Source organism: Actinospineispora acaciae DSM 45401 (assembly GCF_000620785.1).
In the GTDB taxonomy this organism is placed as follows: Bacteria; Actinomycetota; Actinomycetes; order Mycobacteriales; family Pseudonocardiaceae; genus Pseudonocardia; species Pseudonocardia acaciae.
In genome coordinates this window covers 113,420-214,652 of record NZ_JIAI01000013.1, presented here as the reverse complement: position 1 = coordinate 214,652, position 101,233 = coordinate 113,420, and the positions used below count along the sequence as shown (strand labels likewise).

At 70.9% G+C, this 101,233-nt stretch carries 102 protein-coding genes, 1 tRNA gene and 1 pseudogene (1 of these 104 only partly in view); 69 read left to right on the top strand and 35 right to left on the bottom strand.

Annotated features, from left to right (window positions below; translation table 11 throughout):
* Both N912_RS57410 and N912_RS0139005 read left to right on the top strand, forming a co-directional pair.
* The coding region (locus N912_RS57410) for an MFS transporter (protein ID WP_037068832.1) at positions 1-677 on the top strand (677 nt) is incomplete at its 5' end.
* Complete coding sequence (locus N912_RS0139005) at positions 674-1,303, top strand: LysE family translocator (RefSeq protein WP_028926695.1); 630 nt, start codon at positions 674-676, stop codon at positions 1,301-1,303. The genes N912_RS57410 and N912_RS0139005, both read left to right, overlap by 4 nt.
* A 43-nt stretch (positions 1,304-1,346) precedes the next feature.
* Here the strand turns inward: N912_RS0139005 and N912_RS0139000 are convergent, their stop codons facing one another.
* From N912_RS0139000 to N912_RS57405, 4 genes are read right to left on the bottom strand one after another with little or no spacing between them, the layout of a single operon-like run.
* Entirely contained in the window at positions 1,347-1,622 is a 276-nt protein-coding gene (locus N912_RS0139000; RefSeq protein WP_028926694.1) for a muconolactone Delta-isomerase, read from the bottom strand.
* Entirely contained in the window at positions 1,622-2,329 is a 708-nt protein-coding gene (locus N912_RS0138995) for an alpha/beta fold hydrolase (protein WP_028926693.1), read from the bottom strand. Before N912_RS0138995 ends, N912_RS0139000 begins: the two co-directional genes overlap by 1 nt.
* Positions 2,326-3,462, bottom strand: coding sequence for a cobalamin-independent methionine synthase II family protein (locus tag N912_RS0138990; RefSeq protein WP_028926692.1), 1,137 nt, complete (start codon positions 3,460-3,462; stop codon positions 2,326-2,328). Before N912_RS0138990 ends, N912_RS0138995 begins: the two co-directional genes overlap by 4 nt.
* Positions 3,463-3,490: 28 nt before the next feature.
* Entirely contained in the window at positions 3,491-4,216 is a 726-nt protein-coding gene (locus N912_RS57405; protein WP_051581415.1) for a GntR family transcriptional regulator, read from the bottom strand.
* A gap of 216 nt (positions 4,217-4,432) precedes the next feature.
* Here N912_RS57405 and N912_RS61135 point away from each other — a divergent pair, with 216 nt between their 5' ends.
* The 9 genes from N912_RS61135 to N912_RS57390 are packed head-to-tail and all read left to right on the top strand — an operon-like array spanning position 4,433 to position 14,937.
* Positions 4,433-5,575, top strand: a complete 1,143-nt coding sequence (locus N912_RS61135) for a DODA-type extradiol aromatic ring-opening family dioxygenase (RefSeq protein ID WP_169748038.1) — start codon at positions 4,433-4,435, stop codon at positions 5,573-5,575.
* A gap of 34 nt (positions 5,576-5,609) precedes the next feature.
* Positions 5,610-6,959: a Rieske 2Fe-2S domain-containing protein gene (locus N912_RS57395; protein ID WP_064745514.1), complete on the top strand. Its 1,350-nt coding sequence runs from the start codon at positions 5,610-5,612 to the stop codon at positions 6,957-6,959.
* Positions 6,960-7,006: 47 nt separating this feature from the next.
* Positions 7,007-8,596, top strand: a complete 1,590-nt coding sequence (locus N912_RS0138970) for an ABC transporter substrate-binding protein (RefSeq protein ID WP_028926690.1) — start codon at positions 7,007-7,009, stop codon at positions 8,594-8,596.
* A complete protein-coding gene (locus N912_RS0138965) occupies positions 8,593-9,546 on the top strand; it encodes an ABC transporter permease (RefSeq protein WP_028926689.1) in 954 nt (317 codons plus the stop codon). Before N912_RS0138970 ends, N912_RS0138965 begins: the two co-directional genes overlap by 4 nt.
* Positions 9,539-10,363 carry an ABC transporter permease gene (locus N912_RS0138960; RefSeq protein WP_051581413.1) on the top strand — a complete coding sequence of 275 codons (825 nt, stop codon included), beginning with the start codon at positions 9,539-9,541 and terminating at the stop codon, positions 10,361-10,363. The genes N912_RS0138965 and N912_RS0138960 overlap by 8 nt, the downstream gene beginning before the upstream one ends.
* The gene (locus tag N912_RS0138955) at positions 10,360-11,493 is read left to right on the top strand and encodes an ABC transporter ATP-binding protein (protein WP_028926687.1); all 1,134 of its coding nucleotides are present in this window, start codon (positions 10,360-10,362) and stop codon (positions 11,491-11,493) included. The genes N912_RS0138960 and N912_RS0138955 overlap by 4 nt, the downstream gene beginning before the upstream one ends.
* On the top strand, positions 11,490-12,449 hold the full coding sequence (locus N912_RS0138950; RefSeq protein ID WP_028926686.1) for an ABC transporter ATP-binding protein: 960 nt from the start codon (positions 11,490-11,492) through the stop codon (positions 12,447-12,449). Before N912_RS0138955 ends, N912_RS0138950 begins: the two co-directional genes overlap by 4 nt.
* Complete coding sequence (locus N912_RS0138945) at positions 12,449-13,339, top strand: amidohydrolase family protein (RefSeq protein WP_028926685.1); 891 nt, start codon at positions 12,449-12,451, stop codon at positions 13,337-13,339. Before N912_RS0138950 ends, N912_RS0138945 begins: the two co-directional genes overlap by 1 nt.
* Complete coding sequence (locus N912_RS57390) at positions 13,336-14,937, top strand: AMP-binding protein (RefSeq protein ID WP_037068830.1); 1,602 nt, start codon at positions 13,336-13,338, stop codon at positions 14,935-14,937. Before N912_RS0138945 ends, N912_RS57390 begins: the two co-directional genes overlap by 4 nt.
* Before the next feature lie 19 nt (positions 14,938-14,956).
* On the opposite strand, the gene N912_RS0138935 is transcribed toward N912_RS57390, so the two are convergent.
* From N912_RS0138935 to N912_RS57385, 3 genes are all read right to left on the bottom strand, one after another.
* A complete protein-coding gene (locus N912_RS0138935; RefSeq protein ID WP_028926684.1) occupies positions 14,957-16,231 on the bottom strand; it encodes an MFS transporter in 1,275 nt (424 codons plus the stop codon).
* A gap of 129 nt (positions 16,232-16,360) precedes the next feature.
* Positions 16,361-17,029: a response regulator gene (locus tag N912_RS0138930; protein WP_245645735.1), complete on the bottom strand. Its 669-nt coding sequence runs from the start codon at positions 17,027-17,029 to the stop codon at positions 16,361-16,363.
* 5 nt (positions 17,030-17,034) lie between these two features.
* Positions 17,035-18,135 (bottom strand): GAF domain-containing sensor histidine kinase, encoded by a 1,101-nt coding sequence (locus tag N912_RS57385; RefSeq protein WP_245645733.1) that lies wholly within the window; start codon positions 18,133-18,135, stop codon positions 17,035-17,037.
* 449 nt (positions 18,136-18,584) lie between these two features.
* Between N912_RS57385 and N912_RS0138920 the strand changes: the two genes are divergently transcribed.
* The 5 genes from N912_RS0138920 to N912_RS67215 all read left to right on the top strand — a co-directional run bounded on the left by N912_RS0138920 (position 18,585) and on the right by N912_RS67215 (position 22,768).
* Positions 18,585-19,235 carry a Crp/Fnr family transcriptional regulator gene (locus N912_RS0138920; RefSeq protein ID WP_037068826.1) on the top strand — a complete coding sequence of 217 codons (651 nt, stop codon included), beginning with the start codon at positions 18,585-18,587 and terminating at the stop codon, positions 19,233-19,235.
* A gap of 100 nt (positions 19,236-19,335) precedes the next feature.
* On the top strand, positions 19,336-20,100 hold the full coding sequence (locus N912_RS0138915; protein ID WP_028926681.1) for a nucleotidyl cyclase domain-containing protein: 765 nt from the start codon (positions 19,336-19,338) through the stop codon (positions 20,098-20,100).
* Entirely contained in the window at positions 20,097-22,172 is a 2,076-nt protein-coding gene (locus tag N912_RS0138910) for a hypothetical protein (protein ID WP_028926680.1), read from the top strand. The genes N912_RS0138915 and N912_RS0138910 overlap by 4 nt, the downstream gene beginning before the upstream one ends.
* Before the next feature lie 148 nt (positions 22,173-22,320).
* Positions 22,321-22,593 (top strand): Pycsar system effector family protein, encoded by a 273-nt coding sequence (locus tag N912_RS64100; protein ID WP_156994301.1) that lies wholly within the window; start codon positions 22,321-22,323, stop codon positions 22,591-22,593.
* Complete coding sequence (locus tag N912_RS67215; protein ID WP_483826447.1) at positions 22,517-22,768, top strand: Pycsar system effector family protein; 252 nt, start codon at positions 22,517-22,519, stop codon at positions 22,766-22,768. Before N912_RS64100 ends, N912_RS67215 begins: the two co-directional genes overlap by 77 nt.
* A gap of 268 nt (positions 22,769-23,036) precedes the next feature.
* Here N912_RS67215 and ligM read toward each other — a convergent pair whose 3' ends face one another.
* Entirely contained in the window at positions 23,037-24,428 is a 1,392-nt protein-coding gene (gene ligM / locus N912_RS0138900; protein WP_037068910.1) for a vanillate/3-O-methylgallate O-demethylase, read from the bottom strand.
* 598 nt (positions 24,429-25,026) lie between these two features.
* Between ligM and N912_RS0138890 the strand changes: the two genes are divergently transcribed.
* Genes N912_RS0138890 through N912_RS0138870 form a run of 5 tightly spaced genes read left to right on the top strand, consistent with a single transcriptional unit; the run spans position 25,027 to position 31,153 of the window.
* Positions 25,027-25,866: a phytanoyl-CoA dioxygenase family protein gene (locus N912_RS0138890; RefSeq protein WP_028926678.1), complete on the top strand. Its 840-nt coding sequence runs from the start codon at positions 25,027-25,029 to the stop codon at positions 25,864-25,866.
* Positions 25,867-25,871: 5 nt separating this feature from the next.
* Complete coding sequence (locus N912_RS0138885; protein WP_028926677.1) at positions 25,872-27,359, top strand: NAD-dependent succinate-semialdehyde dehydrogenase; 1,488 nt, start codon at positions 25,872-25,874, stop codon at positions 27,357-27,359.
* 44 nt (positions 27,360-27,403) lie between these two features.
* Positions 27,404-28,675 (top strand): MFS transporter, encoded by a 1,272-nt coding sequence (locus tag N912_RS0138880; RefSeq protein WP_028926676.1) that lies wholly within the window; start codon positions 27,404-27,406, stop codon positions 28,673-28,675.
* A complete protein-coding gene (locus tag N912_RS57380; RefSeq protein ID WP_051581412.1) occupies positions 28,672-30,432 on the top strand; it encodes a thiamine pyrophosphate-binding protein in 1,761 nt (586 codons plus the stop codon). The genes N912_RS0138880 and N912_RS57380 overlap by 4 nt, the downstream gene beginning before the upstream one ends.
* 19 nt (positions 30,433-30,451) lie before the next feature.
* Positions 30,452-31,153, top strand: a complete 702-nt coding sequence (locus tag N912_RS0138870; RefSeq protein ID WP_028926675.1) for a GntR family transcriptional regulator — start codon at positions 30,452-30,454, stop codon at positions 31,151-31,153.
* 175 nt (positions 31,154-31,328) lie between these two features.
* Here the strand turns inward: N912_RS0138870 and N912_RS62780 are convergent, their stop codons facing one another.
* From N912_RS62780 to N912_RS0138835, 5 genes are all read right to left on the bottom strand, one after another.
* Positions 31,329-32,117, bottom strand: coding sequence for an alpha/beta fold hydrolase (locus tag N912_RS62780; RefSeq protein ID WP_084211585.1), 789 nt, complete (start codon positions 32,115-32,117; stop codon positions 31,329-31,331).
* Positions 32,118-32,614: 497 nt separating this feature from the next.
* A complete protein-coding gene (locus N912_RS0138850) occupies positions 32,615-33,043 on the bottom strand; it encodes a VOC family protein (RefSeq protein WP_028926673.1) in 429 nt (142 codons plus the stop codon).
* Between the two features lie 197 nt (positions 33,044-33,240).
* Positions 33,241-34,014 carry a DUF899 domain-containing protein gene (locus N912_RS0138845; protein WP_028926672.1) on the bottom strand — a complete coding sequence of 258 codons (774 nt, stop codon included), beginning with the start codon at positions 34,012-34,014 and terminating at the stop codon, positions 33,241-33,243.
* A gap of 97 nt (positions 34,015-34,111) precedes the next feature.
* Positions 34,112-34,579 carry an SRPBCC domain-containing protein gene (locus tag N912_RS66100; protein ID WP_051581409.1) on the bottom strand — a complete coding sequence of 156 codons (468 nt, stop codon included), beginning with the start codon at positions 34,577-34,579 and terminating at the stop codon, positions 34,112-34,114.
* 75 nt (positions 34,580-34,654) lie between these two features.
* Complete coding sequence (locus tag N912_RS0138835; RefSeq protein WP_028926671.1) at positions 34,655-35,119, bottom strand: SRPBCC domain-containing protein; 465 nt, start codon at positions 35,117-35,119, stop codon at positions 34,655-34,657.
* 746 nt (positions 35,120-35,865) lie between these two features.
* Between N912_RS0138835 and N912_RS65360 the strand changes: the two genes are divergently transcribed.
* Positions 35,866-36,030, top strand: coding sequence for a hypothetical protein (locus tag N912_RS65360; protein ID WP_211261552.1), 165 nt, complete (start codon positions 35,866-35,868; stop codon positions 36,028-36,030).
* Positions 36,031-36,172: 142 nt separating this feature from the next.
* Here N912_RS65360 and N912_RS0138825 read toward each other — a convergent pair.
* The 3 genes from N912_RS0138825 to N912_RS57360 form a co-directional block, all read right to left on the bottom strand.
* Positions 36,173-36,244, bottom strand: a tRNA-Arg gene (locus tag N912_RS0138825).
* 59 nt (positions 36,245-36,303) lie between these two features.
* Positions 36,304-37,008, bottom strand: coding sequence for a DUF305 domain-containing protein (locus tag N912_RS0138820; protein WP_028926669.1), 705 nt, complete (start codon positions 37,006-37,008; stop codon positions 36,304-36,306).
* Entirely contained in the window at positions 37,005-37,802 is a 798-nt protein-coding gene (locus N912_RS57360) for a thioredoxin-like domain-containing protein (protein ID WP_051581407.1), read from the bottom strand. Before N912_RS57360 ends, N912_RS0138820 begins: the two co-directional genes overlap by 4 nt.
* 129 nt (positions 37,803-37,931) lie before the next feature.
* Here N912_RS57360 and N912_RS0138810 point away from each other — a divergent pair, with 129 nt between their 5' ends.
* From N912_RS0138810 to prfA, 8 genes are all read left to right on the top strand, one after another.
* Positions 37,932-38,792: a DALR anticodon-binding domain-containing protein gene (locus tag N912_RS0138810; RefSeq protein ID WP_028926668.1), complete on the top strand. Its 861-nt coding sequence runs from the start codon at positions 37,932-37,934 to the stop codon at positions 38,790-38,792.
* Entirely contained in the window at positions 38,789-40,240 is a 1,452-nt protein-coding gene (gene lysA, locus N912_RS0138805; protein ID WP_028926667.1) for a diaminopimelate decarboxylase, read from the top strand. The genes N912_RS0138810 and lysA overlap by 4 nt, the downstream gene beginning before the upstream one ends.
* Positions 40,241-40,258: 18 nt before the next feature.
* Positions 40,259-41,626 carry a homoserine dehydrogenase gene (locus N912_RS0138800; RefSeq protein ID WP_425415371.1) on the top strand — a complete coding sequence of 456 codons (1,368 nt, stop codon included), beginning with the start codon at positions 40,259-40,261 and terminating at the stop codon, positions 41,624-41,626.
* Positions 41,626-42,732, top strand: coding sequence for a threonine synthase (thrC, locus tag N912_RS0138795; RefSeq protein ID WP_425415370.1), 1,107 nt, complete (start codon positions 41,626-41,628; stop codon positions 42,730-42,732). Before N912_RS0138800 ends, thrC begins: the two co-directional genes overlap by 1 nt.
* A 2-nt stretch (positions 42,733-42,734) precedes the next feature.
* On the top strand, positions 42,735-43,625 hold the full coding sequence (thrB, locus tag N912_RS0138790) for a homoserine kinase (RefSeq protein ID WP_028926664.1): 891 nt from the start codon (positions 42,735-42,737) through the stop codon (positions 43,623-43,625).
* A gap of 333 nt (positions 43,626-43,958) precedes the next feature.
* On the top strand, positions 43,959-46,034 hold the full coding sequence (gene rho, locus N912_RS0138785) for a transcription termination factor Rho (RefSeq protein WP_028926663.1): 2,076 nt from the start codon (positions 43,959-43,961) through the stop codon (positions 46,032-46,034).
* A 133-nt stretch (positions 46,035-46,167) separates the two neighbouring features.
* Entirely contained in the window at positions 46,168-46,389 is a 222-nt protein-coding gene (rpmE, locus tag N912_RS0138780) for a 50S ribosomal protein L31 (protein ID WP_028926662.1), read from the top strand.
* 178 nt (positions 46,390-46,567) lie between these two features.
* Positions 46,568-47,611, top strand: a complete 1,044-nt coding sequence (prfA, locus tag N912_RS0138775; RefSeq protein ID WP_037068885.1) for a peptide chain release factor 1 — start codon at positions 46,568-46,570, stop codon at positions 47,609-47,611.
* Between the two features lie 82 nt (positions 47,612-47,693).
* On the opposite strand, the gene N912_RS0138770 is transcribed toward prfA, so the two are convergent.
* Entirely contained in the window at positions 47,694-48,299 is a 606-nt protein-coding gene (locus N912_RS0138770; RefSeq protein WP_037068825.1) for a DJ-1/PfpI family protein, read from the bottom strand.
* 61 nt (positions 48,300-48,360) lie between these two features.
* Between N912_RS0138770 and prmC the strand changes: the two genes are divergently transcribed.
* From prmC to N912_RS0138685, 17 genes are all read left to right on the top strand, one after another.
* Positions 48,361-49,209: a peptide chain release factor N(5)-glutamine methyltransferase gene (gene prmC, locus N912_RS0138765; protein ID WP_028926659.1), complete on the top strand. Its 849-nt coding sequence runs from the start codon at positions 48,361-48,363 to the stop codon at positions 49,207-49,209.
* On the top strand, positions 49,206-49,856 hold the full coding sequence (locus N912_RS0138760; protein ID WP_028926658.1) for an L-threonylcarbamoyladenylate synthase: 651 nt from the start codon (positions 49,206-49,208) through the stop codon (positions 49,854-49,856). The genes prmC and N912_RS0138760 overlap by 4 nt, the downstream gene beginning before the upstream one ends.
* Positions 49,857-49,882: 26 nt before the next feature.
* Positions 49,883-50,119, top strand: coding sequence for an AbrB/MazE/SpoVT family DNA-binding domain-containing protein (locus N912_RS0138755; protein ID WP_028926657.1), 237 nt, complete (start codon positions 49,883-49,885; stop codon positions 50,117-50,119).
* Positions 50,110-50,502 carry a PIN domain-containing protein gene (locus N912_RS0138750; RefSeq protein WP_028926656.1) on the top strand — a complete coding sequence of 131 codons (393 nt, stop codon included), beginning with the start codon at positions 50,110-50,112 and terminating at the stop codon, positions 50,500-50,502. Before N912_RS0138755 ends, N912_RS0138750 begins: the two co-directional genes overlap by 10 nt.
* Positions 50,503-50,582: 80 nt before the next feature.
* Positions 50,583-51,863: a serine hydroxymethyltransferase gene (locus N912_RS0138745; protein ID WP_028926655.1), complete on the top strand. Its 1,281-nt coding sequence runs from the start codon at positions 50,583-50,585 to the stop codon at positions 51,861-51,863.
* 3 nt (positions 51,864-51,866) lie between these two features.
* Positions 51,867-53,075, top strand: a complete 1,209-nt coding sequence (locus tag N912_RS0138740; protein ID WP_051581404.1) for a glycosyltransferase family 4 protein — start codon at positions 51,867-51,869, stop codon at positions 53,073-53,075.
* 353 nt (positions 53,076-53,428) lie between these two features.
* Positions 53,429-53,632, top strand: a complete 204-nt coding sequence (locus N912_RS0138735; protein ID WP_028926653.1) for an AtpZ/AtpI family protein — start codon at positions 53,429-53,431, stop codon at positions 53,630-53,632.
* An 82-nt stretch (positions 53,633-53,714) separates the two neighbouring features.
* Positions 53,715-54,095, top strand: coding sequence for a hypothetical protein (locus N912_RS57355; protein ID WP_051581403.1), 381 nt, complete (start codon positions 53,715-53,717; stop codon positions 54,093-54,095).
* A complete protein-coding gene (atpB, locus tag N912_RS0138725; protein WP_037068823.1) occupies positions 54,092-54,838 on the top strand; it encodes a F0F1 ATP synthase subunit A in 747 nt (248 codons plus the stop codon). The genes N912_RS57355 and atpB overlap by 4 nt, the downstream gene beginning before the upstream one ends.
* A 63-nt stretch (positions 54,839-54,901) precedes the next feature.
* A complete protein-coding gene (gene atpE, locus N912_RS0138720) occupies positions 54,902-55,186 on the top strand; it encodes an ATP synthase F0 subunit C (protein WP_051581402.1) in 285 nt (94 codons plus the stop codon).
* Between the two features lie 28 nt (positions 55,187-55,214).
* On the top strand, positions 55,215-55,778 hold the full coding sequence (locus N912_RS0138715; RefSeq protein ID WP_028926650.1) for a F0F1 ATP synthase subunit B: 564 nt from the start codon (positions 55,215-55,217) through the stop codon (positions 55,776-55,778).
* The gene (locus N912_RS0138710; RefSeq protein ID WP_028926649.1) at positions 55,778-56,608 is read left to right on the top strand and encodes a F0F1 ATP synthase subunit delta; all 831 of its coding nucleotides are present in this window, start codon (positions 55,778-55,780) and stop codon (positions 56,606-56,608) included. Before N912_RS0138715 ends, N912_RS0138710 begins: the two co-directional genes overlap by 1 nt.
* A gap of 50 nt (positions 56,609-56,658) precedes the next feature.
* Entirely contained in the window at positions 56,659-58,308 is a 1,650-nt protein-coding gene (gene atpA, locus N912_RS0138705) for a F0F1 ATP synthase subunit alpha (RefSeq protein WP_028926648.1), read from the top strand.
* A 14-nt stretch (positions 58,309-58,322) separates the two neighbouring features.
* Entirely contained in the window at positions 58,323-59,276 is a 954-nt protein-coding gene (locus N912_RS0138700) for a F0F1 ATP synthase subunit gamma (protein ID WP_028926647.1), read from the top strand.
* A 2-nt stretch (positions 59,277-59,278) separates the two neighbouring features.
* Positions 59,279-60,727 (top strand): F0F1 ATP synthase subunit beta, encoded by a 1,449-nt coding sequence (atpD, locus tag N912_RS0138695; protein WP_028926646.1) that lies wholly within the window; start codon positions 59,279-59,281, stop codon positions 60,725-60,727.
* On the top strand, positions 60,727-61,110 hold the full coding sequence (locus N912_RS0138690; RefSeq protein ID WP_028926645.1) for a F0F1 ATP synthase subunit epsilon: 384 nt from the start codon (positions 60,727-60,729) through the stop codon (positions 61,108-61,110). The genes atpD and N912_RS0138690 overlap by 1 nt, the downstream gene beginning before the upstream one ends.
* A 36-nt stretch (positions 61,111-61,146) precedes the next feature.
* The gene (locus N912_RS0138685) at positions 61,147-61,593 is read left to right on the top strand and encodes a DUF2550 domain-containing protein (protein ID WP_028926644.1); all 447 of its coding nucleotides are present in this window, start codon (positions 61,147-61,149) and stop codon (positions 61,591-61,593) included.
* Here N912_RS0138685 and N912_RS0138680 read toward each other — a convergent pair.
* The 5 genes from N912_RS0138680 to N912_RS0138660 form a co-directional block, all read right to left on the bottom strand.
* Complete coding sequence (locus N912_RS0138680; protein WP_028926643.1) at positions 61,590-62,165, bottom strand: cob(I)yrinic acid a,c-diamide adenosyltransferase; 576 nt, start codon at positions 62,163-62,165, stop codon at positions 61,590-61,592. The two genes, N912_RS0138685 and N912_RS0138680, sit on opposite strands and share 4 nt — an antisense overlap.
* Positions 62,166-62,178: 13 nt before the next feature.
* Positions 62,179-62,391, bottom strand: coding sequence for a DUF397 domain-containing protein (locus N912_RS0138675; protein ID WP_028926642.1), 213 nt, complete (start codon positions 62,389-62,391; stop codon positions 62,179-62,181).
* A complete protein-coding gene (locus N912_RS0138670; protein ID WP_281176346.1) occupies positions 62,379-62,753 on the bottom strand; it encodes a DUF5753 domain-containing protein in 375 nt (124 codons plus the stop codon). The genes N912_RS0138675 and N912_RS0138670 overlap by 13 nt, the downstream gene beginning before the upstream one ends.
* Before the next feature lie 15 nt (positions 62,754-62,768).
* Complete coding sequence (locus tag N912_RS64740; protein WP_169748037.1) at positions 62,769-62,933, bottom strand: helix-turn-helix domain-containing protein; 165 nt, start codon at positions 62,931-62,933, stop codon at positions 62,769-62,771.
* Between the two features lie 239 nt (positions 62,934-63,172).
* Positions 63,173-63,916: an SDR family NAD(P)-dependent oxidoreductase gene (locus N912_RS0138660; RefSeq protein WP_028926640.1), complete on the bottom strand. Its 744-nt coding sequence runs from the start codon at positions 63,914-63,916 to the stop codon at positions 63,173-63,175.
* Positions 63,917-64,020: 104 nt separating this feature from the next.
* Here N912_RS0138660 and N912_RS0138655 point away from each other — a divergent pair, with 104 nt between their 5' ends.
* The 3 genes from N912_RS0138655 to N912_RS0138645 all read left to right on the top strand — a co-directional run bounded on the left by N912_RS0138655 (position 64,021) and on the right by N912_RS0138645 (position 68,193).
* Positions 64,021-64,641: a TetR/AcrR family transcriptional regulator gene (locus N912_RS0138655; protein WP_028926639.1), complete on the top strand. Its 621-nt coding sequence runs from the start codon at positions 64,021-64,023 to the stop codon at positions 64,639-64,641.
* Positions 64,642-64,691: 50 nt separating this feature from the next.
* Positions 64,692-65,960, top strand: a complete 1,269-nt coding sequence (murA, locus tag N912_RS0138650; RefSeq protein ID WP_028926638.1) for a UDP-N-acetylglucosamine 1-carboxyvinyltransferase — start codon at positions 64,692-64,694, stop codon at positions 65,958-65,960.
* Between the two features lie 235 nt (positions 65,961-66,195).
* A complete protein-coding gene (locus tag N912_RS0138645) occupies positions 66,196-68,193 on the top strand; it encodes a protein meaA (RefSeq protein WP_028926637.1) in 1,998 nt (665 codons plus the stop codon).
* Here N912_RS0138645 and N912_RS0138640 read toward each other — a convergent pair.
* Positions 68,190-68,834 carry a hypothetical protein gene (locus N912_RS0138640; protein WP_028926636.1) on the bottom strand — a complete coding sequence of 215 codons (645 nt, stop codon included), beginning with the start codon at positions 68,832-68,834 and terminating at the stop codon, positions 68,190-68,192. The two genes, N912_RS0138645 and N912_RS0138640, sit on opposite strands and share 4 nt — an antisense overlap.
* A 334-nt stretch (positions 68,835-69,168) precedes the next feature.
* Between N912_RS0138640 and ehuB the strand changes: the two genes are divergently transcribed.
* Genes ehuB through ehuA form a run of 4 tightly spaced genes read left to right on the top strand, consistent with a single transcriptional unit; the run spans position 69,169 to position 72,234 of the window.
* Entirely contained in the window at positions 69,169-70,071 is a 903-nt protein-coding gene (gene ehuB, locus N912_RS0138635; protein ID WP_211261551.1) for an ectoine/hydroxyectoine ABC transporter substrate-binding protein EhuB, read from the top strand.
* Positions 70,072-70,080: 9 nt separating this feature from the next.
* Positions 70,081-70,809, top strand: coding sequence for an ectoine/hydroxyectoine ABC transporter permease subunit EhuC (gene ehuC, locus N912_RS0138630; RefSeq protein WP_028926634.1), 729 nt, complete (start codon positions 70,081-70,083; stop codon positions 70,807-70,809).
* The gene (gene ehuD, locus N912_RS0138625; protein ID WP_028926633.1) at positions 70,809-71,465 is read left to right on the top strand and encodes an ectoine/hydroxyectoine ABC transporter permease subunit EhuD; all 657 of its coding nucleotides are present in this window, start codon (positions 70,809-70,811) and stop codon (positions 71,463-71,465) included. Before ehuC ends, ehuD begins: the two co-directional genes overlap by 1 nt.
* A gap of 4 nt (positions 71,466-71,469) precedes the next feature.
* Entirely contained in the window at positions 71,470-72,234 is a 765-nt protein-coding gene (ehuA, locus tag N912_RS0138620; RefSeq protein WP_028926632.1) for an ectoine/hydroxyectoine ABC transporter ATP-binding protein EhuA, read from the top strand.
* A gap of 5 nt (positions 72,235-72,239) precedes the next feature.
* On the opposite strand, the gene N912_RS0138615 is transcribed toward ehuA, so the two are convergent.
* Together N912_RS0138615 and N912_RS0138610 are read right to left on the bottom strand one after the other, a co-directional pair.
* Positions 72,240-73,085, bottom strand: a complete 846-nt coding sequence (locus N912_RS0138615) for a transporter substrate-binding domain-containing protein (protein ID WP_028926631.1) — start codon at positions 73,083-73,085, stop codon at positions 72,240-72,242.
* Between the two features lie 9 nt (positions 73,086-73,094).
* The gene (locus tag N912_RS0138610; RefSeq protein WP_037068818.1) at positions 73,095-73,697 is read right to left on the bottom strand and encodes a TetR/AcrR family transcriptional regulator; all 603 of its coding nucleotides are present in this window, start codon (positions 73,695-73,697) and stop codon (positions 73,095-73,097) included.
* A gap of 46 nt (positions 73,698-73,743) precedes the next feature.
* Between N912_RS0138610 and N912_RS0138605 the strand changes: the two genes are divergently transcribed.
* Entirely contained in the window at positions 73,744-75,246 is a 1,503-nt protein-coding gene (locus tag N912_RS0138605) for an FAD-dependent monooxygenase (protein ID WP_028926629.1), read from the top strand.
* 1 nt (position 75,247) lies between these two features.
* Here the strand turns inward: N912_RS0138605 and N912_RS0138600 are convergent, their stop codons facing one another.
* Positions 75,248-76,021: an enoyl-CoA hydratase-related protein gene (locus N912_RS0138600; protein WP_028926628.1), complete on the bottom strand. Its 774-nt coding sequence runs from the start codon at positions 76,019-76,021 to the stop codon at positions 75,248-75,250.
* 47 nt (positions 76,022-76,068) lie between these two features.
* Here N912_RS0138600 and N912_RS0138595 point away from each other — a divergent pair, with 47 nt between their 5' ends.
* Positions 76,069-76,803 carry a TetR/AcrR family transcriptional regulator gene (locus N912_RS0138595; protein ID WP_051581401.1) on the top strand — a complete coding sequence of 245 codons (735 nt, stop codon included), beginning with the start codon at positions 76,069-76,071 and terminating at the stop codon, positions 76,801-76,803.
* A 26-nt stretch (positions 76,804-76,829) separates the two neighbouring features.
* A complete protein-coding gene (locus tag N912_RS0138590; protein ID WP_028926626.1) occupies positions 76,830-78,062 on the top strand; it encodes a cytochrome P450 family protein in 1,233 nt (410 codons plus the stop codon).
* Between the two features lie 9 nt (positions 78,063-78,071).
* Here the strand turns inward: N912_RS0138590 and N912_RS0138585 are convergent, their stop codons facing one another.
* The gene (locus N912_RS0138585) at positions 78,072-79,226 is read right to left on the bottom strand and encodes an acyl-CoA dehydrogenase family protein (RefSeq protein WP_028926625.1); all 1,155 of its coding nucleotides are present in this window, start codon (positions 79,224-79,226) and stop codon (positions 78,072-78,074) included.
* 45 nt (positions 79,227-79,271) lie between these two features.
* Complete coding sequence (locus N912_RS0138580) at positions 79,272-79,772, bottom strand: NUDIX domain-containing protein (protein ID WP_051581419.1); 501 nt, start codon at positions 79,770-79,772, stop codon at positions 79,272-79,274.
* Positions 79,773-79,865: 93 nt separating this feature from the next.
* On the opposite strand from N912_RS0138580, the gene nucS reads away from it, so the two are divergent.
* The 4 genes from nucS to N912_RS0138560 all read left to right on the top strand — a co-directional run bounded on the left by nucS (position 79,866) and on the right by N912_RS0138560 (position 84,722).
* Entirely contained in the window at positions 79,866-80,525 is a 660-nt protein-coding gene (gene nucS / locus N912_RS0138575; protein ID WP_028926623.1) for an endonuclease NucS, read from the top strand.
* A gap of 274 nt (positions 80,526-80,799) precedes the next feature.
* Positions 80,800-82,323: an aldehyde dehydrogenase family protein gene (locus N912_RS0138570; protein ID WP_028926622.1), complete on the top strand. Its 1,524-nt coding sequence runs from the start codon at positions 80,800-80,802 to the stop codon at positions 82,321-82,323.
* Positions 82,324-82,598: 275 nt separating this feature from the next.
* Positions 82,599-84,386: a 3-hydroxyacyl-CoA dehydrogenase family protein gene (locus N912_RS0138565; RefSeq protein ID WP_028926621.1), complete on the top strand. Its 1,788-nt coding sequence runs from the start codon at positions 82,599-82,601 to the stop codon at positions 84,384-84,386.
* A 30-nt stretch (positions 84,387-84,416) separates the two neighbouring features.
* Complete coding sequence (locus N912_RS0138560; protein ID WP_028926620.1) at positions 84,417-84,722, top strand: hypothetical protein; 306 nt, start codon at positions 84,417-84,419, stop codon at positions 84,720-84,722.
* 115 nt (positions 84,723-84,837) lie between these two features.
* On the opposite strand, the gene N912_RS0138555 is transcribed toward N912_RS0138560, so the two are convergent.
* The 3 genes from N912_RS0138555 to mce all read right to left on the bottom strand — a co-directional run bounded on the left by N912_RS0138555 (position 84,838) and on the right by mce (position 88,503).
* Entirely contained in the window at positions 84,838-86,517 is a 1,680-nt protein-coding gene (locus N912_RS0138555; RefSeq protein WP_156994298.1) for a hypothetical protein, read from the bottom strand.
* A gap of 70 nt (positions 86,518-86,587) precedes the next feature.
* Positions 86,588-87,919 carry a crotonyl-CoA carboxylase/reductase gene (gene ccrA, locus N912_RS0138550; protein ID WP_028926618.1) on the bottom strand — a complete coding sequence of 444 codons (1,332 nt, stop codon included), beginning with the start codon at positions 87,917-87,919 and terminating at the stop codon, positions 86,588-86,590.
* A gap of 140 nt (positions 87,920-88,059) precedes the next feature.
* Positions 88,060-88,503: a methylmalonyl-CoA epimerase gene (mce, locus tag N912_RS0138545; protein ID WP_051581400.1), complete on the bottom strand. Its 444-nt coding sequence runs from the start codon at positions 88,501-88,503 to the stop codon at positions 88,060-88,062.
* Positions 88,504-88,618: 115 nt separating this feature from the next.
* On the opposite strand from mce, the gene N912_RS0138540 reads away from it, so the two are divergent.
* Positions 88,619-89,809, top strand: a complete 1,191-nt coding sequence (locus N912_RS0138540; protein WP_028926616.1) for an acetyl-CoA C-acetyltransferase — start codon at positions 88,619-88,621, stop codon at positions 89,807-89,809.
* 19 nt (positions 89,810-89,828) lie between these two features.
* Entirely contained in the window at positions 89,829-90,797 is a 969-nt protein-coding gene (meaB, locus tag N912_RS0138535; protein ID WP_028926615.1) for a methylmalonyl Co-A mutase-associated GTPase MeaB, read from the top strand.
* On the opposite strand, the gene N912_RS57350 is transcribed toward meaB, so the two are convergent.
* On the bottom strand, positions 90,794-91,993 hold the full coding sequence (locus N912_RS57350) for an NsdA family TPR-like regulatory protein (RefSeq protein WP_037068813.1): 1,200 nt from the start codon (positions 91,991-91,993) through the stop codon (positions 90,794-90,796). The genes meaB and N912_RS57350 overlap by 4 nt on opposite strands.
* Before the next feature lie 422 nt (positions 91,994-92,415).
* Positions 92,416-92,919 (bottom strand): MarR family winged helix-turn-helix transcriptional regulator, encoded by a 504-nt coding sequence (locus N912_RS0138525; RefSeq protein WP_028926614.1) that lies wholly within the window; start codon positions 92,917-92,919, stop codon positions 92,416-92,418.
* Between the two features lie 115 nt (positions 92,920-93,034).
* On the opposite strand from N912_RS0138525, the gene N912_RS0138520 reads away from it, so the two are divergent.
* The gene (locus N912_RS0138520; RefSeq protein WP_028926613.1) at positions 93,035-93,346 is read left to right on the top strand and encodes an MTH1187 family thiamine-binding protein; all 312 of its coding nucleotides are present in this window, start codon (positions 93,035-93,037) and stop codon (positions 93,344-93,346) included.
* Between the two features lie 269 nt (positions 93,347-93,615).
* Here N912_RS0138520 and N912_RS0138515 read toward each other — a convergent pair whose 3' ends face one another.
* Positions 93,616-93,912, bottom strand: a complete 297-nt coding sequence (locus N912_RS0138515; protein ID WP_028926612.1) for a hypothetical protein — start codon at positions 93,910-93,912, stop codon at positions 93,616-93,618.
* A 247-nt stretch (positions 93,913-94,159) separates the two neighbouring features.
* On the opposite strand from N912_RS0138515, the gene icmA reads away from it, so the two are divergent.
* The 3 genes from icmA (at position 94,160) to N912_RS0138500 (ending at position 97,865) form a co-directional block, all read left to right on the top strand.
* Positions 94,160-95,890, top strand: a complete 1,731-nt coding sequence (icmA, locus tag N912_RS57345) for a coenzyme B12-dependent isobutyryl-CoA mutase large subunit (RefSeq protein WP_037068811.1) — start codon at positions 94,160-94,162, stop codon at positions 95,888-95,890.
* Between the two features lie 43 nt (positions 95,891-95,933).
* A complete protein-coding gene (locus N912_RS0138505) occupies positions 95,934-96,788 on the top strand; it encodes an SCO6745 family protein (protein ID WP_028926611.1) in 855 nt (284 codons plus the stop codon).
* 99 nt (positions 96,789-96,887) lie between these two features.
* Positions 96,888-97,865, top strand: coding sequence for a tetratricopeptide repeat protein (locus N912_RS0138500; protein ID WP_028926610.1), 978 nt, complete (start codon positions 96,888-96,890; stop codon positions 97,863-97,865).
* Between the two features lie 18 nt (positions 97,866-97,883).
* On the opposite strand, the gene N912_RS0138495 is transcribed toward N912_RS0138500, so the two are convergent.
* Positions 97,884-99,320: a neutral zinc metallopeptidase gene (locus N912_RS0138495; protein ID WP_156994297.1), complete on the bottom strand. Its 1,437-nt coding sequence runs from the start codon at positions 99,318-99,320 to the stop codon at positions 97,884-97,886.
* A gap of 70 nt (positions 99,321-99,390) precedes the next feature.
* On the opposite strand from N912_RS0138495, the gene N912_RS0138490 reads away from it, so the two are divergent.
* A complete protein-coding gene (locus tag N912_RS0138490; protein ID WP_156994296.1) occupies positions 99,391-100,599 on the top strand; it encodes a glycosyltransferase family 87 protein in 1,209 nt (402 codons plus the stop codon).
* A pseudogene (locus N912_RS66095) lies at positions 100,536-101,233 on the top strand (glycosyltransferase family 87 protein) (its annotated part continues 181 nt past the right edge of the window); the annotation flags it as partial. The gene N912_RS0138490 and the pseudogene N912_RS66095, both read left to right, overlap by 64 nt.

The window sequence follows — 101,233 nt, the reverse complement described above, 5'->3', positions numbered from 1 at the left end:
TGCTGCTCGCGGCGTTCACGGTGATCGAGCGGCGCAGCCCGGATCCGCTGTTGGCGCTGCGCCTGCTGGCCAACCCCAGCCTCCTGCTGGCCACGGCGGTCGCGTTCATGTTCACCGCCACCTTCGGATCGCTGCTGTACTTCCTGTCCATCTACCTGCACGACGTGCGGGGATACGACGCGCTGGCCACCGGCCTCGGGTTCCTGCTGCCCACCGCGGTGGTAGTCACCGGCTCGGCACTGGCCGGGCGCGTGGTGACCCGCATCGGCGTGCGGCGCACCCTGCTCAGCGCACTCGCCGTCGGCGCCGTCGGCGCGTGCCTGCTCGCGCTTGCGCTCACCCCCGACGGCTCCTACACCTGGCTGGTACCCGGCCTCACCGCCGTCAGCATCGGCGACGGAATGGTGTTCACCACCATCTACATCGCCGCCTCGACCGGGGTACCCGACCGTCAGCAGGGGGTCGCCTCAGGCATCGTCACCACCGGCTCCGGAGTCGGCGCCTCGATCGGCCTCGCCGTGCTCGTCCTGATCGCCAACGCCCACACCCACGGACCCGACGGCGACCCGTCGCGCACCGCCACCAGCGAGGGCATCAAAACGGCGATGTTCGCCACCGCCGCCGGGATCGTGGCCACCTTCCTGATCACACTCACCTCCCGACTCCGCTCGTCATGACCTGGCTCGGTCTCGGCGCGTTCGTGCTCACCGTGCTGGTCGGCGCGATGGTGCCGGGGGTGACCACGGCGTTGGTCGTTCGCTGGAGCGCGGTGTGGGGGGCTCGCGGCGCGCTGCCTGTGATCGCGGGTATCGAGATCGGTCTGTACCTGTGGGCGATCGCCTCGGCGATCGGGGTGGCCGCGCTGGTGGCGTCGAGCGAGCTCGGCCTGACCGTGTTAAGGCTGGTCGGCGCGGTGGTGCTGACCGTGCTCGGGGTGCGGGCCTGGCTGGTGTCCAGGAAGACCACCGTGGATGGGCCTGCTGACGCCGCATCGGTCGGCGGTGGATGGCGGCGGGCGGGGGTGACCGCCCTGCTCACCAGCCTGAGCAACCCCAAGGTCCCGGTCTTCGTGCTCGCCTTCTACCCGCAGTTCGTGCCCGCCGGCGTGGACGCGCTGAAGATCGTGATGCTGCTCGCCGCGCTGCACGTGGTCATCGACGCGGCCTGGTTCGTCGTCCTCGCCGCCTCTGTCGGCCGGGTGCGCCACCTGCTGGCCGGGGCGAAGGTCAGGCGGTGTCTGGAGCGGCTGACCGGCACCGCTCTCATCGGCCTCGGCATCAGGGTCGCCGCCGGCAAAATCTGACTGCGGCTACCTCGACTACAAGCTGACCGGAACGCATCGAGACTCAGCGTTCCTGGGGGTGGGTGGCGAGCGGCTCGACGGTGATGTCCATCCAGGGGAACATCGGCAGCGACTCGAGCGCGTCGTGCAGCTCGGTGGCGTCGGCCGCCTCGTAGAGCCCGACGGTGGCGTTGCGTCCGGGCACCCGCCACAGCCGTTTGAGGACTCCGGCCGCGCGCAGCTCGTCGGCACGTGCCCGTTCGCCCTTCTTCAGCCGGCGGCGTTCCTCTTCCGGTGTGTCCGAGGGCAGCCGGTTCTTCGCGCGTACCAAGAACTCCATCATTGCCTCCCAGCGTCGAGCAGCGCCGTGGCCAGCGCTGACGGCGCGGTCACCATGGCCTCGTGCCCGGTGGGGACGGCGGTGACCGGCCAGCCGGCGGCCCGCGCCCGTTCCGCCTGGCCCCGGAACACCCGCGCCCACTCGGTGCACTCGATGAAGCGCGCCGGTACGTCCCGGTGGTCCCCGCGCAGCGCCAGCGGCTGGGTGTAGCTCAGCCAGGGATGCGGGGTCAGCCGGGGGCCGAGCCAGGCCAGGTCGGCCGCCTCGGTCACACCGAGCGCCGGCAGCTGCCGCACCGGGATCAGCCAGCCGAACCCGGGCCCGGCGACGGCCTCGCGATAGTGGTCGGCGACGGTGGCCGGGAGCAGGTCGATCGCGGCCTCGCCGTCATTGCCGACGAAGGCGTCGAGATAGACCCGGGCTCGCACGCTCCGGGGGCGCTGGTCCGCGACCGCGGTGATCACCTGGCCGGCGTAGCTGTGGCCGACCAGCACGACGTCGGACAGCTCCGCCGCGTCGAGCAGCGCGACCACGTCCCGGACGTGGGTGTCCAGGCCGACCGACGGGTTGATCAGGTGTGCCCGGTCGCTGAGGCCGGTCAGGGTCGGGGCCAGCACCTGGTGACCGGCGGCGCGCAGGTCCGGAACGACGCGGCGCCACACCCAGCCGCCGTGCCAGGCGCCGTGCAGCAGCACGTACGTGATCACGCGCGGGAGGCGATGTCCGCGCCCTCGACCAGGGAACGCAGCTTCTCCCAGCAGATCTCCGGGACGACGCCACCCCAGCCGGCGAAGGTGCCGAAGCCACAGTCGGTGCTGGCGAGCACCCGGTCCCGGCCGACGATGTCGGCGTAGCGCAGGATGCGCTCCGCGACGAGCTCGGGGTGCTCCACGAAGTTCGTCGTGGTGTCGATGACACCGGGCGCGAGGATCTTGTCGTCGGGGATCTTCGCGGCGGCCCAGCCGGCCCAGTCGTGGCCGTGGCGGGGGTTCGCCGCCTCGCAGAGGATGGTGGCCGGCTTGGCGCGCAGCACCAGGCCGGCGATCTTCTCCACGGGGATGTCGAAGGTGTGCGGGCCCTCGTAGTTCCCCCAGCAGAGGTGGATCCTGGCCCGCTCGGCAGGCACGTCCCGCAGCGCGTGGTTGAGGACCTCGACGTGCACCTCGGCGCGCCTGAGGAACTCCTCGTCGGAGACGTCCTTGTACTTGTTGTGCCGCCCCATCCCGAGGTCGGGGGCATCGATCTGCAGCGCGAAGCCCGCCGCGACGATCCGGTCGTACTCGACCTTCATCGCGTCGGCGATCGCCGCCAGGTAGGAGTCCTCGTCCGGGTAGTACTCGTTCGGCTGGAACAGCGCCACGATCCCCGGCGACGGGGCGTTCATGAATGCGCCCAGCACGTCCCGGCCCGCCAGCGCGGCGCGCAGGTTCGCCAGGTCGGTCTCCAGGGGCTCGAAGTTCTGGTACGCGACGGGCCCACGACAGATCGGTCGCAGGTACTGCACGGTCGCTCCGGAGCGAACCAGCCGCTCGCGCGCCTCCGGGAAGGCGTCGAGGTCGGCCGGGGTGGCGCGGGGGGCGTCGCCGACCTCGAAGCCGCTGAGCCGGTGCCGGATGTAGGTGGCATATCCGATCTTGCTCATCTCGCCGTCGCTGACCAGGTCGATGCCGACCTCGGCCTGGTGACGGACCTGCTCGCGGACGGCGGACTCGACGGCCTCGGCCAGCGCCGCGGTGTCTGTCCGTTCGCCCCGGTCGTTCGCGTTCAGCAGGGCGAGCAGGTGCCCCGGGCGGGGCAGGCTGCCGACGTGCGTGGTGCGGATGTGGTCGCGCACGGACATCCGGGCCTCCTGACGTGGTCGGATCGGCTCACCTCTGTGGCGGCGGGGGCGGTGGTGGAGAAAGCGGTGGCGGGGGCGGTGGTGGAGAAAGTGTTGAGAGCCTGGCTTGCAGGGTGGCGTCGAGCTGCCGCAGCGCGTCCACCACGCTGAGCAGGTGGCCTCGCATGGTCTGTTCGGCCAGCTCGGGCGATCCGGAGCACACCGCCTCGATCACATCCAGGTGCTCGCGCAGGCCGACCGCCGGCCGGCCCGGCAGCAGCGCGACGCTGTAGTGGTAGCGCACGCTCTGGGTCCGCAGCCGGTCCAGCATCGCCCCGGCGGTCTGGTGCCCGGACAGGTCGCGCACCGCGCGGTGGATCTGCTGGTTGACCTGTGAGTACGTCAGGACGTCGCCGGCATCGACGGCGTCGCGCAGCGCCCCTCCGAGCTCGCGGAGCCGCCGCCGGTCGGCGTCGGTGGCCAGCCCGGCCGCCTTGGCCGCGCAGAGACCCTCGACCACCGCGCGGGTCTCGGTGATCTCCACGGCCTCCTCCAGCGAGATCGGCCGTACCCGGGCGCCCCGGTTCGGCTCCCGAACCACGATGCCCTCGTTCTCCAGCTGTGCCAGGGCATTGCGGACGGCGCCCCGGGAGGCCCGGCAGGACGACACCAGGTCGGACTCGGGCAGGCGCTGGCCGGGCGCATAGCGGCCCTGCATGATCCCGTCGCGCACGGCGGTCACCACGTCCAGCACCGCCTGGTTGCCAGCGGTCATGCCCGCCTCTCCGCTTCATCCGGACATCGGATCCGGGGCCGATCCGCCCCGACGATGTTGTGAGCATAACTGCGAGCCAGATTGTTCACAATCTAGTTGCCGTTATGGGTGACGAGTGGTTATGGTCCGGGTCACAGCTCGGCGCTCGTGACCCGAGAGGGGCACCGATGAACCGACCCGTCGATGGCGACGGACCGCACCCGGTTGGGGGCGTCCGTGGCTGAGGTGGTCGCCGCGGCGGCGGCCGTGCACGCCCCGCAGCTGCTCAGCCGTCCGCCGCACGAGGACCCGGCGAAGCTGGACGGCAGCACCGACGCGCTGCGCCGGTTCGGCCGGGTGCTGGACGAGACCGCGCCGGACGCGCTGCTGGTGATCGGCATCGACCACCTGGAGACGTTCTGGCTGGAGGCGGTGCCGGCGTTCACCCTGGTGCTCTCGCCGCAGGCCCATGCGCACTACATGCGCAAGCGGCGCCGCGTCCCGGTGCACACCGAGCTGGCCGTCCGGCTGCTGCACGGGGTGGTCGAGCGGGACTTCGACCTGACCTACTCGCAGCAGGCCACGCTGGGGCACGCCTTCCTGACCCCGTTCGAGTTCGTGCTCGGCGACCGGGACATCCCGGTGATCCCGCTGCTGGTCAACGCGTACCTGCCGCCGCTGCCCAGCCCGCGCCGCTGCCACGCCCTGGGCCGGGCGATCGCGGGCGCGCTGGCCGACCGGCCGGAGCGAATCGCGGTGCTGGCCAGCGGCGGGATGTCGCATTTCCCCGGCACCGCGCGCTACACCGACCCGCAGTTCTCCTTCGACGAATGGGTGCTGCAGGAGGTGGCCGCCGGGCGGTACCGGGAGCTGCTGGACCTGACCCCGGTGCAGTTGGACGAGGTGGGCGAGAGCGAGCTGCTGACCTGGTTCGTGATGCTCGGCATGCTGGGCGACACCCCCGGCTCCCTGCTGTCCTACCAGCACCTGTCCCATCACGGGCACGGGGTGGTGCAGTTCCTGCCGCCGGTGTCGCCCGGCTCGAGGCCGGATGTCGACCGGCCGCTGACGGCCGGCCCGGTGCCGCGCTACGGCGGGTACGAGTTCACCTCCTCGGAGTTCATCTACTACCGCTTCCCGGAGCCCAGCAGCTTCGCGCTGAACCGGCTGCTGCACCAGGTGATCACCGACGAGGCGACGCGGCGGGAGTTCGTCCGCGACCCGGCCGCCGTCGTCGGGCGTGCCGCGCTGACCGCCGAGCAGGGCGCCGCGCTGCTGCGTGACGGCTTCGACGGGCTGACCGCCGTGGGCGCCCACCCGCTGCTCGCGCTGTCCGCCCGGCAGGTCAGCGAGCTGGAGCGGAACACCCCGGAGAACTGACGCGACGCACCAGGAACCGACGGAAGAGGACGAGATGCTGTCAGCGCAGGACAACGAACTCCTGACCCGAGTCGGACCGGGAACCCCGATGGGCGAGCTGCTGCGCCGTTACTGGACTCCGGCGCTGCTGTGCGGCGAGCTGCCCGCGCCGGACTGCGATCCGGTTCGGGTCCGGCTGCTGGGGGAGAACCTGGTCGCGTTCCGGGACACCACCGGCAAGGTCGGGCTGGTCGCGGAGAACTGCCCGCACCGGGGGGCCTCGCTGTACTTCGGGCGCAACGAGGAGTGCGGGCTGCGCTGCCCGTACCACGGCTGGAAGTTCGACGCGGACGGCGCCTGTGTCGACATGCCGAGCGAGCCGCCGACCAGCGTGTTCAAGGACAAGGTCAGGCTGCGGTCGTACCCGGTCCACGAGTCCGGCGGGGTGGTGTGGACCTACCTGGGGCCGCCGGAGAAGATGACGCCGTTCCGCGACTTCGGCACCGACACGCTGGCTCCCGAGCACGTGTCGGCGACCAAGCTGCACACAACGTGCAACTGGGTGCAGTCCATGGAAGGCAACCTGGACACCTCGCACATCTCCTGGCTGCACCAGTGGAACGGGGTCGACGACATCCCGGACGATGGCAGCGACAAGCCCGGCTACCCGTCCAACCCGATGTCCTGGAAGTTCTGGCGGTTCGACCGGGCGCCCCGGCTGGAGGTCGAGGACACCTGGTACGGCTACAAGTACGCCGGCATCCGCACCACCCCGAACGGCTTCACCCACGTGCGGATCAGCGCGTTCGTCTACCCGTACATCACGATCATCGCCACCGTGCCGTTCGGCTGCCGGCTGGGCATGTTCGTGCCGATCGACGACCACAACTGCTGGCGGTACCAGGTCACCTCCCGGCACATCGAGAACCCCAGGGGCATCGGGGGTGCGAACCTGTTCTCGGTCAGCCCGTTCGAGTTCGGCCCGGCCGAGGTGCGCGGCAACGGGATCATCCCGCGCCGCTACACCGCCGAGAACGACTACGGCATCGACCGGGATGTGCAACGCAACGAGACCTTCTCCGGGGTCGCCGAGTTCATCAGCCAGGACCTGATGGTCACCGAGTCGATGGGCGCCATCTACGACCGCACCCAGGAGCGGCTGGGCAGTTCGGACAAGGCGGTCACCCGGATGCGCCGGCTGCTGATCGGGGCCGCCAGGAGGCTGGCCGACGGCGGTGACCCGCCGGCGGTGGACGGCGAGCTGGACTACCGGAGCATCCGGTCGGCGGAGAAGATCCTGGAGAACGGCGAGGACTGGCGGGCGCTGGGCACCAACGACGACCCGCTGGTGCGGGAGATGGACGTCAACGGCCTGCCAGCTCGGGCGCCGTCGGCCGGCTCCTGACACCCGGCCGCCCCGCCATGTTGCCGCGTCGTGCTCGGGTCCTCGCCGTGCTGGCCGCCACCCTGGCGGTGATCATGGTGGCGACCGGCTGCGGGGTTGCCGATCCCGGCGGCCGGCAGGCGGTGCGGTCGGTCAACCCGTACGGCGGTGACCCGGCCGCCGAGGGGACGCCGCGCCCGGGCGGGACGATCCGGCTCGGCGAGGACCGGGAGATCGTCAGCTTCGACCCGACCAGGCAGAACAGCAACATGGCCGCCACCGCGGTGTACGACTCGCTGCTCAGGCTGGGGCCCGGCGGCCGGGTGGAGCCGTACCTGGCGGAGTCCATGACCACCGCCGACGGCGGCCGGACCTGGCGGATGACGCTGCGCCCGGGCGTGCGGTTCTCCGACGGCACCCCGTTCGACGCCGCCGCGGTGATCGTCAACACCCAGCGACACGTCGACAAGGCGTCCTCACCGGCGCACCAGCTCACCACCCGGATCGCCGGGATGCGCGCGCCGGACCCGCTCACCGTGGTGTTCGAGCTGACCCGGCCGACCGGCGAGTTCGCCGCCGGGTTCGCCCAGTCGTTCACCAACGGCACCCTCGGGATGATCGTCTCACCGGCCGCGCTGCGCCGGTGGGGCGACCAGATCGGTCAGCACCCGGTGGGCGCCGGGCCGTTCACGCTGGTCAGCTGGGTACGCGACGCCAAGCTGGTGCTCAGGCGCAACCCGGACTACTGGCAGCCCGGCCGACCCTACCTGGACGGCCTGGAGTTCCGGCCGCTGCCGGACACGCTGTCGCGCTACGCCGCGATCCGCAACGGCGACGTGGACCTGATCTTCGGCGGCTACATCGACGAGCTGTCCCGCGCGCTGGGCCGTGACGACCTCGCCGTGTACTACGGCTCGGGCAACGGCGCGGAGTGGCTGTACTACAACTTCACCCGGCCGCCGTTCAACGACCGCCGGATGCGTGAGGCCGTGATCCGCGGCCTGGACCTGCGCGCGCTGAGCGCGAGCCAGTACCGCAACCAGCTCAAGCCGGCGACCAGCCTGTTCGGCGCCGAGATGCCGTACCACAGCGCGGCCGCCTCGGACATCTGGCCGACCTACGACCCGGCCAGGGCGCGCGAGCTGGTCGCGCAGTACCGACGCGACGGCGGTGACCCGAACTTCACGTTCAAGACCACGAACGCGCCCAACCGGATCGCGTTCGGGGAGTTCGTCCAGGCCCAGATGGCGGCCCTCGGGATCGCGGTGCAGGTGCGGTACTACGACCTGGCGCAGTTCTCCTCCTCGGTGGTGCAGAGCAACGACTTCCAGGCGACCGGCTGGGTGGGCGGCCCGTTCGACTCGCCGTACCCCGCGACCGAGCGGCTGTTCCACACCGGCGGCAGCGGCAACTACGGCAGGTACTCCAACCCGAAGATGGACCAACTGCTCGACCAGGCGCTGTCCACCAGCGACCCTGACCAGCGCAACCGGCTCTACCAGCAGGTCGAGCTGCTGGCGAACCAGGACCTGGTGCTCGGCTTCTACAGCGTCGGCTACCTGTCCACGGTGACCAGGCCGGAGCTCAAGGGGGTCCAGCGCTATCTGTCCCGCGACATGTTCTACGCGACCACCTGGCTGGATCGGGGTCGGTCATGACCGCGCGTCGGACCCGCGGCCGGCTGGTGCACCTGCTGGTGGTGCTGCTGGCGGTCACCTTCCTGTCCTTCGTGGTGGTCGACCTGCTGCCCGGGGACGTCGCCGTCGTGGTGGCCGGCGACAACGCCACCCCGGCCCAGGTGCAACAGGTCCGCGAGGAGCTGGGGCTGGCCCGTCCGATGCCGGTGCGCTACCTGGACTGGCTGGGTGGGGTGGTCCACGGCGACCTCGGCCACTCGTTCCGAACCGGGCAGTCGGTGGCGCAGGCGCTCGCCGAGCGCATCCCGGTGTCCTTCGAGATCACCATCGTCGCGCAGCTGCTGGCGCTGCTGGTCGCGGTGCCGCTGGCCATCCACTCGGCGTACCGGCCGGGCCGGCCGGTGGACCGGGCGTCCATGACGCTGGGCTTCGCCGCGGCCGCGACGCCCCAGTTCGTGTCCGGCATGGTGCTGATCGTGCTGTTCGCCGGCGGGCTGTCCAGCCTGCTGCCGGCCACCGGCTACACCGGCCTGTTCGAGGACCCGCTGGACAACCTGCGGTCCATCGTGCTGCCCTGCCTCACCCTGATGATCGCCGAGGCGGCGGTCTACCGGCAGCTGCTGCGCTCGGACATGATCTCGACGCTGCGCGAGGACTTCATCCTGATGGCCCGGTCCAAGGGGTTGCCGCCGCGTGCGATCCTGCTGCGGCACGCGTTGCGGCCCTCGTCGTTCTCGCTGGTCACGTTGTCCGGGCTGAACATCGGCCGGCTGCTCGGCGGCACCGTGATCGTGGAGACCCTGTTCGCCATCCCCGGCCTCGGCCAGCTCATCGTGCAGTCGGTGGTCAACCGCGACTACATGCTGCTGCAGGGGGCGCTGCTGTTCGTGGCGGTGGCCTACGTGGTGATCAACATGCTGATCGACCTGTGCTATCTGGTCCTCGACCCGCGGGTGCGCGGCGATGCCTGACACCCGACGCGCGCCCATCGGCTGGTGGCTGGCGTGGACCTGGCTGGTCGCCATCGTGGTCGCCGCCGTGTTCGCCCCCCTGCTGCCGGTGTGGAACCCGGCGGTACCCGACTACGACGCGGTGTTCAGCGGGATCACGCCGACGCACTGGCTCGGCGGCGACACCCTCGGCCGCGACACCCTGTCCCGGATCATCTACGGGGCCAGGGCCTCGCTGCTGGTCGGGGTGTGCGCGGTCGGCCTCGGGGCGGTGGTCGGCGGCATCCTCGGCATGCTTGCCGGGTACCTGGGCGGCCGTACCGAGCGGGTGCTGGCCTTGATCACCGACATCGTGCTCGCCTTTCCCGGGCTGGTGCTGATCATCGCGATGGTGGCCGTCCTCGGCGCCAGCCTGACCAACCTGATCATCGGCCTCGCGGTGTTGTCGGTGCCCACCTTCGTGCGGTTGGCCAGGGCGAACACCCTGGTGGTGGCGCGGCGGGAGTACGTGAGGGCGGCCAGGGCGTACGGCTGCCGGCCACTGCGGATCATCGCCAGGGAGATCACCCCGAACGTGGTGCTCCCGGTGGCGGCCTACGCGTTCATCATGATCGGCACCTTCATCGTGGTCGAAGGCTCGCTGAGCTTCCTCGGCCTCGGCATCCCGCCGCCCACGCCGAGCTGGGGCGGCATGATCGCCGCCGGGCGCGCCGAGCTGCTGGACTACCCGTACATCTCGCTGTTCCCGGCCGCCGTGCTGGTGCTGACCGTGCTGTCCATCAACTACATCGGCGAGCGCACCCGCAAGCTGCTCGAGGTCAAGGAGAGCCGACTATGAGCGCGCCGGGCGTCCTCCTCGAAGCGCGTGACCTGCGGGTCCGGTTCCACACCGATGGTGGCGGGGTTGTGCATGCGGTGGACGGCGTCTCGTTCACCGTGCGGCCGGGCGAGGTGCTCGCGCTGGTGGGGGAGAGCGGCTGTGGCAAGACGGTGCTCACCCGCCGGGTGATGGGGCTGATCGCCGGTGACCGGGGCACCGAGGTGTCCGGCACGGTGGACTACGACGGCACCCGGCTGACCGAGCTGTCCGGGCGCGAGCTCAGCCGGTTCTGGGGCGCCGAGATCGCCCTGGTGCTGCAGGACCCGATGACCTCGCTGAACCCGGTGAAGCGGATCGGCGCCCAGCTCACCGAGTCGATCCTGCTGCACCAGGAGTCGACCAGGCGGCAGGCCACCGAGCGGGCCGTGGAGCTGTTGCGCTCGGTGGGGCTGTCCGAGCCGGAGCGCCGGCTGCGGCAGTACCCGCACGAGCTGTCCGGCGGGATGCGCCAGCGGGTCACCATTGCCATCGCCCTGTCCGGCAACCCTCGGCTGCTGCTCGCCGACGAGCCGACCACCGCGCTGGACGTGACGGTGCAGGCCCAGATCCTCGACCTGCTGGCCGGCCTGCGCGCCCGGCTCGGGATGGCGATGGTCCTGGTCACCCACGACCTGCGGGTGGTGCGCAGCCGCAGCGACCGGATCGCGGTGATGTACGCCGGAAAGATCGTCGAGCTGGCGCCGACCGCCGCCCTGTTCAGCGCGCCCCGGATGCCGTACACCGAGGCCCTGATGAACGCGGTGCCGCCGCTGGCCGGGCCGAACCATACCCGGCTGCGGGTCATCCCGGGTCGCCCGCCGGACCTGCGTCGCCCGCCGGCCGGATGCGCGTTCAGCCCGCGCTGCCCGTACGCACAGCCGCGCTGCCTGACCGAGACCCCGCCGCTGCGGGCTGTGACTTCCCACCACCTCCCCAGCCACCACGAGTCTCCCCACCACCTCCCCAGCCACCACGGCTCGACCGAGCACCGGTTCCGCTGCTGGTACCCGCTGGGCAGCCCGGGGTGGCGGGAGGCGCGGGAGGCTAACGTCCGGTGCGGGAGGACCGCGGCCGGCACGCCGGTGACCGCCGAGATGGTGCGCGCATGAACCCCGACGTGGTGCTTCGGCTGGCCGACCTGGTGGTCGAGTTCCCCACCCACGGCGGCCGGACGGTGCACGCGGTGTCCGGGGTCAGCCTCGAGGTGCGCCGGGGCGAGACCCTCGGCCTGGTGGGCGAGTCGGGGTGCGGCAAGTCCAGCACCGGCCGGGCCATCATGCAGATGCCCCGGCCGACGTCCGGCTCGGTGTTCTTCGGCGGGCGTGACCTGACCATGCTGTCGGCGGCCGAGCTGCGGGCGGTGCGGCCCAAGCTGCAGATGATCTTCCAGGATCCGATCTCGTCGCTGAACCCCCGGCGGCGGATCCCGGACATCGTCGGCGACCCGCTGCGGGTGTGGGGGCGCGGCGCGGAGCGCGCCAGGGTGGTGCCGGAGGTGCTCGAGGCGGTCGGGCTGGACCCGGCGCAGGTGGCCGACCGCCGGCCGCACGAGTTCTCCGGCGGGCAGTGCCAGCGGGTGTCCATCGCGCGCGCCCTGGTGCTGGAGCCGGAGGCGCTGATCTGCGACGAGCCGGTGTCCGCGCTGGACGTCTCGGTGCAGGCGCAGATCCTCAACCTGCTGGAGGAGATGAAGCGCCGCTACGGGCTCACGCTGGTGTTCATCGCGCACGACCTGGGCGTGGTGCGCAACATCAGTGACCGGGTGGCCGTGATGTACCTGGGCCGGATCTGCGAGATCGGCGACTCGCCGGCGCTGTTCGACCGGCCGGTGCACCCCTACACCCGGCTGCTGGTGTCCTCGATCCCGTCGATCGAGGCCGACGGCGGCCACACCGAGGTCGGCTCGGGTGAGGTGCCGTCCCCGGTGAACCCGCCCAGCGGCTGTCGGTTCCGTACCCGCTGTCCGCTGGCCACCCAACGATGCGCCCAGGAGGTTCCCCAGATGCGTGAGGTCATCCCTGGCCGGTTCGCGGCCTGTCACCACCCGGTCGTGGAGGAGCGGTGATGGCGCCGGATCCCCGGGGGCTGGTGGCCATCGATGTGCACACGCACGTGCACTTCTCCACCCGAGGCAGCCAGACAGAGGCCGGCCGCGCGCGAATGGCGGAGATGAAGGCGCACTTCAAGTCCGACGTGCTCGGCATGGACCTGCCCCGGCTCGCCGCGTTCTACCGGGAGCGGCGGATGGCCGCCGTCGCGTTCGTCATCGACTCCCTGGGCGACCCGGAGGAGCACGCCGCGACGAACGAGGAGATCGGCGAGCTGGCCGCCGAGCACGACGACGTGATCATCCCGTTCGCCAGCGTGCACCCGCTGCGCGGCAGGGCGGGCGCCCGCACGGCGCGCCGGCTGATCGAGCGCTACGGGTTCCGGGGCTTCAAGTTCCACCCCAGCGTCCAGGAGTTCTACCCGAACGACCGGACCGCGTACCCGATCTACGAGGTGCTGGCCGAGCACCGGCTGCCCGCGCTGTTCCACACCGGGCAGAACGGGGTCGGCGCCGGTACCCCCGGGGGCGGCGGGATCAGGCTGAAGTACTCCAACCCGCTGTTCCTGGACGACGTCGCGGCGGACTTCCCGGACATGCCGATCATCATGGCGCACCCCTCGTTCCCCTGGCAGGACGAGGCGCTGGCGATCGCCGTGCACAAGGCGCAGGTGTACCTGGACATGTCCGGCTGGTCCCCGAAGTACTTCCCGCCACAGCTGGTGCACTACGCGAACACGCTGCTGCGCCGCAAGGTGCTGTTCGGCACCGACTTCCCGCTGTTCACCCCGGAGCGGTGGATGGCGGACCTGGAGCGGACCGAGATCCGCGACTCGGTCAAGCCGGACCTGATGCTGCACAACGCGGCCCGGCTGTTCGGCCTCGAGACCGGGCCGGCGGCCGGATGACCGGCGCTCCTCTCGGCAACTTCGCCTCGCACTTCGAGCGGATCGCCGACCTGGCGCCGGACCGGCTCGCGGTGGCGGCCGGTGACCGGGAGCTGACCTGGGCGGCGTTCGACGAGCTGGCCGACCGGCTCGCCGGCCACCTGGCCGGCCTCGGCGCCCGGGCCGGCGACCGGGTGGGCATCGCGGCCTGGAACCGCCCCGAGTACCTGGCCGCCCTGTATGCGCTGCTCAAGCTCGGCGCGACGGCGGTGAACGTGAACTACCGGTACCGCGCGGGGGAGATGCGCCACGTGCTGGCCAGCGCGGGCGCGCGTGGGGTGATCGCGGACGCCGACCTGGTCGACGTGGTGCGGGAGGCCTCGGCCGAGGTGGCGGGCTGCGAGATGGTCGTGCCGATCGGCGCCGGCGGGTTCGGCGCCGAGGTCACCGGCGCCGACCGGTACCCCCGCCGGCCGCGCGGCGACACCGAGTGGGTGCTGTTCACCGGCGGCACCACCGGGCTGCCCAAGGCCGTGCTGGGCAGCCAGGCCGAGCGGCTGCACAGCCTGTACGCGGCCACGCTGGCCACCCTGGGCGTCGAACCCGGCGCCCAGTCGCTGCGCCGTGCGTTGGCCATCGACCCGCACGGCCCCGGCGGGATGGTGGCGCTGCCGGCGTCGCCGCTGATGCACGGCACCGGGCTGTACTCCGCGCTCGGCGCCCTCACCGTCGGCGCCCCGGTGGCGCTGCTGCCGACCCGGCGGGTCACCGGGGACGACCTGTTCGCCGCGATCACCCGGCACCGGGTCACCGACCTGCACATCGTCGGCGACGCGTTCGCGCTGCGGCTGCTGGACGCGCTGGACCGCGCGGCCGCCGCGGGCGAGCCACTCGGCGTGGAGAGCCTGCGGCGGATCCGCGGCATCGGGGCGATCTGGAGCCCGACGGTGAAACGGCGGTTGCTGGCGCACGCCGACCTGGAGCTGGTGGACGCGATCGCGGCCTCCGAGGGCGGCGTGTACGCGATCTCGTCGGTCACCAGGGCCACCGTGGACGACCACGCCGGTACCTTCGCGCTCGCCCCGGGCGCTCGCCTGCTCGACGAGCACGACCGCGACGCGCCCCCGGGCCGGGTCGGCTGGCTGGCCGCCCCGGTGGCACCCGGCGCCGGGTACCAGGACGATCCGGAACGGACCGCCGCCGCGTTCCGCGACCTCGACGGCGTCCGCTACTCGATCCCCGGCGACATGGCGGTGCTGGAACCCGACGGCCGGGTGCGGCTGCTCGGCCGGGGCAGCTCGGTGATCAATACCGGCGGCGAGAAGGTGTACCCGGAGGAGGTCGAGCTGGTGCTGCGCGACCACCCGGCGGTGCGCGACGCGGTGGTGCTCGGCGTGCCCGACCCGGAGTGGGGCAGCGCGGTGGCCGCCGTGGTCTCGCCGGTGGACGGTGCGACGGTCGGCGCGGACGAGCTGCGGGCGTTCGTCGCCGCCCGGCTGGCCGGCTACAAGAAGCCACGCCGGGTGGTCGTCGCGCCGGAGGTGCGGCGGCTGGCCACCGGCAAGGCCGACCTGCGCTGGGCGAGCGACCAGCTCGCCGGCCCGAACGCCTCCCGGTGACCGCGAGCTCGCCGCCGGCTCAGGCGGGCTCGGGGCCGGCCGGCGCCGGCACCCGGATGGCCACGACGGCCACCAGGCTGGCGGCGCACAGCAGGGCCAGGTACAGCGCGATCAAGGTCGACGACCTGGACGCGGCGAAGATGCCGGTGGCCACGATCGGCGTGAGCGCGCCGCCGATCATGCCGCCGAGCTGGTAGGCGATGGACGCCCCGCTGTAGCGGGTGCTCGCCTCGAAGATCTCGGTGAACAGCCCGCCCTGGGCGCCGGCCATGATGGCCTGTACCACGCCGGCGACCAGGAACGCCACCAGCGCGGCCGCCGCGCTGCCCGTGTCGACCAGCAGGAACAGCGGGAACGCCCAGGCGACCGCGCTGGCCGCGCCGATCGTGTAGATGCGTTTGCTGCCCCAGCGGTCGGCCCACCGGGCCGCGACGTAGATCATCGCGATCCACAGCAGCGCGGACAGCAGGATCAGCCCGAGCAGGGTGGCCCTGCCGAACCCCGCCACCCGGGTGCCGTAGTCGAGCATGTACACCATGACCGTGTAGCCGACCGCCGGCGGTGCGATGGCGGCGGCGCTGGCCAGCAGCGACACCCCCGGTTGGTGCCGAAGCAGGGTCGCGACCGGCAGCGTGCGCACTCGCCGTTCGTCCTTCAACCGCTGGAACTCCGGGCTCTCGGCGAGCCTGCGCCGGACCACCAGGCCCACGACGAGCAGCGCGATGCTGAGCAGGAACGGCACCCGCCAACCCCAGGCCTTGAAGTCCTGGTCGGGAAGCCGGGCGACGGCGAGGAAGGCGAGGTTGGAGGTCAGCACCCCGATCGGAACCCCGAACTGCGCGAAGCTGCCGTAGGCCGCGCGCCGGTGCGGCGCGGCGTGCTCGGTCGCCACCAGCACCGCCCCGCCCCATTCGCCGCCGACCCCGAAGCCCTGCACGATCCGCAGCAGGATCAGCAGCAGCGGAGCGGCGACGCCCACCGCGGCGTAGCTGGGCAGCACGCCGATCAGGAACGTGGACAGCCCGGTCAGCATCAGGGTGAGCACGAGCATCGCCTTGCGGCCGATCCGGTCACCGAAGTGACCGATCACGGCCCCGCCGAGCGGCCGGGCCAGGAACCCGACGGCGAACGTGCCGAACGCGGCGAGCGTTCCGGCCAGCGGGGAGAACGAGGGAAAGAACAGCGGCCCGAACACCAGGGCCGAGGCCGTGCCGAAGATGTAGTAGTCGTACCACTCGATCGAGGTGCCGACGCAGCTTGCGAGCAGCAGCGATCTCGCGCTGGGACGGGCCATGCGATCCACCTCCGCCGGTGGTGAGGACGTCGCCCAAGGAGTAAATAGGGCGCGGTCGCGGGCGTCGTCGGACGGACGGCTCCGTTGCGGCGAGACGGATGTCGCGTTGTGCCCGACCGGGCGGAGCCGCTATCGGATGGGCAGCGGGATGAGGCCTTCCCGGATGGCCACCAACGCGGCCTGGGTCCGCGAGGACAGCTGGAGCTTGGTGAGCACGTGGCTCACGTGGGTCCGCGCGGTCCGCTCGCTGATGTACAGTTCGTCGGCGATCCGCCGGTTCGACAGGCCTCGGGCGACCAGGGCGAGGACCGTGCGCTCGCGCGAGGTGAGCGCGTCGAGCCCGGTCGGCGGGCCGACGAGCCGGCGGGTGAGCCGCCCGGCGACGGCCGGGTCCAGGTGCACCTCGCCCCGGGCGGCCACGCGGATGGCGGCGGCCACCTCGTCGGGGTCGGCGTCCTTGAGCAGGTAACCCGCCGCGCCCGCGCGCAGCGCGGCATGCACCCGCTCGATCTCCCCGAAGCTGGTCAGCACCACGACCCGGACGTCCGGGAAGTCCGCGACCACCGCGCCGATCGCGCTGATGCCGTCCATCTCCGGCATGAGCACGTCCATGAGCACGACCTGGGGGAGCCGCCGCTGGACGGCGAGCCGCCGCAACCGCTCCAGCGCCTCCCGGCCGTTCGCCGCCTCCGCGACGACCCGGATGCCGTCGGCGCTCTCCAGGTACACGCTCAGCCCGCGCCGGACCACCGCGTGGTCGTCGACGACGAGCACGTCGATCACGTCCCGGGCGCCCACGGGGGTCACCATCCGCCGTTCGGGATGCTCACCCGGACGCGGCATCCGGGGTGCCCGTCGCCGATCCGCAGCCGGCCTCCCCATCGTTCGGCTCGTTCGCGCATCGAGACCAGCCCGAGCGCCTCCGCCCTCGGCGCCCGGCCGGCCAGCCCCACCCCGTCGTCGCTGATCTCGACGAGCAGCTCCCCGTTCCCGGTTCGCACGCGTACCACAGCCTCCGCCGCCCCGGCGTGTTTGATCACGTTGTGCAGCGCCTCCTGGACGATCCGGTACACGTCCTCCTGCAGGTCCACGGCCAGCCGCGCGAGCCGTTCGTCGGGGTCCAGGTCGAGCGCGACGGCGAGGCGGGACAGCGACCGCACGGACTCGGCGTGGGCGCGGACGGCGGCGGCGAGGCCACGTTCGACCAGCTCGACCGGGCGCAGTTGGTGCACCAGGCCGCGCAGGTCGGCAAGTGCGTCCTGGGCGAGCTGAAGAACCTCGTCCGCCACCGCGTGAACCCGATCCGGGCTGCTCGAGCGCCCGTCGCTGACCTGGGCGCGCAGCGCCTTGGCCTGCATGCGTATGGAGAAGACCTGCTGCACCACCGAGTCGTGCAGCTCCCTGGCCAGCCGGGCGCGCTCGGCGAGCTGGGCGTCGTGCCGGGACCGGGCCAGCAGGTCGGCCGAGTCGACGGCCGTCGCGGCCTGGTCGGCCATGGCGTCGAGGAACTCCAAGGCCGCCGGGTCCAGGATCTCGCCCGGCGCGTAGAAGGCGTTCATCACGCCGACCGGGCGTCCCCGTACCACCAGCGGGACCGCGACGAAGCTGTCCCACGCGGGTGCTCCCATGATCGCATGCAGGGGCGCCCACGCCGGGTCGGCGAGCACCGAGGCCTTGCGGTGCGGCACCACGATGCGGCGTCCGGTCCGGAACGCCTCGACGAACATCATCCGCGCGCCGAGCCGGCGGCACTCCTCGAGCCGGTCGGTGAAGTCCTCGGCGTCGGTGAACCCGGCCTTGCCCAGCACCCGCATGGTGCCGCCCTCGACGCGCAGGATCTGCACCGCCGCGATGTGCTCGGCCTGCACCACCTCGCGCGCCACCACATCGAGCGTGACGCTCAACGAACCCGCATCGGCGACGCTGGACGCGGCCCGGGCAATGGCCGCCAACCGCCGCTGGCCACGGCGGTCCTGGTCAGTCCCGGCGGTCGGCTCGGTCGCGTGGCATGTCGAACAACGTGCCGCTGCGGACGCGTGGCCAACCGTCGAGTGCGTCACGCCGACCCCTTCGTCGAGCGCCTGTCGTCCGTCGAATGCTCAGTCTCACCAGTGACCCGAGGCCACCACAAGCCTCGGCCGCGAGTTTGGCCACCGCAGCAGTGATCCGAGACAAGGACGCGTTCGGTCCGGATACACACAGTGGTCAAGCCAGTACACTGTGATAGATGCGCGCTAGGTAATCGCTACTCGACCAGATCTTCCAAACTTCGCCGCTCCTCGCGTCGGCACCGACTGCAAGCTGACGAAGTGGTGTTGCGCAGCAGAGGTCGTGCACGCTGCAATGCTTCAACGTGGCGATCGGTGGTTGGCGTGGCGGGTGGCAACGTCTGAGGCAGAGTGGACGGGCGGCGAGCTTCACACGCGGCGAGCGGCTCCTCATCGCCGGCACTCCGAGCGACGAGGTGCTGTTGCTTGAAGCCGGCGTAGCGAAAGTCGTCCTCCCGGCCCGAGACGGCTCGGATTCGGTGCTCGGCTTTCTCGGCGCGCCCGACTTGATCGGCGAACGAGGGGTAATGAGCCGCCAGCCGAGAAGCTCCCATGTCGTTGCTCTGACGGCGGGCTACACAGTGCACGTCGCCGCCCGAACTTTTCTCCGGTTGCGCGCCGAGCACACCGACGTGCAAGATCTAGTGGATCGAACGCTGCTACACAGTCAGGAGCGTGCCGACGCGCGGCAGCTCGCAGCGGCACGCAATCTGACGGCTCGGGTTGCGGTGTCGCTCCTCCAATGGGCAGCTGACTTCGGACAACAGACCGAAGCCGGGTTGTTGATGCGTGGGATCAGCCAGCGGGACATCGCGCAAGCACTCACCGCTTCGGAGAAGAGCGTGGAGGTGGCGCTGCGAGCCCTGCGCAACGCCGCGCTGCTCGAGACGGGCCGGCTGAGTTACCTGATCACCAATCCGGACGAGCTGCAGCAGCGGTTCAACCGGTGCGACTGACGCTGACTCGCTAGTCCCCCGGATTTCCGGGAGTACGAGATGTCCCACGACCACACACTTGTCCGTACAACACTTCGGACGTGGTTGAGGGAGGCACAGGATGGAGCTTGTTCCAGACCACCGGGCGCTGCTCAGGATGGACGTCGTCAGGTCGGCCAGCAACCGGGGGTACCACCTGACGGCGGTGTCTGATGCGGTGACAACGATGACGGACGATGCATTGCGTTCAATGGGAGCTGAGTCGGACGTTTTGAAACGGGACTTCATCGGCGATGGTGAGCTGCTGACATTTCCCGGACGCAGGCTCGGCTCGCTGTTCGATATGGCCGACCGTCTTAATCAGCTCGTCGAAGGTTACAACCGTTGGCGCAAGCCAGAGATCAAGCTCCGAGTAGCTGTCGAGATCGGCCCGATTGGCGGCGGCCGGCAGCTCACAACACCGATGATCTCGCTCGCCAGGATGATAGATGCGGAGGCATTCAAGAAACTTTTCCAGCAATGCTTGAACAGAGGGCGCAGCCTCACACATGCGGGATTGATCTGCTCCGATCATGCCTACCGCGTCGCGTTCGGTGGCGAGCGTACTCGCTACGTCCGACAAGACGAATTCACCTCGATCCTGCTCAAGAACAAAGAGTACCAGGCGACCGCGTGGGTCCGGATCCCTGGCTTCGACGCTGAAAGTCTGAGTCGATTGCTGTGCAATCCGGAGTCATCAAGCTCCGCGAAGCGGTCTGACCCGGTGAACCCGATCGCGTCACCGACGCGCTCGGCGCCTGTCGTTTATGTAGAAGGTGACTCCAAAGGGAATGTTGTGGCCGAGCGGGTGGACGCCCCGTTCACGATCGACAACCGACAACGGTGAAAGAGAGCACGGCCGACGAAAAGTCGACCAGCACGGAGAAGCAAGAGAGCTTGGAGTCGGCTCCGAAGAAAGAGCCCCAGACGTCCGACCAGGAGTTGGACAAGCTGCTGGCTGACGGAACGACCGCCACTATCGCGGGCAATGCCGAGGGCAGCTTCTTCGCTCGTTACAACGCCGGCTCTGTGACGATGTACAACGGCGTCCAGCCGCCCACCCATCTGGTGGCTCGCTGGGCAACCGACGATGAACGGCTCGACGCCCGATGTGCCTTCGTCGAGCCGCCCGGCTATCTGAAGGCCATGGACACCCTTCGGGAACACCGCGTCGTGGTGATCTTTAAGCGGGGTAGTGGGCGTTCCTTTGCGGCTCGGCGGCTGCTCATGGACTGCGGGGCGAATGCGGTTGCCGAGATCAACCCGGACCGCGCTCCACACACCATCAACGAAAACGAGCTCGAGGAGCGTACCGGCTATATCTGGGACGGTAGCCAGGAGGGAGACCAGCCGCTGCGAGACCGGGATCTCGACCACAGCAGCGGGCTGTTGCGCCAGGCCGGGTGCTGGTTGGTGATCGTGCTCGACCGTCAGGAGCAGGTGCCGGACACGGCGGCTGGTCGTGCCGTCGCGCTCACCGCGCCACCACCAGTCGACGTGGCGGAGGCGATCATCCGTCGGCGTCGGCCGGCGGATGCGGGTGAGGCGGTCGACCTCGTGAGGAACAGGCTGGCGGTGGCTTTGTCCGATGGTGACCCGCCGAGGAAGGCCGAGCGCGCGGCGGGCCTGGCGATTCGGGTGGTGTCGAACGGATACTCGCCCGAGGAGGCGCTGAACGAGCTGCGGGAGGACGTCAGAACGGCCGTCGCGAGGTGGTTCGCGGACCGGACGGTGATCGAGTACCCCGTGTCGCTGGCACTGGCAATCGCCTTGCTGGAGGACCAGCCGTACGACGAAGTGGTGGAGAGCACCATGGCACTCGACCTGGCCCTGCGCACCGCTGAGATGCCGCAGGACCGCCAGCCCCGGCCGAGGCGGCTGTTCGCCATGTCGAAGGCGCAGGCACTGGACGCCATCAACGCCTGTGTTGTCGTCCGTGACCACCCCGAACATCGGGGTCTACGCGAGGAGACGGTGCGGTTCGAACGTCAGGACTGGGCGGCGGCCGTCGTCCACCACGTCTGGAAGGCCTATCCGGCCGCCCAGGTGGTCCTACGCGACTGGATGTGTGGGTCGGTCACGCTCAAGCGGTTCTTCGACAAGACGCGGCAAGCGTTATGCATCATCATCGCGGAGGTCCCCGCCCACCGGCCGCTGCGGCTGGTGGACGACCTGGCAAAGCATCTGACGTGGCAAAAGACGAACCTCGCGGCCGCCGTACTGCGGCACCTGGCCGACGATCACAACCTCGGGGACCTGGTGACCGACACCCTGGAGCGCTGGGTCAAAGAGGGTCCCGCCTATGGCCAGTGTGTCGCGGCGATCGTGTATACGTCGCCGTTCGGCCTGCGTGACCCGGAGCACGCCCTCAGGCAGCTGCGCACGATCGCCCGCTCAAAGTGGACGTCACCGAACACGCCAGTTGCGATTGGGCTCTTGGACATGCTCTCCGATGCTGACTGGCAGCAGACGGTTTTGGACAGAGTGGTCAAATGGTCGCAATCCAGCGGTGCGTATCACGGGGTGCGGTTGCTGGCGACGTGGGTCGGGCTGGGCGCTGCCGGAGTCTACCGTTGGCCGGGCGTCGACGCGGATGAGTTGGTGCACTCGTTCCCGAACCAGGTGCGCACGCTCCTCGAGCACGCGCTCGCCGACCCTGACGAGGGTAGGGATGCGTTGGAGCGGATGTACGTCCTCGCCACCAAGGCTGAGTTCGACCGCTCGGCGGCCGACGACCTGTACCGCATCACCACCTTGCTTGCTCCGAACCTGCGTTGGCTGATTAGGCTGCGCGCGGTGCGGAAGCTATGCGCTGCCCAGCATGGCATGAGGTTAAAGATTCGGTGGACATTCCGGGTCGCACGGAAGGTCCAGCGCGCGAGGTCACGCGGAACGGTCGCGGATACTCCAAATCCTTAGCGTGCAGGAGGGCGATTTCTGTGGGAGGTGATAGGTCTTGTTCAACCGACGACGGGCACAGGTATTCGTTAGCCACCAGCCGCACACGAGCGATCGTAGCAGTCCTACGAAGTTCGCCTGAAAACTCTACGTTGCGCAAGAGAGATGGATGAACAAAGTCGACACCAAAGGATCGATCCTGTTGGCGTTGGAGGGCGGTGCTCTGTTCACGATCGTCGCGGCGAGCGGAAAGATTGGAACACTTGCTAAGGGCGACGGGTGGCGCCATCTGTTGGTGCTCGGCGCGATCGTGGAAATATTGTTGGCGATGGTGTCGGCGGGGTTGGCGGTGTTTCCTCGTCTGGGTGCGACTAGAGAGCATCGGCGATCAGTATTGGAGTCAATTGCTCGTCTTTGGTCACCTTCGACATTGGGCGCCTGATGAGCTGGAGGAGTGCGTGCCGCAAATTCGCCCAGACGAAGAGCTGGAAACGCTCGTCGGTCAAGTGGTTAGGATGAGCAGGTCGAACTGGGTTGAGTACCGGCTCGTTCAGTTCTCTCTCACGTTGGCATTGAGTGGAATTGTTGCAGTCGGTATTGCGACCCTACCTTTCTAGGTGTCGAATTCGTTTCCTAGGGTGGATCCACTCATAGACGTCGACCGGCCGATGATGGCGCTGACGAGGAAGGGAACGCGTCAGCTCCACATGATCAGCGAACCGTTGGTCGCAAGCTGTATAAGGTGCTCGCCGATACGATGCCGCGAGCTTGATCGGACTTTACCGGCGCGGGAGATGCCGACTTTGAGATCGGCCACCTTCCGCAGTGTGCACGGGTCGCCGATGATCGCGGTCCTCGTCCTCGTCCTCGTCCTCGTCCTCGTCCTCATCCGTGCCGTCGGGGCCGGTAGCTCTCGCGGACCACGGCGGAGTAGGGCGCCGGGCTGACGACGGCCCGCACCGCGAGCTGCTCGTGGGGCTGGACGGTCGTCTTGCGGGTGCCACCGTCCGGCTCGCCCCAGATCACCCGTACCTCGGTGCCGAGCGGGAGGTCGGGGTTGACCGTGGCCAGCGAGAGGGCGGCACGTTCGTTGGCGCTGTAGCCGGTGAACAGCGACAGGCCGACCAGGTTGCCGTCCGCGTCGAGCACCGAGTCGAAGTTGGATGAGCCGTAGTTGGCGTTGGGCAGGTCGAAGAACTGGTAGCCGGGGCCGGTCGGGTCGGCGGGGGAGGCGAGGAGCCGCGCGAGGTCGTCGGCGTTCCAGGCGAGCGTGACCTTGCGTCGCTGGGCGTGCGGGTCGATCGCCGCCACCGCGTCCCGTCCCACGAAGTCGTGGTCGAGCTTGACGAACGAGCCGTACCCGAGCTCCCACGGGTTGAGGTAGTAGTCCTCGATCTTGTCGGACACGAAGCTGCCGGCCAGCGCGTTCGTGGCCTCGTAGCCGTCCGCGCCGAGCCATTCCCGATAGGGGCGGAGCGCCTCGCCCGAGTAGACGGCCGGCAGCGGTGACGGTATCCAGCCCGACTCCAGGGTGTTGCACGAGTACGCCCGTGCGCCCACCGGTTCGAGACCGAACTCGCGCCCCGCCTCGAGGAGGGCATCGCGCACCTTGTCGTAGGTCCGGTAGGGGCCCCAGATCTCCAGGCCGGGCGCGCCGGCCATGCCGTGGCGCAGGGTTCGGACCCGCTCACCGGCGACGCTCAGGTAGCCCATGCGGAAGAAGCCCACTGGCTCGACCGGGCCGCCGTTGACCTTCTCGATGATCGCCCAGGCGTTCGGGCCCTGGATCTGGAAGCGCCACACCTCGCGGGTGACCGGCTTGCCGTACGGTCGTGACGGAGACCGTTCGTCCCGGCGAATGTCGACGTTGTACGTGTCGGAGCCGCGGAATGTCAGCCAGTTGGCGGCGGGGGCTCGCCCGACGAACACGAACTCCTCCTCCGCGAGCCGGAAGAGAATCCCGTCACCGATCACGCCGCCTTCTGGCGAGACCGGGACGAACTGCTTGGCCGAGTTCACCGGGAACCTCGCCATGCTGTTGACCCCGGTCTCGGACAGCAGCCGAAGCGCGTCCGGGCCCGAGACGAACAGGTTCACCATGTGGTGCGTCTGGTCGAACAACACCGCCGCCTCACGCCAGGCGATCACCTCGCGTCGCCAGTTCGTGAACTCGGCCGGCACGACGGGGTAGATATACGCCCCGAGCTGGGAGTTCCGGAGCAGGTCTACGGGGTTCCCGGCGTCATCGAGCACGTCCTGCAGGTTCTTCACGCCCAGCGACACTAGGTGCGTCTCGCCCGGTCCATCAGGGCTTGCGGGCCGATTCGTCGTAGGTCATTCGACCTATCCGCCGGTCAGCGCGGCCACCTGCTCGACGGTGGCGGCGAGGGCGGGCTGATAGCCGAGCAGCCGCTCGCGGGGCGTGGCGTAGGTCAGGGTGGAGATGGACACCCCGCCGCTGGGCAGCCCGTCGCGCCGACCTTCTCCGCGAGCTGGCGCAGCGCATCGGCGACGCCGGACGGCTCGGCGCGGCCCAACGCGGCGGCCAGCCGTGACTCAGGTGACGGCGCTTGCCGCGTCGAGCCGGTCGACGTCCCGGATCGGCCCGCCGCGACGACGCGGTCGGTGATCCACAGACACCGCCGGATGCCCCCGTACGCCGGCCGGGCGGGTCCGTGCCGCGAGCGCGCCCACTGGCATCGGCGGTGGTATCCGCGCGCCGCGCGGACCGCTCCAACCAAGATCGTCCTGACGATTTCGGACCTCTTGCATGCAAAGAGTCTTGCGATATTCGCCGATGACTGCTTCTATAGATGGCATCTGAGCTGCAAGTCTACTTGCTCAGCATACATTCTGCATACAAAGGTAGATCGACATGGAGGCGATGGTGCGACTCTCGGACGATCAGTTGCGGCAGTACGACGAGCGCGGCTACGTGGTGCTCACGGGCCTGTTCAGCGACGAGGAGGTCACGTTGTTGCGTGAGGAGGCCGACCTGCTCCAGACCGAGCAGCGGGGGCACCCCGAGGCCAACACCTACGAGAAGAACGGGCGCATCCGGGCGGCCTGGGCGATGGAGATCGACTCGCCGGCCTATGCGGCGGCGTGCCGGGATCCGAGGGTGCTGGAGCCGGTCGGCCAGTTGCTCGGCGGGCCGGAGATCTACCTGCTGCAGTCCCGGCTGAACTACAAGGTCGCCTTCGAAGGTGACGTGTTCCAGTGGCACCAGGACTACGCCAGCTGGGAGCAGGACGGGGTCCCGGACGGCGACGACCACAAGGTGCTGACCGTCCTGATCATGCTCGACGACACCGACGAGGCGAACGGGCCGCTGCGGTTCGTCCCGGGTTCGCACAAGGAGGGGCTGATCCGCCCCGAGTACGACGAGGCCACCACCAGCTACGCCTTGCATGTGGTGCCCGACCCGGCGGTGAGCCGGTTGGCCCTGGCCAACGGCGTGTTCGCCAATGTCGGCCCCGCCGGCACGGTGGCGATCTTCTCCGGCAACCTGGTGCACGGCTCCACCGCGAACCGGTCGGCGCATGGTCGGCGCAACGCCTACTTCGCGTTCAACCGGCTGGACAACGCCCCCACTATCACCCAGAGCCGGCGCAAGACGGCGAACGCGTACATCGCCAACTACGACCCGAAGCCGCTGGCCGTCCTGGACGAGCCGGTGCTCCCCGGCCTGGCGGCCGCCGGGCGGTCGCGGTGAACACGATGACCACAGTGGCCGTCGCGCGCCCGTCCGCCGACCTGCTGCGGACCGAGGCATTCCTCGCCGGCCGGTGGCAGCCGGGTGAGACCGGGCGGACGTTCCCGGTAACCAACCCGGACAACGGCGAGGTCATCGCCCATGTCGCCGATCTGGGCGCCGCCGAGACCCGACGGGCCATCGAGTCCGCCGAGGCGTCACGGGAGAACTGGGCCAGGGGGCACACCGCCAAGCAGCGGGCGGCGATCCTGCGCCGCTGGTTCGACCTGGTCGTCGCCCGCCGCGAGGAGCTCGCCACGATCCTGACCCTGGAGCAGGGCAAGCCGTACGCCGAGGCGTGTGGCGAGGTCACCTTCGGGGCGTCCTACATCGACTTCTACGCCCAGGAAGCCACCCGGCTCTACGGCGAGGTGGTGCCGTCCGACCGGCCGGACCGGCGGATCGTGGTGCTCACCGAGCCGGTCGGCGTGGTGGCCGCGATCACGCCGTGGAACTTCCCGCTGGCGATGGTGACCCGCAAGATCGCGCCGGCCCTGGCGGCGGGCTGCCCGGTGGTGCTCAAGCCGGCCGAACAGACCCCGTTGACTGCGCTGGCCCTGGCCGTGCTCGCCGAGCGGGCCGGGTTTCCCCCCGGTGTGGTCAACGTGGTGACCGGCCAGGATCCGGAGCCGATCGGGCGGGAGCTGGCCGGGCACCGGCTGACCCGTGCGGTCACCTTCACCGGGTCGACCGAGGTCGGCAAGCTGCTCATGGCGCAGGCCGCCGCGACGGTGAGCAGGGTCAGCCTGGAGCTGGGCGGCAACGCGCCGTTCGTGGTGTTCGAGGACGCCGACCTGGACGCCGCCGTGCACGGGCTGATCGGCTCGAAGTTCCGCGCCAGCGGCCAGACCTGTGTATGCGCGAACCGCGTCTTCGTGCACGAGGCGATCTACGACGCGTTCGCCGAGCGCCTGGTCGCCGCCGTCGCGGAGCTGCCGGTGGGCGGCGGGTTCGAGCCGGGCGTGCAGATCGGCCCGCTGATCGACGACCGCGCCGTGACCAAGGTTCTCGCGCACGTGGAGCAGGCGCGCGCGGCCGGTGCCCGGGTGCTCACCGGCGGCAGCAAGCACCGGCGAGGCGGCGGCTACGTCGACCCGACGGTGCTCGCCGACGTCGACCCGGCGATGACCGTCGCGCGGGAGGAGACATTCGGGCCGGTCGCGCCGCTGCTGCGGTTCGCCGGCGAGGACGAGGTGGTGGCGCTGGCCAACGACAGCGAGTACGGGCTGGCGGCCAACGTGTTCACCCGCGACCTGGGGCGGGCCTGGCGGATGGGTGAGCGGCTCGAGTACGGCACCGTCGGCATCAACACCGGCGTGATGTCCAGCGAGCTCGCGCCGGCCGGCGGGATGAAGCAGTCGGGCGTCGGGCGCGAGGGCTCCCGGCATGGCATCGGCGAGTTCGTGGAGACGAAGTACCTCTGCATCGAAGGGATCGCCAGCGCCAACCCATAGGCCCAGAAGGCAGGACGACAGTGACTCACCCACGACAACCTCTTGTGCACAGCAACCGTATTCAGAAGTCAGCGCGCAACGCCGCGATCGCCGCCTTCATCGGGTGGGTGTTCGACTACTACGAAGTGTTCCTGCTGACCTTCCTCCTGATCCCGATCGCCGCCGAGTTCGGGCTGTCCAGCGTCACCGCCGCGTCCCTGCTGTCCTGGCAGCTGATCGCGCTGCCGGTCGGCGGGCTGCTGTTCGGCATGCTCGCCGACCGGTACGGGCGTCGCCCGATCCTCATCGCCACCATCGTCGCGTTCGCCGTTGCCACCTTCGCCAGGGCGTTCGCGCCGAACTACCCGGTGCTGGTGATCCTCACCGTCATCGCCGGGATCGGCATCGGCGGTGAGTACGGCGTCGGGCAGGCGCTGGTGGCGGAGACGGCGCCGGCGCACCGGCGAGGCCTGCTCAGCGGCCTGGTCTTCGGCGGCTGTTTCCTCGCCATCATGATGGCCGCGCTGGTCGGCGGCTACCTCGCGCCGGCCGTGGGCTGGCGCTGGACGTTCGCCATATCCGGGCTTCCGGCGCTGCTGGCGTTCTTCGTCCGGGCCACCACCGGCGAGTCCGAGGTCTGGCGGAGCCAGCACCGAGGGCGGCGGACCTGGGGCGAGGCGTGGCGCGAGCTGCGCCAGCCGGGCTTCGTCAGGCCGCTGCTGTTGTGTTCGGCCGTCGGAGCGGTCTACTTCTGCGGCTACTACGGGTTGGCCACCTACCTGCCCAGCGAGCTGGTCAAGCGCGGGCTCAGCTTCGCCCAGGCCTCGTGGTGGGTGTTCTTCATCGGCCTCGGCGGGCTGGTCGGCAACATCGCCGGGTCGTTCGTGCTGGACAGGTGGGGGCGGCGCAAGACGCTGCTCGCGCTGATGATGGTCGCCGTCGTCGGTGGGCTGGCGACCGCGGCCACCTTCGACCGCCTGATCGGCACCGGGTGGATCCTCATCCCGTTCTTCGTGTTGTTCTTCGGGGCCAACGGCCCCACCGTGTTCGGCCCGTTGTTCAGCGAGGTCTTCCCGACCAGCACCCGGAGCACCGGGGTGTCCACGGCCATGCAGATCGGCAGGGCCTTCGTCTTCGTCGTCCCGTTCGCGGCCGCCGCGCTCGCCGCGAGCACCGGATTCTTCGCCGTGGTGCTGGTCAGCGCGGCGCTGTTCCTCGCGGTCGGGCTCGGCGGCTGGTTGTTCGCCGAGCGTTCCAGCGCGGACATCCGAGTCGCTGACCGGCCGACTGACCCTCCCGCACCGCTACCGACTCACCAGGAGCACGAGCACCGATGACCCAGTCCACCGAACACAACGCCCCGACCAGCCCCGAACCCACCACCCGCCCCCCGACGGGCAACCCGCGCACGGGCGCGGCGCTGCTCGTCGACTGCCTGGCGGCGGTGGGCGTCCGGACCGTGTTCGGCGTGCCCGGCGACACCGGCGTCGACCTCTACCAGGCACTGGCCCACCAGCACGAGGTCCGGCACGTGATGGCCCGCGACGAGCGGCACGCCGCGACCATGGCCGACGCCTACGCCCGCTGCTCCAACAGCGTCGGCGTGGTCGAGGTGTCCAGCGGCGGGGGAGCCACGTTCAGCATCGGCGGGCTCGGCGAGGCGTACGCCGCGTCCGTCCCGGTCCTGGTGATCAGCTCGGACATCCACACCGGCAGCCGGGGCACCAGGGCACTCACCGAGATCGACCAGGAGCAGCTCTTCGCCGCGGTCACCAAGTGGCGCCTGCGGGTGGACTGCGCGGCGCAGATCCCCGACGCGGTGCGCGAGGCCGTCCACCACGCCACCTCCGGCCGCCCGGCCCCGGTCGCCCTGATCGTCCCGGAGGACGTCCTCGCCGCGCCCACCACCGCCACCACCCGCCAGGCGCGCCCCACCGTCCCCCAGCACCGGCCCGAGCCCGAACCCATGCACCTGGCCCAGCTCGCGGCCGACCTGGCCACCGCGAAGCGGCCGGTCATCGTCGCCGGCGCCGGCATCCACCTCTCCGGCGCCTGGGCGGCGCTGGCGTCGGTCGCCGAGCGGGCCGCGTGCCCGGTCGCCACCACCATCCACGGCAAAGGGGCCTATCCGGAGGACGGTGACTGGAGCCTCGGCGTCGTCGGCGCGAACGGCGGGCGCGACTACGTCAACGAGTACGTCGCCGGTTCCGACCTGGCACTGCTGATCGGGACCAGGGCGAACGCGACGGACACGAACAGCTTCCACAGCCCCTCCCGGGATGCGGCGGCGATCTACCGAGTCGACATCGACCCGGACGCCCCACCCAACTACCCGAAGGCCACCACCATCACCGCCGACGCGCGGGCCGCCCTGCAGGCGCTGCACGGCCGGCTGCCCGAGCAGGCCACCACCGTGCGCGAACACCGTGCCGGCCAGCTCGCCGCCCACCGGCGGGGTTGGCGCGAACGGCGCGACGCCCCCGCCGTGGTATCGCAAGGACGGCTCAGCGCGCTGTCGGTGATTCGGACCCTGCACGAGTCGATGCCAGCGGACACCGTCATCGTGGCCGACTGCGGCACCCCGACACCGCTGCTCGCGGCCGACTTGGACACCCACGAGGCCGGCCGGAGCATCCTCATCGCCCGGGGCCATGGGCCGATGGGCTACGCGATACCGGCGGCGGTCGGCGCCGCGCTGGCCCGCCCCCGCTGCAAGGTCATCTGCATCACCACCGACGGGAGCTTCACGATGGCCTGCGGGGAGCTGGCAACCGCCGCCGCGCTCCGGCTGGACATCACGTTCATCCAGTTCACCAACGGGTCGTTCGGGTGGATCAAGATGCTGCAGCATCTGTACTACGGCCGCCGATACTTCGGCGTCGACCTGCAGCCGGTGGACAGCGTCGCCGCCGCGCGAAGTTTCGGCATCCAGGCCGAACGGGTCGACTCGCTGGCCCGGCTCGCCGCGAGCGTCGGACATCGCGACGCGCCCCTCTACCTCGACGTCCCAGTGCCGGAACAGATCTCCGAGGTGCCACCGGTCGCGTCCTGGCACGACGCACTCGCCGGTGACGCCGCCCGGCCGGTGTACTGACAGGAGGTAGCCTCGCACGGTGGTCAAGGACGGTGCCGGAGCCGCGTCCACCCGGCGTGACGGCGCGGGAACGCGAGCCGCCGAGGTCTACAGCGGGCTGCGGCACGACATCCTGCGCGGGGCCATCCGGCCGAACGACCGGCTGATCGAGACCGATATCGCCGAGCGGCTCCAGGTCAGCCGCACCCCGGTCCGCGAGGCGCTGCAGCGCCTCGCGGCCGACGGCCTGATCGTCTCCAGCCGGCGGGCCTGGGTGGTCTACCAGCACTCGCTCGCCGAGATCCGTCACCTCTACGAGGCCCGGGCGGCGCTGGAGGGATACGCCGCCCGGCTGGCCGCGCAACGGATCACCTCCGCCGAGGTCACCAAGATGGCCACCCGCTACCACAGGTCGGTCGCGCGCATCGACATCCCGGCCAAGCGACGCAACGACCCGACCCGGCTCCAACGCGAGATCGTCGAGGTCAACAACGTCTTCCACGACGACGTGAGCCGCGCCGCGTCGAACCCCTGGATCCTTGACCTCATCCAGCGCTCCCGCAGCGTTTACTTCAACTACGAGATGGCCCGGCTGTACTCATCCGACGAGCTCCTGGACGCCTTCGCCGACCACGACAAGATTCTGGACGCCATCGGCGAGGGAGACGCTGAACTCGCCGAACACATCGCCCGCAGCCACGTCGAAAACGGCTTCCGCATCATCCGAGAACGGATGCTCTGACCACCCACCCGCCCACAGCCAAGCCACGAAGCTCCAGACCAACCCGCGATCGTACGGCCGCGGAACGCCGGAATGCCGTCGATGTGCCCGTGGGCGAAGCTGCCCTTCAGCTCGGCTACGGGCACGGTCCGAACCGTGGCGGTATGACCGGTGAACTCGCCTGAAAGCGTCTGGATCAACAGCGGCGAAACACCGACCGGTGCCCCCGGCCGTGGCCACCTGCCACCGCCGCGAAATGTGACCGGAGATGTTTCGACACGAGCTCCGGGCGTTCGAGCATCGGCAGGTGGCCGGTATCGGGCAGGATCACCGGTTCGACGTGGAAGGCCTCGGCCAGCCTTGCCGCCTCGGTTGGCGGGCAGGTGGGGTCGTGGTCTCCAACCCCTACCAGAACGGGGCAGCGCACCCTGTCGACGTGGTGCGATACATCGGTGGCCAGGCCGTCTCGCAGCACCGCCGCGACAAGCCCGGGGTCGCGAGGCGATCGCGGCGGTCCTTCGGCGAGATCGACAAGATGGTCGGCTATCCACGGGGCGGAACGTGGAGCGATCACCGTGCGCGCCTGGCGGCGGAAGAACTCGCGGACCCCGGCAGCGTGGACGTCGGTTGCCATGTCCTCGATGGCGTCGGTGGTGAGCCCGAGCGAGAGCGCGCTGCCGAACATTGCGATGCCACGCACCCTGGCGGGTGCACGGGCGGCGAGCGCGATGGCGATAGCGCCGCCGATCGAGCCTCCCGCGACATGAACGGCGTTGATTCCAAGCGCGTCGAGGACCGCGAGGGCGTCGTCGGCGTGGTCCTCGACGCCGTACGGTCCGACGTCGGCGGACCGCCCGCCGGCTGATGGCCGGGCGCGCCTTCTACCCGCGCCACGGCTGACATCGCTCGGCGCCGGTTCGCGGCCTTGGCCGCTCGAGTTGCCGGTGCCCGTATCACGGGCCTCGGGTCCAGGCCTTGGTGGGATAGGAGGTGCTGGGCACTGTGAGGGGTACCCGCGGCTACCAGTGAAGGGGCGCCAGTTGCCCGTCTCCCTCTGTGGTGACGTCTTGGAGCCAGAACTCGACGCCGTTCGTTATCGCGGCTAGTTGGCAGCGGTAGTTGCTGTCTTGGATGTGGGTGGCGTTTCTGATCTCGAAGTTGAGGCGTGAGGCGGCTGAGTATTGGCCGCTTGAGAACGTGGGGTTTGCGATCGTCCGTCCGGCTGGGTGGTTGAGCACGAGGTATGGTGTGTACACCGTGTGCGTCGGCACGTGGTATTTCGCCGCGAATGCGATGTCGGAGGCGGACGGGAAGATTTTTCGCATCTCGAAGTACTCGGTACGATTCGATAGCTGGTCCAGCTCCGCAAGTGGCTTGAGGGCTGTGGTTGTTGTGGCCGGAGCGAGGGCGCTCTTTCCGTTCTGGGGCTGGACTGGTCCGGCTTTGCGTGCTCGTCCCCAAACCGCAAGATTTCGGTACTGGTCAGTGTACGCAGAATTCGTTGTCCTCGACGTCGGCCATGGTTACGAAGTACTGACCGCGCTCGCGGCCGGTTCGCAGAGCGGTACCCCCGATGCCGTGGAGTTCGGCCACTACCGCGTCGACCCGTTCGATTTTGTGCTCCGGCGAGTCATCCGGAGAGGTCGCCTGAATGTCCAAGTGCAGCCGGTTCTTGACGGTTTTGCCTTCCGGCACCGCGAGGAAGCAGAGTCGCTCCGGCCCATGCGGGTTATGCACCGCAGCGAAGTGAACCCGCTCGTTCTCCGGGAACCGCAGGCCGACCTGGTAGTCCATCCAACTGTTATAGCCAGCCGGAGCTGGATCAATCCGATAGTCCAGGGCCGCGGACCAGAAGGTGGCCATCCGATCCGGGTCGTGGCAGTCGATGACAACCTGAAACTGTCGAGGCATGTTCGGGAGAATGCCAGCCCTGCCCATCATCTGTAAACCCCGCGGCACCTCAAAACCCGGTACGCACATAACGTGGGGGGTCTTGGTGACCGCGACGTCGTGGGCGTAGCCGTGTCCAGTCGGCCCGGGTTTGATCGAGCGCGCATTCGACGTCCGCGGTGTCCGGTGGGGATCCCTGTCCGGACACCGCGGTGCCACTATCGACGATCCTCGCCACCGGGAGACTCCGGCCCGGTGCCGTGTGCTGTTCGGGGGTTCCATCGTTCGGCGGGTGCCGTTGGTGCGTCGTGGTATTCGTCGTGCCGTCTCCACCACTGGTAGGGCGGCGCCTGCGGGTATCCGGGCGGGGAGTCCTCCCAGCTCTCCTGCCTGCCGAGGGCGGTTATGTCCAGGTAGCTCCAGGTGTTACCCAATGCCTCATCGCCGCGACCGTTGATGAAGTAGGTGCGGTAGACCGTGTCGCCGATGCGGATGAAGGCGTTGGTGCCGTGCCAGGCGTCGACGTCGAAGTCTTTGTCGAAGCTGTCGGTGAGGGTGTACCAAGGCATGGTCCAGCCCATCCGCTGCTTCAGCCGGGCGATGTCGGCTTGGGGTGCGCGCGAGACGAAGACGAACGTGGTAGAGCGGGCGTTGAGGTGGGCAAGGTTGCCGACATGGTCAGCGATCATCGAGCATCCAAAGCAGGCACGCCCGTGCTCGACGCCGGCGGTGCCGTCGGGTTGGCCGTGCACGCCAGGATCGAAGAACGCGCGGTACACGATCAACTGACGCCGCCCGCCGAACAGCTCCAGCAGGCTCATCGTCCCTTTCGTGCCCTCGAAGGTGTACTGCTGGTCTACCGCCAGCCACGGCATGCGGCGGCGGGCGGCGGCCATGGCGTCCCGGGCGCTGGTCAGTTGCTTTTCCTTCACCAGTAGTCGCTGGTGCTCGGCGTCCCACTCCTGTCGGGACACGATTCGGGGTGTTGTCATGGATTCTCCGCCTTTGTTTCGTGGGTGGATGACGTGCTTGAGTCGTCGCCAACGGGTCATGCGAGAGTGCGGGACCTGCCGCGGTGCGTGTCGATGTTCATAGCTCTTCCGTTCGGGGTGGTCGCTTACCCCACCGACGAACTAGATCTCGAGACAACGACATCGAGCGGCGATAACTTTCTGTGACCAACTCATGACACGCCGCCGTGGAGCACGCGTCGAAGCATTCGACGTCCGGGACCAGGCCGACGTGGGTGAACCGCGGTTCGGTGCCGCCGGGCGCGGGAACGATGTCGAACACGATCTCGCTGCCGGTCCACTCCTCCGGCTCCGAGACGCCGGGCGAGTGGCTGTCGGTGACCCGCCAGGCCACGCGCCGGCGCGGCTCGAGCTCCACCACGCGCTGGAGGCTGTAGTGCTGGGCGTGGCGCTCGCGCCGGGGCGGGTGCCGGTAGGTGAACTCGGCGCCCACCTCGTAGCGGCGCGCCCGCCCCGCCGGCTTCACGTGCACCAGGCCGACGCGGTCCAGCACACCGAGGTGCTTGGCGACCGCCTGCCGGGTCACGGGCAGCCGCTCGCTGAGCGTGGTCGCCGACCGCGGACCACAGGTCGTCGTCGATCGCGGTGCTCATGGCCGTGCTCATGGCCGGGTGACCAGCCTGTTGGCGTACGTGACCAGGCGCGGGAGGAAGAGGTTCCAGCCGTCGACGTGGGCGAGGTAGGTCTCCTCCAGCACGGCGGCCTCCCACCCGTGCTCCCGGAAGCCGGTCTCCTCGAAGCGCAGCAGCGTGCCCTCGCCGGACGGCACGAGGTCGAAGGTGACGAGCAGGGAGTTGCCCGGGGCTGCCGACTCGCCCTTGTCGTACACCCAGCGGAACGCGAACCGGCGCGGCGGGTCGGCCTCCACGACGGTGAACCGCTCGACCTTCGCGTCCGGCGCGGCCGGGTCGCCGAAGCTGATCGTGCCGGTGGCGCCGGGGACCGGCTCGAACTCGGCCTCGTCGGGCCACCACTCGCGCACGTGCTCCGGAGAGCTGATCACCTCGTAGACCACCTCGGGGGTGGCGTCGATGCGCAGCTCCCGCTCGATTCGTCCGTACTCCATGTGCCCCTCCCGGCTTCAATGCAACCAACGGTTGCGTTTCACCGTATCGAGCGCGCCTCGCCAACGCAACCTCTGGTTGCGTAAGCCGCGTCATCCTCGTGGGGCTGGCCGTCAGTGCCGGATTCCTGGTGGTGTTCGCCGAGCTGGCGTCCTATCGCTCGGAGGACAAGGACGTACGGAGTGCGCAGCGATCTCGTGCACGGCAACCTTCCTCGTCCGGACCCCGGGGTGGCGCAGTATCGGAGCCAGGTTCGTCATTCCTGACATCACCACTGGCGGAGAACTTTCGATCCGACCTTTTCAGGCGGCCAAGCACGGCGAGCTGTTCGAAATCAGCACGGGCCTGCCCACGTCGATGCTCCAAGCCACCCGGGACGCGGCGCCACCGCAACGCGCGCTCAAGTGGTTCGATCCAGCCCGCAAGTACGTCTCGGAGCGATGGGAAGACGACGCGGCCAAGACGCGGGAAGGTGTGGTCGACGCCCTGGCGACCGCCACGCTCGCCTTCTTGGATGACGAGGCCGCACAACTAGACCCGCTGGCCGCGCGAGCCGCGATGAGATGGGCACTGCTCCCCGACGGTTTGGATGAACCACCCGAGGAACACGCGTCCACCATCGCCATACTCGCCGATCTGGCAAGAAGCCAGGCAGCTCGCCTTCACACCGGAACAAGTCGACAGCCCATTGGCCGGCGTCCCGTACGATCTGCGACACGCGGCGCTGAGCCCTTGGCTCAACAGCGGCATGGACCCCACCGACGTGGCCGAGCGCGCGGGCGACAGCGTGGAGGTGCTGTTCCGCTGGTACGCCAAGTGCCTCGACGGCCGGCGGGAGCGCAACAACCGGCTGATCACGTGTGCGCTCCATGACGGCGATGAGGATCACTCGAACGGGGCCGGCGAAGCGTAGCCGTGCCCTGGAATCCGTTCCGTGCCTGTTCCGTAGACAGTGAAAAGCGGCGGCTTTTGGTGGCATCTGGTGGCACAGGCCGTGCTCCGGCACGAGGGCTGTTCGCCCAGGTCAACGCCTGATTCGGCTGGTCACGGAAGGGTGCCCCCGGCAGGATTCGAACCTGCGCTCCCGCCTCCGGAGGGCGGTGCTCTATCCCCTGAGCTACGGGGGCCGACGTCGCTTGTGCGACTGGCGCAGCTTATCGCACGCCGGTGGGCGGGGCCGCGACGGCTACCCGGGCGGGAGCGGGGTGGCGCCTCGGGCGGCGAGCAGGTGGCGCATGTACTGGGACTCCGTGGTCTGGGCGGTGAGCATTTGGGCGGCGAGGTTGCGGACGTCGGGTTGGGAGGCGGCGTGGGCGGCGTAGCTGAGCATGGCGGTGCCGCCTTCGTGGTGGCGGAGCATGAGCTGCAGGAAGTAGACGTCCAGGGGCTTGCCGGTGGTGGCGCGCAGTTGGCGCAGTTCGGCGTCGGTGGCCATGCCGGGCATGTGGGTCACCCCGGTGTGTCCGGCCGAGGAGCCGTGGCCGGGCATGTCGGCGGGCATCCAGCGCATGAACGGGCCGGTCGGGAGCGAGCTGGCGCCCCAGAGGCCCAGCCAGCCCTGCATGTGACCGATCTGACGGCTCTGGCCGGACTCCATGTCGTAGGCCAGCTGGCGCAGCTCGGGGTCGGTGGTGTGGTCGCGTTCCCAGGTGGCCATCTGGACGGCCTGTTCGTGGTGCACGGTCATGTCCTGGGCGAAGCCGACGTCCACCGAGTGCGGGCCGGGGGCGGTCGGCGTCGAGGACGAGCCGGGCAGGGCGAGCAGCAGGCCGACGGCGGCGCCGAGCAGGAGCAGGGCCAGCGCGCCGCCGGCCACCAGCACGTAGCGGGGCCAGGCCGGTTGGTGCTCGGTGCCCGTGGAGTCCGGGTGGGCCGCCGCGTCCAGGCTCATCCGGCGCCGCCGGTGGACGGGTTGCTGAGCCGTTCGTCGCCGGCGGGGGCGCCGTTGTCGACCTCGGGGCGGGCGCCGGGGCCCGGCGGGACGGGGTTGAACGCGGGCGGGTTGTCCTCGTCGAACTGGCCGGGACCCAGGGCCGAGCAGCTGGCGCCGACCTCGGGGTAGGTGTACTGGTTGCGGCGCAGCGACTGGATGAACTGGTCGATGCGCGGGTCGTTGGCGTCGGCGAGCTTGAGCTGGTGGCCCCAGGACTGCAGCGAGATGGGCTGGTCGAGGCCGGGGTAGGGGGACATCATCGTGTACGGCTGGTTGGACACCCGCTTGCGCAGCGTGTCTACCGCGTCACCGGTGATCCGGGCGGGGTCGTAGGCGATCCACACCGCGCCGTGCTCCAGGGAGTGCACCATGTTCTCGTTGCGCACCGCCTTGGGGTAGACCACGCCGGTGCAGGCCGCCCAGGCGAAGTCGTGCGCGCCGCCCATCGGCGGGAAGTGGGTGTAGGCGACCCGGTCGGTCGGGTTGATGTGCTGGCCGGCCGGGAAGGTGGCGGTCGCGACGCCCGGGATCGCCTTGGACGGGTCCTTGTTCGTCTCCGAGGGGGTGTACGCGGCGGCGGCGTCCTTGCGTCCCTGCTGCTCCTGGCTCTGGAAGAAGACGTAGCCGAGCACCGCGCCGGCGAAGAGCACCACGACCATGGCGGCGGCGATCGTGCCCCACGGCGTCGCTCGGGCGCTTGCCGACGGTGGGCGCTTGCGCCGTGCGGCCTTACTGGTCCTACCGCTGGCCATGAACCATTCCCGGAGGTCGAGGGGCGGGGTTGGCAGCCAGTCTAGGAGCGGCGGTTCAATTCTTCGTGAGCAGAGCCACCGGTGATCAGCGTGAGGGGGCGGCCGGGGGTGCGCACTAGAATTCGCCGGGTGAACCCCGTCCAGCTCACCGCGCTGATACGTGCCGCCGCGACCGACGTTCTGACCGGCCACGGTGTCGACACCGCGACGCTGCGGACGATCGACTGGACGGCCCCGATCGCCCGCCCGAAGGATCCGGCGCGCGGCGAGTACGCCACCAGCGTGGCGCTGCGGGCCGGGTCCGCGCTGGACCTGCCCGCGCGTGCGCTCGCCGCCGACCTCGCCGCCGCGCTGTCCGGCCGCGACGAGATCGCCTCCGCCGAGGTGGCCGGCGCCGGGTTCGTCAACCTGCGGCTGGCGGCGGCGGCGCGCGGCGAGCTGATCGGCGAGGTGCTCGCGGCGGGGGACGGGTACGGGCGGCCGGATCGCCACGTCGTCCACCACGTCGTGGACGACGACGCGTACGAGACGCTGGCGGAGCGGGTCGGGCCGGACGTGGCGAGGTACGCGCTGCTGCGGTCGACCAGGCCCGAGCCGGGTGTGCTGGCACGGCGGGTCGAGGAGAACCCGGCGTTCCTGGTGCGGTTCGCGCACGCCAGGATGTGCGCGCTGGCCCGGTGGGCGCGGGAGCTCGGGGTCACGGGCGGTGAGGAGTACGGGCTGCTCACCGGCCCCGCCGAGACGGCGTTGATCGGCACGCTCGGTGAGTTCGAGGCCGTGGCGCGGTGCGAGCCGGACCGGGTGACCCGGTATCTGGAGCGGCTGGCCGTCGCGGTCGGCGAGTTCGAGCGGACCTGCCCGGTGCTGCCGATGGGCGACGCCCCGGCCACCGAACGGCACCGCGCACGGCTGGCCCTCGCCAAAGCCGCCCGCCAGGTGCTCCGCAACGGCCTGGACCTGCTCGGCGTCGACGCACCGGAGCGGATGTGAGGGCGCATCCCGCCGGGCCCCGGCACGCCGACGTCCTGTTCGCCCACGAGAACGCCGGCCCGCCGCCGCCGGACCTGGCCGCGCTGGACCGGTTGGCCGCCTCGGTGTGGCCGCGCAACGCCCGCCGCCGCCCGACCGACGGCGCCCTGGAGGTCGCCGGGGTGGACGTCCGCGAGCTGGCGCACACCTACGGCACCCCGCTGTTCGTGCTGGACGAGGACGACTTCCGCTCGCGCTGCCGGGACTTCGCCGCCGCCTACGGCGAGCCGGGCGCCGTGCACTACGCGGCGAAGGCGTTCCTGTGCACCGAGGTGGCGCGCTGGCTGGCCGAGGAGGGGCTGTCCCTCGACGTGTGCAGCGGCGGCGAGCTGGCCATCGCGCTGCGCGCCGGCTTCCCGGCCGGGCGGATCGCCATGCACGGCAACAACAAGTCCGGCGAGGAGCTGGCCGCGGGCGTGGAGGCGGGCGTCGGCACGGTGGTGCTGGACTCGTTCTACGAGATCGCCCGGCTGGACCAGATCGCCCGCGACCGGGGCGTGCGCCAGCCGGTGATGGTGCGCGTCACCGTCGGCGTGGAGGCGCACACCCACGAGTTCATCGCCACCGCGCACGAGGACCAGAAGTTCGGGTTCTCCATCGCCGGCCGCAAGGGCAGGTCGGACTCGGACGCGGCCGAGGCGGTGCGCCGGGTGCTCAAGTCCAAAGGACTGGAGCTGGTCGGGCTGCACAGCCACATCGGCTCGCAGATCTTCGACGCGGACGGCTTCGAGGTGGCCGCGCACCGGGTGGTCAGGCTGCTCGCGGAGCTGCACGAGGAGCACGGCGCCAACGCGCTGGGCTCGCTGACCACGCTGGACCTGGGTGGTGGCCTGGGCATCGCGTACCTGCCCGAGGACGACCCGCCGGCCCCGGAGGCGCTGGCCGAGGAGCTGCGCGCCATCGTGGAGAAGGAGTGCGCGAACGAGGGCATCGAGCCGCCGAAGCTGGTCGTCGAGCCGGGCCGGGCCATCGCGGGGCCGGGCACCGTGACGGTGTACCAGGTGGGCACGCTCAAGGACGTCGAGCTGGACGGCGGGGCGCGGCGGCGCTACGTGAGCGTGGACGGCGGGATGAGCGACAACATCCGCACCGCGCTCTACGACGCCCGCTACGACTGCCGGCTGGTGTCGCGCGCCGGCGCCGAGGGCTCGCTGCCGGCCGCGCTGTCCCGGGTGGTGGGCAAGCACTGCGAGGCCGGCGACGTGGTGGTCAGGGACTGCTGGCTGCCCGCCGACCTGGCCCCCGGCGACCTGCTCGCGGTGGCCGCGACCGGCGCGTACTGCTACGCGATGGCCAGCTCGTACAACCGGCTGCCCCGGCCCGCTGTAGTGGCCGTCCGTGACGGCGCGCACCGGCCGCTGCTGCGCCGGGAGACCGAGGACGACCTGTTCCGCCTGGAGGTGTCTTAAGTGGTGGCTGGGGAGGTGGTGGATGAAGCAGTAGCCCCCGGGGAAGCAATACGGGTCCAACCGGTGCGGGTGGCGCTGCTGGGCTGCGGGACTGTCGGGCGCGAGGTGATGCGGCTGCTGGACGAGCAGGCCGGCGAGCTGGCCGCCAGGGTGGGCGCGCCGGTGGAGCTGGTCGGGGTCGCGGTGCGCCGGCCGCACAAGCACCCGGACGTACCCGAAGAACTGCTCACCACCGACGCGTCCGCGCTGGTCAACCGGCCGGACGTGGACGTCGTGGTGGAGGTGATCGGCGGCATCGACCCGGCCCGGGGCCTGCTGCTGGACGCGCTCAAGGCCGGCCGGGGCGTGGTCACCGCGAACAAGGCGCTGCTGGCCGAGGACGGCGCGTCGCTGGCCGAGGCGGCCGACGCGTCCGGCGCCGACCTCTACTACGAGGCCTCGGTGGCCGGCGCCATCCCGCTGCTGCGCCCGCTGCGCGAGTCGCTGGCCGGGGACAAGATCACCCGGGTGGCCGGCATCGTGAACGGCACCACGAACTTCATCCTGTCCGCGATGGCCTCGGCCGGCACCGGCTACCGGGAGGCGCTGGACGAGGCCACCGAGCTGGGCTACGCCGAGGCGGACCCGAGCGCGGACGTGGACGGCTACGACGCGCAGGCCAAGGCGGCCATCCTGGCCTCGCTGGCGTTCCACACCCGGGTCACCGCCGCGGACGTCTACTGCGAGGGGATCAGCGCGGTCACCGCCGCGGACATCGCCGCCGCCGAGGCGGTCGGGTGCACCGTCAAGCTGCTGGCCATCTGCGAGCGGGTGCCCGGCACCACCGGCGACGTGGTGTCCGCCAGGGTCTACCCCGCGATGATCCCGCTCGGCCACCCGCTGGCCTCGGTGGACGGGGCGTACAACGCGGTGTTCGTGGAGGCCGAGGCGGCCGGCCAGCTGATGTTCTACGGCCAGGGCGCCGGCGGCGCGCCGACCGCGAGCGCCATCCTCGGCGACCTGGTAGCGGTGGCCCGCAACCGGGTCGCGGGTGGGCGCGGGCCGAGGGAGTCCGCGCACGCGAGCCTGCCCGTCCAGCCCGTCGGCCATACCCCTACCCGGTATCACATCAGCCTGGACGTCCACGACCGCGCCGGGGTGCTGGCCACCATCGCGGGGCTGTTCGCCCGGCACGAGGTGAGCATCGCCACCGTGCGCCAGGAGACCGCCCGCGACGCCGAGGCGGACGGCGGTGCCAGGCTGGTCATCGTCACCCACACCGCGCCGGACGCCGCGCTGGCGGCTACCGTGGCCGCGCTCGGCGAGCTGGACGAGGTCCTCGGCGTCGACCGGGTGTTGCGGGTGGAAAACTTGGGCCGACCGGTGAGCGCTTTGGGAGTGTCGTGATGCAGGCGGGAGCACTGGGCGCGCGGTCCGGTGCGCTATCTGGCCGGATGCCGAGCTGGCCCGGCGTGATCGAGGCCTACCGGGACCGGATGCCGGTGGAGCCGGACTGGACGGTGGTGACCCTCGGCGAGGGCGGCACGCCGCTGTTGCCGGCGCCCCAGCTGTCCGACCGGGTCGGGGGTGAGGTCTATCTCAAGGTGGACGGGGCGAACCCGACGGGTTCGTTCAAGGACCGGGGGATGACGGTCGCGGTGACCGCCGCGCTGGCCTCCGGCGCGCTGGGCGTGCTCTGCGCGTCCACCGGCAACACCTCCGCCTCGGCCGCCGCCTACGCCGCCCGCGCCGGGCTGACCTGCGCCGTCCTGGTGCCCCGGGGCAAGATCGCGCTGGGCAAGCTGGCGCAGGCGGTGGCGCACGGGGCGAAGATCCTGCAGATCGACGGCAACTTCGACGACTGCCTGGAGCTGGCCCGCAAGACGGCGATCGACTATCCGGTGGCCACCCTGGTGAACTCGGTGAACCCGGTGCGGATCGCCGGCCAGGCCAGTGCGGCGTACGAGATCTGTGACGCGCTGGGCCGGGCGCCGGACGTGCACTGCCTGCCGGTGGGCAACGCCGGCAACATCACCGCGTACTGGGCCGGCTACAAGGCGTACCACGCCGACGGCCTGGTCCCGGAGCCGCCGAAGATGTTCGGGTTCCAGGCGGCCGGGGCGGCGCCGCTGGTGCACGGCGAGCCGGTGCGCGAACCGGAGACCATCGCCACCGCCATCCGGATCGGCGCGCCCGCGTCCTGGGCCGGCGCGGTGACCGCCCGTGACGAGTCCGGCGGCCTGTTCGCCGCGGTCACCGACGACGAGATCCTGGCCGCGTACCGGCTGCTGGCCGCGCGCGAGGCGGTGTTCGTGGAGCCGGCCTCGGCGGCGAGCGTGGCCGGGTTGTTGCAGGTCGCGGCGGCCGGGAAGCTGCCGGCCGGGGGCACGGTGGTGTGCACCGTCACCGGGCACGGCCTCAAGGACCCGGACACCGCGCTGCTGGCCGCCGAGGAGCCCGTGGTGGTGCCGGCGTCCGCGGGCGCGGTCGCCAGCGCTCTCGGCCTGGCATGAGCATGAGCGCGCATCGGGAGATCTGCGTGCGGGTGCCGGCGTCGTCGGCGAACCTGGGGCCGGGGTTCGACACGCTCGGGCTGGCGCTGTCGCGCTACGACGAGGTCTGGGCCTGTACCGCGGACGACGGCCTGGTCGTCGAGGTGCACGGCGAGGGCGCCGACGGCGTGCCGTTGGACGAGGGGCACCTGGTGGTACGGGCCATGCGGGCGGCCTTCGACGCGTTCGGCGAGACACCCTCCGGGCTGCGACTGCGCTGTCACAACCAGGTGCCGCACGGGCGCGGCCTGGGCTCCTCGGCGGCCGCCTCGGTGGCCGGAGCGGTGGCCGCCGCCGCGCTGCTCGGCCGTGACGTGGAGGCGGAGCAGGAGGCGTTGCTGCAGGTCGCGGCGTCCATGGAGGGCCACGCCGACAACGCGGCGGCCAGCCTGATGGGCGGCTTCGTGGTGGCCTGGAACAACGGCGGCAGCTTCGGGGCAGCCCGGCTGGAGCCGCACGAGAAGCTGCGGCCGGTGGCGCTCATCACGTCCGAGGAGTCGGCGACCGCGACCACGCGGCGGCTGTTGCCCGAGCGGGTGACGCTGGCCGACGCCGCGTTCACCGCCAGCCGGACCGCGCTGGCGGTGTGCGCGTTCACCACCCGCCCGGAGCTGCTGCTGGCGGCCACCGAGGACAGGTTGCACCAGCCCTACCGGCGTCCGGCCTATCCGGACTCCGTCGACCTGGTGGAACGGTTGCGCGCGCACGGTGTACCGGCGGTGATCTCCGGCGCCGGACCCACCGTGCTGGCGCTGCCCAGCGACGGCGAGCTGCCGAACGAACTGGTAGGGCCGGCGTTCACGGTGACGCCGTTGGAGGTGGATCGGGGTGGCGCCGTGGTCCGGTTCGGGTGAGCGGCGTCGGCTGACCGGGTGGCACGCCGGTACCCGTTGTTGCCGGGCGACGACCTTTTGTCTACTCTCGGCGGCGTACAACGACCGCGCGTGATCCGCGCCGGTAGACTCCCGAGCTGAAACCGGGTTTCGATCTCATTTCCGAGTAGGCCGCGTGAAGGCGCGGAGGTTGCCGGTACATGATCATTGACCTGGTCGTTGTCCACCGTTGTATCTGTCGACGCGAGCGGTGCCGCACCGCCACCGCGTTTCGACCGACGTTGTCCTGCACACCGCATGGACGGCAAATCCGCTGATCAGCGCGTGAGCGCCGGTTGGTTAGGAAGGATCTGAGTGAGCGACACCGACACCATCGGCACCGAGCAGCCGGCGCAGGACGCCGAATCGGCCGGTGCATCCGCCGCATCTGGGACGGCGGCCTCGGACAGTGGCCCCGGCAATGGCACCACCACCCGCCGGCGCGGCGGGCTGACCGGGATGGTCCTTGCCGAGCTTCGCCAGCTGGCCGGAGAGCTGAACATCACGGGCATCACCGGCATGCGCAAGGGCGACCTGATCGCGGCCATCAAGGAACGGCAGTCCAACTCGTCGGGCGGTTCGTCCTCGGACGCCCAGGGCCAGCTGCCGCTGACCGAACAGGCCGGCGCGACCAGCAAGAACGACGCCGCCCCCGCGCCGAGCCAGAGCGCGAACCCGGGTCCGGACGCGGAATCGGCCAAGCCGGCCGCCGAGACCACACCGGCCGCCGACGCGAAGCCGAACACCGAGGCCAAGCCGAACACCGCGCCGGAACCGGCCGGCGCGAACAACCAGCCCGCCGGTGACGCCGCCCAGGCTCCCACCGAGCAGGCCTCGGCCAGGCCGTCGCGCCGTCGCAGGGCCGCCTCCCGCGCCGCCGGCGCCCCGGACACCTCCGCCGAGGGGTCCGGCGAGGTCAAGGCGGCCGCGTCCGGCAACGAGGCGAAGGCCGAGCCCACTCCGGCCGCCGAACCCAAGGCCGACAACGGCCAGAACGGCGGCCAGGACTCCGGCGAGGGCCGTGGCCGCGACCGCGATCGTGACCGCGGCAACCGCCAGGACAACCGCGACCGTGACCGCGACCGCGATGGCGGCGGCCGCGACCGAGACCGTGACCGGGACGACGACGGCGGCAACGAGGAGGGCGGCGGGCGCCGTCGTGGCCGTCGTTTCCGGGACCGCAACCGCCGTGGCCGTGACCGCCGCGACGGCGGCGGAGGCGGCGGCAGCGCCGAGCCCGAGCTGCGCGACGACGACGTGCTGCTCCCGGTCGCCGGGATCCTGGACGTGCTGGACAACTACGCGTTCGTCCGCACCTCCGGCTACCTGTCCGGCCCGAACGACGTCTACGTCTCGCTGTCCATGGTGCGTCGCTACGGCCTGCGCCGGGGCGACAACGTCTCCGGCGTGGTCCGCCAGCCGCGCGAGGGCGAGCAGCAGCGGCAGAAGTTCAACCCGCTGGTCCGGGTGGACACCATCAACGGGCTGGACCCCGAGCAGGCCAAGAACCGCCCGGAGTTCACCAAGCTCACCCCGCTCTACCCGAACGAGCGGCTGCGCCTGGAGACCGAGTCGCACAAGCTGACCACCCGCGTCATCGACCTGGTGATGCCGGTCGGCAAGGGTCAGCGGGCGCTGATCGTGTCCCCGCCCAAGGCCGGCAAGACGATGATCCTGCAGGCCATCGCGAACGCGATCACCACCAACAACCCGGAGTGCCACCTGATGGTGGTGCTGGTGGACGAACGCCCCGAAGAGGTCACCGACATGCAGCGGTCGGTGAAGGGCGAGGTCATCCCGTCCACCTTCGACCGCCCGCCGTCGGACCACACCACGGTCGCCGAGCTGGCCATCGAACGGGCCAAGCGACTGGTCGAGATGGGCCACGACGTGGTCGTCCTGCTCGACTCGATCACCCGACTGGGCCGGGCCTACAACCTGGCGGCCCCGGCATCCGGCCGGATCCTGTCCGGTGGTGTCGACTCCACCGCCCTGTACCCGCCGAAGCGGTTCCTGGGCGCGGCGCGCAACATCGAGGACGGCGGCTCGCTGACCATCTTCGCCACCGCGCTGGTGGAGACCGGGTCGACGATGGACACGGTGATCTTCGAGGAGTTCAAGGGCACCGGCAACGCCGAGCTCAAGCTGGACCGGCGGATCGCCGACAAGCGGATCTTCCCGGCCATCGACGTGGACGCCTCCAGCACCCGTAAGGAGGAGCTGCTGCTCGCTCCGGACGAGCTGGCCGTCACCGTCAAGCTCCGCCGCGTGCTTGCCGCGCTGGACGACCAGCAGGCGCTCGACCTGGTGCTCACCCAGCTCCGCAAGACCCGGACCAACATCGAGTTCCTGATGCAGGTGGCGAAGAACACCCCGAACGTCGACGAGTAGGCGCGCCGGGAACACCGACGCGCCGCCCGGCGTTCAAGGCGACGATGCGACACTGGTCGCGTCAGATTCGGTTCCGGTTCACCCCCGCCCGCCGAGGCGGGGGACCCGGCGACCACGATGAGAGGACCCGTAAGTGAAGGCTGGAATCCACCCGGAGTACGTCCCGACGCAGGTCACCTGTAGCTGCGGGAACACGTTCACCACACACAGCACCAAGAAGAGCGGCTCGATCCACGTCGAGGTCTGCTCCAACTGCCACCCGTTCTACACCGGGAAGCAGAAGATCCTTGACAGCGGCGGCCGGGTGGCCCGCTTCGAGAAGCGCTACGGCAAGCGCGCCAAGCCAGGCAAGTAGCTACCCCCAACGCCCGCCCGCGCCTCCCCCCGACACGAGGAGCGCAGGCGGGCGTTTTCGCACGTCACCACCCGTGAGTGGTTAGAGGTGCTATGGCACCTCTAACCACTCACGGGGCCTGACCAGGAGGTTTACCGTGAGCACGTCGACCGAGCCCGGGGGGTCCGGGCTGAACGCGATGCTCGCCGAGTACGCCGACCTGGAGACGCGGTTGGCCGACCCGGCGGTGCATGCGGATGCGGCCACCGCGCGGTCGCTGGGGCGGCGGTATGCCCAGCTCGGGCCGATCGTGCGGACCGCGCGCGAGTTGACGAGCACCCGCGACGACCTGGCCACGGCGCGCGAGCTGGCCGCCGACGACCCGGGCTTCGCCGCCGAGGCCGAGGACCTGGCCGGCAAGGCGGACGAGCTGGAGCGGCGGCTGGCCGAGCTGCTGGTGCCGCGCGACCCGCACGACGGCGACGACGTGGTGCTGGAGGTCAAGGCCGGCGCGGGCGGCGAGGAGTCCGCGCTGTTCGCCGGCGACCTGCTGCGGATGTACCAGCGCTACGCCGAGCGGCGGGGCTGGAAGACCGAGGTGCTCGGGGGTACGGACTCCGACCTGGGCGGGTTCAAGGACGTCACGCTGTCCATCCGGGGCCGGGCCAGCGACGGCGCGGACGGGGTGTGGTCGCGGCTGAAGTTCGAGGGCGGCGTGCACCGGGTGCAGCGGGTGCCGGTCACCGAGTCGCAGGGCCGGATCCACACCTCGGCGGCCGGCGTGCTGGTCTACCCCGAGCTGGACGCCGCCCCGGACGTCGAGATCGAGGAGAAGGACCTGCGCGTCGACGTGTACCGCTCGTCCGGCCACGGCGGGCAGAGCGTCAACACCACCGACTCCGCGGTACGGATCACGCACGTGCCCACCGGCATCGTCGTCACCTGCCAGAACGAGCGCTCGCAGCTACAGAACCGGGCGCGGGCGATGGAGGTGCTGCGGTCGCGGCTGCAGGCGCTTGCCGACGAGGAGGCCGCCGCCAAGGCCTCCGCCGACCGCCGCTCCCAGGTCCGCACGGTGGACCGCTCCGAACGCATCCGCACGTACAACTTCCCGGAGAACCGCATCTCCGACCACCGCGTCAACTACAAGTCCCACAACCTGGACGCGGTCCTCGACGGCGACCTCGACGACATGCTCGACGCCCTGGTCGCCGCCGACCGCGCCGACTCCCTCGCCACCTAACCGGCGCCGGCGGCACACCCAGTTCACGTGTCGCACATCTGCTTCAGCGCGTGTGCGAGGTACGAAGTGGGTGTGCGAGCGGTCAGATGGCGGCCGTGTACGGGGGCGCGGGCTCGTACTGGATGTAGCGCTGGGTGGCGCGGGCGTGCTCGGGGGAGTGCAGTTGGCCGGTGAGCCACAACGCCATGTCGATGCCGGCTGACACGCCCTGGCTGGTGAGCAGCTGGCCGTCGCGGACGAAGCGGTAGTTGCGCTCCACGGTGGCGCCGCGCTTCTCCAGCTCGTCCTCGAACGCCCAGTGGGTGGCCAGCCGCCGACCGTCGGCCACGCCGGCGCCGTGCAGCAACAGCGACCCGGTGCACACGCTGGTCGTCCAGCGCGCCGACGCGGACACCTTGGCCAACCAGCTCAGCAGCGCCGGGTTGTCCACCTCGCGCCGGGTGCCCTGCCCGCCGGGCACCAGGACGACGTCGAGCGGCGGGTGGTCGTCGAAGGTGGCGTCCGGCAGCATCCGCATGCCCTTGTTGCACCGCACCGGGTCGGTGGAGGCCGCCAGCAGCAGCACCCGGTCCGGCTCGTGCCCCTCCCGCTCGCGCAGCATCGACGACGCCGTGAACACCTCCCACGGGCCGACGAAGTCCAGCTCCTCCGCGTCCGGGAAGATCGCAAGTCCGATGGTGTATGCCATCAGTCCTGTCTACGGCAGGGCCGGCGGTTCGCCTAGCGTGATGGCATCGAGGAGTGGGTTCGTGTCCGAAAAGTCCTGGCGGGCGGTGCTCGCCGAGGCCGAACGGGAGCTGGCCGCCGCCGGCGTGCCCAGCCCGAGGGTGGACGCCGAGCTGCTCGCCGCCCATGTCCTCGGCGTGCCGCGCTCGCGGGTGAGCGGTGGCCCGGCCGCCCAACCGCGCGAACTGGACGAGTACCGCGCGCTGCTGGCCCGCCGGGCACGAAGGGAGCCGTTGCAGTACCTCCTCGGCACCGCGCCGATGGGTCCGGTGGAGGTGGCCGTCGGACCCGGGGTGTTCGTGCCCCGGCTGGAGACCGAGCTGCTGCTGGAGTGGGGACTGCGGGCGATCCGCGGCCGCCCGACACCCACGGTGGTGGACCTGTGCACCGGCTCCGGCGCGCTGGCCGCCGCGGTCGCGGCCAGCCGCCCGGACGCGCGGGTGTACGCCGTCGAGCTGGACGAGTCCGCGCTGGCCTGGGCCCGGCGCAACCTCCCCGACCGCGTCCAGTTGACCAAAGGCGACGTCACCGACCCCGAGCTGCTGCCCGAGCTGCGCGGCCGGGTGGACCTCGTGCTGGCCAACCCGCCGTACGTGCCGGAGGGCACCGAGGTGCCGCCCGAGGTGTCCGAGCACGACCCGCACGGCGCCGTGTTCGCCGGCCCGGACGGCATGGCGGTGATCCGCCCGCTGGTCGCGCTCGCGGTCCGGCTGCTCGCGCCTGGCGGGGCGATGGCGATCGAGCACGACGACACGCACCACACCGCCGCGCCCGTCCTGCTGGCCGGATACCCCGAGCTCGCCGACGTGGTGGAGCACTCCGACCTGGCCGGCCGCGCGCGGTTCGTGACGGGTTCTAGGGTTACGCCGTGAGCACCTGGTACGACTGCGCCGATCCGGAGAGCCGCCGCGACGGGCTGGCCGCCGCCGCGGCCACGGTACGCGCCGGGCAGCTGGTAGTGCTGCCCACCGACACCGTGTACGGCCTGGGCGCCGACGCGTTCAACGGCGAGGCGGTGCGCGCGCTGCTGGACGCCAAGGGGCGCGGCCCGAGCATGCCCTCGCCGGTGCTCGTCGGCTCGTGGACGACGATCGACGGCCTGGTCAGCTCCGTGCCGCCGGCGGCGCGCGACCTGATCGAGGCGTTCTGGCCCGGCGGCCTCTCCCTGGTGCTGCCGCACGCGCCGTCGCTGGCCTGGGAGCTCGGGGACACCCGGGGCACGGTGATGCTGCGCATGCCGCTGCACCCGGTGGCGCTGGAGCTGCTGCGCGAGGTCGGGCCGATGGCGGTGTCCAGCGCGAACCGCTCCGGCTCGCCGCCGGCCGCGACCATGGCCGACGCCCGCGACCAGCTCGGCGAGTCGGTGGCCGTCTACCTGGACGGCGGCGAGGCCGGCGACCCGGTGCCGTCCACGATCGTCGACCTGACCGACGCCGAGCCCAGGATCCTGCGCGAAGGCGCCGTGCCCGCGACCGCCGTCTCCGAAGCCCTAGGCCGCGAAGTGACAGTCGCCGGCTGACCTCTCAGCCGGTTATACTGCACGGTATGACTTCCCGGGTGGGGCCGAAGGGGCAGGTCGTCATCCCCCAACAGCTTCGGCACGAGCTGGGTATTGAGCCCGGCTCCGAGGTCGAGTTCTGGCGCGACGGCGACCACGTGGCCGTGCGTCCGGTCACCGCGCGGAAGTCGCTGCGCGGGCGGTTCAAGGGCTCGCCGCTACTGGGCGACCTGATGCGTGAGCGGGTGGAGGAGCGGGACCGCGAGGACCGCCGGTGTCGATAGTCCTCGACACCTGGGCGGTGCTGGGCTACCTCCAGGACGAGGAACCGGCCGCGTCGCTTGTCGAGCGGGTCCTCGACGAGCGACCGGTGATGAGCTGGATCAACCTCGGCGAGGTGTACTACATCCTGATCCGTCGCCACGGCGAGTCGGCGGCGGAGGAGACGGTCCGCGACCTGCGATCCGTCCTGAACGTGGAGCTGCCCAGGGAGCACGTGGTCCAACGCGCGGCACAGATCAAGGCCGGCTACTCGATGTCCTACGCGGACGCGTTCGCGGCGGCCACCGCGCTCGGCCACCACGCCGAGCTCTGGACCGGCGACCCGGAGTTGCTCGTCCCGAACGCCCCATGGCTCGCAATGGACCTGCGAGCCACCCAACGCTGAAGCACCTCGCGGGTCGCGCTGTGTTGTCGCCGCGCGGGTCGCGCCGGAGTGTCGAGCCGGCCGCCGGTACCGTACGAACTGTGAGCACACCGTTCTGGGGCCCTGACTTCGACGAGCTGGCACGGACGGATCCCGAGATCGCCGGGGTCGTGACCGACGAGCTGGACCGCCTGCGCGGCGGGTTGCAGCTGATCGCCAGCGAGAACCTGACCAGCCCGGCCGTACTGGCCGCGCTCGGGTCGACGCTGTCGAACAAGTATGCCGAGGGGTACCCGGGGCGGCGCTACTACGGCGGTTGCCAGGTGGTCGACCGCGCCGAGGAGATCGGCAACGCCCGCGCCAAGGAGCTGTTCGGCGCCGAACACGCCAACCTCCAGCCGCACTCCGGTGCGTCCGCGAACTTCGCCGTCTACGCCGCGTTCGCCAAGCCCGGCGACACAGTCCTGGCCATGGACCTCAAGCAGGGCGGCCACCTGACCCACGGCTCGAAGGTCAGCTTCTCCGGCAAGTGGTTCAACCCGGTGTCGTACACGGTCCGCGAGGACACCGAGCTGATCGACTACGACCAGGTCCGCGACCTGGCGAAACAGCACCAACCGAAGATCATCATCGCCGGCGCGACCGCGTACCCGAGGCTGATCGACTTCGCCGTCTTCCGGGAGATCGCCGACGAGGTGGGCGCGATCCTCATGGTGGACGCGGCGCACTTCATCGGCCTGGTCGCGGGCAAGGCCATCCCGTCCCCTGTGCCGTACGCGGACGTGGTCGCGGCCACCACGCACAAGGTGCTGCGCGGCCCGCGCGGCGGCATGATCCTCTGCCGCGAGGAGCACGCCAAGGCGATCGACAAGGCCGTGTTCCCGTTCACCCAGGGCGGCCCGCTGATGCACGCGGTGGCCGCCAAGGCGGTGGCGCTCAAGGAGGCGGCGGACGCGAAGTACCAGGCCTACGCCGCGCAGGTCGTCGCGAACGCCGGCGCGCTGGCCAAGAGCCTGGAGTCCGAAGGCATGCGCGCGGTCTCCGGCGGCACGGACACCCACCTCGCGCTGCTGGACCTGCGCCCGCTGGGCGTCACCGGCGACCAGGCGGAGACGCGCTGCGACGCGGCCCGGATCACGCTGAACAAGAACGCCGTGCCGTACGACCCGGCGCCGCCGCTGCGCCCGTCCGGCATCCGCGTCGGCTCGCCCAGCCTGACCACCCAGGGCATGACCGAGGACGACATGGCCGAGGTCGGGCGGTTGGTGGCGCGGGCGGTCACGGCCGAGCACGGCACCGAGGCCGGTGACCGCGAGCTGGCCGCCGTGGCCGACGAGGTGTCCGCGCTGGTCGCCAGGGCGCCCGCGTACCCCCGGGGGTAGCGCATGACCGGCCTGCTCGCCAACGGCCCTGACGTGAACGCGCTCGGCACACCGGGGCTGCCCATCCGGGAGTTCCTGCTGGTCGGGCTGACGGCGGCGGTGGTCACCTTCCTGCTCACCAGCCTGGTGCGGGTGGCCGCCGTCCGGTTCGGCGCCGTCGCCTGGCCGCGCGGGCGCGACGTGCACGTCAAGCCCACCCCGCGCTGGGGCGGGCTGGCCATGTACGGCGGCGTGCTCGGCGGCGTCGCGGTGGCCGCCCAGCTGCCCGCGTTGCGGCTGGCGTTCAGCTACTCCTCCGAGGTGGCCGGCGCGATCGTCGCGGCCTGCCTACTCGTGGCGGTCGGCGCGCTGGACGACAGGTTCGAGCTGGACGCGATCACCAAGCTCGCCGGCCAGGCCACCGCCGCCGGCGTGCTGGTGCTCTACGGCGTGCAGTGGGCGGTGTTCTGGGTGCCCTGGGGCGGCGGGGCCACCAGCTCGGGCTCGTCGCTGGTGCTGCCCCAGGAGCAGGGCGTGGTGCTCACCGTGGTGCTCACCGTCGCGCTGGTCAACGGCATGAACTTCGTGGACGGCCTGGACGGCCTGGCCGCCGGCATCGGCATGATCACCGCGTCCGCGACCTGGCTGTTCGCCCTCGGCCTGCTCTACAAGGCCGGCCGCGACCCGAACGCCTACACCCCCGCCCTGATCGCAGCACTCCTGGCCGGCGCGTGCTTCGGCTTCCTGCCGCACAACTTCAGCCCGGCGCGCATCTTCATGGGCGACTCCGGGTCGATGCTCATCGGCGTGATGCTCGCCGCCGCGGCCACTACCGCCTCCGGCCGCATTTCCTTCGCCACCAGCGACCCCAAGGACGTGGTCGGCCTGCTGGCGCCGCTGATCGTGCTGGCCGCCGTGGTGTTCGTCCCACTTCTGGACCTGCTGATGGCCGTGGTCCGCCGGACCAAGGCCGGCATGAGCCCGTTCTCCCCGGACAAGATGCACCTGCACCACCGCCTGCTGGAGATCGGCCACTCGCAGCGCCGCGCGGTCCTGCTGATCTACCTGTGGTCCGGGGTGCTGGCGTTCGGCGCGGCCGCGCTGGCCATCGCCGACGACGTGGCCGTGGTGCTGTGGGGAGCCGGGTTCGGCCTGCTCCTGGCCGTGCTGGCCACCGTGGTCCCGCGCCTGCGCCCGCGCGTCAACACCGAGCGGGCCAAGTCGGCCAAGTGACCGTCCGGTAGGTAGACCCCCCGATCGTGCGCGCCCGCTGAGAGATCATCAGTTAGCTGGTCACCCGGTCCGGTGGCGGTCTGCCCCCGGTCGTGGCGATGGGATTTCACGCGAGCCGTCCGCTTCCCGTCGGGATCGGAGCCTTCTGCCTGGTCAGGGCGCAAACGGCACCCGAGCGACGCTGTGGTAGCGTCGCCCTTGTTCCCGCCAAGGGTGGGGATCTGTTCGTCAGTGTGGCACAGAGCATGCTCCTCCGGGCGCCGACCTGTTCCACACGGGTAGGGGAGAGACGTGTGAGCGGTTGTGACCAGTCGGCCGAGTTGACCCGCTGACACCGACGGCCAGGGGGCGCGGTGAGCGGCGAGGGTCCCGAGCTCGGTGACCTTCTCGGTATGGGTGCCTCCATCGCCGGGTTGGTCGTCTTCGGGTTCGGTATCGGTTGGCTCGTCGACTTCGCCTCCGGGAAGTTTCCGGTGTTTGCGCTGGTCGGCCTGCTACTGGGCATCATCGCCGCCAGCTTCTACATGTACGGCCAGTTCAAGAAGTTCATGAGATAGACCGACGGTCGGTCTACCGTGGACGAGGACAACGACACGAGGTGACAGCGCAGTGACCCCCGGAGGGCCGGCAGCGCCATATGTGCCCCCCGTCAACCGGCGCACCCTGCGCCGGACCCTGATCTGGGCCGGCGTGGCCGCCGCGCTGGGGATCGCCGTGCTGGTGCCGTTGGGTCAGCCCATGGCCGCGCTGTTCGGCTGCGCGGGGCTCGGGCTCGGCGCGGCCAACGCCCGGTTCGCCCAGGCCTCCGTGGCCCGCTATGCGGACCGGGGCAAGGTCACCAAAGGGCGGTTCGCCATCGCCACGCTCGGTCGCCTCGGTGTGATCACGGTCATCGCACTAGGCTGCGCCGTGTTGCTCCGTCCGGCGGGTCTCGCCGTGTTCGCGGGCATCGCCGTCTTCCAGCTCCTCACGATCGTGAGCGCCATGCTGCCGTTGGTCAAGGAGATCCGACAGTCATGACAGATTTGGTCACCGGTCAACTGGTGCTCGCCGCCGAGGGCGAGATCAAGCCCGGCCACCACCCGACATTCGAGCTCTTCGGGATGTCCTTCAACTCCGACACCCTGATCGCAACCCTGGTCGCCGGCATCATCGTCTGCGGCCTCGGCCTCTACATGGCGCGCCGCGCCACCCACGGCCGGCCGAGCAAGCTGCAAGTGATCTTCGAGATGCTCGCCGAGTGGGTGCGCGGGCAGATCTACGACGGCATGGGCCTGCGCGCGCCCAAGGGCGTGGTCGAGCTGGCCATCACCCTGTTCGCGTTCATCCTGACCTGCAACTGGCTGGCCGCGCTGCCCACCGAGCACTACGTCCCGCCGCCCACCGCGGACGTGAACATGGTCTACCCGATGGCGCTGCTCGTGATCGTGTGGGTGATCGTGGTCGCCATCAACCGGCAGGGGTTCGGCGGATACGTCAAGCACTTCGCCCACCCGTACGCGTTCCTGGCCCCGATCGAGATCATCACCCAGTTCTTCGCGCGGCCGCTCTCGCTGGCCCTGCGGCTGTGGGGGAACATCTTCGCCGGTGCGCTGATGGTGCAGGTGATCGGCCTGATGCCGGCCTACGTGCTGTGGCTGCCGAACGCGGCCTGGAAGTTGTTCGACATGTTCATCGGTGCCCTGCAGGCGCTGATCTTCGCGCTGCTGACGATCATGTACTTCAGCGAGGCGATCGGCGAGGAGCACGAGGCCGCCCACTAGTCCCGCCGTACCCACACGGCGCTCCCCAACTCCACACGTGTCAGAAGAGAAACGAGGAGAGTCATGAGTCTGACCAACCAGCTGCTCGCCCAGGGCTCGGCGGCGGGCGAACTGAAGTTGGCCGGCGCGTTCATCGGCGGCGGCATCGCGCTCGCCGGTGGAGCCATCGGCGCCGCCGTCGGTGACGGCCTCGCCGGTGCCGCAACCATCGAGGGAATCGCCCGCCAGCCGGAGGCCCGCGGCCGGCTGCAGACCACGATGTTCCTGATCATCGGTCTGGTCGAGGGCATGTACTTCATCAACCTGGCCTTCATGGCGTTGTTCGTGTTCGTGCTCGGCGCCCAGTGATCGTTTCCGGCCTAGTGGGGAGACCGTGATGACAACCACCGTGCTGGCGGCGGACAACTTCCTGGTGCCGAACGGCACGATCATCGCCGAGCTGGTTGCCTTCCTGATCATCCTGTTCGTGCTCGGGCGCTTCGTGTGGCCGCCGCTGTCGCGCTCGCTGGAGCAGCGGCAGAACATGGTGCAGAAGCAGGTCGAGGACGCGGAGGGCGCGGCCCGCCGGTTCAAGCAGGCCGAGGAGCGCTACGAAGAAGCGCTGGCCGAGGCCCGCACCGAGGCGGCCAAGATAAGGGATCAGGCCCGCGCGGACGGCGAGCGGATCCGCGACGAGCTGCGCGAGCAGGCCAACGCCGAGGTCGAGCGCATCCGCCAGCGTGGCGAGGAGCAGCTGTCCACCCAGCGCGAGCAGGTGGTGCGGCAGCTCCGTGGCGAGCTGGGCGCGCTGTCCGTGCAGCTGGCCGAGCAGCTGGTCGGGCACGAGCTGTCCGACGACGAGAACAAGCGGACCACCGTGGACGCGTTCCTGCAGCAGCTCGACCAGATGCCTGCCGCCGCCACCGACAAGACGCCGGCCCAGTCTGGAGGGGCCGGCTGATGGCGGTCGTGCTGCAGGCGGCGAGCCGCGAGTCGCTCACCGAGGCGGAGGCCCGGCTGGACGCCAGGGTGGACGCCGCCTCGGCGGCCGAGCTGGCGACGCTGGGCGACGAGCTGTACGCCGTGATGCGGCTGCTGCTCGCCGAGCCCACCCTGCGGCGGCACCTGGCCGACGCCTCGGTGCCGGCCGCGAGCCGGTCCCGGCTGGCCGACCAGGTGCTCGGCGCCCAGCTCGGAAGGCCCGCCCTGGACACCGTGTCGGACCTGGTCTCCGGTCGCTGGTCGCGGCCGGTCGACCTGGTCGAGGCGGTCGAGCTGCTGGCCAGGCGCGCCACCCTGGGGGCGGCGGAGAAGGACGGCACGCTGGAGGACGTGGAGGACGAGCTGTTCCGGTTCGGCCGGATCCTCAACCGCGAGCCCCGGCTGGCCACCCTGCTCGCCGACCCCACCGCGCCCGACGAGTCGCGGGTGCGGCTGCTCGACGAGGTGCTGGGCGACAAGGTCGGCCCGGTCACCAAGGCGCTGCTGGCGCAGACCGTGCGCACCCCGCGCGGGCGCCACCTCGACCTCGCGTCCGAGGAGCTCGCCGAGCTGGCCGCCGCCCGCCGGGACCGCTACGTGGCGCACGTCGGCACCCCGGTGGCGCTCACCCCCGCGCAGGAGCAGCGGCTCACCGAGTCCCTGACCAGGCTCTACGGCAGGCCGATGTCGCTGCAGGTCGAGCTGGACCCGTCGCTGCTCGGCGGCCTGGTGGTCCGGGTCGGCGGCGAGGTGATCGACGGCAGCGTGTCCAACAAGCTGCGCGCCGCCCGCCGTTCCCTGCCGAAATAGCCCCACGACGACGAGACGTATTTGCGAACAGAGAAGGAAACCGTATAGCCATGGCAGAGCTGACGATCTCCTCGGACGAGATCCGGAGCGCGATCGCGAGCTACGTCTCGTCGTTGGAGACCGAGACCTCGCGGGAAGAGGTGGGCACCGTCTCCGACACCGGTGACGGCATCGCCCACGTCGAGGGCCTGCCCTCGGCGATGACCAACGAGCTGCTGGAGTTCGAGGGCGGCGTGCTGGGCGTCGCGCTGAACCTGGACGTGCGCGAGATCGGCGCCGTCATCCTCGGCCCGTACAGCGGCATCGAGGAGGGCCAGCAGGTCAAGCGGACCGGCAGCGTGCTCTCGGTGCCGGTCGGCGACAACTTCCTCGGCCGCGTGATCGACCCGCTGGGCGCGCCCATCGACGGGCTCGGCGAGATCGAGGCCGAGACCCAGCGCGAGCTGGAGCTGCAGGCCGCCTCCGTGGTCCAGCGCCAGAGCGTCAAGCAGGCGCTGCAGACCGGTATCAAGGCCATCGACTCGATGACCCCGATCGGCCGTGGCCAGCGCCAGCTGATCATCGGTGACCGCAAGACCGGCAAGACGGCGGTCTGCGTGGACACGATCATCAACCAGAAGGAGAACTGGGCCAGCGGCGACCCGGAGAAGCAGGTCCGCTGCATCTACGTGGCCGTCGGCCAGAAGGGCTCCACCATCGCCGGCGTCCGCCAGGCGCTGGAGGAGGCCGGCGCGCTGGAGTACACCACGATCGTGGCCGCTCCCGCCTCCGACCCGGCCGGCTTCAAGTGGCTGGCCCCGTACACCGGCTCGGCCATCGGCCAGCACTGGATGTACCAGGGCAAGCACGTGCTGATCGTGTTCGACGACCTGTCCAAGCAGGCCGAGGCGTACCGCGCGATCTCGCTGCTGCTGCGCCGCCCGCCGGGCCGCGAGGCCTACCCGGGCGACGTCTTCTACCTGCACTCCCGGCTGCTGGAGCGCTGCGCGAAGCTCTCCGACGAGCTGGGCGCCGGCTCGATGACCGGGCTGCCGATCATCGAGACCAAGGCAAACGACGTCTCGGCGTACATCCCGACCAACGTCATCTCCATCACCGACGGCCAGTGCTTCCTGGAGTCCGACCTGTTCAACCAGGGCGTCCGGCCGGCCATCAACGTCGGCATCTCGGTCTCCCGGGTCGGTGGCTCCGCGCAGGTCAAGGCGATGCGGCAGGTGTCGGGCTCGCTGCGGCTGGACCTGTCGCAGTACCGCGAGCTGGAGGCGTTCGCCGCGTTCGGCTCCGACCTGGACGCCGCCTCGGCCGCCTCCCTGGAGCGCGGCAGCCGGCTGGTGGAGGTGCTCAAGCAGGCCCAGTACTCGCCGTTCCCGGTGGAGGAGCAGGTCGTCTCGATCTTCCTGGGCACCCAGGGGCACCTGGACTCGGTGCCGGTCGGGGACGTGAGCCGGTTCGAGGGCGAGTTCCTCGACCACGCCCGGCGCAACGCGTCCGGCCTGCTGGCGGAGATCCGCGACACCGGCCAGCTCTCCGACGAGTCCAAGCGGCGGCTGGTCGACCTGGTGGGCGAGTTCAAGAAGCAGTTCACCGCGACCGACGGGTCCTCGGTGGTGCCGAAGGAGGCCGCCGCCGAGGCCATGGACGAGTCGGAGACCACGCGCGAGTCGGTGAAGGTCAACAAGCCGGCACCGGCCGCGAGCTGAGCGGGTAGGCGCAGATGGCGGCACAGATTCGGGTACTGCGGCGGCGGATCCGCTCCACGCAGTCGATCAAGAAGATCACCAGGGCGATGGAGCTGATCGCCACCTCGCGGATCATGAAGGCGCGCGCCCGGGTGGAGGCCTCCAAGCCCTACGCGGAGGAGATGACCCGGGTCATCACCGAGCTGGCCAACAACTCGGCGCTGGACCACCCGCTGCTGGTCGCCCGGCCGAACCCGCGCCGCGCGGCGGTGCTGGTGGTCACCAGCGACCGGGGGCAGTGCGGCGGCTACAACGCCAACGTGCTCAAGGCCGCCCGCGAGCTGGAGGAGATGCTGCGCGAGCAGGGCAAGGACGTGGTCCGGTACGTGATCGGCCGCAAGGGCGTGAGCTACTACCGGTTCCGCAAGCGCGAGGTGGAGGCGTCCTGGACCGGCTTCTCCGAGCAGCCCGGCTACCTGGACGCGAAGGAGGCCGCCGACACCCTGGTGGCCGCCTTCATGGCCGGGACCGACGACGAGCCGGACGGCGGCCCAGGCCCGGACGGCGTGCTCGGCGTGGACGAGCTGCACCTGGTGTACACCGAGTTCAAGAACATGGTGACCCAGGTACCGCAGGCGCACCGGATGGCTCCGATCGAGGTCGAGTACGTGGAGGCGGACCAGTCCGCCACCGCCACTCCGGCCGGGCCGCGCGCCATGTACGCCTTCGAGCCGGACGCGGACACCCTGTTCGCGGCCCTGCTGCCCAAGTACGTCAGCGCCCGGCTGTTCGCGGCGCTGCTGGACTCGGCGGCCTCGGAGTCGGCGGCGCGCCAGCGCGCCATGAAGGCCGCGACGGACAATGCCAACGACCTCATCAAGAGCCTGACCCTGGAGGCCAACCAGGCCCGCCAGGCCCAGATCACCCAGGAGATCAGCGAGATCGTCGGCGGTGCCGACGCGCTCGTCGCCGTAGGAAGTGAGAACTAACGATGACAGTCACCGCTGAGACCACTCACTCCGAGGGCAACACCGCGACCGAGGCCGGCCGGGTGGTCAGGGTCACCGGACCGGTCGTCGACGTGGAGTTCCCGCGTGACGCCGTGCCCGAGCTGTACAACTCGCTGTCCACCGAGGTCACCCTCGGCGGGCAGACCAAGACGCTGACCCTGGAGGTCGCCCAGCACCTCGGCGACAACCTGGTGCGGGCCATCTCCATGCAACCCACCGACGGCCTGGTCCGGGGCGCCCCGGTGGCCAACTCCGGCGGTCCGATCTCGGTGCCGGTCGGCGACCAGGTCAAGGGGCACGTGTTCAACGCCCTCGGCGACTGCCTGGACAAGCCCGACCTGAAGATCACCGGCGAGCGCTGGGGCATCCACCGCAAGGCGCCGTCCTTCGACCAGCTCGAGGGCAAGACCGAGATGCTGGAGACCGGCATCAAGGTCATCGACCTGCTCACCCCGTACGTGCAGGGTGGGAAGATCGGCCTGTTCGGCGGCGCCGGCGTGGGCAAGACGGTGCTCATCCAGGAGATGATCACCCGTGTGGCCAAGAACTTCGGTGGCACCTCGGTGTTCGCCGGGGTGGGCGAGCGGACCCGCGAGGGCAACGACCTGTTCACCGAGATGACGGAGTCCGGCGTCATCAAGGACACCGCGCTGGTGTTCGGCCAGATGGACGAGCCGCCCGGCACCCGTATGCGGGTCGGGCTGTCCGCGCTGACCATGGCGGAGTACTTCCGGGACGAGCAGAACCAGGACGTGCTGCTGTTCATCGACAACATCTTCCGGTTCACCCAGGCCGGCTCGGAGGTCTCCACCCTGCTGGGCCGGATGCCCTCCGCCGTGGGCTACCAGCCGACGCTGGCCGACGAGATGGGCGAGCTGCAGGAGCGGATCACCTCCACCCGGGGTCGTTCGATCACGTCCATGCAGGCCATCTACGTGCCCGCCGACGACTACACCGACCCGGCGCCGGCCACCACGTTCGCCCACCTGGACGCCACCACGGAGCTGTCCCGGCCGATCTCCCAGAAGGGCATCTACCCGGCCGTGGACCCGCTCAGCTCGACCTCGCGGATCCTGGACCCGCAGTACATCGGCGACGAGCACTTCCGGGTGGCCAACGAGGTCAAGCGGATCCTGCAGCGCTACAACGACCTGCAGGACATCATCGCCATCCTCGGTATCGACGAGCTGTCCGAGGAGGACAAGCAGCTGGTCGGCCGGGCGCGGCGGATCGAGCGGTTCCTCTCGCAGAACCTGATCGTGGCCGAGCAGTTCACCGGTCAGGCGGGCTCCACGGTGCCGCTGAAGGAGACCATCGAGGCCTTCGACAAGATCGCCAAGGGCGAGTTCGACGACGTGCCCGAGCAGGCGTTCTTCCTCTGCGGCGGCCTCGACGACCTGGACCGCAACCGCAAGAAGCTGGCCGGCTGATGAGCCAGATGAACGTTGAGCTGGTCGCCGTGGAGCGGCGGCTGTGGTCCGGGGACGCGACGTTCGTGTTCGCGCGGACCACCGAGGGCGAGATCGGCATCCTGCCCGGTCACGAGCCGACGCTGGCCGAGCTGGAGCATGCCGGCGTGGTGCGGATCGACACGCCGGACGGCACGTCGGTCACCGCGGCGGTGCACGGCGGCTTCCTGTCCGTCACGCCGGAGGGGGTGACGGTGCTCGCGGAGGTCGCCGAGCTCTCCGAGGAGATCGACGTGGAGCGGGCACGAACGGCGGCCGGCCGGGCGGACTCGGATACGGACGAGGGCGCCGCGGCCAGGGCTCGCGCCGAGACGCGGCTGCGGGCCGCCGGTTCGGCCGTGTAGCGGCGGCGACCCGGGACACGAGGCGGCGGGGCGACGATGGGGAACTCTGAGCTCGTCGGGATCGTCCTGCTCCTCGTGTTCGCCGTGGTCGCCTGGCTGGTGGTGCGGCGGCTGCGGCTGATCCGCTCCGGGGGCGTGGACGTGTGGCTGCGCCGGGTGCGGGCGTCCGCGCCGGAGTCCACCCGCTGGTGGAACCTGGGCGTCGGGCGCTACAAGCACGACGACTTCGTCTGGTTCCGGGTGATCAGCCTGGGCCGGCGGGCGAACGTGGTGCTCAGCCGGCTTGACCTGGAGATCATCGACCGGCGCCGTCCCGGCCCCGCCGAGGAGCACGTGGTGCCCGGCGACTCCACGGTGCTGCGCTGTCGGGACCGCCGCCGCACCGTCGAGCTGGCCATGACCCCCGATGTGCTGACCGGCTTCCTGTCCTGGCTGGAGGCCGCCCCGCCCGGCCACCTTGGTGGTTACCGCCGGGCTTCTTAGTCCGTACCCCCGCCCGGGCGCCAGAGCACGTCACCGTCGGGGTTGGCCACTCGGCAGAAGATGAACAGCAGGTCGGAGAGGCGGTTCAGGTACTTCGCGGTGAGCGGGTTGGTTCGTTCCTCGTCGGCCTCCAGGAGGGACCAGACGGCTCGCTCCGCCCGTCGGGCCACCGTGCGTGCGACGTGCAGGTAGGCGGCGGCCGGGGTGCCGCCGGGGAGGATGAAGGAGTCGAGCTTGCCCAGGCGCTGGTTGAACTCGTCGCAGGCGGTTTCCAGGCGGGTGACGTAGTCCTCGGTGATGCGCAGCGGGGGGTGCTCGGGGTTCGGGGTGATGGGCGTGCACAGGTCCGCGCCGACGTCGAACAGGTCGTTCTGGACGCGGCGGAGCGCGGTGGCGACGTCGTCGGCGGGGTTTCCGGCGGCCAGGACGACGCCGATGGCGGCGTTGCACTCGTCCACGTCGGCGTAGGCGGCGAGGCGCACGTCGGTCTTGGCGACTCGCGAGAAGTCCCCCAGCGCGGTGGTGCCGGCGTCGCCGGTGCGGGTGTAGATCCTGGTCAGGTGCACGGCCATGACCAGGAGCCTATTAGCTGTCGAACTCCCCGCGCTTGACCGCGGCGACGAACCCGGCCCACGAGGTGTCCGAGAACACGAACGCCGGCCCGTCGGGGTCCGTGGAGTCGCGCACGGCCCGGCGGTCACCGAGCCCGGCGGCTTCGAGACAGTCGCCGCCGCCGGCGCCGCCGCCGCCATCGCTGTGGCTCGACTTGAACCAGCGGAGCCCGGTCAGGTCTTCCATAGTTCGTTCCTGACTCTCTGTATCCGTTCCAGGGAGCGTGCTGGCGAGTCCGCCTCACCCAGCAGGTGGTCGTAGATGACCTCCAGCCGGTGCAGGTCCCGCTCCTCCGTGAGGACTGTCCCGTGTGAAGTTGACTCTTCGTAGCCTACTGTTCGGCCGTCAACGGTGGCCAGGACGAACGCCCCGCCGATGCCGGGTAGCGCGCCCGCCGGGACCACCTGGACATGAGCTAGCCCGTCGGACACGACCTGCACGAGATGCTCCAGCTGGGCGTCCATGACACTCGCCTCGCCAACCGGGTAGCGCAGGGCGTACTCGTCGATCACAAAGCGCACCGCCGGGGGTTGTTCCTTGGTGAGGATTTGCTGCCGGGATCGTCAATCCACCCGCCGCTCCGTGGCTTTGTCGCAGAGGCCTGCGAATTCCTCACTCGGCTTGCGTCGCCCGGTCTCCACCGACGCGACCGGCGCGGCGCTGAAGTTGATCCGCTGCGCGAGTTTGTCCTGGCTGAGCCCGGCCCGGTCGCGGTAGTGCTTGAGCATGGCTCCCACACGACCGGTGGGGCGTCTGGACGGTTGGACGGCGGCATCGCTTAACTCCTTTATGTCTCCGCCGCGCCGTTTGTACAAGCTCGGTACAAAGACCGTCATGAACAGACAGCGACGGAATTCTTTCTGTGCACGCAGAAGGATAACGATGACACAGGGCCAGAGAAGCGGTTCGAAAATAACCCGTGAGTGGTTAGCGTTGCTATAGCCACGCTAACCACTCACGGGTTCACTCAGGCGTTCGTGCCGCCGTCGATCAGCAGGGAGGCGCCGTTGATCATGCGGCCCTCGGGGCCGGCCAGGTGGGAGACGGTGGCCGCGATGTCCTCCGTCGTGCCGTAGTGGCCGAGCGCGGACCACTCGCGCTGGATGTCGGCCGCCTCGCCGCCGTCCGCCGGGTTCATGTCCGAGTCGGTGGGGCCGGGGTGCAGCACGTTGGCGGTGATGCCCCTGGGGCCGAGCTCGCGGGCCAGCGCCTTGGTCAGGCCGTCCAGCGCGGACTTGGTCATGGCGTAGAGCGCGAGGCCGGGCACCGGGACGTGCAGCGCCTGGCAGCTGCCCATGTTGATGATCCGGCCGCCCTGGCCGAGGTGTCGCGCGGCGGCCTGGGATGCCACGAACGAGGCCGTCACGTGCACCGCGATGACCCGGTCCCGCTCCTCGGCGCTGACCTCCTCGATCGGCCCGTACGGGTAGACGCCGGCATTGTTGACCAGGACGTCCAGCCGGCCCAGCTCGGCGGCGGTCCGGTCGACCGCGCCGGCGACCGCCTCCTGGTCGGCGCTGTCCGCCTGGATCGCCAGCGCCCGCCGGCCGGTCCGCTCGATCCGCTCCACCACCTCGTCCGCCTTGTCCTTGGCCGCCCGGTAGGTGATCGCCACGTCGGCGCCGTCCTCGGCCAGGCGGGCGGCGATGGCCGCCCCGATGCCCCGGCTCCCCCCGGTGACCAGCGCGACCTTCCCGTTCAGCTTCGACATGCGGTGCCCTCCTCAATTTCTGTAGTGATGACTCCAAAAGTCTGGACGCGGGCGCCGGGCGGCGTCAAGGGGTATTTTTAGGAGTCGTTACAGAAAGGGGTCGCATGGCGGAGCGGGGACGGCCGAGGGCGTTCGACCGCCGGGTGGCGCTGCGGCGGGCCATGGAGGTGTTCTGGGAGCACGGCTACGAGGGCGCGTCGATCCATCAGCTGACGGCCGCGATGGGCATCAACGCGCCGAGCCTGTACGCCGCGTTCAACTGCAAGGAGGTGCTGTTCCGGGAGGCCGTCGCGCTCTACGACGAGCTGGAGGGCGCCCCGCTGCGGGAGCCGCTGGCCGAGGAGCCGACCGCGCGGGAGGCGGTGGCCGGGCTGCTGCGGGCCGGCGCGATCGCCTACACCGCGCCCGGCAAGCCGAACGGCTGCATGATCGTGCTCGCGGCCACCACGTACACCCCGAAGACCGAGGGCATCCGCGACTACCTGGCCGAACAGCGCCGGGCCAGCACCGCCGCGCTGCGCGAGCGGCTGGAGCGGGCGGTGGCCGAGGGCGACCTGTCGCCGGACGTCGACGCCGGCGCGGTGGCCGCCTACTACAGCACCGTGCTGCACGGCATGTCGGTGCAGGCCAGGGACGGGGCCGGCCGGGCCGAGCTGCTGGCGGTGGCCGATGCCGCGATGGCCGCCTGGGAGCACCTGACCGCCGCGCGACACATCGTCGGCTAGAAGCGGCCCGCCCGCCTGGGGCCACTGCGCAAGCGATAGCGTGCTGGCTCGTGGCGGAGCATTTCCGGGTGGGTGGTGGCGCGCGGCTGGCCGGTGAGGTCCAGGTCGTCGGTGCGAAGAACAGCGTGCTCAAGCTGATGGCGGCGGCGCTGCTGGCCGAGGGCACCACGACGTTGACGAACTGCCCCGAGATCCTGGACGTCCCGCTGATGGCCGACGTGCTGCGCAGCCTGGGCTGCACGGTGTGCGTCGAGGGCAGCACCGTGACCATCACCGCGCCCAGCCAGCCCTGCGAGCGGGCGGACTACCGCTCGGTGTCGCGGCTGCGGGCGTCGGTGTGCGTGCTCGGGCCGCTGGTGGCGCGCTGCCGGCGGGCGGTGGTGCCGCTGCCCGGCGGGGACGCGATCGGCTCGCGGCCGCTGGACATGCACGCCAACGGGCTGCGCAAGCTGGGCGCCCGCACCGAGATCAACCATGGGCGGGTGGTCGCGGACGCCGAGGACCTGCGGGGCGCGCAGATCTGGCTGGACTTCCCGAGCGTGGGCGCCACCGAGAACATCCTGATGGCCGCCGTCCTCGCCGAGGGCACCACCGTGATCGACAACGCCGCGCGCGAGCCGGAGATCGTCGACCTGTGCACGATGCTCCAGCAGATGGGCGCCAAGATCGAGGGCAGCGGCAGCTCAACGCTCACCGTGCACGGCGTGTCCAGCCTGCAGCCCACCGAGCACCGCGTCATCGGCGACCGGATCGTCGGCGCGACCTGGGCGTTCGCCGCCGCGATGACCCAGGGGGAAGTGACCGTGCGCGGGGTGAACCCGCACCACATCGACCTCGTGCTGGACAAGCTGCGCGCGGCCGGGGCGGACACTCGTACTGACACCGACTCGTTCACGGTGGCCATGGACGGTCGCCCGGCCGCCGTGGACTTCGTGACGTTGCCCTACCCCGGGTTCGCCACCGACCTGCAGCCGATGGCGATCGCGCTGTCCGCCGTGGCCGACGGCACGTCGATGATCACGGAGAACGTGTTCGAGGCCAGGTTCCGGTTCGTCGACGAGATGGTCCGTCTGGGCGCTGACGCTCGTACGGACGGCCACCATGCCGTGGTCCGTGGCGTCTCCCGCCTGTCCAGCGCCCCTGTCTGGGCCTCGGACATCCGCGCCGGCGCCGGCCTCGTGCTCGCCGGCCTGTGCGCCGAGGGCACCAGCGAGGTCTGGGACGTCGAGCACATCGACCGCGGCTACCCCCGGTTCGTGGAGAACCTGCGCGCCATGGGCGCCGAAGTCTCCCGCGTCACCACCGACCCCGTCCGCTAGCCCCCACCGCCCGCAAGAGCCGGCGGCACACCCACTTCGTGCTCCGCACACCTGCTGCAGTGCGTGTGCGGGGCACGAAGTGGTTGTGCGGGCGGGGAGGGGACGCGCGTGGGTGCGGGCGGTTGGGTTGGGAGCGGGCGGTCATGCGGCGGTGCTTGGGATTGTGAGCAGGAGTACGAACTAAACCTAGCTACCGGGCAGTAGGATCGGCTCATTGCCGAGCGGAGGTGGCGCGGTGCCGTACCCGAGCGACAGTGAGCACGACCGGCCGTGGGTGATGCGGACGTATGCCGGTCACTCCTCCGCCGCTGCGTCCAACGAGCTGTATCGGCGCAACCTCGCCAAGGGGCAGACGGGGCTGTCGGTGGCCTTCGACCTGCCCACCCAGACCGGCTACGACCCGGACCACGAGCTGGCCAAGGGCGAGGTGGGCAAGGTCGGCGTGCCGATCAGCCACATCGGCGACATGCGCCAACTGTTCGACGGCATCCCGCTGGCCGGCGCGAACACCTCGATGACGATCAACGCCCCGGCCATGTGGCTGCTTGCGCTGTACGTCGCCGTCGCCGAAGAGCAAGGCGCCGACCGCGAACAACTCGCCGGCACCACCCAGAACGACATCGTCAAGGAGTACCTGTCCCGGGGCACCTACGCGTTCCCGCCGGAGCCGAGCCTGCGCCTGGCCACCGACCTGGTGACCTGGACCGTCACCAACGTCCCGCGCTGGAACCCGATCAACATCTGCCCGTACCACCTGCAGGAGGCCGGCGCGACCCCGGTGCAGGAGATCGCGTACTCGCTGGCCACCGCGATCGCGGTGCTGGACGCGGTGCGCGACTCCGGCCAGGTGCGCCCGGAGGACTTCGGCAAGGTCGTGGCGCGCATCTCGTTCTTCGTCAACGCCGGGCTGCGGTTCGTCGAGGAGATGTGCAAGATGCGCGCGTTCGTCGCGCTCTGGGACGAGATCACCCGCGACCGCTACGGCGTGACCGACGCCAAGCAGCGCCGGTTCCGCTACGGCGTGCAGGTCAACTCCCTGGGCCTGACCGAGGCGCAGCCGGAGAACAACGTCCAGCGGATCGTCCTGGAGATGCTCGCCGTCACGCTCTCCCGCGACGCCCGCGCCCGGTCGCTGCAACTGCCGGCCTGGAACGAGGCGCTCGGCCTGCCCCGCCCGTGGGACCAGCAGTGGGCGCTGCGGATGCAGCAGGTGCTCGCGTTCGAGACCGACCTGCTGGAGTACGACGACCTGTTCGCCGGCAGCCACGTCATCGAGGCCAAGGTCGACGAGCTGGTCCAAGGCGCCCGCGCGGAGATCGACAGGGTGCTGGAGATGGGCGGCGCTGTCGCCGCCGTGGAGACCGGCTACATGAAGGGCCAGCTGGTGTCCTCGCTGGCCGACCGGCGCCGGCGCATCGAGTCCGGCGAGGACGTGGTGGTCGGCGTCAACAAGTTCGACACCACCGAGCCCAGCCCGCTGCAGGCCGAGGGCGCCAAGGCCATCGAGACCGTCGACCCCGCCGTGGAGGGCGCCGCCGTCGAGGCGATCCAACGCTGGCGCGCCGAGCGCGACAACGCCGCCGTGGAACGCACCCTCACCGAGCTGCGCGACGCCGCCAAGACCGACGCCAACCTGATGGAGGCCACGCTCGCCTGCGCCCGCGCCGGAGTGACCACCGGAGAGTGGGCCGGCGCGCTGCGCGAGGTGTTCGGCGAGTACCGGGCGCCCACCGGCGTCTCGGTGGCCACCGCGAGCGGCGAGGCCGCCGAGGAGCTGGCCCGGGTCCGGGAGCGGGTGAAGGCCACCGGCGAGGCGCTGGGCACCCGGCTGCGCATGCTGGTCGGCAAGCCGGGCCTGGACGGGCACTCCAACGGCGCCGAGCAGGTGGCCGTCCGCGCCCGCGACGCCGGCTTCGAGGTGATCTACCAGGGCATCCGGCTCACCCCCGCGCAGATCGTGGCCGCCGCCGTCCAGGAGGGCGTGCACGTGGTCGGGCTGTCAGTGCTGTCCGGCTCGCACCTGGAGGTGGTGCCTGCGGTGATCGACGGGCTGCGCGCGGCCGGCGCCGACGACGTGCCGGTGATCGTGGGCGGCATCATCCCCAGCGAGGACGAGCCGGCGCTGCGCGAACGCGGCGTCGCGGCCGTCTTCACGCCCAAGAACTACGAGCTGACCGACATCATGGACCGCATCGTGGACCTGATAAGGCAACGCAACGGCCTGGCGGACTAGTCGGACCCGCCGCCCCGCCGACGGAAGTAGGCGAAGCCCGGGATGCCGTTGATCGCCCGGCGCAGGTCCTTGGTGACGGCCAGCAGCTCGTGGATGTCCGGGCCGACCCGGTCCAGGGTGGCCAGGATCGGCATGATGTCCGTCTCCATGTGCTCGGCCAGCCCGGGCAGCTGGTCCACCAGCCGGATCGCGGCCTGCACCTCCTGGGTGGACAGCTCGTTGACGAACGCGCTGGCCAGCGGGGCGGCGCGCTCCGCCAACGGTTGGTAGGTGGCGAGCAGTTCGGAGGCACCCTTGCTGGCCTGTTCGGCCTGGGCGACTACCGCGCCGGCGCCGTCGGCCACCTGACTGGCCCAGTCGATCACCCCGGCGGCGCCCTGCGCGACCGCGCCCGCCGTGCGCACCGTCTCCTCGGCCGACACGGCGACCCCGTCCACCCTGCCGACCAGCGCGTCCGCCCGGTCGGTGAGCTCGTCGATCCGCCGCAGCAGCGCCTCCAGGCTGGCCAGCAGCTCCTCGATCCGCCCGGGCAGCTCGACCACCAGGCGCGTCGTCCGCACACCCCACTCGGCGGCCGACCACACCGCGCCCACCACCTCGTTCGGGCTGGGCAGGGCCACGCCGGCGATCTGTACGGCCATGCCAGACATCATCGCGTATCCCGGAAGCGACGGACGCCGGCGCCCGTCCCGTCACCCACTCGCCGCCGACGAAACCCGACTGACCAGGCCGGATGCCCGTTCGCCGATGAGTGACGCGATGTGCCTCACTCCGAGGGCGGCCAGGGCGCCTTTCGGGTTAGGCCAAACGGGCGGCGTGACCCGCCCCTGACCTGGTGAACCTTCCGTTTCCGCAGGGTGCTGGTCACAACGGGCGGTCATCGCCGGCCACTCTTTGCGCCCGAACCGGTGATCCCCTACGTTCTCCCCAACGATCACTCTTTCTTGAGGCGAAACTGAGGGCGGTGTGTCAGTAATGGCTGCTGCATGGACACGACGGGACTTCCTGCGACGCGGCGGTGCGTTCGGCGCGCTGGCCGGTGCGGTGGCGGTGGGCGGTCCGGCACTGCTCGCCGGATGCACCAGCACCAGCGGCGACACCCTGTCGAAGGCGAAGAGCGCCGGCACGATCAAGGTGGGCATCGCGAACGAGGCCCCGTACGGGTTCACCGGGCCGGACGGCAAGACCGTCACCGGCGAGTCGGTCGAGGTCGGCCGGGCCGTGCTCAAGGCGCTCGGCATCGCCAACATGGAGGCCACCACCGTCGAGTTCGGCGGCCTGATCCCGGCGTTGAACACCGGCCAGTTCGACATGGTCACCGCCGGCATGTTCATCAACAAGCAGCGCTGCGACGCCGCCGCGTTCTCCGACCCGGACTACACCGCGCCGACCGCGTTCCTGGTGCCCAAGGGCAACCCGAAGGGCGTGACTACCTTCGACGACGTCAAGTCCAAGGGCATCAAGCTCGCGGTGCTCAGCGGCGCGGTGGAGCAGGGCTACGCGCAGAAGAGCGGGGTGCCCGACGGCCAGGTGCAGGCGTTCGACACCCAGAACACGCTGCTGCAGGCGGTCACCGCCGGCCGGGCGGACGCGGCCGCGCTGACCAACATCTCGCTCAACGACGTGGTGAAGAAGAACCCGGGCGCGAACGTCGAGGTCACCAAGGGGTTCTTCCCGGTGATCAACGGCCAGGAGACGCTCTCGGCGGGGGCGTTCGTGTTCCGCAAGGGCGACAACGGCATCCTCGGCGCGTTCAACGCCGAGCTGAAGAAGCTGCACGACAGCGGCCAGTGGCTCAAGATCGTCGAGCCGTTCGGGTTCACCCAGGACAACCTGCCGAAGCCGGACATCACCACCCAGCGCCTCTGCGCCGCCTGAGGCGACACCATGGGCGACCTGTCCAGGATCGTCCCGATCCTGTTCCAGGGCCTGCCGACGACGGTGACCGCCGCCGTCGGTGGCATCGTGCTGACGATCGTGCTCGCCTTCCCGGCCGGGCTTGCCCTGCTGTCCGAGCACCGCTGGCTGCGCACCATCAGCCGGGTCTACGTGGAGGTCTTCCGGGGCACCTCGGAGGTCGTCCAGCTGTTCTGGATCTACTTCGTGCTCCCGCTGCTGGTCGGTATCCAGCTGATCCCGCTGGTCGCGGGCATCATCGTGCTCGGGCTCAACCACGGTGCCTACGGCGCGGAGATCGTGCGCGGCGCCGTGCAGTCGGTGCCCCGCGCGCAGGTGGAGGGCGCGATCGCGCTGAACATGTCGCCCGCGCAGCGGATGCGCCGGGTGATCCTGCCGCAGGCCATCGCGGAGATGCTGCCGCCGTTCAACAACCTGTTCATCCAGCTGCTCAAGTCCACCGCGATCCTGTCGCTGATCCCGAACCTGGAGGACGTCACGCGGCAGGGCCGTGACGTGCTGGTGCCGAACTTCGGCAGCGATATCGTGCTGATCTTCACGGTGATGCTGCTGATCTACCTGGTGCTGGCGCTGGTGATCACGGCGGTGATGCGGCTGGCCGAGCGGGCGGCGGCGCGCAGGCTCGGGCGTCGGGTCAGCTCGGTGGCCCGGATGAAGGCGGCCGACCTGGGCGGCATCCCGGCGGGGGGCGGTCACTGATGCCGGTCTGGGACTGGGACTACGCCTTCCGGGTGCTGCCGGAGCTGTTGCGGGCGCTGCTGGTGACCTTGGAGATCACCGTGCTCGGCTCGGTGGTCGCGCTGCTGCTCGGGCTGGTCATCGCGGTGATCAGGCGGCTGCACGTGCCGGTGATCGACCAGGTGCTGTGGGCGTTCGTGGAGTTCGTCAGGTCCACCCCGCTGCTGGTGCAGGTGTTCTTCCTGTACTTCGCGCTGCCCCGGTTCGGCGTCACGCTGTCCGCGCTGGTGGTAGGCGTGATCGGGCTGGGCGTGCACTACGCGACGTACACCTCGGAGGTCTACCGCGCCGGCATCGAGGCGGTGCCGCGCGGGCAGTGGGAGGCCGCGGTCGCGCTGAACCTCACCCGCACCCGCACCTGGACCGGGGTGATCCTGCCGCAGGCGATCCCACGGGTGCTGCCGGCGCTGGGAAACTACGTGATCTCGATGTTCAAAGAGGTCCCGCTGCTGTTGGCCATTAGTGTGGTAGAGGTGGTAAGCAAAGCGAAGGAGATCGGCTCGACGACGTTTCGTTTCACCGAGCCGTACACCATTGCCGGCCTGCTGTTCCTCGTGCTTAGCTACCCGGCCTCGATACTGGTGAGACGTCTGGAGCGCCGCCGTGGCACCGTCTGAACCGATGATCGTCTTTGACGACGTCCAGAAGCGTTTCGGGCACAACGTGGTGCTCAGCGACCTGAGCTTCGCCGTGGAGCCCGGCGAGCACGTCTGCCTGATCGGCCCGAGCGGCTCGGGCAAGACCACCATCCTGCGGCTGCTGATGACCCTGGAGAAGGTGGACGGCGGCACCATCACGGTGGGCGGGCAGGGCCTGTCGCACATGGAGCGGGACGGCAAGCTGGTGCCCGCCGACGAGCGGCACTGCCGCGAGGTGCGCAAGCGCATCGGCATGGTGTTCCAGCAGTTCAACCTGTTCCCGAACATGACCGTGCGGGGCAACCTGACCGAGGCGCCGACCCGGGTGCTCGGGCTGCCCGCCGACGAGGCGAACGAGCGGGCCGCCGAGCTGCTGGAGCTGGTCGGGCTGTCCGACAAGATCGACGCGCACCCGACGCAGCTGTCCGGCGGGCAGCAGCAGCGGGTGGCGATCGCCCGCGCGCTGGCCATGCGCCCGGACGTGCTGCTGCTCGACGAGGTGACCTCGGCGCTGGACCCGGAGCTGGTCGCCGGCGTGCTCAGCCTGCTCAAGGACCTCGGCGATCGCACCGACATCACGTTCCTGTGCGTGACCCACGAGATGGGCTTCGCGCGCGACTTCTCGCACCGGGTGCTCATGTTCGACTCCGGCCAGGTGATCGAGGACGCACCGCCGGACCAGCTGTTCACCGAGCCGACCCACCAGCGGACCCGGGACTTCCTGCACGCGGTGATCGACAGGGCCTGAGCCGGTCAGCCGGTCTGGCAGGCGTCGGCGGTGGTGAGGTCGCGCGGCGGGAGGTTGGCGGCGGACACCCCGAACGGCGCCGCGATGCGCAGCCACGCGCCGGAGTTCTGCAGCGTGGTCAGGCCGGTGCTGAACGCGTTGCACAGGTCGGCGTCGGCCGGCCGGAACGCGAAGCCCGCCGCCGGCAGGGTCCGCCCGCCGCCGATGCCGGGGGTGACCTCGAGCGGCGACGCCGGGTGCCGGCCCACCAGCCGGCGCAGCGAGATGTCGGTCAGCGTGGCGACCGGCACGGCGCCGTCGAACACCGCCTGGTAGAGGTCGGACGGCGAGTCGTACGCCTTGATCCGGTCGTCCCGGACGCCGGCCGCCCGCGCTGCCCCCCGCTCGACGGCGCCGTCGAGCACGGCGATGGGGACGCCGGCGCGCGCCACGTCGCCGAAGTCCCGAAGCCCGAGCGGGTTGCCGCGCCGCACCAGGAACGCGGTCGGGGCGACGAAGTCGGGCCGGGAGAACAGCACCCGCCGGCAGCGGTCCCGGGTGATCTGCATGCCGGAGGCGATGACATCGAAGGAGCCGCCGAGCAGGCCGTCGATGAGCTTGCCGAACGGCCGCTGCACCGACTCCAGGGTCTGCACCCCGAACCCGGTCATCACCGCCTTGGCGACCTCGGGGGACTCCCCGGTGAGCCGGCCGGACGTGTCGAGGTAGCTGTACGGCTCCTCGCCCGAGATCCCCACCCGCAGCGCGCCGCTCTCCCGGATCCGTTCGAACGTCGGCCGGTTGTCGCGCGCACAGGCCGCGAGCAGCGCGCCGGTGCCGGCAAGCGCGAGCATGTGACGGCGCGAAAGCACGTGGACACTCTAGGTTCTCGGCGGGCCGGTGGCGTGTGCTACCGCTTCGAAGGCCTCGTCGAGGCGGGCGAGGTGGTCGCGGGCCAGGTCGGCGGGGGGAGCGCCGGCGAGCAGGCGTCGGGTGCTGGTGGTGAACACGGACTGCCAGGCGGCGACGGTGAGCGCGGCGGTCAGGTGGGCGCGGTGGTCGCCTCCGGTCAGGTCGGTGAGCACGGTGGTCAGCTCGTCGCGGAACTCCCTGGCCCTGGCCAGCAGCGCCGGTGAGTCCTGGACGGTCCGCAGGAACGGCCGGTCGCCGTCGCGCGGGCCGCCGAGCGGATGGTCGCGGTCGACGAGGTCGCGCAGCATTCGGTGGATGGCGGAGACCGGCGGCTCGCCCTCCTGCCGTCCGCGCACCGCGGCGGTGACCAGCTCGACCATCTCCGGGAACCGGTCGAACATCAGGTCTTCCTTGCGCGGGAAGTAGTTGAAGACGGTCATCTTGGAGACGTCCGCGGCCTCGGCCACCTCCGCGACGCTGACCCTGTCGAAGCCCCTGGCCAGGAACAGGCCGGTGGCGACGTCGGAGATCCGCCGTCGCGTCTGTGCCTTCTTGCGCTCGCGTAGGGCCATGAGAAATTGTATCGAGCTAAAACTTGTACTGGGTAAAGTCTTGGGCATGGACTACGACGTGATCGTCGTCGGCGCCGGGCCGGTGGGGTTGATGCTGGCCTGCGAGCTGCGGCTGGGCGGCGCCCGGGTGCTGGTGCTGGAGCGGCTGACCGAGATCGACCGGACGATCAAGGCCGGCGCGATCACCGGGCCGTGCGTGGAGGCGCTCTACCGCCGGGGGTTCCTGCCGGCGATGGAGCGCGCGCGGCGGGTCGCGCTGGAGAGGGCCTTCGGTAGCGCGGAGCGGCCGCGCGCCATGCCGAAGGTCGCCGGGCACTTCGGGGCCATCTGGATGCACGGCGAGCGGATCGACGACTCCGACCCGGACTTCGACGGGCGCGGGCCGGTGGGCGGGATCTTCCCGATCAGCCAGCAGCAGGTGGAGGAGATGCTGGTCGAACGGGCGCTCGAGCTGGGTGTGGAGCTGCGCCGGGGCGTCTTGATAGAACGTTCCACTGTCAGGGTCGGGGTGGACGAGGTCGGCGTGATGGCCGGCGACCGGTGGGTGAGCGCCGGCTGGCTGGTCGGGTGCGACGGCGGGCGCAGCGCGGTGCGCAAGCTCGCCGGGTTCGAATTCCCCGGCACCGACCCGGAGATCACCGCGCACCAGGCCATCGTGGAGCTGACCGGCGCGGACGGGTTGGAGCGCGGCTGGAACGTCACTGAGCGCGGGGTTTACGTGTACGGCCCGCAGCCCGGCCGGATCCTGACCGTCGAGTTCGACGGCACGCCCGAGGAGCGGTCCGGGCCGGTGACCGCCGAGGAGCTGCAGGCCAGCCTGCGCGCGGTGTCCGGGGTGGACGTCACGATCACGGGTGTTGAGTCGGCTACCCGGTTCACCGACAACGCCCGTCAGGTGCCCGAGTATCGGAACGGGCGGGTGCTGCTGGCCGGCGACGCCGCGCACGTGCACTCGCCGTTCGGCGGCCAGGGCCTCTCGCTCGGGATCGGGGACGCGCTGAACCTGGGCTGGAAGCTGACGGCCGCGGTGCGCGGTTGGGCGCCGGACGGGCTGCTGGACAGCTACACCGCCGAGCGGCATCCGATCGGCGCGTGGGTGTTGGACTGGACGCGCGCGCAGGTGGCCGTGATGCGCCCGGAGCCGAAGGCGCGAGCGCTGCGCGCGGTGGTCACCGACCTGGCCCACACCGTGACCGGGACCACGTACTTCGCGAAGAAGATCTCCGGGTGGTGGCAGGGGTACGACCTGGGCGGCGGGCACGAGCTGGTCGGGCGGAGCGCGCCGGACCTGGCTTTCGCGGGCGGTGGCCGGCTGGGGGAGCGGTTGGCCGACGGGCGGGCGCTGCTGGTCGACCTGGGCGAGCACGGCAAGCTGCGCGAGCTGGGCGGGCGGTGGGGCGACCGGGTGCGGGTGCTCGCGGCCGGTTCCGAGGACCGCCCGGGGCTGTCCGCGCTGCTGGTCCGCCCGGACGGGTACGTGGCCTGGGCGGCCGACGGCGAGCCCGACCTCGACACCGCCTCGGCCGCTCTGAGTCGGTGGTTCGGTTAGGTCAGTTCGGCCAGACCGGCGCGCGCTTCTCCAGGAAGGCGGCCATGCCCTCCTTGGCGCTGGGCGTCTGTGACATCGCGGCCATGACCTCCAGGGCGATCGCGTAGGCGTCCGCCTCCGGCCGGTCGAGCTGGGCGTAGAGGGTCTGCTTGCCGATGCCCTTGGCCAGCCGGCTGCCCCGGGTGGCCCTGACCAACAGGTGCTCCACGGCGGCGTCGAGCTGGTCGTCCGGCACCACCTTGTTGACCAGGCCCCACTCGGCCGCCGTGGCCGCGTCGATCACGTCCCCGGTCAGCGCCATCTCCATCAGCCGCTTGCGCCCGATGTTGCGCGCGACCGGGACCGCCGGGGTGTGGCAGAACCAGCCGCCCTTGCCGCCGGGCAGCGCGAACCCGGCCGACTCGCCGGCCACGGCCAGGTCGCAGGACGCCACCAGCTGGCAGCCGGCGGCGGTGGCCAGCGCGTGCACCCTGGCGACGACCACCTGCGGCACCGACTCGATCAGCTTCATCAGCGCCGTGCACTGGCGGAGCAGGTCGCGGACGCCGGCGAAGTCGCGGGCGGCCACGTCGGCGAAGTCGTGCCCGGCGGAGAACACCGGGCCCTCGCCGGCGAGCACGATGCCCGTCGCCTTGGTGCGACCGGCCTCCTCGAAGGCGTCGATCAGCTCGGCCAGATGGTCGGACGAGAGCGAGTTGCGCCGCCTCGGCCGGTTCATCGTGATCCGGACCGTCTCCCCGTCGTGCTTGACCAGCAGGTGTTCGTAGTCGGCCATGGACCCACGGTAGACCCCGGGCTGGACATCCGCGCTATAGTGACCCTGTGACCGAAAACGTCAATCCAGTCACCAGGCCCAGGCTGGAGCCGGAGCCGGACGAGCGGCTCGGCCGGGTGCTGGACGCCGCCGCCGAGCTGCTGGTCAGGTGGGGTTACCGGAAGGTCACCGTGGAGGACGTCGCGGCCGCCGCCGGGATCGGCAAGGGCACCGTCTACCTGCACTTTCGTACCAAGGAAGCGCTGTTCCTGACGGTGCTGCTGCGCGGCTACCGGGGGCTGCTGACCGGGCTGACCGACCGGATGCGGGCCGACCCCCAGGAGGTGCTGCCGGGGCGGATGGTGCGTTCCACCTACCTGGCGGTGCTGGACGATCCGGTGGCCCGGCAGATGTACCTCGGCGACGGGGAGATGCTCGGGCGGCTGGCCAGGGAGGCGGCGGGCACGCTCGGCGGGCTGCGCGAGCGGGGCACCGAGGCCGGCCGTGCGCACCTCGCCCTGCTCCGCGACGCCGGGCTGCTGCGCACCGACGTCGACCTGTCGGCGCAGCAGTACCTGCTCGACTCGGTCACGTCCGGCTTCTTCTTCGTCGAGTCGCTCGGCCTGCCGAGCACGCCGGCCGACCCGCACACGCGGGCCGACCTCCTGGAGTACGCGGTGGCCCATGCCCTGCAGGTGCCCGGGGCGCCGGCCCCGGACGCCGCACTGGCCGAGCGGGTCGCCGCCTCGTACGACGCACTGCTCGAACCCATCGCCAACGAATGGCAACGTCGCGTCCGGTGACCCCGGGCGCCGAAGGTGAGGACACGATGACCACGAGCCCGCCCGACATCATGTCGCCCGAGCTGATGACCTACCCGTACCGCGAGTACGGACGGCTCCGGGAGCAGGGTGCCGTCGTGCGCGGGGTGTTCATGGGCGACACCCCGGCCTGGTTCGTGACCCGGTTCGAGGAGGTCCGGGCGGTGCTCGGCGATCCTCGGTTCATCAACGACCCCGCCTCGGTGCCGGGGGCGCCGGCGACCGACGTGCGCCGGCTCTACATCGAGCGCTACGGCCTGCCCGAGGACTACGCCCGGTACATGGCGGACTCCATCCTGGCCATGGACCCGCCCGACCACGCCCGGCTGCGCAAGCTCGTGTCCAGGGCGTTCACCGTGCGCCGGGTGACCGAGCTGCGCCCGAGGGTGGAGGCGATCGCCGATCAGCTGCTCGGCGGCATGACCGGGCGGGTGGACCTGGTCGAGCGGTTCGCCTACCCGCTGCCGATCACCGTGATCTGCGAGCTGGTCGGCCTCCCGGAGGCGTCACGGCCGGCCTGGCGGCACTGGGGGCGCGAGCTGACCTCGATGGACCCGAAGCTGATGCCGGCCGCCGTGCGCGGCATGGTGGACGGCGCGCAGGCCCTGGTCGACGCGCGGCGGGCGGACCCGACGACGCACGACGACCTGCTCGGCGGGCTGGTCAGGGTCCACGACGAGCACGACGGCCGGCTGTCCGACACCGAACTGGTCACCTTCGTGATGACCCTGGTGCTTGCCGGCCACGAGACCACCGCGCACCTGATCGGCAACGGCACCGTCGCGCTGCTCACCCACCCGGACCAGCTCGCCCTGCTGCGCGAGCGTCCGGAGCTGTGGCCGACGGCGGTGCACGAGCTGATGCGCTGGTGCGGGCCGGTGCTCGTGACCAAGCCGCGCTACGCCGCCGCCGACGTCGAGCTGGGCGGGGTGCGCATCCGGGCCGGTGAGATCGTCCAGCCGGTGCTGGTGTCGGCCAACTTCGACCCGAGGCGCTACCCGGACCCGGACCGGCTGGACGTCACCCGCCAGCCCGAGGGGCGCGGCGAGGGCCACGTCGGGTTCGGCCACGGCGCGCACTACTGCCTGGGCGCCGCGCTGGCCCGCCAGGAGGCGGAGGTGGCGCTGCGCGCGCTGTTCGAACGGTTCCCGGACCTGAGGCTGGACGTCGACCCTGGCGAGCTGCGGTGGGAGCAGATGCCGGGTTCCCGCCGGCTGGCCGAGCTCCCCGTCCGCCTCTGAGGCCCGCGGTCAGTACGACTTGGGCAGGCCCAGGGTGTGCTGGGCCACGAAGTTGAGGATCATCTCCCGGCTGACCGGGGCGATCCGGCCGGCCCGCACCGAGCCGATGAGCGGGCCGATGCCGTACTCGGCGGACATCCCGTTGCCGCCGTGCGCCTGCACCGAGGCGTCCACGGCGTGGATGGCGGCCTCGGCGGCGGCGTACTTGGCCACGTTCGCCGCCTCGCCGGCGCTCGGGTCGCCCTGGTCGTAGAGCCACGCCGCCCTGGTGGTGGCCAGCCGCGCCAGCTCCACCTCGATGTGCGCGACGGCCAGCGGGTGCGCGATCGCCTGGTGGCTGCCGATGGGCGCGTTCCACACCTGGCGCTCGCGCGCGTAGGCGGTGCCCTTGTCCAGCGCGTAGCGGGCCAGGCCGTTGGACTGGGCGGCCACCGTGATCCGCTCCGGGTTCAGCCCGGCGAACAGCGCCGCCAGCCCGGCCTCCTCGCCGCCGACCAGCGCCTCGTCCGGCAGGTGCACGTCGTCGAAGAACACGGTGAACTGCCGCTCGGCGGCCACGAACGCCATCTCGATCGGCTGGTACGTCATGCCCGGGGTGTCGTTCGGGACGATGAACATGGCCGGGCGCAGGGTGCCCTTGCTGTCCTGCATGCGGGCCACCACCAGCGTGGCGTCCGACTCGTCGACCCCGGAGATGTAGTACTTGTGTCCGGACAGCCGCCAGCCGCCGTCCGGGTCGGGCCGGGCCGAGGTGGTGATCCGGTGCGAGTTGGAGCCGGCGTCCGGCTCGGTGATCGCGAAGGAGAACTTCACGGTGCCGTCCGCGATCCCGGGCAGCCAGCGTTCGCGCTGTTCGCTCGTGCCGGAGGTGGCGATCACGGTGGCCGCGATCGCGGGCGAGACCACGATCAGCAGCAGCGGGCAGCCGCCGGCCGCGATCTCCTCGGTGACGATGGCCAGCTCGACCATCCCGCCGCCGCCCCCGCCGTACTCCTCCGGCACGCCCACGCCGAGGAACCCGGCCGCGCCCGCCTCCGACCACAGCTCGGTGGTCTTCTCACCGGCCTTGGCCTTCGCCCACAGGTAGTCGTGCCCGTACTTGCCGGCCAGCGCGGCCACCGAGGAGCGGAGCATGCGCTGTTCGTCGGTCTCGGCGAAGTCCATTCGCCCAGTCTGGCGGGTGCCGGGGCTCGTGCGCAACTTACCGGCTTAACGGCCGGTAAGTTCGCGTTCGTGCAGCAAGAGCAGGCCGAGCGCGGCGACGCTCTGCGCGTCGGTGACCTCGCCGCGCCTGATCATGTCGGTCAGCTCGTCGCGGGTGAACCAGGCCGCGCGCATGTCCTGCTCGCTGTGCTCGCGCTCGGGCGGGCCCTCGGCGAGGTCCGTGGCCAGGAATACGCGTCCGCGCTGGCTGGACATCCCGGGGGCGACGTCCAGCGTGCCGATCTGGACCATGCTGCCGGCCCGCAGCCCGGTCTCCTCCCGCAGCTCGCGGGCGGCCAGCTCGGCGGGGTCGGCGTCGGCCCGGTTCGGCGCCGTGCCCTGGGGGAACTCCCAGCGGCGCATGCCCAGCGGGTACCTGAACTGTTCGACCAGGTGCAGGCGGTCGCCGTCGGCCGGGACGATCAGCGCGTAGTCCGGCTTGTCGATCACGCCGAAGATCCCGTCGGTGCCGTCGGGGCGGCGGATCTGGTCCTCGCGCACGACCATCCACGGGTTCGCGTACACCTCTCGCGTGCTTAGCTGCTTCACTGCGGCGACGCTAGCTGAGGCCGGTATGGGCGAGGCGATACCGTGCGTGTCGTGCGTCTCGTGATCGCCCGCTGCCAGGTTGACTACGTCGGCCGGCTGACCGCCCACCTCCCGATGGCCCCCCGGCTGCTGCTGGTCAAGGCCGACGGCTCGGTGAGCGTGCACGCCGACGACCGCGCCTACAAGCCGCTGAACTGGATGAGCCCGCCGTGCTGGCTGGAGGAGGAGCCGGGGGTGTGGACGGTCCGGAACAAGGCCGACGAGTCGCTGGTGATCACCATCGAGGAGGTGCTGCACGACTCGTCGCACGAGCTCGGGGTGGATCCGGGATTGGTGAAGGACGGCGTGGAGGCGCACCTGCAGGAGCTGCTCGCCGAGCATCCGGCCACCCTGGGGGACGGGTTGACCCTGATCCGGCGCGAGTACCCGACGGCGATCGGGCCGGTCGACCTGCTCTGCCGCGACCCGGGCGGCGGGACCGTCGCGGTGGAGGTCAAGCGGCGCGGCGAGATCGACGGCGTCGAACAGCTCACCCGTTACCTGGAGCTGCTCGGGCGCGATCCGCTGCTCTCGCCGGTGGCGGGGGTGTTCGCCGCGCAGCAGATCAAGCCCCAGGCCCGTACATTGGCCGCCGACCGAGGCATCCGCTGCGTGGTGGTGGACTACGAGGCGCTGCGCGGCGCGGAGCCTGGCCACCTGCGGCTGTTCTAGTAGGACAGTCGTGCGGCGTGGCGTGCGGCGTGGCGTGCAGCCTGGCGACCTCCGGCCGGCCGAGGTTTGATAGATCGTTCTAATAGGATCATCAGGCCGGCCCGCCTTTGTGCTGTTATTACAGTTCTGGTGGCCTGATGATGTTGGTTCGTGACCGTCTTGGCGGCATGCTCTGAGGTTCCGCTCACCGTGCGTGGTTCCGGCCGCGCCGGCCGGGCGATCGACACGTAGGCTCTTGTGAATCGATCCCGCGTGCGCTTTGGAGGTCGTGACGATGACGCAGACCGAGAGCCCGGCCGCGGCGGCCGGCGGCGCGGGCGAGGGCGCCGCGACGTTCGACTCCATCGACCCCCGCACCGGCGAGGTCGTCGGCGGCTACCCGGTGCACGACGCGGCGTACGTCCGGTCGGCGGTCGACTCTGCCCGCGAGGCCAGCCGGTGGTGGGCCGGGCTGGGCTTCGACGGGCGGCGCAAGCTGCTCGGGGCCTGGCGCAAGCTGCTGGTGTCCCGGATCGACCGGATCGCCGACCTGGTCTCGGCCGAGACGGGCAAGCCGCGCGACGACGCCCGCGTAGAGCTGGTGCTGGCGATCGACCACCTGGCCTGGGCGGCGCGCCACGCGGAGCGGGTGCTCGGCCGGCGCAAGGTGAGCTCCGGCCTGCTGATGAGCAACCAGGCCGCCACCGTTGCGTACCCGCCGTACGGCGTGATCGGCGTGATCGGCCCGTGGAACTACCCGGTGTTCACCCCGATGGGCTCGATCGGGTACGCGCTGGCCGCCGGCAACGCGGTCGTGTTCAAGCCCAGCGAGCTGACTCCCGGGATCGGGCACGCGCTGGCCGAGACGTTCGCCGAGGCGGTGTTCGGCGGCGGGCACCGCAAGCCGGTGTTCACCGTGGTGACCGGGCTCGGCGAGACCGGCGCCGCGCTGTGCCGGTCCGGGGTGGACAAGCTCGCGTTCACCGGCTCCACCGCGACCGGCAAGCGGGTGATGGCGGCCTGCGCGGAGAGCCTCACGCCGGTGCTGGTGGAGTGCGGCGGCAAGGACCCGCTGATCGTGGACGCGGACGCCGACCTGGACGCGGCGGCGGACGCGGCGGTCTGGGGCGGGATGTCCAACGCCGGCCAGACCTGCGTGGGCGTGGAGCGGGTGTACGTGGTCGAGCCGGTGGCCGACGAGTTCCTGGCCAGGGTGGTGCGCCGCGCGGAGGCGCTGCGCCCGGGCGGCGAGCCCACCGCCGACTTCGGGCCGATGACCATGCCCTCCCAGGCCGACGTGGTGGCCGGCCAGCTGCGGGACGCGCTGGACAGGGGCGCGACGGCGGTGGTCGGCGGGACCGTGTCGGTCCGCCCGCCGTTCGTGGAGCCCGTGGTGCTCACCGACGTGCCGGAGGACTCCACCGCGATCACCCAGGAGACGTTCGGCCCGCTGCTCACGGTGAACCGGGTGGCCGATGTCGAGGACGCCGTCGCCCGCGCCAACGCGACCGCGTACGGGCTGGGCGCCTCGGTGTTCTCCGCCCGGCGGGGGGAGGAGATCGCGGCCCGGCTGCGCTGCGGGATGGTTGCGGTGAACGGTGTGATCACCTTTGCCGGCGTGCCGGCGCTGCCGTTCGGCGGGGTGGGCGACTCCGGGTTCGGCCGTATCCACGGCGAGGACGGCCTGCGGGAGTTCGCTCGGGCGCAGGCCGTGACCAGACAGCGGTTCGCGCCACCGATCGCGGTGACCACGTTCACCCGGCGCAAGAACGCGATCGGCCGGCTGCTGACGTTGGTGCGGGCGCTGTACGGCCGCTAGGAGCGCCCTCTCGTCTGCCAGCCCGTCCGGCCAGCCAGCCAGCCAGCCCGCCAGCCCGTCCGCCCCTTAGCTCGCCCGTCCGCTAGCCCGTCCGCCCGCCAGCCAGCCGACTCGCCCTCCACCGAAAGACAGACCGACCGTCGGTCTGTTCGTAGTTGGACCGACGGTCGGTCGGTATTTCAGGCACGTGTGTTCGGGATCCCGAACACAGAGCACTGCCGGAACGGGCGGCGGATGGCAGGATCCCTCTGAACGAGACTCAGGGAGGTAGCGGCGTGGCGCGTGAGTTCGAGGCCGTCGGTGTGGTCGGCCTGGGCACGATGGGTGCCGGCATCGCCGAGGTGTTCGCCCGCAACGGCCTGCGCGTGGTCGGCGTCGAGCAGGACGCGGCCGGCGTGGCCAGGGGCCGGGGTCATCTCGAACACTCCACGGCCCGCGCCACCGCCCGGGGCAAGCTCAGCGAGGACGACGCCCGTGCGTTGCACGACCGCGTCACGATGACCACCGACCTGGCCGACCTCGCCGACGTCGACCTGGTGATCGAGGCGGTCCCCGAGCGCCTGGACCTCAAGGCGGACATCCTCGCCGCCGTGGACAAGATCGTCCGCCCGGACGTCATCCTGGCGTCCAACACCTCGTCGCTGTCGATCACCGAGCTGTCTGTGCGCACCGGCCGCCCCGGCCGCGTGGTGGGCATGCACTTCTTCAACCCCGCGCCGGTGCTCAAGCTGGTCGAGCTGGTCCGCACGGTGGTCACCGAGCAGGACGTGGTGGACGACATGGCCGCGTTCGCGCGGAAGATGGGCAAGGTCCCGGTGGTGATCGGCGACCGGGCCGGGTTCATCGCGAACGCCCTGTTGTTCGGCTACCTCAACCACGCGGCCCGGATGTTCGAGGAGCACTACGCCACCCGTGAGGACATCGACGCGGCCATGCGCTTCGGGTGCGGCTACCCGATGGGTCCGCTGGCGCTGCTGGACCTGATCGGCCTGGACACCGCCTACGAGATCCTCATGACGATGTACAACCAGTCGCGCAACCTGATGCACGCGCCGACGCCGGTGTTCAAGCAGATGATCACCGCCGGCCTGCTCGGGCGGAAGAGTGGGCGCGGCTTCTACACCTATGACTCGGCGGACTCGCCCAAGGTCGTCGACGACGCGGACACCCCCGGTCCGCTCGACGCCGCCGACGGCACCGCCCGCCCGGTCCGGACCGTCGGCGTGGTCGGCACCGGCACCATGGCCACCGGCATCGTGGAGGTGCTCGCCAAGTCCGGCCTGGACGTGGTCCTGCGCGGCCGCTCGGACTCGAAGAACGAGGCCTCGCTGGGCGCGCTGAAGCGCTCGCTGGACAAGGCGGTGGTGCGCGGCCGGCTCTCCGAGGAGGACCGGGAGGCGGCCTTCGGCCGGGTTCGCGCCACCACCAACCTCGAGGACATGGCCGAGTGCGACCTCGTGATCGAGGCCGTCGCCGAGGAGCTGGACGTCAAGCGCGCGGTCTTCGAGACGCTGGACGAGGTGTGCAAGCCGGGCGCGGTGCTGGCCACCACGACGTCCTCGCTGCCGGTCATCGAGTGCGCGGCCGCCACCTCCCGCCCCGGCGACGTGATCGGCCTGCACTTCTTCAACCCGGCGCCGGTGATGAAGCTGGTGGAGGTGGTCAGCACCATCGCCACCTCGCCGGACACGGTGGCCACCGCCCGGTCGCTGTGCGGCGAGCTGGGCAAGCACGCGGTGTTCTGCGGCGATCGGGCCGGGTTCATCGTCAACGCGCTGTTGTTCCCCTACCTGAACGACGCGGTCAAGATGCTCGAGGCGCACTACGCCAGCTCCGACGACATCGACGCGGCGATGAAGACGGGCTGCGCGCTGCCGATGGGTCCGTTCGAGCTGCTGGACGTGGTGGGCCTGGACGTCTCGCTGGCGATCGAGCGCACCCTGTACCAGGAGTTCCGGATGGCCGGTTATGCGCCGGCGCCGCTGTTGGAGCACCTGGTGACCGCCGGGCGGCTGGGCCGAAAGACAGGACAGGGCTTCCGGGACTACGCCGCGTCCCGGTAGCCCTCGTCGGGACGGCGAGATACTGATCTCGTGCCGCGCCGCAACCGTGCCAGAGGGGACTCGGGCTCACCACGCCCGTTGGTCGGCGGCGCGCTGGGCTGGTCGAGGACCGAGGTCGGCCCGGACGGCGAGTGGACGGTGCGCTCGGTCCCGGGCGCGCGCGGCCGCAAGACCTACCGCTGCCCCGGATGCGACCACGAGATCGCACCGGGGGTGGGGCACGTGGTCGCCTGGCCGGCGGGCGCCGGCGCCACCGGAAGCTCCGACGACCGGCGACACTGGCACACCGCGTGCTGGGCATCGCGCCGCCACCGTCGCCCCGGCCGCCGCACCTGACGCCACCGCCGACGCCCGCCCAACCGCGGCCACCTGCCGTAAACGCCGCTAGGGCCGGCTCCGCGCGGAGCCGGCCCTAGCGGCCTGAGAAACTACCGGTCGTCCGGCGCCGCGATCAGCGCTGGCGGGCCGTCGGGGTCGGGCGGCGGCGTCCCGGGGTGGGACGGCGCTCCGGGCTCGACCTCGGCGTGGGCGTCGGGTCGTCACCGTTGTGGTTGCCCGAACCGTCCTGGCCGTCGGCGTCCGAGCCGTCGTGCTCCCCGGGGCCGCTGCCGTTGCGGTCGCCGACGATCACACGCACCGGCTGCGGCTCGGGCGGGCCGAGGCGGGGCAGGGACTGGTCGAGCGTGCCGCGAAGCTCGGAGAGCTGCGACACCAGCATGACGCGAAGGCCCTCGAGCTCGGTGACGCGCTGCTCGGCCTCGGTCACCGCCTGGTGGGCGGCGGCCTCTGCCTCGTTGATCGTGTGCTCGGCCCTTGCCTCGGCCTCGGTCACGGTCTTGTGGGCGTAGGCGTCGGCTTCGCTGACGGTGCGCTCGGCGCGGGCGTCGGCTTCGCTGACCGTGTGCTCGGCCTTGGACTCGGCCTCGCTGACCGTCTTGTGGGCGTAGGCGTCGGCTTCGCTGACGGTGCGCTCGGCGCGGGCGTCGGCTTCGCTGACCGTGTGCTCGGCGCGGGCGTCGGCCTCGCTGACGGTGTTCTCCGCCCTCGCCTCGGCCTCGCTGACCATCTGCTGGGCGCTGTTGCGCGCCTCGCTGACCATCTTGTGGGCGCTGGCGTCGGCTTCGCTGACGGTCTTGTGCGCCCTGGCGTCCGCCTCGCTGACCGTCTTGTGCGCCCTGGCGTCGGCGTCGCTCACGGTCTTCTGCGCGCGGGCGTCGGCCTGGCTGACCATTTCCTGCGCGGTCTGCCGTGCGGTGGTGACCATCCGCTCGGCCTCGGCCCTGGCCGTCGTGACCAGCCGGTTCGCCTCTTCGCGGCTGGCTTCCTGCTTCTGCTGGATAGCGGCCATGATCTCGGTCCGGCGGGCCGTCATGGCGATCTCGAAGTCGTCCTCGACCTGTGCGCGCTGGGCCGCGCTCTGCTGGTCGAGCGCGGTGCGCTCCTCCTCGGCCTCGCGCAGGACCCGCTGGGCCTCGGCGCTCGCCTCGGACCGGATGCGCTCGGCCTCGTTCGACGCCTCGGAGCGGATGCGCCGCACCTCGGAGGTGGCCTCGGAGCGCACCCGCTGCGCCGCCGCGGCCGCTTCCGAACGGACCTGCTCGGCGTCCGTGGTCGCCGTGGTCCGGAGGCGCTCGGCTTCCTCGCGCGCCTCGGTCATGACCTTCTCGCGCTCGAGCGAGAGCTGCCGGCCGGCCTCTTCGAGCTGCTTGGCCTCTTCGTCCAGCTGGCGACGCCGCGCGTCGAGGCGCCGCGGCAGGTCGCCGGCCTCGGTCTCGGCGCGCGCGACGATCTCGGTGGCCTCGGTCTCGGCCCGGGTGCGTCGCTCGGCCACCTCGTCCTGGGCGAGCCGGAGCATGGACTGCACCCGTTCGCTCATGCCCTCGACGCTGTCCGGCGCGGTCGACAGGCGACGGACCTGGCCCTTGAGCCGATCCGTTTCCGCCCACGCCACATTGACTTGACGTGCCAGCTGGCTGTTCTGCTCGATGGCCGCATCACGGTCGGCCGCGAGCATGCGAAGCTGGGCGTCTATATCTCGCAGGTAGTCGTCAACCTGGGCCGAGTCGTAGCCCCGACGGGTGATCGCGAAAGCCGATCCGGGGGCCGGCAGGTGATCATCTCCAGCTGGCATGGCGCTTACCGTACTCGCCGCAAATCACACGGTCGTGGCGGGTGTCACTCTACGGAGGACCAGCCCTCGACTAGACCCCACGGAAACGATTGATCTCGGGGAAATGCCGCTCTCGGCGCTCCGGATCGCGCACCCCGAGGCCTTCCTCGGGAGCCAGGCACAGCACGCCGACTTTGCCCTGGTGAACGTTGGAATGGACGTCCAGCGCGGCCTGGCCGGTCTCCGCCAGCGGGTAGACCCTGGACAGGGTGGGGTGGATCTTCGCCTTGTCGATGAGCCGGTTGGCCTCCCATGCCTCGCGGTAGTTGGCGAAGTGCGAGCCGACTATTCGCTTAAGGTTCATCCAGAGGTAGCGGTTGTCGAAGACGTGCTCGTATCCGCTGGTAGATGCGCAGGTGACGATGGTGCCGCCTTTGCGGGCGACGTACACGCTGGCGCCGAACGTCTCCCTCCCGGGGTGCTCGAAGACGATGTCCGGGTCCTCCCCGCCGGTGAGCTCGCGGATCCTCGCGCCGAACCGCTTCCACTCGCTCTGGTCCTGATGCTGGTCGTCACGCCAGAAGCGGAACCCCTCGGCGGCGCGGTCGATGATGAGCTCGGCGCCCATGCGTCGGCAGATCTCCGCCTTCTCCGGAGAGGACACCACGCAGACCGGCGTGGCGCCGCCGTTCAGCGCGAACTGGGTCGCGTACGAACCGAGCCCGCCCGACGCGCCCCAGACCAGGACGATGTCGCCTTGTTTCATGTCGGCGCCGTTGCGGGAGACCAGCTGGCGGTAAGCGGTGGAGTTGACCAGGCCGGGGCTGGCAGCCTCCTCCCAGGTCAGGTGGCCGGGCTTGGGCATCAGCTGGTTCGACTTCACCAGCGCGAGCTCGGCGAGGCCCCCGAAGTTCGTCTCGAAGCCCCAGATGCGCTGCTCCGGGTCCATCATCGTGTCGTCGTGGCCGTCCGGGCTCTCCAGCTCGACGGACAGGCAGTGCGCCACCACCTCGTCGCCCGGCTTCCAGCTGTGGACACCCGGCCCGGTGCGCAGGACCACGCCGGCGAGGTCGGAGCCGACCACGTGGTAGGGCAGGTCGTGTCGCTTGGCCAGCGGCGAGAGCCGGCCGTAGCGACGCAGGAAGGCGAACGTGGGAAGCGGCTCGAAGATGGAGGTCCAGACGGTGTTGTAGTTGATCGCGCTGGCCATCACGGCGACGATCGCCTCGCCCGGCCCGAGCTCGGGTGTCGCCACGGTGTCGAGATGGAGGCTCTTGCGCGGGTCCTTCTCCCGCGACGGGAGCCCCGCGAACATCTCGACCTCGTCGGCGCGCACCGTCACGCCTCGGTAGTGGTCGGGGACGGTCAGCCCGCCCACCGCATCGAGCTCGTCGGCCAGGATCGCGTCGCGTATCTCTTGCACGCCGTGCCTCCCGTGAGTCGCGGCTGGCGCGTGGCCCCAGCCCTCGTGCTTGGGATACCAAACGCTACCGGCGGGTAACGAGCCCGGACAAGGCCTGTGACCGACGTCGCCGCCGTCGCCGGACCGTGCGCGGGCCGAGGTCAGCTCGGCGTGGCCGCGGGCTCCACGAGCTCGATGAGTACCCCGCCGGCGTCCTTGGGATGCACGAAGTTGACCAGGGAGTTCGCCGTGCCGCGACGGGGCTCGTCGTAGAGCAGTCGCGCACCCTGTTCGCGCAGCCGCGCGCAGGTGGCTTCGAGGTCGGCGACCCGGTACGCCATCTGTTGGATCCCAGGCCCGTTTCGGCCGATGAACTTGGCAATCGTGGAGTTCTCGTCCAGTGGCGCGAGCAGCTGGACGGCGGGTCCGTGGTGGTCGCCGGGGGCGTGCAGCATCGCCTCTCGCACGCCCTGCTCCTCGTTGACCTCGACGTGGGTGGCCACGAGCCCGAGGTTGTCCGCGTACCAGGTGATCGCGGCATCCAGGTCGGGTACCGCGATCCCGACATGGTCGATGGTCGTGACGGCTCCGCGTAGCTCGTTCATGGCCGGAATGTAACCGATCAGAATCGTTAACTGTGCCGGTCTTCACCCGGTCACCTGCCGATCCCGAAGGTATCGTCTGAGCAACCCACCGCCGTCGGAGTCGCTGGAGGCCGTCGTGACTCAGTCCGTGATCGTTGCCGGGGCGCGCACCCCGATGGGCCGCCTGCTGGGCTCGTTGAAGGACTTCTCGGGCGCTCAGTTGGGTGGTATCGCGATCAGAGCGGCGCTGGAACGCGCGGGCGTTCCCGCCGACCAGGTCCAGTACGTGATCATGGGACAGGTGCTGACGGCTGGTGCCGGGCAGATACCGGCTCGCCAGGCCGCCGTGGCGGGCGGCATCTCGATGAACGTGCCGGCGCTGACCATCAACAAGGTGTGCCTGTCGGGTCTCGACGCCATCGCGCTCGCGGATCAGCTCATCCGCGCCGGCGAGTTCGACATCGTCGTGGCGGGTGGCCAGGAGTCGATGACCCAGGCGCCTCACCTGCTGACGAAGTCGCGCGAGGGGTACAAGTTCGGCGAGGTGACCGCGCTGGACCACATGGCGCACGACGGGTTGTTCTGCGCGTTCGACCAGTGTGCGATGGGAGCCTCCACCGAGAAGTTCAACTCCCGGTACGAGCTCACCAGGCAGGATCAGGACGAGTTTTCCGCGCGCTCGCACCAACTTGCCGCCAAGGCCGCCGAGAACGGCATCTTCGCCGAGGAGATCGCACCGGTGTCGGTGCCACAGCGCAAGGGCGACCCCAAGATCGTGGACGCCGACGAGGGGATCCGAGGGGACACCACGGCGGAGGGCCTGGCCAGGCTGCGCCCGGCGTTCTCGTCGGACGGCACGATCACGGCAGGTTCCGCCTCGCAGATCTCTGACGGCGCGGCAGCCGTGGTGGTCATGAGCAAGGCCAAGGCGGAGGAGCTCGGGCTCACCTGGTTGGCCGAGATCGGCGCCCACGGCGTTGTGGCCGGCCCGGACGCCAGCCTCCACGAGCAGCCGGCCAACGCGATCGCGGCCGCCTGCCGCCGGGACGGGCTCGAGCCGACCGACCTCGACCTCGTCGAGATCAACGAGGCGTTCGCGGCGGTCGGGATCGTCTCCACCCGCAAGCTGGGCGTCGCCCCGGACCGGGTCAACGTCAACGGCGGCGCCATCGCCCTGGGCCACCCGATCGGCATGTCGGGCGCGCGCATAGCGCTGCACCTGGCGCTGGAGCTTCGTCGCCGAGGCGGTGGCACCGGCGTCGCCGCGCTGTGCGGGGGCGGCGGCCAGGGAGATGCGCTCGTGCTTCGGGTGCCGGCCGGCGGTTGATCGGCGGACCAGGGACAGAATGCCACGCCAGCTGGACGTAACGAGCCTCGTCACGCGTGCTCGTGATGGGGATGCGAGGGCGGTCGCGCGGCTGATCTCCATGGTGGAGGACGCCAGCCCGCTGCTCGGCGAGGTTGCCGCCGCGCTCGCACCGCACACCGGGCACGCCCAGGTGGTCGGCCTCACCGGCTCGCCAGGGGTCGGGAAATCGACATCGACGTCCGCGCTGGTGGGAGCCCTGCGCGAGCAGGGCAAGAGGGTCGGCGTGTTGGCGGTGGACCCGTCCTCGCCGTTCTCCGGCGGCGCTTTGCTCGGCGATCGGGTGCGGATGCAGGAACACGCGACCGACAGCGGCGTCTTCATCCGCTCGATGGCGACTCGCGGCCACCTCGGCGGGTTGTCCTGGGCGACGCCGCAGGCGATCCGGGTGCTCGATGCGGCCCGTTGCGATGTGATCCTGGTCGAGACGGTGGGTGTCGGGCAGTCCGAGATCGAGGTGGTCTCCCTGGCCGACACCACGCTGGTGCTGCTGGCGCCGGGCATGGGCGACGGCATCCAGGCGGCGAAGGCGGGCATCCTCGAGGTCGCCGACGTCTTCGTGGTCAACAAGGCCGATCGCGACGGCGCCGACCAGACGGTGCGGGATCTGAGGTACATGCTCTCGCTGGGTCGACGTGAGCGGGACGAGACGAAGTGGAAGGCCCCGATCGTCAAGACGGTCGCGTCCAGGGGCGAGGGAATCGGCGATGTGATCGCCGCGCTGGACAAACACCGTGACTGGATGAACCGGTCCGGGGAGCGGGATCGTCGCCGGCAGCTCCGCGCGGAGGCGGAGATCGAGGCAATCGCGCTGGAGAAGGTCCGGGCGCGGATCGGAGATCTCCGAGGCGGCGGCACCCTGCCCGAACTCGCCAAGCGAGTGGTCGCGGGCGAGCTCGATCCGTATGTGGCGGCGGAGGACCTGGTCGACACGGTCAGCGCCTCCTAGACAGCCGACGACGAGGGGCGGGCGTCGGCGCTGACCAGCTCATCGCCGGCGCTGCGGCCCGCGCGATCGAGCCGGGCGGGGACGCGTAGCGAGCCGATCCGGGCTGCAATGTCTCGCGCGGATCGAGCGTGGCGCGCCGCGGCACCGGAATGGCCGACCGCGCCGTGCGCACGGGCGAGGTCGACATGGGCGTTCGCGACGTCGCGAGCCGAGCCGCCGCCGGCCCGCAAGGCCAGTTCGAGGTCGGCGATAGCGGCTTCGTCCTCGTGAAGCACCTGGTGAGCGTGCCCTCGGTGACGGTGTAGCGCGTCCATGTCGAAAACCGCTATCGGGATCGGTGGGACCTGGGCGTCGACTCGCCCGGGTCCCTCGCCAAGCAGCCGCTCGGAGTGCCGGTAGGCGGCGCGGGCCTCATCGGCCGCACCGTTCACGGCCAGTGCCTCGCCGCGACATGCCTCGAACCAGGCGCGCGCGGGTGTCGATGCATCCGCGGCCGCGAGCGCAATCGCCTGCTCGACGGAGCTCAACGCGACCTCATGCTCACCGACGTCGATGAGTACCGAGGCCTGCTCTATCAAGGCGTAGCCGAGCAACACCGCCGAGTCCGCCTCTCGGGCAGCCGCCTTCGCCGTCTCGTGGTCGTGCCACGCCACCGACGGCCGGGCCTGGTCGAGCGCGAGCCGTCCGGCCAGCGTCGAGGCCTCGGCCACCAACCAGGCCAGTCGTCTGCGTAGGTGCGGGCGCACCGCGTGGTGTAGCGCCTCTTCCAGGTAGGCGAGCTGCGCACGGACGGAGCCCGCGGACGCGGCAGCGCCGAGCCGGTCGTCCAGCCTTCGGGTGGTGTCCAGCTGAGCGTGAAGCAGCTCGACCGACGAGTCGTCGAGGGCGGCAGAGGCTTGTAGCCGCGCCCGCAGCGCGTCCGTGTCGTCCATTGCGGGCTCGGCCTCGGCGGCCGCCTCCGGAAGCCCGAGCTCGGCATCGGTGCTCCCGTAAAGCTCGCGCAGCAGCGCCCGGTAGTGCTCCTCGGGTATGGCGTGCTGGTTCTCCCAGCGCGAGAGCTGGGTCTTCAGGCTGGCCGGGGCGGCGACGGTGACGCCTCGCTCGGCGGCGAGTGCCATCAGCTCGTTCGCCGCGCGGGACTGCGACCATCCGCGCGCGATCCGTGCCGCGCGCAACGGCCCCTCTGGCTGGTTCATGCGTGTCAGTGTGGCCTGCTGAGGCATGGCTGTCAACTCGGTTGACGCAACCAGCGTTAACGGGCATCATTGGTCGCGTTGGAGTCGTGATGAGTGGGAGGAGAGCGGGACATGGGAGCTCCGGCGGACCATGCTTGGTGTGCGGCCGGAATTGGAGTGGGAGCCGCGGTCGGGTACCACGCGGGGCGCCGATCAGGGCGAGGACGGCGCGCCAAGAGGTCGAAACGGTCGCCGCCGCCAGCCGGGCGCCGTAGGCATGCCAGGGTCAGCAAACGGGGTAGTCCCACGATGCGATCGTGGCCTGGCTGGCGATCGGCGGCGCAGCGGGACAGTCGTGACGACCAACGTCGTGACGGCTAGGTCACGCGGACTGGACCGAGGCGGGCACCTCATGGGCACGGTCGGTCATGGTGCGGAATTGGTCAAGAGAAGTCGCCGGCGGCGCGACGGACCCGTTCCAGCAGCTCGGTGAGCTGGTCGGCCTGCCGGTCCGTGAGCCCTACCAGCCCGAAGTCGATCTCGGTGAGGCCCTTTGTCGCATCGTTGCGACGCGTCTCGCCGGCCTCGGTGATTGCGACGAGGGTGGCGCGCCGGTCGTTCGGATGAGGCGTTCTGCGGACCAGTCCGTCTGCTTCTAGGCGGTCAACGATGTTGGTCACGCTGGTCGGGTGGAGCTGCAGGCGCTCGCCCATGACTCTCATAGGGAGGCTGCCTCGTCGAGAGAAACTCAGCAACACGAGCGCCTCGTACCGGGCGAAGGTCAGGCCGTGAGGGCGCAGGGCGGCATCGGAGGCCGAGAGCAAGATCTGTTGCACCCGCATGACACTGGTTACCGCGGCCATGGTGCCCGAGGGGCCGATTCTGGACTCCCATAGCGACGCCGCTCGCGCGATGGGATCGAAGGGCAGCGGATCACGCGGCGTCATGTGCAACCACGCTAGCAGCGCGGACCGGCTCAGGCTGGCACCTTGGCGGCGAATGTCGGGGGCGCCCTCGAGATGTACCCGGGCCACGGCGGCATGAGTGGTGCAGGGTGGTCACATGCTCATTGCATTCAGCGTCGCGCCCTCGGGCGGCGGATCGGACAGCGTCGGGGACGTGGTGGCCGAAGCGGTCAAGGTGGTCCGCGAATCGGGACTGCCGAACGAGACGACGGCGATGTTCACCACGATCGAGGCGGCGACATGGGAGGAGGGAATGGCGGTAGTCAAGCGCGCGGTGGAGGCGGTGCAAGCGAAGGCGCCCCGCGTCAGCCTGGTGCTCAAGGCAGACATCAGGCCCGGACACACTGACCAACTGCACGCGAAGGTCGACAGGGTGAACCGTCGTCTTGCGGAGGGTGAGGCGGGCTGAGATCCGAACGGACAACAGGACGAACGCCTGCGGTTGATGCTCCGGGTGTCTTCGAAGGCGGAGGCGTCTCATAGGGGGACGCTTCATGAAGGCAGCGGTGCCCGGGTGGTGGTCCGGCGTAGCCGTCCGGATGAGGGGCTTGGAGCGCGCCGGCTCGGGCTGTTCGACGGGGTTGTTCGTCGGGGGGTGTCGGTCCGAACGGTTGTTGGTTCGGAAGGTTGCTGGTTCGGAATGGTGGCTGCCCGGCCGGCCGGGCAGCCACCACCTGATCAACCTTTGGCGATCCTGAGCGTGAAGAAGAACACGCCGACCAGGATGGCGGCGACGCCGAGCACCACGGCGATCTTCGCTTGCTTGGCCGACACCTCGCGCTGCATGCCGGGCACACCGAGCCCGATCGTGACAGCGCCGAGAACCCAGCCGGCGATCGGCATCAGGGCGGCCGCGACGACACCCAGGGCGCCGACGATCAGGGCGGCCTTGGCCAGGGCGGGGCTCTGAAGACGCTCAGTCTTCTTGCGGGCGTCGGTCACCAGCCGGTCGGCGACCGGGTTGTCCGAGGTCATGCGAGATCCTCTCCAAGAGATCTAAGTCGTCGGCCACGGGGGAGCGGCCGATGGTCGGGGTCCGGGTGGCACATGCCCATCCCAAACAAGTCCAACGACGGTCGTCGCATGTCGGTTCTCCGCCAGATCGGTGATTTCTGAGGTGAACGGTGCGTGACGGACGACACGATAGGAGGGCGCCAAAAGCTAGGACTTCCTACTATCTTGGCTAGGGTTCGGACACCTCGTCAGGGTCGGAGGAATCGTCGTGACCGAGAGCAGTCAGCGGACCGATACCGGTCAGCGGGACGGATGGCGGCGTTGGCGCGACCGGTTCGAGGACGCCGAGCGCACCGGCAAGATCAGGGACGCGGACTTCACCACCCTGTCCGGCGTCGAGGTCGAGCCGGTGTACGGACCGCGCGAGGGCGAGACCGTACGGGACTTCGACCGGATCGGTTGGCCAGGTGAATTCCCGTTCACCCGGGGCCTGCACGCCTCTGGTTACCGGGGGCGCAACTGGACGGTGCGGCAGTTCGCCGGCTTCGGGAACGCCGAGCAGACGAACAAGCGGTTCCGCGACATTCTGGCCGGTGGAGGCGGTGGACTGTCGGTCGCCTTCGACATGCCCACGCTGATGGGGCGTGACTCGGACGATCCGCGCAGCGCGGGCGAGGTCGGCCACTGTGGCGTCGCCGTCGACTCGGCCGCGGACATGGACGTGCTGTTCGACGGCATTCCGTTGGAGCAGGTCACCACGTCGATGACGATCTCCGGTCCGGCGGTGCCGGTGTTCTGCATGTACCTGGTGGCCGCCGAGCGGCAGGGCGCCGACCTGGCCAGGCTTGACGGCACGCTGCAGACCGACATCTACAAGGAGTACATCGCGCAGAAGGAGTGGCTGTTCGACCCCGAACCGCACCTGCGGCTCATTGGCGACCTGATGGAGTACTGCGTCCACCAGATCCCGCGCTACAAGCCGCTGTCGGTGTCCGGCTACCACATCCGTGAGGCCGGCTCGACCGCCGCGCAGGAGCTGGCGTTCACGCTCGCGGATGGCTTCGGGTACGTCGAGCTGGGGCTGTCCAGGGGCCTGGACATCGAGAAGTTCGCGCCCGGCCTGAGCTTCTTCTTCGACGCGCACGTCGACTTCTTCGAGGAGATCGCCAAGTTCAGGGCGGCGCGGCGGATCTGGGCGCGCTGGCTGCGCGACGTGTACGGGGCGCGCTCGGTCAAGGCCCAGCAGCTGCGCTTCCACACCCAGACCGCCGGCGTCTCGCTGACCGCGCAGCAGCCGGACAACAACATCGTGCGCACCGCGCTGGAGGCGCTCTCGGCGGTGCTCGGCGGGACGCAGTCGCTGCACACCAACGCGCTCGACGAGGTGCTCGCGCTGCCCAGCGACCGGGCAGCGCAGATCGCCCTGCGCACCCAGCACGTGATCGCCGAGGAGACCGGCGTGACCAACGTGGTCGACCCGCTGGGCGGCTCCTGGTACGTCGAGGCGCTCACGGACAAGATCGAGGCCGAGGCCGAGCGGATCTTCGATCGGATCAAGGACCTGGCCCGGCTGGCGGTGCCGTCCGGCGAGCATCCGATCGGCGAGATGACCTCGGGCATCCTGCGCGGCATCGAGGACGGGTGGTTCACCGGCGAGATCGCCGACTCGGCGTTCGTCTACCAGCAGGCGCTGGAGAAGGGCGACAAGAAGCAGGTCGGCGTGAACGTGCACACCGCCACGGACACCGACGAGCTGGAGATCCTGCGCATCAGCCACCAGGTCGAGCTGGACCAGCGGGAGCTGCTGGGCACCCGGCGGGCCGCGCGCGACGAGGCCGAGGTCCGCCGCCGGCTTGGCGAGATGGTGGCGGCGGCGCGCGGGTCGGGCAACATGATCGAGCCCATGTTGCACGCGGTTCGGGCCGAGGCCACGCTGGGAGAGATCTGTGGCGCACTCAAGGAAGAGTGGGGGGAATACCGTGAGCCTGCCCGATTCTGACCCCGGGCACCAAAGCGGTCGCCCGGCGACGGACGACCAGACGATGCGGCGGGCGCGGCTGATGTGGCAGGCGCTGGAGCCCTACCACGCCGTCACCTACTTCGCGCCGGAGTCGAAGCAGGCCACCGATGCGCTCGGGTGCAAGGGCGGCTGGATGAGCTACTTCGGGCTGCGCGCGGCCCCGCTGGGCGCGGCACCGGCCGAGCTGGTGACGGCCACGTTCTACAACTTCCACCCGGATCGGGTCGGCAGGGCGATCCCGGCGGCATGGGAGGCGGCGGCACCGGCCGACTTCCTGGCGGCGCGGGCGCGCAGCGTGGACGCGGCGTTGCGCCGGTTGCTCGGCGACGCCGTCGAGTCCGCCGAGATCGCGGAGGCGGCCGAGCTGGCGCGCGAGGCGGCGCTGGCCGCGCCCACCGCGGGCCGGCCGCTGGCCGCCGCGAACGCCCCGCTGGACTGGCCGGACCGGCCGCACCTGGTGTTGTGGCACGCCCAGACGCTGCTGCGTGAGTCGCGCGGTGACGGTCACGTGGCCGCGCTGGTCAGCGGCGGGCTCGACCCGTGCGAGGCGCTGGTCGCGTTCGCGGCCGACGGCCGGGCGGTGCCGGAGCGGCTGCGGGGCGCGCGGGGTTGGTCCGAGCAGGAGTGGGCGCAGGCGTGCGGGCGGTTGGAGCGGCGGGGGCTGTTGAACCCGGACGGGACGCTGACCGGCGACGGGGCGGCGCTGCGCTCCTGGGTCGAGGAGCGGACCGACCGAGGCGCGGCACCGTCCTGGGCGGCGCTCGGGGAGGAGCGGTGCGACCGGTTGGTCGAGCTGGCCGGGTCGCTGGTCGAGGTGATCGTGGACAACGGCGGTTTCCTCCAGGACAACCCGATGGGGCTGCGGACCCTGGTGTGACGGGGCGGCTGAGATCGAGGGCGGGCAGTTGCGGCGGCCCGCGTCCGAGCGTGTCAGGATGGAAGGGTGTCTCGACCTAATCCGCGACAGAAGGCGGCGATGACCTCGGCGATGGCCGGGGCGGTGGATCTTTCCGCGCTCCGGGCGCGTGCCGACGCCGCGCGCAGCGCCTCCGCCGGCGCCCCGGCCGGTGCCCAGCAGGGTGGCTCGGCGAACGGCGCGGCTCAGGCGCCCGAGGGCGGCTCCGGTTCCCGCTGGGTTGTCGACGTCACCGAACAGACCTTCCAGGCCGAGGTCCTGGAGCGCTCGCTGCAGGTGCCGGTGGTGGTCGACCTGTGGGCCACCTGGTGCGGGCCGTGCAAGCAGCTCTCCCCGGTGCTCGAGCGCCTGGCCGAGCAGGGCGGCGGCACCTGGGTGCTCGCCAAGATCGATATTGACGCCAACCCGAGGATCGCCCAGGCCTTCGGCGTGCAGTCGGTGCCGACGGTGATCGCGCTCGCCGGCGGCCAGCCGGTGGAGGCGTTCAGCGGCGCACAGCCCGAGCCGCAGGTCCGCCAGTGGATCGAAGCGCTGGTCAAGGCGTTCCGGGACAAGCTTCCGGGGATCAAGGCCGCCGAGGCCGGTGGCGCGGGCGGTGCGGAGGGAGCGGGCGCCGAGGAGCCGCCCGAGGACCCCCGGTTCACCGAGGCGGAGGCCGCGCTGGAGCGCGGTGACTACGACGCCGCCGAGGCCGCGTACGAGCGGATCCTGGCCGTCGAGCCGGCGAACGAACAGGCCGCCGCCGCGCTCGCGCAGGTCAGGTTCCTGGCCAGGGCCGAGCGGGCGGACCCGTCGGCGGTGGCCCGCGCGGACGCCGCGCCCGACGACGTGGCCGCGCAGCTCGAGGCCGCCGACGCGGAGGTCGCCACCGACAACGTCGAGGCGGCGTTCGCCCGGCTGGTGGCGACGGTCGGGCGCACCGGCGGCGACGACCGCGACCGGGTGCGCGAACACCTGGTGGGGCTGTTCGCGCTGTTCGCCTCGGACGACGGCCGGGTGATCGCGGCCCGCCGCGCGCTCGCCAGGGCGCTGTTCTAGAAGCGTTCTAGAAAGCGTCTACACACCGCACCCCGCCGGCCCGCCGAGAGCGCCGGCGCGGAACTGCTCGATGCGCCGGAAACCGAGGTCGCCCTCCGGCGCCCGGCCGGCGGCGTCCCGGGCGGCGAGGTCCTGGTTGATGAGCTCGTCCACCGCCTCGTCGATGTCGCCGGGGGAGAGCCCGAACCCGGTGCCCGCGCCCCTGTCGAACAGCGCGCGGGTGTACGCCCCGGTCAGGCAGACGGCGGTGCGCCCGGCCTCGGCGCCGCGCACCGGCCGGCCCAGCGCCCCCACCGCGGCGAGCGCGTACCGGCTGGCCACCAGCTCGCCGCCGGCGTAGTCACCGCGCGCGTAGTGCACGGCGGCCAGTTGGTCGACCGACGCGCTGAGCGTGCCGTCCTTCGCGCAGTACCGCACCGGCCCCTGCACGCCCGCGGCGCCCGAACACCCCGCCGAGCCCACCGCGAGGTCCGGCGCCCGCCACGGACGCCCGCGATCGCTCACCAGCCGCCCGAACCACGCCCGCGCGTCCGGGACCATCGCCTCCAGCAGCTCGGCCACCGGCAGGGTGCCGCCGGTGGCCGCGTCGCTGGCCGAGCTGAAGCCGCGCTGGGTGAACGTCTGGGTGCGCACGCTCATGGTGGCGCAGCGGCGCGCGCCATCGCCGTCGCCATAACCGTCCAGGAACGCCGACGCCCGATCGAACGCGTCGCCGTGCGCGTTGCCCCCGGCCGTCATGCCCACCGGATCCCGGAAGCTCAGCAGCGCCGACAGCGACCGATCCAACTCCGCCGGCGCCAGCCGGACCCCGGCCACCCCGCCGTCGACGGCGGCGCGCACCACCACGCCCGCGAAGCAGTCGGCCATCCCCTCCAGCAGGATCGTCGGGAAGCGGTCCGGCTCGCGGACCTGGTAGCCCACGTCGATGTCCAGCCGGTCCTGCACCGCATGGCCGATCTCGTGCGCGAGCGCGACCAGCACCGCGCCGTCGCCGTACTCCTCACGCAGCCGGGGCAGCAGCCCGGTGCGGTCCCAGGCGACGGTGTCCAGCCGGGGGCAGTACGCGGCCTGCTCGGCCAAATCCAGCGCGCGCCGCACACACGGCACCGGGGTGGCGGCGTCCTTCGGGTCCACCGCGTGGAAACCATGGATGTTCACCCAGCGCCGGCCGAACTCGACGGGGAACCGCTCGCGCCAGTACCCCTCCACGCCGGCCACCACGGTGGCGGCCAACCGATCCGACGAGGTACCGGTGCCGCCCTGGACGGCGGCCGGTGGCACCGGCACGGCGTCGGACGGGCCACCCCGACCCGCCGACGGCGAAGATCCGACCCCATCGAGCGGCTGCCCCGGCCGACCCCAGCCGGTGTGACCACAGCCGGTGAGCACCAGCGCGGCGACGGCGAGCAGCGCGACGGCCACCCGTACCGCCGCGGTGCGAGCCCGGTTACCCACGGCGGTCATTGTGCTCCAGAACGCGGTGGCCATCCGCGTTTTGGATCAACCGATTGGCTACCTTCCCCGGGTGATTGTGTTCGCGCGGCGCCTGCTCCCGGGCTTGCGCGACGGCTTCGCGGTGGTGCTGGCCGTCGCCGGCCTGGTGCTTGCCTGCTGGCTGTACGTGCGGTTCGGCAGCGGGAACTTCGCCCGGCTGGCGTCCACGGACATGTACTGGCACGTCGACTTCGAGTCGTTCTGGCAGTCCACGGTGGCGCTGCGCGAGGGCGCCGACCTCTACCTGACCGGCACGACGGCGGTCAACCTCAACCCGCCGCTGCTGGCCATCCTGATGCTGCCGCTGGCCTGGCTCCAGCCGCTGGCCGCTTACCACCTGTTCGCGCTGCTCAACCTGGTGCTGATCGTGGGCAGCGTGATCGCGGTGGCGGAGCGGGTGCGGCTGCGGCCCGGGTGGGCCATGGTCGCGGTGGGCGCGCTGTTGGCGTCCTCGCCGCTGCACGGCACGCTCGCGCTGGGGCAGGTGTACGGGCTGCTGACGGCCGCGATTACGGCGGCCTGGCTGGCACAACGGCGGGGCCGGACGGTACTGGCCGGGGTCGCGGTAGGGCTGGCCATCGCGCTCAAGCCCTCGCTGCTGCCGCTGCTGGCCTGGCCGGCGCTTCGATACCGATGGGACACGGTGGGAGCGGCGGTCACGACGGCGCTGGCGGCCACCGGGCTCGGCGTGCTGGGCGCGGGCTGGGACGCGACGGTGGAGTGGTTCGGGGTGCTGCACGCGGTGCGCCCGGACGGCTTCCTGGACAACGACTCGCTGGCCTGCCTGGCCGTGCGGTTCGGCCTGCCCACCTGGCCGGGCTACGCGGTGGCCTCGGTGCTCATGGTGATCACGCTGTACCGCGCAAGGCGCCGCCGCGAGATGGCGGTCTGGTCGATCACGGCCGCCGCGCTGCTGCTCGCCCCGATCGCCTGGAACAACTACCTGGTGCTGCTGGCGCCCACGGTGCCCCTGCTGCTGGCCAGGGGCCGGCTCACCGCCGCGCTGCCGCTGATGACCCTGCCGCTGGTCGGCATCGAGTGGTCGTCGCTGCTCGGCACGGACACCCTCGGCCTGCTGGGCATGTCGCTGTACTGCGGCATGCTGCTGACCTACTGGGCGGTACTGACGTTCGGCCCGGCCGACGTGCCGAAGCCGCGCCCGGTTACCGTCTCTGAGTGTCGTCGTTCGTCAGTTCCCGCGTCCGAGGGTCGGTGGCCGGAGCCGTCTCGATCGCTGTAACCGCCCTCGCGCTGGGCACGACGGCCTGGCTGTTCACCCGTTACCCGGGCGTGCTGGTGGGCGGCGTGGCGAACCCCGACCCCACCGGTCACGTCGACTTCGAGACGTTCTGGCGCTCCACGGTGGCGCTGCTGCACGGCACCGACACCTACCGGACCGGCTCGGTGCTGCCGAACCTGAACCCGCCGTTCCTGTCCCTGCTGCTGGCGCCGCTGGGCGTGCTGTCGGTGATGCCCAGCTACTGGGTGTTCACCGCGCTCACCGTGGTGGTGGTGAGCTGGTCGGTGCTGGCGGTGGCGCGCGAGCTTCGGCTGGGGGCGTGGGCGACGGCGTTCGGGCTGGTCGCCATGTGGGCGTGCTCGCCGCTGCACGGCACGTTGATGTTGGGGCAGATCTACGGGCTGCTGCTGGCCGGGCTGACCGCGGCCTGGCTGGTCCAGCGGCGCGGCCGCGAGCAGCTCTCGGCGGTGCTGCTCGGGGCGGTGGTGGCGTTGAAGCCGTCGCTCGCGCCGGTGCTGTTGATCCCGCTCATGCAGCGGAGAGGAGCGTCAGCGGAACGACCCTCGGCACGGCGGTGGCCCGCGCTGTGGACGGGCGTCGGGTCGGCGGCGGGGTTCAGCCTGGTCGGGGTGCT

Bases quoted from the DNA above. Each gene is read 5' to 3' on its own strand.
- N912_RS0139005 (WP_028926695.1), top strand. From the start codon at position 674: ATGACCTGGCTCGGTCTCGGCGCGTTCGTGCTCACCGTGCTGGTCGGC.
- N912_RS0139000 (WP_028926694.1), bottom strand. From the start codon at position 1,622: ATGGAGTTCTTGGTACGCGCGAAGAACCGGCTGCCCTCGGACACACCG.
- N912_RS0138990 (WP_028926692.1), bottom strand. From the start codon at position 3,462: ATGTCCGTGCGCGACCACATCCGCACCACGCACGTCGGCAGCCTGCCC.
- N912_RS57405 (WP_051581415.1), bottom strand. From the start codon at position 4,216: ATGACCGCTGGCAACCAGGCGGTGCTGGACGTGGTGACCGCCGTGCGC.
- N912_RS57395 (WP_064745514.1), top strand. From the start codon at position 5,610: ATGCTGTCAGCGCAGGACAACGAACTCCTGACCCGAGTCGGACCGGGA.
- N912_RS0138965 (WP_028926689.1), top strand. From the start codon at position 8,593: ATGACCGCGCGTCGGACCCGCGGCCGGCTGGTGCACCTGCTGGTGGTG.
- N912_RS0138960 (WP_051581413.1), top strand. From the start codon at position 9,539: ATGCCTGACACCCGACGCGCGCCCATCGGCTGGTGGCTGGCGTGGACC.
- N912_RS0138955 (WP_028926687.1), top strand. From the start codon at position 10,360: ATGAGCGCGCCGGGCGTCCTCCTCGAAGCGCGTGACCTGCGGGTCCGG.
- N912_RS0138950 (WP_028926686.1), top strand. From the start codon at position 11,490: ATGAACCCCGACGTGGTGCTTCGGCTGGCCGACCTGGTGGTCGAGTTC.
- N912_RS0138945 (WP_028926685.1), top strand. From the start codon at position 12,449: ATGGCGCCGGATCCCCGGGGGCTGGTGGCCATCGATGTGCACACGCAC.
- N912_RS57390 (WP_037068830.1), top strand. From the start codon at position 13,336: ATGACCGGCGCTCCTCTCGGCAACTTCGCCTCGCACTTCGAGCGGATC.
- N912_RS0138935 (WP_028926684.1), bottom strand. From the start codon at position 16,231: ATGGCCCGTCCCAGCGCGAGATCGCTGCTGCTCGCAAGCTGCGTCGGC.
- N912_RS0138915 (WP_028926681.1), top strand. From the start codon at position 19,336: ATGGAGCTTGTTCCAGACCACCGGGCGCTGCTCAGGATGGACGTCGTC.
- N912_RS64100 (WP_156994301.1), top strand. From the start codon at position 22,321: ATGAACAAAGTCGACACCAAAGGATCGATCCTGTTGGCGTTGGAGGGC.
- N912_RS0138890 (WP_028926678.1), top strand. From the start codon at position 25,027: ATGGAGGCGATGGTGCGACTCTCGGACGATCAGTTGCGGCAGTACGAC.
- N912_RS0138885 (WP_028926677.1), top strand. From the start codon at position 25,872: ATGACCACAGTGGCCGTCGCGCGCCCGTCCGCCGACCTGCTGCGGACC.
- N912_RS57380 (WP_051581412.1), top strand. From the start codon at position 28,672: ATGACCCAGTCCACCGAACACAACGCCCCGACCAGCCCCGAACCCACC.
- N912_RS0138850 (WP_028926673.1), bottom strand. From the start codon at position 33,043: ATGCCTCGACAGTTTCAGGTTGTCATCGACTGCCACGACCCGGATCGG.
- N912_RS0138845 (WP_028926672.1), bottom strand. From the start codon at position 34,014: ATGACAACACCCCGAATCGTGTCCCGACAGGAGTGGGACGCCGAGCAC.
- N912_RS0138835 (WP_028926671.1), bottom strand. From the start codon at position 35,119: ATGGAGTACGGACGAATCGAGCGGGAGCTGCGCATCGACGCCACCCCC.
- N912_RS65360 (WP_211261552.1), top strand. From the start codon at position 35,866: ATGGACCCCACCGACGTGGCCGAGCGCGCGGGCGACAGCGTGGAGGTG.
- N912_RS0138820 (WP_028926669.1), bottom strand. From the start codon at position 37,008: ATGAGCCTGGACGCGGCGGCCCACCCGGACTCCACGGGCACCGAGCAC.
- N912_RS57360 (WP_051581407.1), bottom strand. From the start codon at position 37,802: ATGGCCAGCGGTAGGACCAGTAAGGCCGCACGGCGCAAGCGCCCACCG.
- thrC (WP_425415370.1), top strand. From the start codon at position 41,626: ATGCAGGCGGGAGCACTGGGCGCGCGGTCCGGTGCGCTATCTGGCCGG.
- thrB (WP_028926664.1), top strand. From the start codon at position 42,735: ATGAGCGCGCATCGGGAGATCTGCGTGCGGGTGCCGGCGTCGTCGGCG.
- prfA (WP_037068885.1), top strand. From the start codon at position 46,568: ATGCTCGCCGAGTACGCCGACCTGGAGACGCGGTTGGCCGACCCGGCG.
- N912_RS0138770 (WP_037068825.1), bottom strand. From the start codon at position 48,299: ATGGCATACACCATCGGACTTGCGATCTTCCCGGACGCGGAGGAGCTG.
- N912_RS0138755 (WP_028926657.1), top strand. From the start codon at position 49,883: ATGACTTCCCGGGTGGGGCCGAAGGGGCAGGTCGTCATCCCCCAACAG.
- N912_RS0138740 (WP_051581404.1), top strand. From the start codon at position 51,867: ATGACCGGCCTGCTCGCCAACGGCCCTGACGTGAACGCGCTCGGCACA.
- atpB (WP_037068823.1), top strand. From the start codon at position 54,092: ATGACAGATTTGGTCACCGGTCAACTGGTGCTCGCCGCCGAGGGCGAG.
- atpE (WP_051581402.1), top strand. From the start codon at position 54,902: ATGAGTCTGACCAACCAGCTGCTCGCCCAGGGCTCGGCGGCGGGCGAA.
- N912_RS0138715 (WP_028926650.1), top strand. From the start codon at position 55,215: ATGACAACCACCGTGCTGGCGGCGGACAACTTCCTGGTGCCGAACGGC.
- N912_RS0138710 (WP_028926649.1), top strand. From the start codon at position 55,778: ATGGCGGTCGTGCTGCAGGCGGCGAGCCGCGAGTCGCTCACCGAGGCG.
- atpA (WP_028926648.1), top strand. From the start codon at position 56,659: ATGGCAGAGCTGACGATCTCCTCGGACGAGATCCGGAGCGCGATCGCG.
- N912_RS0138700 (WP_028926647.1), top strand. From the start codon at position 58,323: ATGGCGGCACAGATTCGGGTACTGCGGCGGCGGATCCGCTCCACGCAG.
- atpD (WP_028926646.1), top strand. From the start codon at position 59,279: ATGACAGTCACCGCTGAGACCACTCACTCCGAGGGCAACACCGCGACC.
- N912_RS0138690 (WP_028926645.1), top strand. From the start codon at position 60,727: ATGAGCCAGATGAACGTTGAGCTGGTCGCCGTGGAGCGGCGGCTGTGG.
- N912_RS0138685 (WP_028926644.1), top strand. From the start codon at position 61,147: ATGGGGAACTCTGAGCTCGTCGGGATCGTCCTGCTCCTCGTGTTCGCC.
- N912_RS0138680 (WP_028926643.1), bottom strand. From the start codon at position 62,165: ATGGCCGTGCACCTGACCAGGATCTACACCCGCACCGGCGACGCCGGC.
- N912_RS0138675 (WP_028926642.1), bottom strand. From the start codon at position 62,391: ATGGAAGACCTGACCGGGCTCCGCTGGTTCAAGTCGAGCCACAGCGAT.
- N912_RS64740 (WP_169748037.1), bottom strand. From the start codon at position 62,933: ATGCTCAAGCACTACCGCGACCGGGCCGGGCTCAGCCAGGACAAACTC.
- N912_RS0138660 (WP_028926640.1), bottom strand. From the start codon at position 63,916: ATGTCGAAGCTGAACGGGAAGGTCGCGCTGGTCACCGGGGGGAGCCGG.
- N912_RS0138655 (WP_028926639.1), top strand. From the start codon at position 64,021: ATGGCGGAGCGGGGACGGCCGAGGGCGTTCGACCGCCGGGTGGCGCTG.
- N912_RS0138640 (WP_028926636.1), bottom strand. From the start codon at position 68,834: ATGGCCGTACAGATCGCCGGCGTGGCCCTGCCCAGCCCGAACGAGGTG.
- ehuB (WP_211261551.1), top strand. From the start codon at position 69,169: ATGGCTGCTGCATGGACACGACGGGACTTCCTGCGACGCGGCGGTGCG.
- ehuC (WP_028926634.1), top strand. From the start codon at position 70,081: ATGGGCGACCTGTCCAGGATCGTCCCGATCCTGTTCCAGGGCCTGCCG.
- ehuD (WP_028926633.1), top strand. From the start codon at position 70,809: ATGCCGGTCTGGGACTGGGACTACGCCTTCCGGGTGCTGCCGGAGCTG.
- ehuA (WP_028926632.1), top strand. From the start codon at position 71,470: ATGATCGTCTTTGACGACGTCCAGAAGCGTTTCGGGCACAACGTGGTG.
- N912_RS0138610 (WP_037068818.1), bottom strand. From the start codon at position 73,697: ATGGCCCTACGCGAGCGCAAGAAGGCACAGACGCGACGGCGGATCTCC.
- N912_RS0138605 (WP_028926629.1), top strand. From the start codon at position 73,744: ATGGACTACGACGTGATCGTCGTCGGCGCCGGGCCGGTGGGGTTGATG.
- N912_RS0138600 (WP_028926628.1), bottom strand. From the start codon at position 76,021: ATGGCCGACTACGAACACCTGCTGGTCAAGCACGACGGGGAGACGGTC.
- N912_RS0138590 (WP_028926626.1), top strand. From the start codon at position 76,830: ATGACCACGAGCCCGCCCGACATCATGTCGCCCGAGCTGATGACCTAC.
- N912_RS0138585 (WP_028926625.1), bottom strand. From the start codon at position 79,226: ATGGACTTCGCCGAGACCGACGAACAGCGCATGCTCCGCTCCTCGGTG.
- N912_RS0138580 (WP_051581419.1), bottom strand. From the start codon at position 79,772: ATGGTCGTGCGCGAGGACCAGATCCGCCGCCCCGACGGCACCGACGGG.
- N912_RS0138570 (WP_028926622.1), top strand. From the start codon at position 80,800: ATGACGCAGACCGAGAGCCCGGCCGCGGCGGCCGGCGGCGCGGGCGAG.
- N912_RS0138555 (WP_156994298.1), bottom strand. From the start codon at position 86,517: ATGCCAGCTGGAGATGATCACCTGCCGGCCCCCGGATCGGCTTTCGCG.
- mce (WP_051581400.1), bottom strand. From the start codon at position 88,503: ATGAACGAGCTACGCGGAGCCGTCACGACCATCGACCATGTCGGGATC.
- meaB (WP_028926615.1), top strand. From the start codon at position 89,829: ATGCCACGCCAGCTGGACGTAACGAGCCTCGTCACGCGTGCTCGTGAT.
- N912_RS57350 (WP_037068813.1), bottom strand. From the start codon at position 91,993: ATGAACCAGCCAGAGGGGCCGTTGCGCGCGGCACGGATCGCGCGCGGA.
- N912_RS0138525 (WP_028926614.1), bottom strand. From the start codon at position 92,919: ATGACGCCGCGTGATCCGCTGCCCTTCGATCCCATCGCGCGAGCGGCG.
- N912_RS0138520 (WP_028926613.1), top strand. From the start codon at position 93,035: ATGCTCATTGCATTCAGCGTCGCGCCCTCGGGCGGCGGATCGGACAGC.
- N912_RS0138515 (WP_028926612.1), bottom strand. From the start codon at position 93,912: ATGACCTCGGACAACCCGGTCGCCGACCGGCTGGTGACCGACGCCCGC.
- N912_RS0138505 (WP_028926611.1), top strand. From the start codon at position 95,934: ATGCGGCGGGCGCGGCTGATGTGGCAGGCGCTGGAGCCCTACCACGCC.
- N912_RS0138500 (WP_028926610.1), top strand. From the start codon at position 96,888: ATGACCTCGGCGATGGCCGGGGCGGTGGATCTTTCCGCGCTCCGGGCG.